The organism is Ruegeria sp. BF12 (genome assembly GCF_056538705.1).
In genome coordinates this window covers 169,753-279,449 of the sequence record NZ_JBQFTP010000001.1, presented here as the reverse complement: position 1 = coordinate 279,449, position 109,697 = coordinate 169,753, and the positions used below count along the sequence as shown (strand labels likewise).

Below are 109,697 nucleotides of genomic sequence, written 5' to 3'. Positions count from 1 at the left end.
ACCCGCGCCAGAACACCCGGTTCGTTTTCGACCAGAACCGCAATCGTGTGCTGTTCCTGCACGTCCGAAAAGGTGGGGCGTAGGTTATAGGCGGAATGGCGCGTCGCGCCTTTTTTGATATGTAGGGCAGACATTTATGTCCCTTTCGTCATCCTGAAATGTCAGGCGCGCGTGGCGCCCAACAGAATTCATCGAATTAGGTCAAACCAGAACCGAGCCTTTGGAATCGATCACGCCCTGCGTCTCGGCTTCGCCCAGCAGCATTTCGTTATGCGCCTTGCCCGACGGGATCATGGGGAAGCAGTTCTCGTGCTTTTCAACCAAACAGTCGAAGATCACCGGGCCGTCATAGTTGATCATTTCCATGATCGCGTCATCCAGATCGGCAGGGTCAGAACACAAAATACCCTTGGCGCCGAATGCCTCGGCGAGTTTGACGAAATCGGGCAGGGCCTCGGACCACGAATGCGAATAGCGCTCGCCATGCAGCAGTTCCTGCCACTGGCGAACCATGCCCAGACGTTCGTTGTTCAGAATGAACTGCTTCACTGGCAGGCGGTACTGAGCGGCGGTGCCCATTTCCTGCATGTTCATCAGCCAGGATGCCTCACCAGCTACGTTGATGACCAGCGCATCCGGGTGTGCCATCTGAACACCGATGGACGCCGGGAAGCCGTAGCCCATGGTGCCCAGACCACCCGATGTCATCCAGCGGTTGGGGTCTTCGAACCCGAGATACTGCGCGGCCCACATCTGGTGCTGACCGACCTCGGTTGTCACATAGCGGTCGTGGTTTTTGGTCAGTTCCTCAAGACGTTGCAGCGCGTATTGAGGTTTGATGGTCTTTTCGCTGTTGGTGTAGGCAAGGCAGTCGACTTTGCGCCAATCGGCGATCTGATCCTGCCACTTGGCAACCGAGGCGGCATCGGTCTTACGACCGCGCGCTTTCCAAACTTTCAGGATGTCTTCCAGAACATGGGCGACGTCGCCGACAATCGGGATGTCCACGCGGATCACTTTGTTGATCGAGGACGGGTCGATGTCGATATGCGCTTTCTTGGAATTTGGCGAGAACGCGTCGATCCGCCCGGTGATACGGTCGTCAAACCGCGCGCCAATGTTGATCATCAGGTCGCAGTCATGCATCGCCAGGTTGGCCTCATAAAGACCATGCATGCCCAGCATTCCCAGCCAGTTCTTGCCCGATGCCGGATAGGCGCCCAGACCCATCAGGGTTGAAGTGATCGGGAAGCCTGTCGCGTCGACCAGTTCACGCAGCAACTGGCTGGCCGCCGGACCAGAGTTGATAACACCGCCGCCGGTATAGAAAACAGGTTTCTTGGCGGTTTCCATCGCCGCAACCAGTTCGGTGATCTCTTCCAGATCACCCTTCAGGACGGGCTGGTAATGTGACGTCGAAGGTTTGGGGGCGCTGTACTCGCCTGTGGCGAACTGCACGTCTTTGGGAATGTCGACCAGAACAGGACCGGGGCGGCCCGATGTGGCAACATGGAATGCCTCGTGCATCGTGTCAGACAGCGAATCCGTGTCCTTCACCAGCCAGTTATGCTTGGTGCAGGGGCGAGTGATGCCAACGGTGTCGGCCTCCTGAAAGGCGTCGGAACCGATCATGAAAGTCGGAACCTGTCCGGTCAAAACAACAATCGGGATCGAGTCCAGCAATGCGTCCGTTAGGCCGGTCACCGCGTTCGTTGCGCCAGGGCCGGACGTCACCAGTGCAACACCGGGTTTGCCGGTTGACCGGGCATAGCCTTCGGCGGCATGAACCGCGCCTTGTTCGTGCCGCACCAGAATGTGGCGAATGTCGTTCTGCAGAAAGATTTCATCATAGATCGGTAGCACGGCGCCGCCGGGGTATCCGAATACTGTGTCCACGCCCTGATCCTTGAGGGCCTGAACCACCATCTTTGCGCCGGTCATCTCACGTGTCATCTGCTTTGCTCCGTTCGCGACATGTGTCTTGCGTTTGACAAAAAAAAGCCCCCGATGTTCTCGGAGGCGCATGGGTTCGATTATGGTTTACCGTTACCGGCCCATGCGCGTGTTTCCTACGATTACGACTAGCGTTTTCATCGCCAGAGGCTCCTTTTTGCTTGGCTGGGACATTATGAGCAGGGGGAAGGGGCGTCAACAGGCAATTGAGCCAATTTTGTAACTCGAGGGGCGAATTTTGCGACATTTTATTGCGCAGATTGACGCATGTGGGGAATATTCAGGAAAAAAGGCCGCTTGACCCTCCATATCTCTGTGATTTGGGCGGTCAAAAAGCGGCATGCGAATGTCCGAAACAAGCATGATGGGCGGATTTGACTAGGGCACGCTGACCTTGACCGATCACACGAGGGAGGCTGAGGATGATGCACGATCTGGTTGATCTAGGGCGATATCCGATCGATTGTCCGGACTCGGCGGCATATGAGCGGTTGATCGAAGACTTGCGCCGCGAACTGGATCAGGACGGATGTGCGGTACTGCCTGGATTTGTCCACGAAGACGGTTTGTCCCAGCTTTTGAAGGAAGCGGAAGCAACAGCGGACAATGCGCACCGCTCCTTCAATCGCACCAACGCCTATTTCACGCAGGATGATCCCCGGCTGGAGCTGAACCACCCGGTGCGCAGGTTTTATGACCGGTCGAACGCCTTTGTCCCGGCGGATAACTTTCCGAAGTCCGGTCCTTTGCGGCGGATTTATGAGTTCGAAGGTTTTCTTCCTTTCATCCGCGACGCGCTAAACGAACCCGAGGATCGGTTTTTTCGCTACGACGATCCATTGGCGGATGTGATTGTCAACGTGGTCGAGGAAGGCCAGGGCTTTCCCTGGCATTTCGACACCAACAACTACACTGTGACCTTGGCCATTCAGAACGGCGAGGATGGCGGAGCATTCGAATATGTTCCCAACCTGCGTAGCGCCGCGGAAGAGAACTTTTCAACGGTGGCCTCTGTACTTGACGGAAACCGGGCGCTGGTCAGGACGCTGGAACTGCAGCCGGGGGATCTGCAAATATTCAAGGGTCGGTACTCGCTGCACCGCGTGGCTCCGGTCAGAGGGGAACGCAGACGGTATGTCGGCATTTTTTCCTTTGTTGAGACGGAGGGAATGTGCGGCGGGGTTGAGCGTACCAGGCAATTGTACGGCCGTGTTTTGTCGCATCACCACGAACGGGAAGGTTTGCGAAAGGACCAGTTGTTGGATTGAGTGGGTATGGGGTACGACTTGGCGCAAGGTCTGAAAACGGAGGACCATATGTCAAAAGTACTGCAAATCACTCCCTTTGTTCTTTGTTCTTCCCTGCAAAACCAGATTGATTTCTATTGCGACCGGCTTGGATTTACCTGCGGCTTCCGGCAGGACAACTATGCGTTTCTGTCGCGCGGCCCGATCGCCATTCGTTTGCTGGAATGCCCGGTGCGCGAGGATGGCCGGCCGCTGGGCGACAATCAGTCTTTCTATATTGATGTCGACGGAATCGACGATCTGTATGAAAGTCTAAAGGGGGGGCTGGCTGATCTTCCTGATGGGCGCGTGCGTCCGCCATTTGATCAGCCATATCTGCAGCGCGAGTTCCACGTCCTCGATGAGGACGGAACGCTGGTGTTTTTTGGTGAGGACATCCGGCCGAGGTCATAGGGCAGGGGCTCCCGCCCAGAGTTGATGTGCCTTTGGTTGGGCCGCCTCCGATTGGGCCCGGCAGCGCTGCGCGCTGCGGTTGCGCTGGGTCAGAAGCCGGGGCTGGTACCTTGCAGCACGCCATGTTCCAGCGCATAGCGCGTCAGACCGGCAGTCGACGAGATGCCGAGCTTGCGCTTGATGTTCTTGCGGTGCGTTTCGACGGTTCTGACTGAAATATCCAGCGCAAGGGCCACTTCCTTGTTGGATTTGCCCTGCGCCAATTCTAGCAGAATTGTCTGTTCGCGTCCGGTCAGCGCCTCGCGTGCGCTGCCGCCCTTCGGCTGCAGCGATCCGCTGGCCCCGGTGCACAAATACTGCTCGCCTCGCATCACCGCGTCGATGGCTTGCTTGATCTCGTCGGTGGGGACGTCCTTGAGCACGTATCCCTTTGCGCCGTGGCTGAGCGCGGTGGAAATGTATTCCGGGCTGTCATGCATGGACAGGATCAGAATGCGCGTATCGGGCAGGCGCTCCAGAATGATCTCGGTGGCGCTGAGGCCGCCGAGGCCGGGCATGTTCAGGTCCATCAGGATGACATCGGGTGCCAGCTCGGTCGCCTGATCGACGGCCTCCTGACCGCTGCCCAGTGTTCCGACCACTTCAATTTCATCGAAACTTTCAAGGATCGATTGAATCCCCTCGGCAACCATCGGGTGGTCGTCGACGATTAGGACACGGATGGTCTGATCACTCATGTACCGGCCTTTCGGTTCGGAGTTGCGTCTTCCTGCGGTGGCAGCATGTGGCTGAGGGGCAGGCTGGCCTCGATCACTGTGCCGCTGCGTGGCGGGCGTGATGACAGAATGCGCAGGGAGCCGTCAAGTTGTTCGATGCGTTCCTGCATGTTGCGCAGGCCGATACCGGGGTTGGCAGGATCAGGCGTCGTGCGTAACCCCCGGCCATTGTCGGTGATCCGCATCGTTGCGCCTTTCTTGTGGCCGCGCAGGTCTATTGTAACACGGGTTGCGCCGGAATGGCGTTCGATATTGGTCAATGCCTCTTGCGCGATACGGTAGAGGGCGATCTTGCTGTCCTGATCCAGTCGGTTGCGGAAGACAACGGTCGAAAACTCGGTCTCGATCCCGGTGCGTTCGCAGAAATCATCGGTCAGCGCCTTCAGGGCAGGGCCAAGGCCCAGATCGTCCAGCACGCCGGGGCGCAGATCGCGGCTGATGCGGCGGACCTCGGTGATCGCGGAGCCAAGGTTGTCTATGCCTTTGTCCAGCGGGTCACGCGCGCCTTCGTCATCGCCACGCGACAGTCGGCGTCGGGCGTTGTCGAGGGCATATCGCACACCGACCAGAATCTGGCTGATCCCGTCGTGCAATTCGCGCGCTACGCGGCCGCGCTCTTCTTCCTGGGCGTCAAACACGCGCTGGGTCAGTTCCTTGAGCTTGGCATCCGCCAGCCTGCGTTCACGGACATTCAGCAACATGCCCGAGGCAAAGACAACCAGAACAGCAGCCAGAACAATTGCACCGAGATACATGAAGGTGCGTTGCACGCGCGCCTCGACTTCGGCGCGGGCAATGGCGACCGTGGCCACGATATCGTCGATGAAGACACCGGTTCCAACGGCCCAACGCCAGTCCTGCAGGCCGACGACATAGGCGATCATCTGGGCCTCTTCCCCGGTCGAGGGCTTTTGCCACATGAAGCTGTGCCACCCGGCGCCCTGTCGGGCAAGACTGATGAATTCGTCCACGATGGGGGTACCGTCGCTATCCGTCAGACCCTCCCAATTGCGGTTGATGAATTCGGTCTGGCGCGGGCTGACAAGGTTGTTGCCGTCATAGTCGTAGACGAAAAAGAAGCCGTCCTTGCCGTAGATCATCGCCGACAGGATCTGGGTCACAAGGTTCTGAGCGACTTTGTCATCCGTCGATGCGCGCCCGTAGATATACGCAAACCCGTTGCGCGCCTGCGTGACATAGTTTCGAAGTTCTTCCTTCTTCGCTTCGATCAGACGCCGTTCCAACGCCTGAATCTCGCGCTCGGCTGTCGCGCGGGACTCGTATGCCACGAACAATGCGATCGCGGCCACGGCCACAACCAAGGGTATTGCCGCCACAAGCGACAGCTTTTGGCCATAGGTCAGTGAAATCAGGTTTCGGAATCCCCACATGGCCGAATCGATACGCAAGCGCGACGCAAAATGCAAAATTTTTGGGTTTTTGATGCACAAGAGGCGTGAAATCCCTGTGCTTGGTAGCCCTTGCTGCGGCATTAACCTTCTAAAATAGCGAAAAAAACTGCGGCCTACGTAGTAGTAGGTATTCACATTCACATCTTGGTCATTAGGCTGACGCGCACTGAAAGCGACTATGCCCGGAATTGGCCCGGGTACTGAATATGTAGGGGAGGAACACTCATATGGATCGTCGTTCATTTCTGAAAACATCTGCTCTGGGCGGCTCGGCAGCTGCTGCCACCACGCTGGCGGCTCCGGCATACGCGCAGGGCAAGCGCACACTAACCATGGTAACCTCGTGGGGTCGTGGTCTGGCCGGTGTTTTCGACAGCGCACAGCGTTGCGCCGACAGCATCACGGCAATGTCGGACGGCAACCTGACTGTTGACATCAAAGCCGCCGGCGAACTGGTTGGCGCGTTTGAGGTTTTTGACGCAGTATCGTCGGGTCAGGCCGACATGTACCACGCGGCAGACTACTACTTCGTTGGTCAGCATCCGGGTTACGCGTTCTTCACCGCTGTTCCCTTCGGTATGACCGCTCAGGAAATGGTGAACTGGTACTACCAGGACGGCGGCATGGAGCTGCATGACGAGCTGGGCCAGATCTTTGGTCTGAAGTCGTTCCTGGCCGGTAACACCGGTGCGCAGGCCGGTGGCTGGTACTCGAAAGAGATCAACAGCCCCGATGACTTCAACGGCCTGAAGTTCCGTATGCCGGGTCTGGGCGGTAAAGCTCTTGGTAAACTGGGCGCATCTGTTCAGAACATCCCGGGTTCGGAAGTGTATCAGGCGCTGTCGTCCGGCGCGATCGACGGTACCGAGTGGATTGGTCCGTGGGCCGACGAGAAGGCCGGTTTCCAGGAAATCACCAAGGTTTACTACACCGCCGGTTTCCACGAGCCGAACGCAGGTCTGTCGCTGGCAACCAACCGCGACGTCTTCGAAAGCCTGACACCCGCTCAGCAGAAGATCATCGAGATCGCAGCCGCCGAGGCGCACCAGTGGAACCTGGCGCAATTCCTGGCCAACAACGGTGCGGCCCTGCAGCGTCTGCAGTCGGGTGGCGTCAAGGTCATGGAATTCCCGGACAGCGTTTGGGATGCATTCGGCAAGGCCAGCCAGGAAGTGCTGGACGAAAACATGGGCGACGATCTGTTCAAGAAAATCCACGACAGCGCAGTGGCATCGTCGACATCTTCGGCTGGCTGGCTGGACCTGTCGTCGGGTGTCTACACCACGCAGCGTAACCGCGTACGCGGCTAATCGCCAAAATCGTGCTAAAATGGTTTCCCCGCACCTGCGGGGAAACCTTTCCCGTTGCACATGCGCGGCCTGGACAATGCCGCCATAAACAGCAGTGCAACCGATACGACCTGGGGACAACATGCAGGACGAAAACGGTATCTCGTTCTTCGGCGCCCTGTGGAATGGACTGATTTGGTTCATTCAGAACATTGCCGAAGCCTTCTATAATTTCGGATACGCCATCACGCATCCGCAACTCTGGCTGAATTGGTCGGACAAAGAAGCCATCATGCGCTTTGTCTACTATGGCGGATCGGTCGAGTTCTTCTTTGTAGTTTTCACACTGTTTCTGGTTCTGACGGCCATCGGCCTGTATTTCCGGAACTTCATGTGGGGCATGGTGCGCGGTCTGGAAGGATTCGCGAACACGACGGGCCGGTTCTTTGCCTGGGCGGGCCTTCTGATGGTTATCCAGCAGATCGTCATCGTCTTTATGCAGCGCGTGTTCGCACGGCCAGACATGGCTTTTGGTATGGGTATCCCGTTCCAGATGGACATCAGCTGGTATGCTGAGGAACTGAAGCTATACAACGCGATGGTCGTCTGCCTTTGCTGTACCTACACATTCGTGCAAGGCGGCCACGTGCGCGTTGACCTGATTTACGCGGGCATCAGCCACCGCGCCAAGCGCGTGGTCGACATGCTGGGGGCGTTGTTGTTCATGATGCCGATGGCGGTGCTGACCTGGATGTATGGCTGGTACTTCATGTGGCGTCACCTGATCGTCCCGAAGCCGTCGGCCAGCGACACGCTAGATCGTCTGGTGATGAAGTCCCGCGCCCTGCGCTGGAACGTCGAAACCATCGGGTTCAGCCCCAACGGATTCAACGCCTACTTCCTGTTCAAAATCCTGCTGATTGCATTTGCCGGAATGGTGTTCCTGCACGCAATCGCGTTCCTGTACCGCTCGTATCTGGAATACGTGGAAGGACCGGACAGCGTTGGAAAATACCTCGACAAGGACAGCCTTGGCGAGGGTGAAGAAGCCTACGAAGGCGCACATTAGGGACGGAGACCCAGACTATGTTATTCGGACTTGATGGCGTCGAGATAGGCCTCATTATCGTATTCTTCTGCCTTTTCGGGGGCATTCTCTCGGGCTTCCCGGTGGCGTTTGCCATCGGCGGGGCCGGTATCATCTCATTCGGGATCATCGCGGCACTGGACAGTGCCGGGCTGCTTATCCATCAGGCGATCGACACAGGCTCGCAAGCCTATCGGGATGTTGTGAACTCGGGCGTCAAACCCGACGTAATATCCGTGTTCCGATACCCCGACTTACCTAGGATCGCAGAGCCGGTCTTTGTGCAGGGGTGGGAAACCGCTTTGGACCGCAACGTATCGTTCATCGTGAACCGTATGAACGAGCGGGTCCTGGCCGGGCAATCCATCGAGACCCTGTTGGCCGTGCTGATGTTCGTCCTGATGGGCATCACGCTGGAACGTTCGAAGATCGCGAACGACCTGCTGACCACAATGGCGCGCGTTTTCGGCCCGCTGCCGGGTGGTCTGGCCGTGTCGATCGTGGTCGTTGGTGCTTTCCTTGCGGCCTCGACGGGTATCGTTGGTGCGACCGTTGTGACCATGGGCCTGCTGGCGTTGCCGACCATGCTGCGAAACAACTACTCGCCTGAACTGGCGACGGGCGTGATTGCAGCATCGGGCACGTTGGGGCAGATCATTCCGCCTTCGATCGTTATTGTTCTGCTGGGGACGCTGGCCGGCGACCTGTATTCGACCGCGCAGGAAACCCGCGCTGTTGAGGCAGGTTGCACCGACGCGCTGACCTATCTGGGTGAGCCCGCGGTGGTCTCGGTCGGGACGCTGTTCCAGGCGGCTTTGCTGCCGGGGATTATGCTGGCCTTACTCTATGCGCTCTATGCCTTTGGGTACGCTCTGCTGAACCCGGAAAAGGCACCGGCCGTTGAGATTTCGGGCGGCAGCGGTGAGCCTATCACCCGGGCCGAGGGCTTGACCTGGTTGCTGGGCGCGCCGGTGGCGCTGATCGTTGGTGCAATTGTGCTGAGCAGCGCAGGTGTGATCGGCAGCCAGAATACCTCGGTTTCGGCTTTCTCGGATATCGGTCAGGGCGCCTCGCTGCGGACCAATGTCTCGGCTGAGTGTCAGGCTTCGATGATCGAACTGCACGGTCAATCCGCCTGGGATCAGGCCGTGGCCGAGCAGGAAGCCATCGATGCCGCGGGTGGAACGACCCAGGCTCAGCGCCTCAGCGAAGAAGAACTGACCGCTGCACGAGAAGCCAAGATCGCAGCTGCCGCCCCTATCGGGACCGGTGTTGCGGTGATCGTGGTGCTGCTGGGTCTGACGCTGGTTCTGGGCCGGGGTATTGCCCCGTCGCGTCCGGTTCAGCCGCTGATCGTGGGGGCCATTGGCTTGCTGCTGATGCTGTTGGTGGATGTCCTTCTGATCGCGCCGACGACGTCGGCGGGGGCGACCTTCCTGCTGTTGGCAGTGCCTTTTGCGCTGGCCATTTATGGCTGCAAAGAAGCTGCTGCGCGCTGTGCAACCAATGATCTGATCCGGGTGGTTTTCCCGCCCCTGGTTTTGATCATCGCGGTTCTGGGCTCGATCCTTGGTGGTGTGACCAACCCAACTCCGGCGGCTGCGCTGGGGGCCGGTGGTGCGATCATGCTGGCGGCCTATCGCAAGCTGCAGGATCAGGGCCGGTCGGGCAAGGTGATCATTTGGTCGACCTTTGCGGTCATCATCTGTCTGTTGATGGGCGTGAACTTTGATCTGCGCGTCAATCAGGGCGGTGTTACGGTCGAAACCTGGATCGCGTTCGTGCTGGCCTACGCGTCGTACCTCTACGCATTATTCGGTCTGATTTTCGCCTGCTGGGTTCTGTTTGCCAGCGGGGTTTTGACACCGGTCGTGCGTGAGACAGCCAAGGTGACCTCGATGGTCTTCACCATCCTGATCGGATCGCAGCTGCTAAACCTGGTGGTGATCTCGTTCGGAGGTGAGCACTATATCCAGCAATTCCTCAAGAGCTTTGACAACGAGTTCACGGTCTTCCTGATCGTGATGCTGGTGCTGTTCATTCTTGGGTTCGTGCTGGATTTCCTCGAGATCATCTACATCGTGATCCCAATCGTTGGCCCCGTGATCTATGGCGGGTCGTTCGATCCCAAATGGGTGACGATCATGGTGGCGGTGAACCTGCAGACGTCGTTCCTGACGCCTCCGTTCGGGTTTGCGTTGTTCTACCTTCGCGGCGTTGCGCCCAAAGAGGTCACAACGGGCCACATCTATCGCGGTATTGTTCCGTTCGTGATCATTCAGGTGGTCGGGATTGCGATCCTGTGGTTCTTCCCGACGATTGTGACCATCATTCCGGATTTGATCCCGAACTGATGGAATCGTTTGATCTAAATTGAAAAGGGGGCCTGCGGGCCCCCTTTGCTTTGGAACTGGGGAAGGGGCCAGCCCCTTCTTGGCCTGCGGCCAATTCTACCCCGAGGTATTTTGAGCCAGATGAAGAGCGGATCAGGCGAACTGGATCAGGTCCCAGCGGTTTCCGTACGGGTCGCGCCATACCGCGACTGTGCCATAGGGTTCGTGGCGCGGCGCTTCCTCGAATTGCACGCCTGCGGCCGTCATGGCTGTGTGGTCACGGTTGAAATCGTCCGTTTGCAGGAAAAAGCTGACGCGCCCGCCCGCCTGATTGCCCACGGCGGCAATCTGACTTGGGCCGTCTGCTTGGGCTAGCAGTAAAGACCCATTGCCTGAACCGGGTGGGGCGACCCGAACCCAGCGCTTCCCATCGCCAAGATCGACATCTTGCAGCAGTGCGAAGCTGAGAGTTTGGGTGTAAAACGCGATGGCATCATCGTAGTCCGGCACCACGAGGGTGACGGCGAAAAGATTCTGTTGCATGGGGGGTTAGCCTTTGGTGGGGTGGCGGTCGGGCAGTTGGATGCTGGCAACCTGCTCGGCGATTGGTGCCGTGGACAGGGGGTGGTGGCTGGGATCAATCAGTTCGGTCGGATTGCCAACGCTGATCCAGTCGCCCTGATAATACGCCTCAAGTCCTGAAAAGCGCGCTTTGTATCCCATCTTTGGGCTGCCGGGCACCCAATAGCCAAGATAGACATAGGGCAAGCCCGCCTCACGCGCGATATCGATGTGATCCAGGATCATATAGGTGCCCAGAGAGTTTTGCGGTCTCTTGGGATCGTAAAACGAGTAGACCATGCTCAGACCATCATCCAGAACATCGGTCAGGCTGACGCCGATCAGATCGCCGGATTCAGGGTCGGCGTATTCCACAACGCGGCTACGGATCGGGGTTTCCTCGATCATTGCGGCGAATTCGAACACGTCCATATCGGCCATGCCGCCATCTGCGTGGCGCGTGTCCAGATAACGGCGGAACAGCTCATATTGCTCGTCCGTCGCCCAGGGTGAGTTGGCCTTGCGCTGCAGATACGCATTGCGTTTGGCGGCGCGCTTCTGGCTTTTGCTGGGGCGAAATGCCGAGACGTCTATCCGGGCAGACAGGCAAGCGGCGCAATCCGAACAGGACGGACGATAGAGAACGTTCTGCGATCGCCGAAATCCTTGCTGAGACAGCGAGTTGTTCAGCTGATCCGCACCTTCGCCCTGAAGGGCGGTGAACAGCTTACGCTCCATCCTGCCCTCAAGGTAAGGGCAAGGCTGGGGTGCCGTCACATAGAATTGTGGCGCTATTGGCAGCGTGTGTCGCATGAACGTCCCGTGTCTCCTGCGACCAGATGATAGCAACCGATCCCGGAACCGCCAAGTGATTCACGCCGTTGAATTTTTTACGCGCGCTGGTTGATCATGACCGTTCCAAGGAACGCATCGGTAAGTCCCTGGCAGCGGGCGCTGGTCAGCATCATGACGACCGAAATGATCTGAATGATCGGAAAGGCCATGCTGACGAAATAACCCGCCGTGTGGGCCACAGCTTTGCCCGTATCCATTCGGGAACCGAAGGAATCCCGCAACTCGATCCCCATGAAGCGCATGCCCAATGTCGCCGACCCGTTTGCGATGGTCACGACACGATAGATAAAGCTGACGACGGCATAGATCAGGGCCAGGATAAACAGACCCATTCCGAAGGTCAGCAGGATCGCCACCGTACACAGCAGCGAGATGAAGACGATGTCGAATAACCAGGCGATAAAACGTTTGATCGCGACAGACTGATAGAACTCAGGCTGTCTGTCTGGGTCGGGCAGGTGGGTCATATTGTGTTTTCCGGGTGAGAATTTTGGACACCCTGTCCCGAAATGCGGGACAGGGCAAGGTCGGCTTAGGCGCGGTCGCCGTTTTCAGCCTCATCGCGGTTTTCGCGGGCGCGTTCGTCCATGAACTGGTCGAACTCGGCTTTGTCCTTGGCTTCGCGCAGGCGACGTAGGAAGGCTTCGAAATCCTGCTGTTCGCGCTCCAGTCGGGCCAGAGTGTCGGACTTGTAGGCGTCAAACGCGCTGTTGCCGGATGGCTTCATCGCGCTCATGTGGCTGTGCCATGATTTGCGACGGCTGCAGGATTTGCTGAACATGCGTTTGCTCCAGATCATATAGGCCAGAAGAGCCAGGCCAACGGGCCAGAAAAAGATGAAACCAAGGACCATGGCGGCGATCCAGGCCCCTTTGCCCTTGTCATCCATCCAGGCTTCGGCGCGGTAGAGCCACCCCGGGTTCTCAGGGACGGCGTGGTCGGACAATGCGGTCATTTCGTTTCTCCGGGTTGATGTAAATTGCGTTCACATTGTCTAGATGGGTGCTGAAAGGGTGGTTGCAAGGGGTCAATGTGAAAATGATTTACATTTTGCGATTTTTGGGGCGTTGACCTTGCTGAGGAACAGGCGCACTTTCCGCCTATGCAACACGTTGAAAACCCTTCGCCTCCGTCGCTCGATGAAATTCTGAATCTCGAAAAGCAAGTCTGGACTGCCCTGATGGAGGGCAATGCCGCTGCCGACCGGGCGCTGTTGAGCGCGGATTTTTTGGGGGTGTACCCGACCGGTTTCGCCAACCGGGATGACCATGTGGGGCAATTCGCCGACGCTCCGACGATGGCGCGGTACGAGTTGAGCGAAACTCGGCTGCGGGTTCTGACCTCGGATATCGTTCTGTTGTCCTACCGCTCCGATTACCAGCGACCCGACTCTGAGGAGTGGGAGGCGATGCTGATTTCGTCCTTATGGGAACGACGACATGATGTCTGGGTGAACAGTTTCAGTCAGGACACGCCGTTGGAGGGGAAATGACAGGGCCTCTTTCCATTCAGCGCGTGCCGCGTGCCTTTGATCAGTCGCTTGGGGACGACGCGCGCGCTGCGGTCAATGATATCACGCCTGAACAGGGCGAACTGCTCGCCGGTACGGCGGGGTCCAGCCCTTATCTGAAAAGCTTGATCGACCGCGAAAAAGACTGGCTGGTCTCGGCTTTGCAGCAACCTGATCAGGCGATGGCCGAGGTTCTGGACGCCGCGCACGCGCTGCCGCCCGATCAGTTGAAACCGGGCTTGAGGCTGGCTAAGCGCCGCATGGCCCTGCTGACAGCGCTTGCGGATCTGGCGGGCGCGTGGCCATTAGAAAAGGTGACTGCGGCGCTGACGGATTTCGGTGCGCTGGCTGCAGATGTGGCGGCCAAGGCCGAAATTGCAGCCCTGATCAGGCGCGGCAAACTGCCGGGGATGGGCCCGGACGATGTCGAGACCGCCGCCGGAATGATCATCCTGGCGATGGGGAAAATGGGCGCACACGAGCTGAACTACAGCTCGGATATCGACCTGATTGTTCTGTTTGATGAGACGCGGTTCGACCCAGATGATTTCTACGATGCGCGTCAGGGTATGGTCCGGGCGACGCGAAATTTCTGCGCCACGCTCAGCGACAAAACGGCAGATGGCTATGTCTTCCGTACCGATCTGCGCCTGCGCCCCGATCCGGCGGTGACCCCGGTCTGCATGGCGGCTGAGGCGGCCGAGCGATATTACGAAAGCCTTGGCCGTACATGGGAACGGGCTGCGTACATCAAGGCGCGCCCCTGCGCCGGTGACTTGGCCGCCGGGCAACGTTTTCTGGAAACACTGCGCCCGTTTGTCTGGCGGCGGCATCTGGATTTTGCCGCCATACAGGATGCCCATGACATGCGCCTGCGTATACGGGAAAACAAGGGCACCGGGGGTGCCCTGACGATCCCGGGCCATGACATGAAACTAGGGCAGGGCGGTATTCGCGAGATCGAGTTCTTTACCCAGACCCGCCAATTGATCGCAGGGGGACGTGACCCGGATTTGCGCGTACGCGGTACGGTGCCAGGACTGGCGGCGCTGGCCAAAAAAGGATGGGTGCCGCAGGATGTGGCTGACAAATTGACCGATCATTACCGTGCTCACCGTGAGGTCGAGCACCGTATCCAGATGGTGCATGATGCCCAGACCCATAAGGTGCCTCGGTCGCCTGACGGGATTGAGCGCGTCGCCTGTCTGATGGGCATAGACGCTGTTGAGCTGACTCAAAGCCTGACCCACCGGCTGACAGAGGTGCACGAACTGACTGAAGGGTTCTTTGCGCCGGGCTCATCAACACCTGCACCTGCTGGGGAAGCCAATTTCGACAAGAACATTCTGGCCCGGTGGACAACTTATCCCGCGTTGCGCTCACAACGGGGCGCGCGGATTTTTGAACGTCTCAAACCCGAGCTACTTTCGCGTCTTGGCAAGACCGCCCAACCGGACGAGGCGCTGCAGGCGCTGGATGGTTTTCTTTCAGGACTGCCTGCAGGTGTTCAGCTGTTTTCGCTGTTCGAGGCCAACACCCATCTGATTGATCTATTGATCGATATCGTCGGCACGTCCCATGCTCTGGCCGCGCACCTTTCGCGCAACGCTTCGGTTTTTGACGCTGTGATCGGCGGCAGTTTTTTTGATGTCTGGCCGGGGCAGGCCGCGTTGCAGGCGGATCTGGAACAGGCTTTGGCACAGGAAACGGACTATGAAAGCCAGTTGGACTTAGCCCGCCGCTGGTGCAAGGAATGGCATTTCCGCGTGGGTGTTCACCACCTGCGCGGGCTGATCGACGGAGAGAGGGCAGGACAGCAATATGCCGAACTCGCCAGCGCCGTGATTGCGGCGCTCCTGCCGCGCGTGACGGAACAGTTCGCCCGGAAACACGGGCCGGCCCCTGGTCGGGGTGCTGCCGTTTTGGGCATGGGGTCGCTTGGGGCAGGGCGGATCAACTCGCAATCTGATCTGGATGTCATCGTGATTTATGACCCACTGGATCAGGAAATGTCCGAGGGTCCGCGCCCTCTGGCCACCCGGACTTACTATGCACGGTTCACGCAGGCGCTGATCACGGCGCTTTCCGCGCCCATGTCGCAAGGCCGGCTCTATGAGGTGGATATGCGTCTGCGCCCGTCTGGCAATCAGGGGCCGGTGGCGACAAGTTGGGCAAGTTTCACCAATTATCAGCAGAATGAGGCGTGGGTTTGGGAGCACCTGGCCCTGACTCGATCGCGTGTGATTGCAGGTGAAGAAGGGCTGACAAAGGACATCGAGGTGTTCCGCGCGAGCTTTCTGTCTCAGGTGCCAGATAGCCAGAAGGTTCTGCGCGAAGTGGCCGAGATGCGTGCTCGACTGGCCGCCGCCAAGTCGCCTGCGGGGATATGGGACGCCAAGAACGGACCTGGTCGCATGATGGATATTGAGCTAATGGCCGAGACAGGCGCACTGCTGTCCGGGTCCACGCAGCGCGACGTGCATTCCGGTCTGGACGGTGCCGTCGCTGCCGGGCTGTTGGACGTCGCACAGGCACAAACGTTGAAGGACTGCTACGACCTATGCTGGTCTGTGCAATGCGCAGCGCGTTTGCTGTCTGGTAAGGTGATCGAGGCCGATAAGATTGGCGAGGGAGGGACCGCTTTCCTGTGCCGCGCGACAGGCTTTGAACAAGTCGAACAGCTGCAGGCCGCACTGCAGGAAAGCTACGCCACAGCCGCCGGGATCATCGGTGGCGTGATCAGAGAGGATGACAATGGCGCAGAGTAAGGATCCAAACGATCACAAGGGTCTGATCCGCGAGGCATATCGCATCGAGGGTATCACTTTGCCTGAATGCCGCAGCATCTTTCTGGACTGGGCGCTGAGCCTGCCGGCCGAGCGGGACCAGCAACAAGCGCTGACCGATCTGCATGCGGCATATTCCCAACAAGACGCCGACCATCCCATGACGCAAGTGCTAGCAGAAGGGCTGCAATCCGCAAATGCACCCAAGCGGCGCGGCGGCTGGCGATCACGCGACCGCTAGGGCTTTCCCCCGGTGACGTTCGCGACTAATAGGGCGTCATGACCCAAACTGCCGATCGCCCCCGTATTCGTTTGAAACCCAAAGCCAACGCGCGCGGGCTGCGCCATGGCTTTCCCTGGGTTTATGCCAATGACATCGTGACAGACCGGCGGACCCGCAAGATCGCGGCGGGGGCTTTGGCCGTGCTCGAGGATGAAAAACGCGCGCCAATCGCGTTGGTTGCGGTAAATCCCGAGTCTAAAATCATGTGCCGCGTTCTGGACCGTGATCCGGAGGCTCTGCTGGATGCAGCATGGTTCGAAACTCGCCTACGCCGCGCGTTGGAAATGCGCGAGCGCCTGTTCGACGCGCCGTATTACCGCCTGATCCACGCCGAAGCCGACGGTTTTCCTGGCGTCATCATCGACCGGTTTGGCGATGCCTGTGTAATCCAGCCGAATGCAGCCTGGGCTGAGGCGCATCTGGAAATTCTTACCGATGCACTGGTCAGCGTAACCGGTGTGACGACGGTGCTGAAAAACGCATCGGGTCGTACCCGTGGCCTTGAAGGTTTGGACGACGTCAACCTCACTCTGCGCGGATCCGCGCCGCAGGCGCCACTTCCGGTGCCGATGAATGGTGCCACTTACATGGCCGACCTCACCGGAGGGCAGAAAACCGGCCTGTTTTACGATCAGCGCCCGAACCATGCGTTTGCCGCACAGTTGGTGCAACCGGGGGCGCAGGTGCTGGATGTCTTCAGCCACGTGGGCGGTTTTGGCCTCGCCATGCTTGCAGGTGGTGCGGGGCAGGCGCTTTCGGTCGATGGCTCTGCCGCCGCTTTGGAGCTTGCAGCGAAAGGCGCGCAGGCCTCTGGCTTCGAAGGGAAATTCCAGACACGGCAGGGCGATGCTTTTGATGTCCTGACCAAACTGGGTGAAGAGGGGGCGCAGTTCGATGTCGTGATCTGCGACCCGCCCGCATTTGCGCCATCAAAACAAGCGCTGGACGCAGGTTTGCGCGCTTATGAACGCGTGGCCCGTCTTGCTGCGCCGCTGGTGAAACCGGGCGGCTATCTGGGTCTGTGCTCCTGCTCCCACGCAGCTGATCTGGGTCGGTTCCGCGATGCCTCGTCACGAGGGATCGGGCGCGCGGGACGGCAAGCCCAGCTGATCCACACGGGATTCGCCGGTCCGGACCATCCGCAACTGCCGCAACTGGCTGAAAGCGGTTACCTCAAATCCGTGTTCTATCGGTTGTGAAGGCGGTTCTGGATACCTGCGTCATCTATCCCACGGTGATGCGAGAGATGCTGCTGGGCGCGGCCCGGTTGGGTCATTTCACACCCGTCTGGTCCGCGCGCATCCTTGAGGAATGGGCGCGCGCCGCACGAAAGCTCGGGCCCGAGGGCGAAACACAAGCCCGCGCAGAAATCGTTCTGGCACAATCTCAGTGGCCCAAGGCCGAGTTTCCCGCTGCACCGGGCATCGAACAACGCCTGTGGCTGCCGGACAGCGCCGATATTCATGTGCTGGCGACGGCCGTGGCGTCCTCTGCGGACGTGATTGTCACGGTGAATACCAAGGACTTCCCCCGAAACATCCTGTCTGAAGAAGGGCTCGAGCGTCGCGACCCCGACACCTTGCTACATGGTTTCTGGCAATTTGACCCCGAAGGTATGACCACTACAGCCAACCGCGTCCTGTCCGAGGCGAACCGACTTTCGGGAGATCAATGGACTTTGCGTGGCCTTATGAAAAAGGCGCGCCTGCCACGTCTGGGTAAAGCCCTCACCACCTAAGTCCGGATCCTCTTCATCTGGCCAAAAATACCTCGGGGAGCGCGAGGGGCTGGCCCCTCGCTGCCTTAACCTAGCCGTCCGTACCCCACCGCCGTTCAAGAGCCTCCAGCGCCGCGACCCGTTCATCTGTTTTGGGATGGCTCATCAGCCAGGCCGGAACGACCCCAGCCCGTTGCTGGGTCAGATCTTCCAGCTTGTGGAACAGCGATTTCTGGGGCCCGATCCCGATTCCTGCCTTGGTCAGCAACGCGGCAGCGTATTCATCGGCCTCATACTCATCACCACGCGACAGACGCGACGCCAGAAGGTGGGTGAGCATATTTGCAATCCATGCGCCGATGAAAGGAATGAAGCGGTTGAACAGCAACATCAACGCCGTCCGCAGGGCATTCTGCCCGGAAAAGTCAATCATTCGACGCCGTGCGTGCCCCAGTGCCACATGTCCAAGCTCATGGGCGATGACACTTGCCATCTCTTCAGCGGTTACCTCGCCGCTGCGGAATTTGCGGTAGAACCCGCGTGTTATAAATATCCGGCCATCCGGTGCCGCCAATCCGTTCACGGGATCAATTTCGTAGATGTAAACGGGAACCCGATCGATCTCGAGCGCAGCCGCCAACCGGTCGGTCATGCGTTTGAGGGCCGGGTCCGCCAGTTCCGTCGATTTGGCATCCAATTCGCGATGTGTGCGCCAGACGGAAATCCGGTACATCACAACGGCATAGGCAATGGCCAGCAGGATCGGGGTTAGGCGAAGCATGGTATAGATATGGGTTCCGCTCGCCGCAGGGGCAACAGAAAAACGCGGTCGAAGTACAGATACAGTGTTCGCTCTCGACCGATCAACGTGCGGTGATCGAATGTAACCCGGCGGCGGTTCGACTTGTCGGAGGGCAGTCCGAGCCATAGCTTAGGGTTATGTGGTCTTTTGCCCATATCCGCCCGGACTATAGTCGTGCTGAACGCATCAGCGACGGTGTTGTTCATGTGTTGGGCTTGACCGCTGCGGTTGTCGCTGTGCCCTTCCTCATTATTCTGACGGCCCTTTATCGATCGGAGTCCGCTGCGGTGCTGGGGGCCACGATCTATGGTGTCACGCTTATATTGATGCTGACGTTTTCTGCCCTCTACAACATGGTGCAATCCGACAAGTGGGCTGATCTGCTGCGGCGCCTCGATCACTCGGGGATTTACGTTAAGATTGCGGGTACTTACACGCCATTCATTCTGCTTTCGGGTGTTCAGATGCCCGGGCTGATGATCGGTCTTTGGTCGTCCGCGACACTTGGGTCGATCTTGAAAATGGTCGACCCACACCGGTTCCGCTGGTTCGGGCTGGCGCTTTACGTGTTGATGGGATGGGCCGCGGTTTGGGCCGGTCGAACTTTGCTGGCCGACTTGTCACAACCTGTCGTCGTCCTGATGATCGCCGGCGGAATCGTCTACACAGTCGGCATCGCTTTCTATCTTTTGGAGTGGCTGCCGTTTCACAACACGATCTGGCATGTCTTTGTACTGACTGGCAGCGTGTTGTTTTTCCTTGCAGTTTCGTTCCGGATTGCGTGGGCACCGGTTTTGCAGGTTTGATCGCGTTTCCCTTTAACGGGTCAGTTCCCGCATACCCTGTTCCAGACCGGCAAGGGTCATCGGCACCATGCGGTCCTCGAAAATCTCGCGGATCATGCCAATGGAATGCGTGTATTCCCAGTACTTTTCAGGCACCGGGTTGATCCACAGGTTTGACGACCACTGATCCCGCGCGCGCTGCAGCCAGACCTGACCGGCCTCCTGGTTCCAGTGCTCGTTTGCGCCGCCGGGATAGGCGATCTCATATGGGCTCATCGAAGCATCGCCGACAAAGATGCATTTGTAGTCCGGGCCATAGGTCCGGAGTACCTCATGCATCGGGGTCTGCTGGTCCCAGCGACGGCGATTGTCACGCCAGACGCCTTCATAGAGGCAATTGTGAAAGTAGTAATATTCCAGATGCTTGAACTCGGTTCTGGCGGCCGAAAACAGCTCTTCCACAACCTTGATATGTGGGTCCATCGAGCCGCCAACATCCAGGAACAGCAGCACCTTGACCGCGTTGTGACGCTCGGGCCGGGTTTTGACGTCCAGATAGCCATGCTCGGCCGTGGCGCGGATGGTACCGTCCAGATCCAGCTCATCCGCAGCCCCTTCGCGCGCCCAGCGACGCAGGCGTTTCAAAGCAACCTTGATGTTGCGCGTGCCCAATTCAACCGTGTCGTCCAAGTTCTTGAATTCACGCTTGTCCCAGACTTTGACCGCGCGCTGATGGCGGCTTTCCTTCTGACCAATACGCACGCCTTCGGGGTTATAGCCATAGGCCCCGAACGGCGACGTCCCGGCGGTACCGATCCATTTATTGCCACCCTGATGGCGGCCTTCCTGATCCTTGAGACGCTCGCGCAGGGTTTCCATCAGCTTGTCAAAGCCGCCAAGTGCTTCGATCTCGGCCTTTTCCTCTTCGCTGAGGTGTTTTTCGGCCATCTTGGCCAACCACTCGGCAGGGATGTCGACGGCTTCAAGCACCTGCTCAAAGCTGATCTCGTCCAGCCCCTCAAAGCTTGCAGCAAAGGCGCGGTCGAACTTGTCGATACTGCGCTCGTCCTTCACCATTGACACACGAGCCAGATAGTAGAACGCCTCGACGTCATAGGTGGCCAGACCCTTCTTCATGCCTTCCAGAAAGGTCAGGTATTCGCGTAAGGATACGGGAATACCTGCTTTGCGGAGGTTCTCGAAAAAGGGCAGAAACATGCGTTACCCCACCAAACGGACAAGGACCAGGGACAGCACCAGACCCACAAGAGCAAAGGCGATGCCGTAACCGGCGGCATATTGGGCCATATCCGCGCCGCTGCCGTTGCGTTTACGTGCGGCCAGCGCCCCAAGGATCGCCCCCAGTATCGCCATTCCCAAAACTACGACCATGCGTTATCCGCCTCTGTTGTTGGTGGACGGAGCTTCGGCAACTTCCTGCATCAGTGACCGTACCACGACTTCCGAGCCAAAGCCGTATCGCGCCCATGCCAGACTGTCCAGCCTGACGGAACGTGCCTGGTTTGGACGCCCGGCCTGATTGAGCGCTTCGGATTTCAACAGCAGCAGTGTGGCCAGCTGAGAGGCGTTCTCGGCGCGGGTCATAACCGCGATGGCTTGGTCCAGTTCAGGCAGGATTTCAGGTCCTTTGCCCTGGGCAAGCGCGAAAGCCGCTGTCTGGGTCGTTACATAGGCCTGATGAATTTCAGTTCCCGGTGTAGAGCGCAGAAATTGCATGGCAATTCCGTATTGCTGCAACGCTTCCCGAGGGTTGTCGAATTGCGCCATGCGCCCCAGGATATAATGCGGATAGGCACGGCGATGGTCCGTCCAGCCCTGAGCCTTTCCGATCTGAACGGCCTTTTCCGCGGCTCTCACTCGGGTGCGTGTACCTGGCCCCGGACCTAGCGATTTTTGAACGGCGTTGATCCATTCACGTGGGGTTTCTGAAACAGGTTGTTTGGGCAGCGCGTTCCCACGCGGGTTGAGGCGACTGAGAATACCGGGCAGCGCGGCTTCGACCTGTTCGCGGGTCATGCCACTCTGCAGTTGCGGCGAATAGGCTGTCCGCAGGATCAGCATGTCAAAGCCGGTCAGAATGGTGTGGATGTTGTCATCGTTAAACACCGAATCCGGCAGGTGATACAGATCGTTAAGCGGCCCCAACGCCTGCGCCAGCTCTTCATGCAGGCAGTCGCGTTTTTCCTGTGGACTGGCGTCATACGGAATAAAGATGCCCAGACGTTCGCGGCTGCGCAGTGCGGTCCAGCTGCTTTTCCGTTTCCGTCGATCCTTGCGGTATTCCTCAAAGCTCGAGGCGTTGGGCACCACGAAACAGGCGGCTTGCGGCAAAAGACGCTGTATCTGGCTTTGGCTCACGGCCTCGATGGTGATGTTTGCCTGACCCTCGGAAATCTGCCGGATATCTATCCCGGCTTCGCGCTGCAGCCGTGACAGCAAACGGGTCAGGTCGCGCTGCATCGAAGGCGTCGGCGATCCCGTCAGGCGCACAGTGACCGGCGTTTCGAACCGGGTAAACGCGGGCAGGGTTGTGCCGCCTTCCAATGCAAAGTGCAGCGCAATGAAATCATCCGCGATGTTCGCGTTGGAACGGGCGGGCGCTATCGGGCGGGTCGAGTTGAACGCCTTGGCTGGCGGCAGATTTGCCTCGATCACCTTGACGCGGGTCTGCGGTTCAGGCGGCGTGACCGACGTGCACCCGGCCAGTGTCAGGCCGGCGAGGATCACGGCCCATCGCATCATGGACGCTGGTACCGGATGAAGGGTGTCTCTTTGCCGATACGATCATAAAGTTTGCGGGCGGTGTGGTTGAAATCCTGAGTCAGCCAATAGACCGAAGGTGCGCCCTGTCGGTCGGCCTCGTCATAAACCGCCTGTATCAGCGCGCGCCCAACGCCGGTCCCGCGAGATTCGGGGCGGGCAAACAGGTCTTGCAGGTAGCAGACGCTTTCGACTTTCCACGCATGGCGATGAAATAAGTAATGGGTCAGGCCGACCAGCTTGCCGTCCGCCTCGGCCACGAAACACGAGAAATCGTTGGGGTCATCCCCCAGCAGCCGCGCGAATGTGCTGTCGTAGATCTCATCCGGGACAGATGTCTCATAAAACGCCAGATAGTCGCGCCACATGTCGGCCCACTCGGCACGGTCTTCAGGCCGCAGTGCTCGGATTTTCAGGGTTTCGGGCAAACAACGGCTCCTATGTCATCAGGTCGGAAAATGCCCGACGACGCCGGACGGCTCTGACACTGATGCTGACACCCGGACCCCCGCAAAGCAAGCAGGGATCACCGAGTGTTCATTTATCTCAGCGTTTACTGCGCGCCATGAACGCAAGACGCTCAAAAAGATGCACGTCCTGTTCGTTTTTAAGAAGCGCGCCGTGCAGTTTGGGCAAGGCATTGGCGCCATCGCGTTTGAGGTCCTCTGCCGTCAGGTCTTCGGCCAGCAAAAGCTTCAACCAATCCAGAACTTCCGAGGTCGATGGTTTCTTCTTCAACCCTTGTGTTTCACGGATTTCATAGAACTGGGTCAGTGCAGTCGTCAGTAGCGCATCCTTGATGCCCGGGTGGTGGACTTCGACGATCCGGCGCATGGTCGCCTCATCCGGGAAGCGGATGTAGTGAAAGAAACAGCGACGCAGGAACGCGTCCGGCAGTTCTTTTTCGTTGTTCGAAGTGATGATCACGATGGGTCGGTTCTTGGCCTTGATCGTCTCTCCGGTCTCGTAGACGTGGAACTCCATCTTATCGAGCTCCTGCAACAGGTCGTTCGGAAACTCGATATCCGCCTTGTCGATCTCGTCGATCAGCAGCACGACTTTTTCGTCAGCGTCAAACGCCTGCCACAGCTTGCCCTTGCGGATATAATTCGAAACATCATGCACACGCTCGTCGCCCAGCTGGCTGTCGCGCAGCCGGCTGACCGCATCATATTCGTACAGACCCTGCTGCGCGCGGGTGGTGGATTTGACGTTCCACTCGATCATCTTCAGCCCAAGCGCGCCAGCCACCTGTTTGGCCAGTTCGGTCTTGCCGGTTCCGGGCTCACCCTTGACCAACAGCGGGCGCTCCAGCGTTACGGCAGCGTTCACCGCAATGGTCAGGTCATCGGTGGCAACATATTCTGCTGTACCTTGGAAACGTGCGGTCATGGGCCCCTCATTCAGTATCGCGCGGCATCTGTCCTCTGGGGTTATAGCGGGGCAGAAAATTTGACAAGGCGGGTCGCTGCGTCGCTCGGCGCGAAATTGATGTGCGACTTCAACGCTTTTGGTTGATTCGGGCGCTAACACGGGGCGCGACAAATTCGTAGCCGCCTCAAAAAAGCCCGCTAATAATCACAGAAATACAAGGTTTTCTTGTTAGAAGTCTCATATTTAGACGACGTAGCGGAGCGGCGAGCACGGCGACGTTTCCATAGTGACATTCGGGACGGTGTCGGATAAACGCTCCGCAGAAGGGGATTGCCGCATGTCAGGTGAAGGTAAGGTGACCGGCGTTGCAGGCCACACCGAGGGAGCAAAGATGAAGCAGGAAGTATTTCTGCCGGAAGATTATCGTCCAGCCGAAGACGAACCATTTATGAACGACAAGCAGTTAGAGTATTTTCGCCGTAAGCTGCTGGACTGGAAGAACGAACTTTTGGCAGGCAGCCGCGATACGATCGAAGGGCTGCAGGACAACACCCGTAACATTCCGGACGTCGCAGACCGTGCAAGCGAGGAAACAGATCGCGCGCTGGAACTGCGGACCCGTGACCGTCAGCGCAAGCTGGTTGCCAAGATCGACTCGGCCCTGCGCCGGATTGATGAAGGCGAGTACGGGTATTGCGAGATGACGGGCGACCCGATCTCGCTGAAACGTCTGGATGCGCGTCCGATCGCGACCATGACGCTTGAGGCGCAAGAACGCCACGAGCGCCGCGAGAAAGTTCACCGCGACGATTGATCGCTGAGAAAACGCAGAATTCTTAAACGCCGGGGTCTTACGCTCCGGCGTTTTTGCTTTAAGCCGGTGCCATGAATATCAACGGTCTTAAATTCGCCGTCGTTGGTGGCGGTATTGGCGGTATAGCGGCGGCTCTGGCGCTTCGACAACGCGGGGCTCATGTCACCGTCCTGGAACAAGCCCCGGAATTGACGGAAGTTGGCGCAGGCCTGCAGATCAGCGAAAATGGAATGGTCGTGCTGCGCGCCCTGAATGTCGTGGGCGAAACGCCCGAGGCCGGCGTGCGGTCATGCGGAACGGAGCTGCGCGATTACCGGGCGGGGCGCTTGGTCAGCAGGCTTCCGGCTCCGTCCGCCGGGGCGACCTATTACTATCACCGTGCCGATTTGCTTGGCCTTTTGCACAAGACTGCCGTGGGCGAGGGCGTTGAGTTTCGTTTGGACGCGCGCGTTCTTCAGGTACGCAAGCACCCGTCCGAAGCCGAAATCGTTCTGGACGACGGTACGCGAATTCGGGTTGATTGTGCGATTGCTGCGGACGGCGGCCGCAGTGAAATCCGAGCGGAACTGAACGGGCCCGAGGCACCGGAGTTCACACGGCAGGTGGCTTGGCGCGCGACAATTCCGTGGAAACACCGCGTCGAAAAGCCGAAGGCGGCTCTGACCATGGGGCCGGGGCGGCACGTGGTGACCTATCCCCTTCGCGACCAAAAGCTTATGAACATAGTGGCCATCGAAGAGCGTTCCGATTGGCGTGAAGAAGGCTGGCGTCGGCGTGGTGACCCGGAAGAACTGCGGGCGCGATTTGCCGATTTTGGCGGCCCCGTCGGAGAAATCCTGAAACAGGTGCAGGAACCCCACATTTGGGCTTTGTTCCTTCGCCCCGTTGCGCACCGCTGGCAAAATGGGCGTGTTGCTCTTTTAGGCGACGCGGCTCATCCGACACTGCCGTTTATGGCACAGGGGGCTTGTCTTGCGCTCGAGGACGCTTGGATTTTGGCGCGGTCCTTCGATGAGCAATCTGGTATCCAGCAGGCGCTTACCGCCTATGAAAACCGCCGCCGCCCAAGAGCGCGGAAAGTGGTCGCTGCGGCCGGGGCAAACGCCCGCAACTTCCATCTACGCGGGCCGATGAGACTGGCCGCCCAAGCCGCTCTTATGGCGATTGGGCCGCATCTGTCGCGAAAATACGAATGGATCTACAGCTACGACGTAACGGCTTGAGCCATCACAGATCGAGGTCGACCCAAACCGGAACGTGGTCCGAAGGTTTTTCGTGCCCGCGTATCTCGGCATCGATCCGGCAGTCGCGCATCAGATCGGCGGCTTGCGGCGTTAAAAGAAAATGATCGATCCGAATGCCGTCGTTCCGGTTCCATGCACCGGCCTGGTAATCCCAGAACGAATAATGCTCGGGGCCCTGAGTGACGGCACGAAAGGCCTCGGTGTAGCCCAGGTTCAGAATCTTGCGAAACGCGGCGCGACTTTCAGGCCGGAATAGCGAATCCTCGCGCCATGCATCGGGGCGTTTGGCATCTTCTGCCTGCGGGATGATATTGTAATCCCCAGCCATCAGCGCAGGTTCTTCCGTTGCCAGCAAGTCGCGCGCCCGATCATAGAGGCGTTCCATCCAGGCCAACTTGTAGTCATATTTCGGACCCGGCACCGGATTGCCGTTCGGCAGGTACAGGCCGCAAATGCGTAGAGCTTTCTTGCCAATGACGGTCGCTTCAATCCAGCGCGCCTGTTCGTCCTCGTCATCTCCTGGCAGGCCACGGGACACGTCCTCTAACGGTAGTTTCGAAAGGATCGCAACGCCGTTGAAACTCTTTTGCCCGTGCGTTTCGACGTTATAGCCGCGTTCCTCGAACAACTCGCGCGGGAAGTTCTCGTCGATCGACTTGATTTCTTGCAGTAGTACGACATCCGGCTGCGCCTCGTCTAGCCAGCGAGGCAGGGCCTCGGCCCGCGCTTTTATGCCGTTTATGTTGAACGTGGCGATTTTCATGCGCGATCCTCCGAAGCCTGTGGCAACCTATCGCCCAGAATGAACCCAGCGGCAAGGTGATGGCGGGATTTGCGAGGCTCTGCCTCGCGCTTCGAGGTGTTTTTAGCCAGATTAAGAAACGGATTCTTAACCAATTTTGTAGAAAAGAGTTTTGCGGTACAGGCGGGGACGCCGATGACCGCGCCAGGTGAAGCTCTCCGATGGATGGTCGGAGAGCGGATCCATGCTTCATCTGGCTATAAATATCCTGGGGGTGTGGGGGCAAAGCCCCCGCCGACGATTAAATCGAAAAGGAAGTACCGCAGCCGCAGGACGAGGTGGCGTTGGGGTTTTCGATCACAAAGCGCGCGCCGATCAATTCCTGGGTGAAGTCGATCACCGCATTTTCCAGAAACGGCAGGGAAACTGAATCCACGATCACTTTCTGACCATTGCCTTCCAGCACAAGATCGTCCTCTTTCGGTTCATCCAGAGCGATTTCGTATTGAAAACCGGAACATCCGCCGCCTTCCACTGCGACGCGCAGAGCCTGGCCCTGATCCGCTGCACCGATCTCGGCGAGACGCTCAAATGCGCGTTGTGTGACTGTGGGGGGCAGATTCATGCCAAACTCCAAAGGTTTATTTCCTTTACGCCTTACAATATAGAAAGTGCAAGGACAGGCGACAAGGACAAGACCTTTGAACAGAGCGGGTTTTGCCTCGGACCCAGGCCGCGCAAGGGGGCGGCTTGTGCCAGAGGAGGAAAGCAGTTTCCGGTCATGCTTTCAGCGCGACCGGGACAGGATCATTCATGCCAGCGCCTTTCGGCGGCTCAAACACAAGACACAGGTGTTTGTCGAACATGAGGGCGACAGTTATCGCACGCGGCTGACCCATTCCATCGAAGTTGCCCAAGTGGCGCGCACGATTGCGGGTGCATTGGGACTGAACGGCGAGCTGACTGAGGCGGTCGCCCTTGCACACGATCTTGGACACACGCCGTTTGGACACACAGGGGAAGACGCACTGCACGCGTTGATGGAACCCTACGGAGGGTTTGATCATAACGCTCAAGCCATTCGGATCGTGACCAAACTCGAACGGCACTATGCGGAATTCGATGGGTGCAACCTGACTTGGGAATGCCTTGAAGGTATCGCAAAGCACAACGGGCCGGTCACCGGTGTACTTCCGTGGGCTTTGGCCGAGTGCAACGAGGGCTTTGATCTGGAATTGCATACCCATGCCAGCGCCGAAGCTCAGGTTGCGGCACTGTCGGATGATATTGCTTACAACAATCACGATCTTTTGGACGGGCTCAGGGCAGGTCTGTTTACCGACGCCGAAATTCAGCAACTGCCCATCGTGGGTGACTGCTATGCCGAGGTAGACCGGAAGTACCCTAGTCTGGACCCTTACCGCCGCAGGCACGAGGCGTTAAGGCGTGTTTTCGGCGTTATGGTTTCGGATGTCATCGTCACGTCGCGTGGTTTAATCGCAAGTTCGGGCGCGCAGACTGTCGAGGAAATTCGCAATCTGGGCTATCCGGTCATCCAGTTCTCGGGCGGTTTATGGGCGCAACTCAGGGAAATTCGCGAATTTCTGTTTACGCAGATGTATCGCGCAGCCAGCGTAATGGAAGTGCGCGCCGAAGTAAGCGAAGTCGTAGAAGAGCTGTTTCCGATCTACCTGAACGACCCGAAACAGATGCCTGCGCGGTGGCATGACGACATAGAGGCGGCCACGGATGAAACTGCGCTGGCGCGAATTGTCTCGGACTATATTGCCGGCATGACGGACCGGTTTGCTCTGCAAGATCATGCAAGGCTAACCGGAGCCTGATTACTCGATACCGATATAGGCGATTGCCCAGACCTGCTGTCCGGCTTGCTCGGCGGCAAGATCGGCATCGTCGGTTGGTGGAAAGACGATCATCGTAGGGCCGTACCCTCCGATTCCCATGGGTGAGCCGTCCGCATGGGTTGCGACAATCGGCTGGTGTGCTGCGATGCTGTCCCACGGAATTTCGGACTGGTAACCGTCCAGAGCCATGGGCTTGGCGGTTTTTCCTTCGGCGCCGGCCTGTGCCATCACATCTGACAAAAGCGGCCCGGAAAACGCGATGTCGCGCTTATTGCCCTCGGGCCCGTAGGGAATTGTGATTTCAACCTGTTCTAGCCCGTCCAGCATAGCCGGGTCGAACCCCGCGGCCCCGTCGTGCTGAACCTCAAGATATCCCAGCAGCCCACCGTCATCCTCGCCGCGCGCCGGAAGGTTCGTTTCGGTGACCGCGCCGCCCAACGTCAACAGCACGTGGCCTGTTGGAGCGGACAGTTCGGCCCAAGCCGGTAATGAGGTGGCCAGCAGCAATGCAAGGGGCAGGGCAAGGCGCATGTAGGGATCTCCTGTCGGTTGTTTTTCCGAACCTTAGCCCGGTTTATCGCTAAACCAAGCCCAAACTGCTCGCTTCCATTGACCTTGTCGTGCGGCGTGGTAAACCGCCCGGCAAGCAAAAGGACATCCGAAATGAACCTGTTTTCCGAGATCCGCGGCCTCGTATTGGACGCGCTGGCACAGATGCAGTCCGAAGGCGCTCTGCCCGAGGGGCTGAGCTTTGACAACGTGGCGGTTGAACCGCCGCGCGACGCCGCGCATGGCGACATGGCGACCAACGCGGCAATGGTGCTGGCGAAGCCGGCCAAGATGAAGCCGCGCGACATCGCTGACGTGTTGGCCGGAAAGCTGGCGGCGGATGATCGGATCACCGGTGCCGAGGTTGCTGGTCCGGGGTTTTTGAACCTGCGGTTGGCGCCAACGGTGTGGCAGGGGGTTCTGGCGGCAGTGCTTGAGAAGGGTACGGATTATGGCCGATCGACCATGGGCCATGGCCAGAAGGTGAACGTGGAATATGTGTCCGCGAACCCCACCGGTCCGCTGCATGTTGGTCATACGCGGGGCGCTGTGTTCGGTGACGCTCTGGCGAGCTTGCTGGCCTATTCGGGCCACGATGTAACTCGCGAATATTACATCAACGACGGCGGCGCGCAGGTGGATGTGCTGGCGCGATCCGCCTATGAACGGTATCGCGAGGCCAATGGCCTGAGCCCTGAGATTGCCGAGGGGCTGTACCCGGGCGACTACCTGATCCCGATCGGTGAAGCCCTGAAGGAGAAGTACGGCGACAGTCTGATCGACAAGCCGGAAAGCGAGTGGCTGGAAGATCTGCGCAACTTTGCCACCGACGCGATGATGGACCTGATCCGCGCCGACTTGAAGGCGCTGGGCGTCGAGATGGACGTGTTCTTTTCGGAGAAATCTCTTTATGGCACGGGCCGGATCGAGGCCGCGTTGCAGTCGCTGACGGACAAAGGCCTGATCTACGAAGGCGTGCTGGAGCCACCGAAGGGCAAAAAGCCCGAAGATTGGGAACCGCGCGAGCAGATCCTGTTCAAGTCGACCGAGCATGGCGATGACGTCGACCGCCCGGTGAAAAAGTCTGACGGCAGCTGGACCTATTTCGCCCCGGATATCGCCTATCACTATGACAAGGTGACCCGTGGATTTGACGCGCTGATCGACGTGTTCGGCGCGGATCACGGCGGTTATGTCAAGCGGATGAAAGCGGCTGTGTCTGCATTGTCCGATGGCAAGGTGCCGCTTGATATCAAGCTGACGCAATTGGTGAAGCTGTGGAAGAACGGCGAGCCGTTCAAGATGTCCAAGCGGGCAGGGAACTTTGTCACCCTGCGCGATGTGGTCGATCAGGTTGGTCCGGATGTTACCCGTTTTGTCATGCTGACTCGCAAGAACGACGCCCCGCTGGACTTTGACTTTGACAAAGTGCTGGAACAGAGCCGCGAGAACCCCGTGTTCTACGTGCAATACGCCCATGCCCGTGTCATGAGCGTACTGCGCCGCGCCGCCGAGGCTGAGATTGCCACCGACGATGCGACCCTCAAGGCTGCTGATCTGGGCAAGATCGATCACACCTCAGAACTGACGGTTGCGAAGAAGCTGGCCGAATGGCCGCGTCTGGTCGAGATCGCCGCTCGGACCAATGAGCCGCATCGGGTTGCCTTCTACCTGTATGAACTGGCAGGCGACTTCCACGCGCTGTGGAACAAGGGCAATGATGAGCTTTCGCTGCGTTTCATCCAGGATGGCGATGTTGCCACAAGCCAGTCAAAAATCGCATTGGCCCGGGCCGTTTCTGTTGTGATTTCAGCGGGCTTGGGTATTCTTGGCGTTACCCCGGCGCAGGAGATGCGGTAACAAACACCGCCCAAAGCACCGGTACGAGGTAGGCAAGAAATGACCCGCGCGCCTTATTTTCTGGCGTGAATCGGGCGGTGAGGCGGACATGGCAAGTTACGATTACTCGGGGCAGATGCGCCCCGAGGAGATGCATTACACGAATCAACCGCATCCTGAGGATGGGTATGAGTATTCCGACGAGTCTTATGGCTATGAACAGGCCCCGCGTGGGGTTGGGCTAGGCCGTATCGTGAATGTCATGGGCGCTGTGGCGTCGCTGGCTCTGGTCGCCGGGATCGGCGTCTGGGGATACAAGCTTGTGATGCGCGATGTCAGTGGCGTTCCCGTCGTTCGTGCAATCGAAGGACCGATGCGCATTCAGCCGGAAAACCCCGGTGGAACCCCGGCCGACCATCAGGGACTGGCCGTCAATGCCGTGGCAGCTGTCGGAACGGCTGCGCCACCCGCAGATCGCTTGATCCTGGCACCGCGCCCGGTGTCCCTGACGGACGAAGATACTCCGGTTGAACAACTGAAACCCACCAAAGCTGTGCACGTGGTTGAGGAAGAGATTTCCGATCAAGAGGCTGCGCAGCTACGTCAGAACACAGTCGACGCTTTGGTCGCTGAACTGGCCGGTGAGGCCGCGAAAACCGAAGAACCGCAAGAGCAGGGTGTTCAACTCGCTTCGTTGACCTTGCCCGAGGAAGAGCCTGCCATCGACCCCGCCGATCTGGCCGCGCAATTGCCCGACCCCGAGCTTGCGGCATTGCCCGGCGTCCGTCGGTCGCTGCGTCCGAATACGCGCCCGGCGCGCAGGACAGCCAGCGGGATCTCTGCAAGCAGCAATACTGAGGCCGCGATCAACGCTGCTGTCAAAGCTGCCGTTGGTTTGGATGTTGACCCGAACGCATTGTCCAAAGGGACGCGAATGGCCCAGTTGGGTGCCTACGAAAGTTCGGATGTAGCACGCGTCGAATGGGATCGCCTGAACGGGCGTTTCGGTGAGTATATGGATGGAAAACAGCGCGTTATCCAGAAAACCTCAAGCGGCGGTCGTACGTTCTATCGCCTGCGTGTACTTGGGTTTGAGGACCTGAGCGACTCGCGTCAGTTCTGTGCCGCACTGGTGGCGCAGGGCGCTGACTGTATCCCGGTTGCCGTGAGGTGACATTCGGCGCTGCGATCACCGATGCCGAAGGCCTGCGCCTGACATCCGAGGAAAAGAACCTGTTCCGACAGATGGACCCGTTCGGGTTCATTTTGTTTGCGCGTAACATCGATACGGCCGATCAGGTCCGCGCCTTGTGTGACGACTTTCGTGAGGCGGTTGGGCGCAACTGCCCCATCACCATTGATCAGGAAGGCGGCCGGGTTCAGCGCTTGCGTGCCCCGCTTGCGCGGGAATGGATGCCGCCGCTGGATCACGCTAAACAGGCTGGCGACGCGGCCGAGCGGGCCATGTACCTGCGCTATCGCCTGATCTCGAACGAATTGTTCGAACTCGGGATCGACAGCAATTGCGCGCCGATGGTCGATCTGGCGCGCGATGAGACGCACCCGTTTCTGAAGAACCGTTGCTATGGTGCTGATCCCGAAGCAGTTTCAAAGGTCGGTCGGGCGGTTGCGAAAGGCCATCTGGACGGTGGCGTGCTGCCGGTTTTGAAACATATGCCCGGTCATGGATTGTCTGCGCTGGACAGCCATCATGACCTGCCGCATGTCGATCTGACGCAGGAAGCTCTGGAGCAGGCTGATTTCGCCCCATTTCGCGCTTTGAACGACCTGCCGATGGGGATGACCGCGCATCTGGTCTATGACCGGATCGACCCACAGCCGGCCACGATTTCACCGACAATGATCGGCCTGATCCGCGACAAGATCGGGTTTGATGGTCTGATCATGACCGACGATATCTCGATGAAGGCGCTCAGCGGTGCACCCGAGGAGATCGCCAAACAGGCGCTGAATGCGGGGTGCGACGTGGTTTTGCACTGTAACGGATCGTTCGAAGCCCGCGCAAAGGTGCTGGATGCCGCCGGCGAAATGTCAGAGCAGGGGCAGAAACGCGCAGAAAAGGCGCTGGAGATGCGGCAAAAGCCTGTGGAACTTGACATCCAAGCCGCCGAGGCGGAACTATCTGCCCTAATGGGCGGGCAGGTATATGAACGATAATCTTTTCAGCGAAGACCCGGTCTCGGTCGCCGATCGACTTGCGGCCGAAGCTCTGATCGTTGACGTCGACGGGTTTGAAGGCCCGCTGGACGTTCTGCTGACCCTGTCGCGGACCCAAAAAGTCGACCTGCGGAAAATCTCGGTTCTGGCGCTGGCGCAGCAATATCTGGCCTTTGTTGAAAAGGCGCGGGCGCTGCGGATCGAACTGGCCGCTGATTATCTGGTGATGGCCGCGTGGCTGGCGTTTTTGAAATCCCGCCTTTTACTTCCGCCCGACCCGGATGACGAAGGCCCATCGGGTGAGGAATTGGCCGCGCACCTTGCGTTCCAACTGGAGCGCTTGCAGGCCATGCGCGATGCTGCCGCGCGTCTGATGGCGCGCGACCAACTGGGCCGCGATTTCTTCAAACGCGGGCAGGGCGAGGATATCACCCGCATCCGCACGGTGACCTATTCCGCCACACTGCTGGACCTGATGCAGGGGTATGCCCGCATCCGTACACGCGACGAATTCCGCCCCTTTGTCATGGACCGCGATTCGGTGTTCACCATGGAGCAGGCGTTGGAACGCATGCGTCCGCTAATCGGCTTCGCGGGCACCTGGACAGACATGGAGACCTACCTGCCCGACGGCTGGGATGCTGACCCAGTGCGGCGGCGTTCGGCCACCGCGGCGACCTTTGCGGCCTCGCTGGAGTTGGTCAAGGAAGGGCACATGGAGATCAAGCAGAGCGAAACCTTTGCGCCGATCCATCTACGCAAGAGGACTGAAACACGTGACTGACGCCCCTGAAAACGAAGGCACCGGCACCCTGTTCGAAGCGCCGCCGCTGGCCGAGCAGGAGCGCATGGTCGAAGCCGTGCTGTTCGCCAGCGCCGAGCCGGTGACAACCGCTGATCTTGAGGCGCGCATGCCTCACGGCAGCGACGCGGCGCAAGCAGTTGAAATGCTTCAGAAACGCTATGAAGGACGCGGTGTGCGTGTGGTCCGAGTTGGTGAAGCCTGGGCCATCCGAACCGCCCCGGATCTGGGCTTTCTGATGCAGAAGGAAACGGTCGAGACCCGAAAACTCAGCCGTGCGGCCATCGAGACGCTGGCCATCGTTGCCTATCACCAGCCCTGCACACGGGCCGAGATCGAAGAGATTCGGGGTGTCTCGGTCTCACGCGGGACTATTGATCAACTGTTGGAAATGGAGTGGATCAGGTTGGGGCGTCGCCGTATGACACCGGGCCGCCCGGTCACGTTTGTGGTGACTCCGCAGTTTCTGGACCATTTCGGGTTGGAGAATGCCCGCGATCTGCCAGGGCTCAAGGAACTGCGCGCCGCCGGGTTGCTTGAGAACCGGCCACCTCCGGGTGCGATGCCGCTGGGCGAGGGACGGGACGAAAACGAAGACGAAGAACAGACGGAACTGTTCGAAGAAGAGTGATCTTGCGGCCCTTTTGTTGCCGTGGAAATCACCTATGTTGTGGCCAGAATGAGGAGTTGAGCAATGAATGCCAATCGGATCATCGACATGATCGTTCGCCAGGTCATGCGGCGGCTTGTCAACAAGGGCGTGGACAAGGGCTTTGACATGGCAAGCCGAATGGGTCGCAAACCAGGTCAGGACCAGAGTGCGCCCAAAGACCCCGAAGCTGCGAACCGAATTCGCAGCGATGTACAACAGCAGGGCCATAACATGAAGAATGTTCAGCGGATGACCAACCAGATGCGCAGGTTCATCCGCTTCTGATCAGGCTACCGCCTTGAAATGCTTGGACAGCTTCAAACCCTGTCCCTGATAGTTCGAGGCTATGCCCGCGCCGTACAATTGTGTGGGCATCTCGGACATTTTCTCATAGACCAGCCGCCCGACGACCTGACCGTGCTCCAGGACAAACGGGGCTTCATGACAGCGCACCTCCAGCACACCGCGTGATCCGGCGCCACCAGCGGCCGCATGTCCGAAACCGGGGTCGAAGAAACCTGCGTAGTGCACGCGGAACTCACCCACCATAGCCAGATAGGGTGCCATTTCAGCGGCATACATAGGTGGAATGTGCACAGCCTCGCGGCTGACGAGGATGTAGAACGCACCGGGGTCCAGGATGATCCGCCTGTCGGTGGTGCGCACTTCCTCCCAATACTCCTGCGGGTCGTACTCGCCGATCCGATCCAGATCGATCACACCGGTATGCGGCTTGGCGCGATACCCCACCAGATCCGTGTCCGGCAGCTGTAGATCGACCGAAAAGCCCAGACCGTCCTGAATGACCGCCGGGCCATCGACCAGGGGTGAGTCGTTGTGCAGGGCAGTGAGCTCTGCGTCGCTGAGCACGGCTTGACCTTGCCGGAACCGAATCTGGTTCAGCCGCATTCCCGGGCGCACCAGAACCGAGAAGGAGCGGGGGCAAATCTCGGCATAAAGCGGCCCCGCATAGCCGGCAGGCACCCTGTCGAACTCGGTTCCACCATCGGTGATCGTGCGGGTCAGCAGATCCAGTCGCCCGGTCGAGCTTTTGGCATTCGCCACCGCACTGGTGTCAGCAGGCAAGGCCAGCGACTCCATCAGGGGTACGAGATAGACGCAGCCTTTTTCCAGAACGGCGCCATCGGTGATGTCGATGCGGTGCATCTCGAACTCGGCCAATCGGTCAGCGACTGAACGACCTTCGCCTGCCAGAAACGAAGCGCGGACGCGATAAGCTACTGTTCCCAGACGTAAATCCAGACTGGCGGGTTGAACTTGCGCCGGGATAACCTCGGGGCTGGCGGTGATTTCACCCCGCCCAATCATCGCCTCGATCTGCTGGTTTGGGCATACACCTGTCATTCCGATCCCCCCTGATGCCAGAGCGGGATCTGGCCTGTCTGCCATAAACGTCGGTGTGATTTGGTCGGGCTAGCAGGACTCGAACCTGCGACCTTCCGTCCCCCAGACGGACGCGCTACCAGGCTGCGCCATAGCCCGACGTTGAGGTGTTCATAAAGACTTTCCCGGCAGGGGCAAGAGGAAATCATCGCCTTTTTTCTTATCCCGCCGATCGGTTCTCAATTCGGTTAACTACAGCGCGCAGGTCCTTCGCGATGGGCGCGATCCGACGCAGCAGGTCGTCGTCAAAATCCGTCCGTTCCCACGCTTGTGTCGCGATTCCACCCAGCAATGGGGCCTCATCCATATACTCGGGCTCCGGCGGTGACATTTCTGTCTGTGGAGCTTCTGCCGCCGGTTTCGATTGCTGCTGCGGCGCGTCTGCCGCTTTTTCGGGCTGTGTTGCTGACGCAGCGGGGGCCGGTTCGTCCAGGTCCAAATCAATCTGGCCGCCGTTTTGTGCAGGCTTTGCCGTAAAGGGAACAACCACATTGTCTTTCGGAGCTTTCTCGGGCGCGGCCTGATCATCAAGGCTTGGAGACAGCGAAGACACATAAGCTACGCCTTGTTCACGCAGGATGCGCTGGACGCCTTTGATGGTGATTCCGTCCTCGTGCAGTAGCTTCTTGATGCCACCCAGAAGACGCATGTCGTTTGGCCGGTAGTATCTGCGGCCACCGGCGCGCTTTACAGGTTTGACCTGACTGAACCGGCTTTCCCAGAATCGCAGGACATGAGCCTGAACTCCCAACCAGTCCGCAACTTCACTGATCGTGCGAAAGGCGTCGGGGGACTTACTCATGACCGTTCCCCGAACTTACTTGCGATTCCCTGCGGCGACGCGATCCTTCATCAGGTGCGACGGGCGGAACGTCAGTACGCGGCGAGGCTGAATCGGAACCTCTTCGCCGGTTTTGGGGTTGCGACCAATGCGGGCCGTTTTGTCCCGAACGCTGAAAGTGCCAAAGGATGAAATCTTGACCTGTTCGCCGCGCACCAGCGCGTCCGACATGTGGTTCAAGACGCTTTCGACAAGCTGTGCGCTTTCATTGCGTGAAAGGCCAACCTCACGGAAGACGGCCTCGCTCAGATCCATTCGGGTCAGTGTTTTATCGCCCATGCCAATTCCCCTGTTGATATCAAAGAATATGGTGACGGGAAATTCGCTGTCAATATCAATGAATTGCGAGCGGCTGTGTAAGCCGTTTTGCGCCGGTTACCAGCGCAGAACCACAGCGCCCCAGGCCAGACCGCCGCCAATTGCCTCGGTCACGATCAGGTCTCCGGACTTAATCTGCCCCCGCTGTTTGCCCACGGACAGGGCGAGGGGAATCGATGCGGCCGAGGTATTACCGTGATCCTGAACCGTCACCACGACGTTATCCATCGGCAGGCCCATTTTCTTGGCGGTGCCCTGAATGATGCGGATATTGGCTTGATGCGGCACGATCCAATCCACGTCAGAGCTGTCCAGCCCGGCGCGGCCAAGTGCGGTTTCAGCGGTTTTGGCCAGTTTCTCGACCGCGTGGCGGAAGACCTGGTTGCCCTGCATCCGCAGATGACCAGTCGATTGGGTCGATACGCCGCCGTCGACATACAGCAGGTCCTTATAACGCCCGTCGGAATTCAGGTCGGTCGCAAGAATACCGCGATCCTGCGCGGTTCCTTCGCCTTCCTGCAACTCCAGCACCAGCGCGCCAGCACCGTCACCGAACAACACACAGGTCGAGCGGTCGGTCCAATCCATGATGCGCGAGAATGTCTCGGCACCGATAACCAGCACACGTTTGGCCTGACCAGAAAGGATCATCGCGTTTGCGTTGCTCAGGGCAAAAACAAAGCCTGCGCAGACAGCTTGCACGTCGAACGCAAACCCGTGGGTCATGCCCAGCCGTGCCTGAACCATGGTCGCCGCAGATGGGAAGGTCAGGTCGGCCGTCGAGGTCGCTACGATAATGGCATCGATGTCCTCGGCCTTCAGGCTGGCATCGGCCAAAGCAGCCTCGGCGGCTTTGGTCGCCAAATCCGATGTGGTTTCGTCCTCGGCGGCAAAGTGGCGGCGTTCGATTCCCGAGCGGGTTTTGATCCACTCATCCGACGTATCGAGCGTCTTTTCAAATTCGGCATTCGGAACGATGCGCTCCGGCAAATAGTGTCCGACACCTACAACAACTGAACGGCCTGCCATTTTGGGTTACTGCCTTTATTGTTATTCGCCCGCCTTTGGCGGTACGTGCGCGGCATCTTGTGCAAGCTCGGCTGTCGATGCAACCCGTGCCGCCAATTTTTCGGCGAATCCTGACTGAGCCAGGGTAAAGGCCAGTTTGACGGCCGCCGAAACTCCGGTGGCGTCCGCGCCACCATGCGATTTGACCACAGTCCCATTGAGGCCAAGGAAAACCCCGCCATTCACACGGCGTGGGTCGATACGTTTTTTGAGACGGTTCAGCGAGGTGATCGCCAGAACCGAAGCGAGACGCGAAAGGGGCGAGTACTTGAACGCTTCGCGCAAAAGGTCTCCGATCAGGCTTGCGGTGCCTTCACCGGTTTTGATCGCCACGTTGCCGGTAAAGCCATCGGTAACAATGACATCCGCCTTGTCACCCGGAATGTCGCTGCCTTCCACGAAGCCGACAAAATCGAAATTTGCCTGATCCGCGAAGTCCGCGATCATTGCATGCGCTTCTTTCAACTCGGCCCGGCCCTTGTGTTCTTCGGTGCCGACATTCAGCAATCCGATACGGGGCCGGTCCAGGGCCATGCCGTTGCGGGCATAAGACGCGCCCATCAGGGCGTACTGTAGTAAATCTTTCGCGTCAGCGCGAACATCCGCCCCCACATCCAGCATCACGTTGAAGCCATGCGGGTTGCGCGACGGCCACAGAATCGCAATCGCCGGACGGTTCACGCCCGGCAATTTGCGTAGCCGCATCATCGACAGCGCCATCAAAGCGCCGGTATTGCCGCATGAAACCGCCCCGTGCGCCTCGCCCTGACGCACCGACTCCAAGGCCGACCACATCGAGGTCTGCTTGCCGTTGCGCACGACTTGACTGGGCTTGTCCTCCATCGTGACCACGTCGGGGCAATCACGAAAAACGACGCGTCCCTGCAGGACACGCCGTTTGGCGACAAGTTTGCGCAGCACTTGCTCGGGCCCGTGCAGGACGAACGCGATATCGGGGTTTTTGTTTGCCGATTTGACAATGCCCGCCACCACAGTAGCGGGCCCCGAGTCTCCGCCCATAGCGTCAACCGAGATGGTAATCCGTCCGGCCTGCGTGGGCTGTTCCGTCATGCCTTAGCCTGCGCTTAAAAAGACTTAGGCCGCGTCTTCGTCCAGGTCGATTTCGTCGGCCTGAGCGACGACTTCACGGTCATCATAGTGGCCGCACGACGCGCACACGTGGTGCGGGCGCTTCAGCTCACCACAGTTGGGGCATTCGTTCGGGTTTGCAGCAACCAGAGCGTCATGTGCGCGGCGGTTGTTGCGGCGCGACTTGGAAACTTTGTTCTGTTGGACAGCCATGGTCTCAACCTTTGTCTATTAAGGGTCAGCAGATTCGCTGCTGGCCGGGTTTCATTCTTCGTTTTTTCGTGGTTTGACGCGCGTTTAGGGTACGAGCCCCACGTTGTCCAACCCAAATTCCGATGAGCGCGCGAAAATACTGCGATTCTCGACATGTTCAAGCGATTTTTCTGGAGGCCTGCTATGACAGGAAAACAGACCTATGTCACTCGTCTTTTTTCAGGGCGTCGCGCAAATTCGCCAGTCCCGCAAACGGCTTTGCATCTTCGTCCGTCATCGCCTGTTTACCCGGTTCGGTATAATCGGCCTGTTCCAGTTCGGCATCATCCTTGCGCGGATACTGGGGCAGGGCCAGCGACAACGCCTCGACCATGACCGATGCCGGGTCGATTTCCGGCCCCAGCGGTTCAGTCTCATCATCTTCGGGGATTTCGAACTCGGGCTCGTCTGGGTCTTCCCAATCAGCGAGATAGACGCGTGACACGGGGACATCGATGCGCGTGGTCACAGGTTCGAGCGTCACCACGCAGGGCTGAATCACCGTGGCACCCAGTTTTCCGGTCAAAACCCAGTCACGTTTGCCTTGTGCCCTTACGTCACCCACAAAGCTGAGTTTGCGCAGCCCCAACAGCCCCAGTTCAGCTTTTATTGCGTCCAGCCCCTTTGTATCGGGGCGCAGATCAAACGGTGTTGGCGCGTTTTGGGGCAGGTCGGCCACCCGCAGAGATGTGTTGTTGCTCATTCGTGACCCTTTCCTGTGTTGAACCGGGGCTGCGGTTTCTGTAATCGGATAGGGTCCGCACGGTCCCAAGGCAAGAGGATGTAAATGTTGAAGGTTGTGAACAGGTTGAAACCAGCGTCCAAAACGCTTGTCTTTGCGGCGTGTTTGGTTGCGGCTGGGGCGTGCTCGCCAATCTTCAAGAATCACGGATATGTCCCGCCAGCCGAGCAATTGGCCGAGATAAAAGTGGGCGTCGATACGCGCGACAGTGTTGTCGAGACGATCGGAGCACCCAGTTCATCCGGTTTGGTGAAGGATTCGGGCTTCTACTATGTTCGTTCACGCGTTCGGCACTACGGTCCGAAACGGCCCGAGGTTGTTTCGCGAGAGTTGGTCGCGATCAGTTTTGACCAGCGTGGCGTTGTGCGGAACATCGAACGATTTGGCCTGGAAGACGGGTACGTCGTTGTTCTGGACCGTCGAGTAACGGAATCCAGCGTCCAAAACCGTGGCTTCCTGCGTCAGTTGTTGGGTAACATCGGAAACTTCAACCCGGCAAATATTCCTGGGGCGACGAATTAAGGGTCAACCGCATCTTGTCATGGTCACAGGGCAGTCACACGTTCTGTGGTAGAACCACTGCAACAGGAATCAGGTCAGCAACCGCGGAGGATGCGACCATGGCACTATTGCTTGGCAAGGGCAGGTACCGGGCACGTTTGGCGCAGTCCCCGCAGGACGTGGCGGAGGCGCAGCAGCTGCGGACTCTGGCCTTCGGTACGGATCAGATCGATCAGGACGACTTTGACCCGGTCTGCGCCCATATACTGGTCGAAGATTCGCGCGCCGGTGGGCAATTGGTTTGCTGTTTCCGGATGCTGACCCTGGACCATGGGGCCGAGGTTGAACGTAGCTACTCGGCCCGGTTCTACGATCTGTCCGCACTCAAAGACTTCGATGGCCGTATGGTCGAGATGGGCCGGTTCTGCATCCATCCCAATTGGACTGACCCTGACATCCTGCGGGTCGCCTGGGGGGCGATGACCACCTACGTGGACCAGAACGATGTCCAGATGCTGTTCGGCTGCTCATCCTTCGCGGGGACGGAAACCGCCGAGTATCTGGATGCGTTTGCCATGCTGAAACACCGGCATCTAGCGCCCAAGCGTTGGTTGCCGCGCGTCAAGGCACCTGACGTTTTTAAGTTTGCCGCCCGTTTGCGCCGCAGCCCCGATGCGAAAAAGGCCATGCTGCGAATGCCACCCTTATTGCGCACCTATTTGATGATGGGTGGCTGGGTCAGCGATCATGCGGTTGTGGATCGGCACATGAACACGCTTCACGTTTTCACCGGACTTGAGATTGGAGCGATTCCCCCGGCACGCAAACGGTTGCTGCGGGCGGTGGTGCGCTAGTTTGAGTATTTTTGAAAAGGTGAAGCAGGGGCGTTGACGCTTTGTGCCCACCGGTTTAGCTGGCGGGCATGGCGAGAATTCCTTTGTTACAGATGTCTGGCATTTCCCTGACGTTCGGGGGCGATCCAGTGTTTTCAGGGTTGGACCTGGTGGTTCAGCCGGGCGACCGCGTGGCCTTGGTCGGCCGTAACGGGTCGGGCAAGTCGACCCTGATGAAAGTGATGGCCGGGCTGGTGGAACCGGATCAGGGTGACATCGTGATTCCCCCCGGGAAGTCGGTCGGTTACATGGAACAGGACCCTGGAATGGAAGGGTTTGCCACGCTGGGAGATTACGCCTCCAGCGGGTTGGAGCCTGGTGAGCTGTATAAGGTCGAGCGCGCTGGCGAGGGTCTGAAGTTCGATCCGGCTCGGGCTGTTGAGACCGCTTCGGGTGGTGAGCGTCGCCGGGCGGCATTAGCCAAACTGATGGCCGAAGCGCCCGATCTGATGCTGTTGGACGAACCGACCAACCATCTGGACATTGAGGCAATCGCCTGGCTGGAACGCGAGTTGGGCTCGACCCGCGCGGCCTATGTCCTGATTTCGCACGATCGCGCGTTCCTACGTGCTTTGACCCGCGCGACCCTGTGGATCGATCGCGGCATGGTGCGGCGGCAGGAGCAGGGTTTTGAGGCCTTCGAGACATGGCGCGACAAGGTCTGGGAAGAAGAAGATCAGCAGCGGCACAAGTTGAATCGTCTGATCAAATCCGAGGCGAAATGGGCCGTCGAAGGCATCAGTGCGCGACGCAAGCGGAACCAGGGCCGGGTACGCGCGCTGCAGGCCTTGCGGGCCGAAAAGGCGGCACAGATCAAGCGTCAGGGATCGGCTGCCATGGCGCTGGAGGCTGGCCCGAAATCCGGTCGAAAAGTGATTGAAGCCAAGGGCTTGTCAAAGTCTTTTGGTACACAACAGATCGTTCGAAATTTCGACCTGTTGGTGCAGCGTGGTGACCGGGTGGCCTTTGTGGGCCCCAATGGCGTGGGCAAGACGACTCTGTTGAAAATGTTGCTTGGGCAAGAGGAACCGGACGAGGGAACGGTGTCGCTTGGCACGAACCTCGAGATTGCGGTGTTCGACCAGACCCGCGCACAGCTGGATCCGGAGATGAGCCTGTGGGACAGCCTGACCGGCGATCCCGAAATGCGGGTTTCGGGCAAGGCCGATCAGGTCATGGTCGGCGGCCAACCCAAACACGTGGTCGGCTACCTCAAAGAGTTCCTGTTCGACGAACGGCAGGCCAGAGCGGCCGTTAAGTCGCTGTCAGGTGGTGAAAAAGCAAGGTTGCTGCTGGCCAAACTGATGGCCAAGTCCTCGAACTTGCTGGTGCTGGATGAACCGACCAACGATCTGGATGTCGAAACGCTGGACCTGTTGCAGGAGTTGCTGGACGACTATGACGGTACCGTTCTTCTGGTCAGCCACGACCGCGACTTTCTGGACCGGGTTGCCACCACGACCATCGCAATGGAAGGCAACGGTCGCGCCACGGTCTATGCGGGCGGTTGGTCGGACTACATCGCGCAGCGGGGCGACGTGTTCGAGAAGAAGATCGAAAAAACAAAACCTTCCAAGCCGAAGCAAAAGCAGGAAGCGCAACAAAAGTCCGGCCTGTCATTCTCGGAAAAACACCGGCTTGAAAAACTGCCTGCCGAAATTGCACGTCTGGAGGCCGAGATCGGCAAGCTTGAAGAGCTTATGTCTGACCCCGAATTGTTCACGCGGGAGCCGGTCAAGTTCCAGAAAGCAACCGAGGCTCTGGTCGAGCGGCAGGAAAAGCTGGCAGCGGCCGAGGAAGAGTGGCTAACGCTCGAAGAAAAGGCCGAGGGCGCTTAGGCCATCGGCCGGGCTGGATTGCCGACGACGGTTTCTCCGGCTGCGACGTCTTTAGTTACCACGCTGCCTGCGCCGATGATGGCGTTGTCGCCGATTGTGACGCCCGGCATCAGGATGGCTCCTCCACCGACCCAGACGTTTCGGCCAATGGTCACGGGCAGACCGATTTCCAGCCCCTGCGCGCGTTCGACCGGGTCTTTGGCGTGCTGGGCGCAAAAGATCTGGACGTTGGGCCCGAACATTGTGCCGTCTCCGATTCGAACAGGGGCCGTGTCCAGAACGACGCAACCTGCATTGAAATAAACCCGTGCGCCGAGGCGGATGTTCAGACCGTAGGCGCAATGAAACGGAGCCTCGAGATAGCAATCCGGCCCAATATCGGCGAACAACGCCTGCAATTTTGGTGCAATCGCACCACGGTCATCCGGAGGACAGGTGTTATGCGCATGTACTGCACGGCGGGCACGCGCACGCAAGCCTTCAAGGTGTGAATCCAGGCAGCAATACCACTGCCCGGACTGCATCTTCTCCCACTCGGTCATGGGAAAGGCTTAGCGCATGCGCAGGGCGCCGTCGATGCGGATGACCTCGCCGTTCAGATAGCCCATCTCGACGATGAACCCGGCCAGCCGCCCGTATTCCCGCGGGTCGCCAAGCCGGGCCGGGTTGGGCACATCCGCAGCCAGTTGCTGCTGGACCTCTTCAGGCAAGCCGGCGAGCATTGGGGTCATGAATATCCCGGGTGCAATGGTCATTACGCGAATACCGGTCGAGGCCAGATCGCGCGCCATGGGCAGGGTCATACCGACAACCCCACCTTTTGAAGCCGCATAGGCCGACTGCCCCTTTTGCCCGTCGAAGGCCGCGATTGAGGCAGTGTTGATGATCACGCCGCGCGCGCCGTCCGGTTCAGGTTCGTTCTTTGCCATCTCGGCAGCGGCCAGGCGCGAGACGTTGAACGTGCCAACCAGGTTGATGTCGATGGTGCGTTGAAAGGCGTCCAAAGGGTGGGGGCCTTCCTTGCCCACGGTCTTGATCCCGTAGGCAATCCCGGCGCAGTTCACTGTGGCGGTGATACGGCCCATCTTGTCCATTGCATGAGTGATTGCCGCTGCAACCGAGGCCTCATCCGTTACGTCCGTTTGAGCGAAGAATCCGCCAATCTCGTCCGCAATTGTGTTGCCACGATCCGCGTCACGATCCAGAATCGTAATCTGCGCCCCGTGCTCGGCAAAATAGCGGGCGGTGGCTTCACCCAATCCCGACGCGCCACCGGTGATGATTGCGGATGAGTTTGATAGTAGCATTGAGGCAGCCTCTCCAAAATTTTGACACGTTTTCGCCGCTTTTCATTTGGCGGTGCGGATAGATGTTGTATATTCAGCAGCAAGGACCGTCACAACTAGTGTCGTGTTTGTTTTAACGAGTGGTGGCGAGCCCACATTAACGCATCTTCAGCGGGTGCTTACCTGCGCTTCATCTGCGGCTTCCACTGAGTAACCGAGAACCCTGACGCACCTGGGTGTTAAGGCGCAAGGAGTTAAGTGATGCGAAATAAGCTGAAATCCAATGTTTCCGCGTTGGTAGCCTCGCCGTTCATAGCAGCTTTGATGGTAACCTCCGCGCAAGCGGCGCCGGAGGTATGTGATGGAAGGACCGCGCGAATTGCAGCCAATAGCGGGGACTTTCAGACCCTTTGCGATTGCACGCACGTGACGCCAAGCTTTCTGAAACGGTTGCAAAAGCGGACCGACTTCGAATCAACACTTGCGATAACTGGTGAACAATGCCCGGGATTGGCCGCATTGTTGACGGAATTTGCCACCGGATCTATCGGCGCAACGGTCGCACGAGGCAGTGAAGATCGGGACGGGGATCAGGCCAGCAGCGGGAGCTCGAACGCAGGCGGTGAATCTGGTTCTGGTGGTGACGGCAATGCAGGGAATGGCGGCCCAGGTAACGGCGGCGGCGGTGACAACGGTGGTGGCGGCGACAACGGTGGAGGCGGCGACAACGGCGGCGGCGGTGACAACGGTGGTGGCGGCGACAACGGCGGCGGCGACAACGGCGGCGGCGGCGACAACGGTGGAGGCGGCGACAACGGCGGCGGCGGTGACAACGGTGGTGGCGGTGACAACGGTGGAGGCGGCGACAACGGCGGCGGCGGTGACAACGGTGGTGGCGGCGACAACGGCGGCGGCGGTGACAACGGTGGTGGCGGCGACAACGGTGGAGGCGGCGACAACGGCGGCGGCGGTGACAACGGTGGCGGCGGTGACAACGGTGGTGGCGGTGACAACGGTGGCGGCGGTGACAACGGTGGTGGCGGCGACAACGGCGGCGGCGGTGGCAACGGTGGTAACAACGGTGGACCCGGCAACGGGAATGGCAACGGTGGTAACCCCGGAAACGGCGGTGGTAACAACGGCGGATCTGGACCCGGCACTGGCAACGGCGGCGGCAACAATGGCCAGGGTAACGGCTCTGGTAACGGTGGCGGCGGCTCTGGCAACGGTGGCAGCAATGGTGGTGGCCATGGTGGCGGTCACGGCAATGGTGGCAACAATGGCGGGCCTGGAAACGGAAATGGCAACGCCGGTAACCCCGGCAATGGCGGCGGAAATAATGGCGGCTCTGGCCCAGGCACCGGAAATGGCGGCAGCAACAACGGCCAAGGTAATGGCGGCGGCGGCCATGGCAATGGCGGCAGCAACGGCGGCGGCAAAGAGGAGCGCTAGAATCTGTCTTTGCGGCGCTCGATTAAAGGAAAAAAGGCCACCCAGTCGGGTGGCCTTTGTTTTTCAGAACTCAAGTCGGACTAGCCCAGCTGAACCAGAGCGTGGCGTTTCTTACCTGCGCTCAGCTTGATCGGCGACGACAATGCGCCAGCGTCGATCATCAGCCCGGCATCGGTCAGCGGCGCATCGTCCAGCTTGGCACCGTTCTCGGCGATCAGACGCTTGGCCTCTTTGCCCGACTTTGCCAGACCCGACTTCACGATAAGCTGCACGATGGACATGCCATCACCCAACTCGTCCGGGCTGAGGGTCAGGGTTGGCAGATCGCCTCCGACACCGCCTTTTTCGAATACCTCGCGCGCGGTCGCCTCAGCTGTCGCAGCCGCCTCGGCCCCGTGCAACAGGGTGGTGACCTCATTGGCGAGGCGGATTTTGGCCTCGTTGATTTCGGACCCCCGCAGCGCGGCTAGGCGGTCGCATTCTTCGACGGGCAGTTCGGTGAAGATCTTCAGGAATCGGCCCACATCAGCGTCGGTCGTGTTGCGCCAGAACTGCCAGAACTCGTAGGACGACAGCATATCGCCGTTCAGCCAGACCGCGCCGCCCTGCGACTTGCCCATCTTGCGACCGTCGCTGGTGGTCAGAAGAGGGGTGGTCAGGCCATAAATCTCGTGATCCAGAACGCGGCGGGTAAGGTCGATACCATTGACGATGTTGCCCCACTGATCCGATCCGCCCATTTGCAGAACGCAGTTGTAGCGGCGGTTCAGCTCCAGGAAGTCATAGGCCTGCAGGATCATGTAGTTGAACTCGAGGAAGCTCAGCGATTGTTCGCGATCCAACCGCGATTTCACCGACTCGAAAGACAGCATCCGGTTGACCGAGAAATGCCGCCCGATATCGCGCAGGAAATCGAGGTAGTTCAGGCTGTCCAGCCATTCGGCGTTGTTCAGCATCAGCGCGCCGGTCTCGCTGTCGTCATAGGACAGGTACTTGGCGAAGACCTGCTTCATGCCCGCGATATTCGCGTCGATCTGCTCGGGCCCCAGCAAGGGGCGCTCGTCCGACCGGAATGACGGATCGCCCACCTTGGTCGTGCCGCCGCCCATCAGGGTGATTGGTTTGTGGCCGGTCTTTTGCAGCCAGCGCAGCACCATGATGTTCATCAAGTGACCGACGTGCAGCGACTGCGCCGTGGCGTCATACCCGATATAGGCTGTTTGCACCCCGCTGATCAGCGCTTCGTCAAGGCCCTGATAATCGGTGCAGTCGGCGAGAAAGCCGCGCTCGATCATCGTGGCGATGAAATCCGATTTGGGGTGGTAGGTCATATCGTGCCTCGGGTTGATGTTGCGGGGCACTGTATAGGCGGCGCTTGGGGTAAGGAAAAGGCACCTTTTCGAAGAAAAACACGGACTGTTTCAGCTTTTGACCGGTGGCAAACGGAAGGCGTAAAGCATCGCGATCAGATTCAGCACCACCAGGGCAATGATCGGCGTGACCGGATCATGCAAATGTGCGACCGCGCCAAGGATCGCAGCGAAGACCATTCCGACAAGGCCAGCGCTGACATCCCCCAGCGCGACAAGGTAAGGGCGCTCTTTTTCAACACTCATGTCAATGAGGTACAGGTAGCGTCCGTAGATCACGCCGTTACCGCCCAACGACAGCAGGAGAATGACCAGCGCGTAGAGCCAGACGTTCTGCGCATAGCCAAGAAATGTGAACCCCAGCGCCAGCAGGGCCGAGATGGTGGCGATCATGCAGCCAAGCCACATTACCGGTTTGACCGATATGCGACTGCTCAGCCATCCCCACAGCAGCGAACCGATTACCATGCCGAGGCTGGCCCCAATAACGAAATAGCTGAGGGAATGCTTGGTCCCCATATGCAGCGTTGCGGCATGGATCGTGTAGAACGGCATCGCCAGTTCGACCGAGACAAAAATCAGCCGGGCGGCCAGGAATTTGCGATACCACTTATAGGCCATGCCGGTTTTGAAACCGGTCACCAGCTCGGCAAGCGGCCTAGGCTTTTGCTTGGGCTCAGGCGCATGGGCCTGTTCTTCTTCCAACAGCCGCACACCGGCAAATGCAACGCCCGCCGCGAACATGGCAATCACGCCGCACCACAAGACCACAATATGCCGCTGCATCGGCTGTTCTCCGGCCAGCAGGTCGCGCGTGACCAGAACGATGATGACGGCGAGCACCCCCGAAATGGTGGCCTGTGCAAACACCATCCGATTGCGTTTGGCCTCCGGGACGGACATGCCGTAAATCTGACTGGTCCCCAGGCTGGTGATACCCTGGCACAACCCCATGACGATGGCGGTGGTAAGAAACAGCAGTACAATCATCACGCTGGGCAGTTTCGTGGCAAACAGCGCCACTGCCGACAGTACGATGGCCGTCAAAAGGTTCGGTATATAGACTGCAAGCTTGGCTCGGGTTGCACGGTTTACGAAAGGTGAGACAAAGATCTCGGCAATCAAGCGCGAACCGGTGACGAAGGGCAGCAGCAATCCTGCGAAAAACGTGGGTGCGCCCAAAGCCAGGTACAGAAATGGCAGCACCAGATTCGGGTTGATAAGCTGCCCGCCGATCGTTGCCAATGCGCCGGACCAGAAGATCAGGAAGTAATTCCGGCCTTCCGATGGCTGTTTCTGAGAGTACGTGTCCGCCATATGCACCTAAAACCAATTTGTGTTCCTTATACCAAATTGTCAGGAAAAAGCGCGCGTCGCGTGCGAACCATCTTGCCTTGGCTTTAAGTGAGTGGGCAGGCTAAACGGGCTGCACCGTTCAACCATGGCGGTACACACAGGACACGGCAGGAGAGACGAGCTTGGGGCGGTCCATCAAGAAAACAGGCGCGATCAGGGTTTTGGGCGCGATGTCCGGCACCTCGATGGATGGGGTAGATGCTGCAGTCGTGGAAACGGACGGGCACCGGATTATTGGTTTTGGGCCAAGCGGTTACCGTGCCTATTCCGATGAAGAACGCGCAGTTCTGCGTGCCGCGTTGGGGCAATGGCACGGACCTGACGTGGATGCAGCGGCGGAACTGGTTACGATTGCCCATGCCGAGGCGCTGTCCGAATTCGACGAGATTGACCTGATCGGCGTTCACGGCCAAACCCTTGCGCACGAGCCGCGCGGAAGGGGGACGTTGCAGGTTGGCGACGGCGAGGGGCTGGCTCAGGCTTTGGGTGTGCCGGTCGTCTGGGATTTCCGCAGCGATGATGTGGCCATGGGCGGCGAAGGGGCTCCGTTGGCTCCGTTCTTTCACTTTGCCTGCGCCAAGTGGATTGGAGCCGACCGGCCGCTGTGTTTCCTGAACCTCGGCGGTGTCGGCAACCTGACCTATGTGGACCCCAGTTTCGACGGCCCGGAAGCCCCCGGCGCGTTGCTGGCGTTTGACACGGGTCCCGCAAATGCACCGGTCGATGACCTGATGCAGGCGCGCCTGGGCCTGCCGATGGACCGCGATGGTGCCGTCGCGCGCGGAGGCACTGTCGAGATGGGCGCGCTGGAGCTGTTTCTTGCCGAGCCGTATTTTACACGAATGCCGCCGAAATCGCTGGACCGGAACGACTTTGCGGAAATGATTGGACTTGTGCAGGAACTCAGCGATGCGGATGCCGTGGCCACGCTAACCGGCATGTGTGCAGCTGGCGTTGTGCAGGGGATGGAGTATTGCCCCAAACCGCCATCACGGTTGCTGGTCACGGGAGGCGGACGGCACAACCCGGTATTAATGGAGATGCTGCGCGTCGCCCTGGACTGCCCGGTCGAGCCGGTCGAGGCCGTAGGTCTGGACGGTGACATGCTCGAGGCGCAGGCCTTTGCCTATCTGGCAGCACGCGTCGCGCGCAGATTGCCGACGTCATGCCCGGGCACCACCGGAGTGAAGGCTTTGGTTGGGGGCGGGGTTGTCAGTTCCGTTGCGGAGATGCGATAGCGCTGAGATCCACAACAGTTCTATTTTGCCAGTCGCCACAAACTTTTTGGTCAGGCGATTTCGTGAGCTTCAATAAGTCCGACGGCAATCGCCCCTTTCAATAGATTCGGCGCAATGAGATGTCCCAAGGAACTCAGTTCTTCGGTGGGCTGGATCAAGTCAGGGATCTGAACGGTTTGCGCACCAGATGCGAGAGCGGCCCGCGTTCCCATCTCACTGTCTTCGAACGCAATGCAGTCTTTTGCTGGATGCCCAAGTCGTTCAGCGGCTGTGTGATAGACCTCTGGATCCGGTTTGTGTCGCACGACCATGTCTCCACCGATCACAAACTTAAAGAAGTTCAGCAGCCCGGATTCCTCCAATTGTGATCGGGCTCTGCCGGTATTCGTCGAAGTCGCAACGGCCAGAAGATGCCCTTTTTCCGCAAGCATACGGGCCAGGGCAAGGGCACCGTATTTAACAGGAATGCGCTGCTCAAGTGTGGCGTCGATGCGTCGATCCCATTCGTCGTTGAACGCGTCAAACCCAACTTTGCCATCAAGGCTGTCACGTATTATCCGGTCCGGCTCGTCCCCTCGCAATCCTACGCATTTGAGGAACGTTTCAGGGCTGTCAGACAGGGCGAACGCGCGCCTCGTGTCGATAAAGCTGTCCAGACAGACTTTTTCGGTGTCCAACAAAAGACCGTCCATATCAAAAATTACTGGGGGTAATGTCATGTGAGTCCAATGAAAGAAAGCTGAGGGTTTTTCGCGCTTTACCGCAATTCGGTCAACTGAAATGGCAACACCGCTTCAAGCCTCGCTGAACCGCGGCAAGGTGGGCGTGCAATTAACGATGTAACGTGCTCACATAGTCGCCTGCAAACTCGGAGTATCCGTCCGAAGTCGATCTCAGATGTTCCCGTGTCCAGTGATGCAATGCGGGCAACTGATGGAAGGGTACATTCGGAAAGGCGTGGTGTTCGGCGTGGTAAGGCATGTTCCACGCGACAAAGCGAATGGACCGGTTAGTGAAGGTGGTGCGTGAGTTCTCCAGCATGTTGGCAACTGGCGGGCACAGCCCGTGTTCCGCCAGAAGATACAGGCGCAGGAAGGGTTGTCCGACCAGCGCGGGTAAGATCCAGACCCAGAACAGCAGTGGAGAGAAGAAAAGGCTCGCTGCGGCGGTTGTATAGATCGCCAACAGGGCGCGCGACTCGATCCGCATGGCTTTGTGCTGGCGCGTTGGCAGATAGGGCGCGTCGATCTGGCCGAATGCGTTCTGGACCAGCACGATTGCCATGCCTTTCCAGTAATACCAGCCGGTCAGATAGATCAGCAGGCTTAACCAGTTATCGGGTCTTGGCTTGCCGCCCAGTTCGGGGTCTTTTTCGGGGTGGTTCGTCCATTTGTGGTGGGCAAGGTGAAAGTACCGGAACCACGTAAAGGGCAGGGCGATCGGAATGGATACCAGATGCCCGACCATATCGTTCAGCCAACCGGTCTTGAACGGAGTCTTATGGGTGCATTCGTGGCTGAGCGTGAAGAAAAACACCAACAGCACGCCTTGCGGCAGGATCAGCAACGGCCACAGAGGGACGTGCAGGGCAATGCCGGTGCTGGTCAGGGCCAATAGCGTCAGGTAGCCCCCCAGGTGCCGCAGGCCAGCCGTGTCAGAGCGCTGTTGCATTTTGTCTTTGGCCTCGGGTGGCAGCGACGCTATGAGGGCGCGGTGGTCCATCGATCAGCCCCTTGCTATATCGAACTCTGGCGCGGCGAGTTCGAACCCCTCGAACTGAAAACCGGGTGAGACGGTGCAGCTGACCAGCGTGTATTCTCCTGTAGAGCGCGCCGCTTGCCAGTGGTTCTTGGGTACGATCAGTTGCGGTGCGCCCTCGGACAGGTTCGGGGTCAGCAGATGGTCGGTGGCTGGACCCTCGTCCGTTTCGCTGAGAGACAGGACCAGGGGCGCGCCCGCGTGGTACAGCCAGATCTCAGTTGCGTCGACGCGGTGCCAGTGGCTACTCTCGCCCTCGGCCAGCAGGAAGTAGATACACGTGCCGGTGGCCCGGCCCTTGTTATCTGCGCGCCATGTTTCGCGGAACCAGCCGCCCTCGGGGTGCTGTTCCAGTTTCAGGTGGTCGATGATCTGTTGTGCTGTCATGGGGTCTCTCGTCATTCGGGGTGATTATGCACGGGATTGCGCGATCCGCTATGGTATTCGTGCATGTAAGGAATATGTTTGCCGCATGACCCTGACGATCCCCTTTGACAACAGCTACGCCCGCCTTCCCAACAGCTTTTATGCACGGCAGGCGCCAATCCCCGTACGCGCGCCGCGACTGATCGCGTTCAACTCCGGTTTGGCCAGGATTCTGAACGTCACGCCAGGTGACGTGGAAGAGATGGCCGAAGCCTTTGCCGGGAATACGCTGCCCGAAGGGGCAGAACCGATAGCGCAACTTTATTCGGGGCATCAGTTCGGGAACTACAACCCTCAGCTTGGGGATGGGCGTGCGGTTCTGTTGGGGGAAACGGTAGGGACGGATGGCATCCGCCGGGATATCCAGCTGAAAGGCTCAGGCCCGACCCCGTTTAGCCGTCAGGGAGATGGGCGTGCGTGGCTGGGGCCGGTCTTGCGCGAATATGTGGTGTCCGAGGCGATGCACTCGCTGGGCATCCCGACGACCCGTGCCTTGGCGGCTGTGGAGACCGGAGAGATAGTGCTGCGTGAAGGGCCGATGCCCGGTGCCGTTCTGACCCGCGTGGCGCAAAGTCACCTGCGAGTCGGCACGTTTCAGGTTTTCGCGGCAAGGGGTCAATTGGACAGTCTGAAACGTCTGACTGACTACGCCATTCAGCGCCATTACTCCAACGCCGAAGGGCCAATGGGATTGTTGCGCGAGGTTGTCGACGCGCAATCACGGCTGATCGCGGCCTGGATGAGCGTTGGCTTCATTCATGGGGTAATGAACACCGACAATTGCTCGATTGCGGGTGAGACGATCGACTATGGACCCTGCGCGTTCATGGACAGCTACCACCCGAACACGGTCTACAGCTCAATTGATCGGATGGGGCGGTATGCCTATTCCAACCAGCCTGACATTGCGGTCTGGAATGTGGCGCAGTTTGCGACGGCCCTGATCCAACGGATGGACGACAAAGAAGCCGCCGTAGAAGAAGCCACTGAGATCGTGCACGCCATGCCCGGAAAGTTGCAGGAAAACTGGCTGCGGCGGTTCCGCGCCAAGATCGGACTGGTGACAGAGGAAGAGGGCGATCTTGAGCTGATCTCGGACCTGCTGACGCGCATGGCGCAGAACCAATCCGATTTCACCAACACCTTCCGTGCGCTTGGCGGAGATGCAGCGCGCGATCAATTCACCGACCCGGCAGCTTTTGACAGCTGGTCTGAAGGCTGGCGGGTTCGCTTAGAGCGCGAGCAGGACCCGACATCCGTCATGACCGCAGCAAATCCGGCCTTCATCCCGCGTAACCACCGGGTTGAACAGATGATCCAGGCCGCTGTTCAGGGCGATTGTGAACCGTTCCACAGACTAAACATGGTACTGTCGCGACCCTATGAGGATCAGCCGGACGCGGTCGACCTGACGCGTCCGCCGACCGAAAGCGAAGTGGTCCACGCCACGTTCTGTGGGACCTGAGGGTCAGGCGTCGTCCCGATAGGGATTGATTTCGTCCGGCCACCGACGCGCGTATTGCGAAATCATCAGGTATACGTCTGCCTCGTCGATTGCTTTGCGCGCATCCCGAACCATGCGCCAGTTCAGCGTGTCGATTTCTTCGGCAGTAATGGGGCGAAGGGGATCATAATAGACGGTTATCAGAATCGTCCGACCTTGCTTGGTCACAGACATGTCCCGCAGCGTACCACCGTCTTCAGCAATGGCGGGGCGCAGGGCGCGACGAGCTGCTGCCAGGACCTCTGGGCTGGCTGTGGCGTTTGCAAGTTCTCCCAACCCGCCACGAAAGTCTTTCACATATGATCCGATTGCGAGGACACACAGAAACAGAACGATGATCGAGTCACCGATCGGCGCAATCGCTGCAAGTGGCCCGTCCCGAAACAGGTAGATTGCACCCAGACCAATGCCGGCTGCAGCGGTGAACATGCCGTCGAAAAACGCCGCCTTGGATTCAAGGCGCAGAATCGCGCTGGTCTTTCCGGTTTGCCGCCAAGTGAAATAGTGAAACGCCCAGAGCAAAAAGCAGGTCAGACCAATCGACGCAAAATAGACGAACATCGGGGCGAAATTCAGCGGCTCGGGCATCATACCGTTGTAATAGCTGTAGATGTTCTTGGCCGCGTTCGAGATTGCGAACAGAACCAGCCCTAACAGGGACAGGGAACGGAAGGTGGAAAAGATCGCCTCATCCGCCGCGTAACCGAACGGCCGACGCTTGTCAGGGCCGGCATCGATGCGAAGGCTTATCCGCCGTCCCAGAAACGCCGACCCAAAACCGACTAACGAGAATAAGCCGTCCATCATGATGGCGTTGGAGTTGGACAACACGCCCGCAAGGATACCTGCTGCGCCCATGAAGAGGTTGCCGGCCATGGCCACGATCAGCGATCGGCCTTCGAGTTGTTTTCTGCGGTCCGCGCTGGGCGTCGTCATTTCGTAACGTCCTGATATGGCATCAAACGCCCAAACAGATAAACGTTTGAATGGGATAGGCCAACACTTGCGTCAGGCATGGCGGCTGGTTGCCGAGGGCGGCGGGCTAGTCCCGCACGATTTCCAACACGGCGGCGCTGACGATCAGGACTGCGCCCAATAGCTCGCGCAGGCCGAACGGTTCGCCCGAAAAGGCTGCGGCCGAGGCTAGGCCGACGACGACTTCGCTCATGAGCAAAAGGCCGACACGGGCAGGCGACAACTTGGTTGCCGGCCAGATTGTCATGAAAACCATGGGCAACGTGTAGAAGGCGGACAAAAGTACGAATTGCAGGGTCCAGAGGATATCCGCTTTGGTGAGTTTCGGCAGGGCCGGTTCCGGAAGCACTGTCAAACTGATAAGCGACAGAATGAGCGCGCCCATCACAAAGGCAAAGACCTGTCCCGAAGCAGAGATCGTGCTGGTCCGGTACAGGCCCAGCGTGCCAAGCGCCCAGCACATACCGGACGCCAGCGCCAGCCAGTCGCCGATATTCTGAGGCCAGGGCACAAAATTTGAACCGCCGAGGACCACGAAAAGGCCTCCGACTCCGCAGACAAGGCCGGCTATGCGTCCCAGCCAAAGACGCTCATCCAAAAAGATCAGCCCCAGAATCGTGCCCCAGATCGGGGTGAGGTAAAACAACAGGATCGACCGCACGACGTCCGTGTAGACAAGGCTGATCGAATAGAGGCTGAATGCCGCGCCGGTGAACATCCCGCTGAACACCAGATCGCGCCATTGCAGGGTCAGCGCCCGCCGCTCTTTCCAGACGAACGGAACAAGCCCCAGAAGTGCGGCACTGTACATCGCTATCCCTGGCCAGGGTCCGGAGAGACCCAGATCATAGAAGAACCGCACGGGTATCCAGTACAGGCCCCACATCATCCCGCCGGCCACCAGAACAATGCTGGCCCAGGTTCTGCTGTTTGTAGCTGCTTCGGTGGAAACCATTTGCTCTCCGGGTGATCTGGGGGCCGCTTGTTGGCGCTTTTCGCCTATGGGACGTTGTTCGTCGCCGGGATAGGCTATTCGGATGCTGTTGATCAAGGAACGCCGTGGCGATTGGGTGCGTTCCGTGTTGGTTGCCCAATTTTGCGGCGAAGTAAGCGGGGCGAAACACGTTTCCTTGCGCACCACTATGGCTGAGGGGTTGCACCCGGCCACCAGCGTGGCACTTTAAGCATCAGTGATTTGATCGGAAGCCCATGTCGCCTGATTCAACCCTGCGGATTGCAAGCTATAATATCCAGAAATGCGTCGGGCTGGACTTTCGCCGTCAGCCCCAGCGCATCATGCAGGTCATCGAAAGCATGCAAGCGGATATCGTCGTGTTGCAAGAGGCCGACAAGCGGCTGCCCCCCAGACCTGCCGCGTTGCCGCATTTCATGCTGGACGAGGCCGGTTGGAAGATCGTCGACCTGGGTGGTGCCGGTAGTCTGGGATGGCACGGAAACGCTGTCATTTGGCGCGGGGACAGAATCGGTGTTCGGCGGACCGGACATCACGACCTGCCGGGGCTGGAACCCAGGGGCGCAGTGCGGGTTGAATTCGATACCCAGATCGGGCCGCTAAGGGTGATGGGGATGCATCTTGGGCTGTTGCCCGCATCCCGGCGGCAGCAGATCCACCATATCCGGCGCTGCGATGAGGATCTGGATCAGATGCCCACCGTCTGGGCCGGGGACTTCAACGAATGGTCGCGGCAACCCGTGCTCGACCATCTTGCGCCCGATATGCGCTTTTTGCCTCCGGTCCCGAGCTTTCCTGCCGCACAGCCACTGGGGGCGCTTGACCGCATTGCGCTGGGCGAAGGGCTTGAGGCGGTTCTCCATGGGGTGCACAACACCCGGCCTGCGCATATCGCGTCGGACCACCTGCCGATATGGGCCGATCTGCGCCGCGAGGGTTAGGCGCAATTCGGCTGTGGCGCCAGCGGCGCAGACGTATTAAGACAGAAACCCGAACTAATCTGAGGGTCACCATGTCCGACACGATCATCGCCCGTTGTGAAGCTAAAGGTCTGCGTATGACGGGTCAGCGCCGCACGATTGCGCAGGTGTTGCAGCAAAGCGAAGATCATCCGGATGTCGAGGAGCTTTATGCCCGGGCCTCGAAAGTGGACTCCGGCATTTCCATCGCCACGGTTTATCGCACCGTGAAGCTGTTCGAAGAGGCGGGGATTCTCGAGCGGCTGGAATTCGGCGACGGACGCGCGCGCTATGAAGACGCCGAGCGGGATCACCACGACCACCTGATCGACATGCAATCGGGCGAGGTGATCGAATTCGTAGATCCCGAGATCGAGGCCCTGCAGGAAAAAATTGCTGCAAAGCTTGGCTATAAGCTGAAAGGGCATCGGTTGGAACTGTACGGCGTTCCGCTGGAACAGGACTGATTCATCACGAATCGCGATTGGTTGCCGCACGGCAATTCATAAATCATGTCGCAATATCGCTTGCGGCGTCGCGAATGTTTCGGTTTTGGTGAATCAAGGGCGCAAATTTTAACAGCCCAATCCAACGGACACGCGCATGAACAACGTTAACGGCATTTTGCTGATCATAGGGTCGATGGCGGCCTTTTCGCTTGAGGACATGTTCATCAAGCACCTGTCGACCAGTGTATCGACCGGTCAGATCATGATCGTGCTGGGTCTGTTCTGCGGACTGGTGTTTGTTGTGATGTCGTTGGCGACCCGCAAACGCATCTTGGACCCTATCGCCTGGCAGCCGTTGCCACTGGCCCGGGCAGGGGCCGAAGCGGTGGGGGCGCTGACCTTTGTCACCGCGCTGTCTCTGGTCGAGCTGTCTACGGTCGCCGCTGTCTTTCAGGCTATGCCGCTGGCCGTGACCATGGGGGCTGCGCTGTTTCTTGGTGAGCACGTTGGCTGGCGACGGTGGAGCGCCATTGGCGTCGGCTTCATTGGTGTCCTGATGATTATTCGGCCCGGTTTTGAAGGGTTTCGGCCCGAGTCGCTGTTCGTCGTGGCCACCGTTGTTGCGATTGCCTCACGTGACCTGATCACGCGCAAACTGGACGTCCGCGTGGCTTCATCCGTTGTCGCCTTGCAGGCTTACATTGCGGTGGCGGTTGCGGGCGCGGTTCTGATGGTCTTTTCGGCTCAGCCCGTTGTTCCGCTTCAGACCACGCAGCTTGGTCCGTATCTGGGCGCAATCGGTTTTGGCGTTCTGGGCTACTACGGAATCGTGACGGCAATGCGGATCGGAGAGGCCTCGGCCCTGACTCCGTTCCGGTACACCCGTCTGGTGTTCTCGATTGCCGCCGGGATGCTGATGTTTGGTGAGCGCCCTGACCTCATGACTGTGGCGGGGGCCGCTCTGATCCTCGGGTCGGGCATGTATACCTTTCTCCGTGAACGCAGGTTGGCGCGCGAATTGGCTGTTGCGGCCTGACGGATCGTCGCACGTTGGCGCAAACAGGAAACTGTTAGCCCTAAAGTGCAGGGAATATGTGTGTTAGCGGTAACGCTGCCGGTTTACTTTTGGCCCGGTGATGCTATGAGGCATGCAACCAAATGCAGCCATAGGGACGGGCCTCATGAGCACAATCATCGACATCCACGCACGCGAAATCCTGGACAGCCGGGGCAATCCTACCGTCGAGGTGGACGTGATCCTGGAAGACGGCACCATGGGCCGAGCGGCAGTTCCCTCGGGTGCATCGACGGGCGCCTATGAGGCCGTTGAAAAGCGCGACGGTGATAAATCGCGTTACATGGGTAAAGGTGTGCTTGAGGCCGTCGCCGCGGTGAACGGCGAAATCGCCGAAGAGCTGGTGGGCTATGACGCGACCGAGCAGGTGGCAATCGACGGCGCGATGATCGAACTGGACGGGACCGAGAATAAAAGCCGTCTGGGCGCCAATGCCATTCTGGGTGTGTCACTGGCGACCGCAAAGGCCGCTGCGGATTTCACCACGCAGCCTCTGTATCGCTATGTCGGCGGCACCTCGGCACGTGTTCTGCCCGTTCCGATGATGAACATCATCAACGGCGGTGAGCACGCCGACAACCCGATCGATATTCAGGAATTCATGATCATGCCGACCTCGGCCGCGAATATTCGCGAAGCCGTGCGTATGGGCTCTGAAGTGTTCCACACGTTGAAACGTGAGCTCTCGGCGGCTGGTCTGGCCACCGGTGTCGGAGACGAGGGTGGTTTTGCCCCGAACATTGCATCCACCCGTGAGGCGCTGGATTTCATCCTGCAGTCCATCGCAAAGGCTGGCTACAAGCCGGGCGAGGAAATCCACCTGGCGCTGGATTGCGCGGCCACCGAATACTACAAGGACGGCAAATACGTTCTGTCGGGCGAGAACATCTCGCTGACCTCAGAGGAAAACGCCGAGTATCTGGCGGCGCTGGTCAAAGACTACCCGATCATCTCGATCGAAGACGGTATGTCCGAGGATGACTGGGACGGCTGGAAAGCCCTGACTGACGCCATCGGCGACAAGGTTCAGCTGGTAGGCGACGACCTGTTCGTGACCAACCCGGCGCGTCTGGCCGAAGGGATCGAGCGTGGTTGTGCGAACTCGATGCTGGTCAAGGTGAACCAGATCGGATCGCTGACCGAAACCCTGCGTGCCGTAGATATGGCGCACCGCGCGCGTTACACCAATGTCATGTCGCACCGCTCGGGCGAGACCGAGGACGCTACTATTGCTGATCTGGCGGTTGCGACCAACTGCGGCCAAATCAAAACCGGCTCGCTGGCCCGTTCGGACCGGTTGGCCAAGTACAACCAACTGATCCGCATCGAGGAATCGTTGGGTGAGGTCGCGGAATACGCCGGCGCATCCATCCTGAAGCGCTAACCAGCCTTACGTCGATTGTTTTGGACCGGCCTTTTTGCATAGGGGCCGGTCTTTTTTGTAGTTTTCGTGTTTCACTCAATCGAAATGCACGTTTGAGTTGCTGAAGAGAGGCGCTAGGGAAAATATCGATTGTTCATAAAGCATTTAACTATCTTCGGGTTGCTCCAAATTCTGACAACGACCGCTTGGGCGGACTACAGGTTGGAGGATGGAACAACCGTTATGCCACTGGAGGCGTTGCAGGAATACGGCGTCTGCCCCGAGATGATAGCCCTTCCGCTTGGTGAGTTCATCATGGGCGGACCGCCGGGGGAGTCTAAGCAAAACTTCCATTGGGACGAAAAGGGCTTTCGGCTTGCAACGCCCGAAGGTCCATACATTTCATTTCACGAAGGACCTGTGCATCCAGTAACAGTGGACATTCCCATCGCCATGGGCAGGAATGAAGTGACTTATGGCGAAAGGACGGCCTGTGTCGATGATGGGGGCTGCAATGGGCATATGCCACAAAACTATGTGCTAGTTGCAGACAAACCACGAGCCAAGCTGACAGCACGACATCCGGTCATTGATGTGTCGTATCTGGATGCTGTTTCCTACACTGAATAGCTAAATGAAAAGGTAGGGGCGCCAGTCTACCGCCTGCCAACCGAAGCCGAATGAGAGTACGCCGCGCGGGCGGGAACTCAAACGCCATTTGCTCAGGGCGAAGACGTGAATACGGACCAGGTTAACTTTCTTTGTAAGCCAACTGAGGAAATGCTGGGTGAAGAACGTCCTGACCTTGTTTCCCGTGGCAAACCGGTTCGGGTTGATGAACTGGATGCAGCCAATGCATGGGGATTGCGGCATATGTCTGGCAATGTCAGCGAGCAAACGCTTTCTTGCCGGACCGAGACGTATGCAGGGTGGGAGACCTCAGGTCCGTATTTACAAATGGCTCGAGAACCCGCTAGCGAAATGCGTGTCGTACGAGGCGGGGCTTATTGGACCGCAATGGATTTTTCGCGAGTAGCCGTGCGAGGGTCTGCTGGCGTCAAGAGCAGATCCTCCACGTCAGGGTTTCGAGTTTTGCGTGATTTGAGAAGCACCTCGCAATAGCAGGTACCTGTGGCAAAACCGTCAAGCTGATCTGCCCATATTACGAGACGTCAAAAACTATGGCTGTGATCTTTCCCAACCGACGCTCTCCGTCTAAGCTGGGTCTCAATTTCGTTTGAGGATTTCGTCTTGCTAAAAGTTATTGAGCCAAAAACACCGGAGCACTTCGATGCTGTCCGGAGATTGTGCTGGGACTATCGAGATTTCCTGCTGACGTTAGACGAGAGATCCAGATGCATTGTTCATACTCTATACTCGCAAGAAAAATATGCGCGCGTGATGGAGGACATAGAAGTCATTCACTGCCCTCCGAATGGCGGAACCCGTCTTGCTTTAAAGGATGGTAAGCCCGTGGGATGCGGGATGTTCCATACGATCGAGCCGGGTGTCGCCGAAATCAAACGCGTGTTTGTGACCGAGTTTGCACGCGGTACGGGTGCGGGGTTCGCAATCATGCAATCCCTGATCGACGCGTGCAGGGCGCAGGGGTACGACTATATCCGCATGGATACCGGCAAACCCCTAGAGGCGGCGACTCGCCTGTACCTTTCGATGGGGTTTGAACTGCGCGATTCTTATTCGGAAGTTCCCGAAGTCGCCGACGGTCATCTGCTGTTTTTCGAAATGAAACTGACCTCGAAAAACGCGGATTAGTCAAAACGCCAAAGTTTATTTTTCAGCTGTTCCCATTGTTATTCTTTGGGAAACTGGGATTTGGCAAAATATCGTCGTCATAAATATCGTTATGTGTGAACTTTTACCTATTTGACCGGCCCCGGTGTCGCGTAATGTGCCTGCATTGCAGAAAGGAGCACGCCATGACTGGTTCGAAATTCCTTCTCGTAGCATCAGTGATCAGCACTGTTTTTCTGGCGGCCTGTGCAGGGCCGGGCACCTATCCGATCACGGGTGAACCGGTTTCCGCAAATGATCCGGTTCGGAACATGGAATCGCCCACTTACATATACCGCGGTGAAGCCCGTTAAGGTTTTCGTTGGGGGGGGCGCCGGCGACAACGCCGGTAAGTTTGTTCTTAAATCAGAGCTTACGGCTCATGAGCACATAGCGATCGCGCGGTTTGAAGCCGGTGCGCAGATAAAGCTTCTGCGCGGATTCATTGGTGCGATCGACCTCAAGATGCAGGGCGGTCAAACCAGCCTCGGCAAGGGCCTTGGGTAGGTCCAAAAGAACTTCGGTGGCGATACCGCGGCCACGGACAGCAGGGCGGATGTATATTTCGTCCACGAAACCGTCCATGCCGCCAAATTCGACCGACCAGCCGAAGGTCAGGATGACATAGCCCAGCGGCGCGCGTCCGGGGCCAATCAAATACACGCACCCATGAGGGATACCGTCCAGCAAGGGGGCCAGAGCGCTGCGCGTCTGGTCCATATCCTGAGCAATCCCGGCTTCGGTATGGAAGGCGGTCACCAACCCCATAAGGCGGTCCAGGTCTTCGGGGCGGGCAAGGCGCAGGGCGGCGCTCATCTGTAATTTTCCAATGCTTTGGCCTCGGTTTGCGGTATCCATGCGGATTTGCAATCACCATAGGCGTGATGGTTGTCGGGATGCGCTGTGGCGCAATGAGATTTTACGGTGGCGTAGTTCCCGCGTGCCGCCGGATCAGCGCGCAGCGCATACCTAAAGGCGAGGCGGCGGGTGACTTCGGCAGAGCTCTCTACAAAGCAGTGAGCCAGCCGGAAGCGATTGCCAGTATTCGGATCATCCATGCGGACGCATCGGCGCCCCGGAAAACCCGCGTCACGCCAGCACAGGATTTCTGCGTTGGCCTCGTCTGGCCAGTTTGGGTTGGCGGGTCCCAGCAGGCTCATAGTCGGGCCAGTCGTTCGGTGAGCAGGTCAAAAAAACCGTCAGCGTCTACTTCACCGATGAACATCGCGTTGGGCGGGTGATCGGTGACGCCCCACCAATCGGCCACGGTCATGCCCATAGTCAGTTCGGACTGAGTTTCGATCTGAACGTTGATGTGGCGGCCCGAGAACAGCTCGGGGCGGATCAGGTACGCCGTCACACAAGGGTCATGCAAAGGCGCGCCCTCAGAGCCATATTTCTCTTTGTCGAAGCGCTCAAAGAAATCGGTCATCTCGGCTACGGCATGGCCGACCTCGCTGTCCAGCGCGCGGAAGGCGTCGTTGCGGTGCTTTGTGACCAGAGCGTCGTGGGTTACGTCTAATGGCATGACAACGATGTGGACGCCGGATCTGAACACGATATCAGCTGCTTCGGGGTCGACGTAAATGTTGAATTCGGCGGTCGGCGTGATGTTCCCAACCTCGAAATACGCACCGCCCATCAGAACGATCTCTTGCACCCGATCGACGATGTCGGGGGCTTTCTCGAACGCGGTAGCGATGTTCGTCAGCGGCCCCAGAGGGCAAAGTGTTATGGTGCCGGGCTCATGCGCGCGCAGTGTTTCGATGATAAAATCAACTGCGTGGCCGTCGGCCAACGGCATCTCTGGGTCGGGCAGAACGGGACCGTCCAGTCCGGTTTTTCCGTGTACATGTTCAGCAGTGACCAGAGGTCGGTTCAGCGGGCGGTCGCACCCCGCATAGACAGGAATCTGCGTGTGTCCGGCCAGTTCGCACACGATCCGCGCATTCTTGGCTGTTAACGCCAGCGGGACGTTTCCGGCAACTGCGGTAATGCCTAGAACATCAATCTCTTCGGGGCTGGCCAGTGCCAACAAGATGGCGACAGCGTCGTCCTGTCCGGGGTCGGTGTCGATGATGATCTTGCGCGGTGCCATAGCTTGCCTCCGGGGTCTTGAAGCGCGGACACTCGCAAGTGTCACCGCGCTTGTCCAGCGGTTTCAGGCGTCTGTCGTCGCATCCACAGGCGGGAGTTTGCCATTGGCGCGATGCTCATCGGTTTTGACCTCGTCCCACAGCGCGTCCATCTCGGCCAGATCGCTTTGTGACGGAGTTTTGCCGCGGTCAGCAAGTCGCGCCTCGACCTGTTCGAAACGCCGGGTGAACTTGGCGTTGGTGCGGCGCAGAGCGGCTTCGGGTTCGATTCCCAGATGGCGGCCCAAATTGACCATCACGAACAGCAGGTCGCCGAACTCATCCTCAAGCGCATCGGCGTCCATCTTGTCGCGCGCTTCTTCCAACTCGGCGGCCTCTTCGGTGATCTTGGCCAGCACATGACTGGCATCCGGCCAGTCGAAGCCCACGCGGGCGGCGCGTTTCTGCAGCTTATGAGCGCGCAAAAGCGCGGGCAGGTTGGCGGCGACCCCGTCCAGCGCGCCTTTCTGTTCCTTGCCTGCCCGTTCAGCTGCCTTGATGGTTTCCCAATCCACGGTCTGCTGATCCGCCGACTTGTCGCGGGATTCGTCACCGAACACATGGGGGTGCCGCGCGACCATCTTGTCCGACATGGTGCGCACCACGTCCTGAAAGGTGAAATGCCCGGCCTCTTCAGCCATTTGGGCGTGGAAGACGGACTGGAACAGGAGATCGCCCAGCTCTCCTTTCAACTCGTCATAGGCTTCCCGCTCGATGGCGTCGGCGACCTCATAGGCCTCTTCGATCGTATAGGGCGCGATGGTGGCAAAATCCTGTTCGATGTCCCACGGACAGCCCGTTTCCGGGTCGCGCAGGCGGCGCATGATTTCCAGCAAACGCTCAATCCCTGCGTCGCTGTCATGGATCAGAGGATTTTCGGCCATTGCGAACCCTTTCGTTCCGGTGTCAGATGCATCCATTCCGCAGTCAGGATCAGGAGTCCACCCCAGATGCCCGTCGTCAACCGAATTGCCGATTACTCAGCCGATATGGCCGCATGGCGCCAACACCTGCATTCGATCCCCGAGTTGGAGTTCGAATGCCATGAAACGGCGGCATTCGTGGCGGACCGGTTGCGAGAATTCGGAGTGGACGAGCTGCATGACGGCATCGCCAAGACCGGCATCGTTGCGATCATCAACGGGCAGGATGAAGGGCCAACGATTGGCCTGCGCGCCGATATGGACGCGCTGCCGATCCCGGAAGAGACGGGTGTTGAATATGCTTCGACCAATCCCGGCAAGATGCACGCTTGCGGTCACGACGGACACACCACAATGTTGCTGGGCGCTGCGCGCTATCTGGCCGAGACGCGGAACTTTCGCGGCCGCGTGGCGCTGATCTTCCAACCAGCCGAGGAAGAAGGCGGAGGCGCGGGCGTGATGGTCGAAGAGGGCATCATGGACCGCTTCGACATCTCGCAGGTCTATGCGCTGCACAACGCGCCGAACCTGCCCGAGGGAGCATTCCACACGACGCCGGGGCCGATCATGGCCGCGGTGGATACGTTCGAGATTCATATTCAGGGCGTCGGCGGCCACGGGGCCATGCCGCATGAAACCCGCGATCCGGTGATGGCGGCTTGTGGCATTGCGCAGGCCATTCAGACCATCGTCAGCCGCAATCACTACGCGCTGGATGATCTGGTCGTCTCGGTCACACAAATCCACACCGGGACCGTGAATAACGTGATCCCCGATACGGCTTTCATCAACGGCACGGTCCGAACCTTTGATCCAACTGTCCAGCAGATGGTGATTGAGCGGATGGGGCAGATCGTGCAGGGGCAGGCAATCTCGTACGGGGTCGAGGCTCGGTTGGACTATGAAAAGAACTATCCAGCCACCATCAACGACGGTGAAAAGGCCGGTTTCGCTGCCGAGGTCGCGCGCGACGTGTCCGGGGCCGAGCGCGTGGTCGGCAATATGGGGCGTGAGATGGGGGCCGAGGACTTTTCATACATGCTGCAATCGCGTCCAGGTGCCTATCTGTTCCTGGGGCAGGGTGAAGGGGCCGGGCTGCACCATCCGAAATACAACTTCAATGACGAGATCGCGCCGGTTGGCGCTTCGTTCTTTGCACGGATCGTCGAAAAGGCGCAGCCGCTGGGCTGATGGGGGAAAGACATGGCACTGGAAGACGCAAAAAATCAGGTAGATGAGGCATTTACCAACCCTGACCTCAAAGGGCTGTCTTACGAGAACACCTTTGGCGGCGCGACATCGTTCCTGCGCCGTCTCTATACCAAGGACCTGAAAGGAGTAGACATCGCCGTGACCGGTGTGCCCTTTGATCAGGCTGTGACGAACCGACCCGGCACCCGACTTGGCCCCCGTGCGATCCGCGAGGCCAGCGCTTTGCAATCGCCCGATGCGCCCTACGGCTGGCCCTTCGATGCGCTTAGCGAACTGGCAATCGTGGATTATGGAGACATGGCTTATGACTATGCCAATATCCCTGCCTTTCCCGATACGTTGACCGATCACATCCGCACTATTCTGGCCGCTGATGTATCCTCGGTTACGCTGGGCGGGGACCACTATATCAGCTTCCCAATCCTCAAGGCTTATGCCGAGAAATACGGGCCGATGTCACTGCTGCAATTCGATGCGCATACCGATACGTGGGCCGATGATGATATGTCCCGCGTGGATCACGGGACGATGTTTTACAAGGCGGTGAAATCGGGGATCGTAGACCCGAAACGCTCGGTTCAGGTCGGTATCCGCACGACCAACGAGGATACTCTGGGCGTCAACATCATCGACGCGCGCGAAGTCTACGAATCCGGCCCTGCCGCCGTGGCGCAAAAGATCAAAGGTATATTAGGCGATAGCCCGGTTTACCTGAGCTTTGACATCGACGGGCTGGACCCGGCCTTTGCCCCCGGCACCGGCACACCGGTTTGGGGTGGTCTGACTTCGATCCAGACCCAGATCATCCTGCGCGACATTGCCGGGATTAACATCAAAGGCGGGGACGTAGTAGAGGTTTCTCCACCCTATGACACGTCCGGAGCGACGGCCATTGCAGGCGCGCATGTGGCGACCCAGATCATCTGCCTGCTGGGTTGGAACAAGCTGGTGCAGGATTAACCTTTGGTTAGCCATCTTTCCGGTATCTGGTTAACCAAAAGCCGGACGGGAGAAATACGGGCATGACAGTCTTTAACCAACCGATCAGCGGCAATGATCTGGCGCGGTTCTCCGGGCCGAACACGTTCATGCGGTTGCCGCAGGCGGATTCGCTGGCCGGGCTGGACGTGGCTGTACTGGGTATCCCAATGGATATAGGCACCTCTTGGCGGTCGGGGACACGGTTCGGGCCGAAACAGATCCGCAGCGAAAGCGCGATGATCCGGCCTTATAACATGGCCAATTCCGCAGCTCCGTTCGATAGCCTGCAGATTGCGGATATCGGTGATCTGGCGATCAACACCTTCTCATTGGCCGAAAGCCTGAAGATCATCAGGGACAGCTACGATTCCATTCTCGATCAGGCGGTTATCCCGGTAGCGATGGGCGGAGACCACTCGATCACGCTGCCGATCCTGCGCGCCATCGCGGCCAAGCACGGACCCGTGGCTCTGGTCCATGTCGATGCCCATGCGGATGTGAACGACGAAATGTTTGGCGAGCGTGAAACCCACGGCACCGTCTTCCGCCGTGCGTATGAAGAAGGGCTGATCGTCCCGGACAAAACCTTTCAGATCGGAATTCGCGGTTCGGGTTACGCCGCCAGCGATTTCACCGAGGCGCGAGACTGGGGCTTTCGCCAATTCCCGGCCTGGGAGCTGTGGCAACAGAACCTGACCGAAATTGGTTCGCAAATCCGTAAGACGATCGGCGATCATCCGGTCTATATCACCTATGACATCGACAGTCTTGACCCGGCTTACGCCCCCGGCACCGGTACACCTGAGATCGGAGGGTTGACCACGCCTCAGGCGCTGCAATTGATCCATGCATTGGCGGGTGTGAATGTGGTCGGGTGTGATCTGGTCGAGGTCTCTCCGCCCTACGATCAGTCGGGGAATACGGCGCTTACGGCGGCCAACCTGTTGTTTGAGTTGCTATGCATCCTGCCAGGCGTGACGTCGCGGTAAAGGGTAGTTTGGTATCTTGCCCCCAATACGGGTCGGAATATGATCTTTCGAAAGGGACAAGATTGGGATGAAGATGATTGCGCTATGGCTTGTTGTCGGTGTCGTTGTGCCGGGTGCTGCCTATATCCGGCTTGCGCCCTCCGACCCGGCGAAATGGCATGTTGCGCCGGTCGGCGATCGAGATCGCGACCTCGAAGGCGGCGCATTTCGCGTGGTCGAAGCGGGTCCGGACGGTTTGTCGCGGCTGGATGCCTTCGCGCGGGAAACAGCGCGGACTTCGGTGTTGGCGGGATCGGTTGATGAGGGGATGATTACCTACATCACCCGCACAAAAGTGATAGGCTTTCCAGACTACACCACCGTTCAGCAGGATGGCGACACCTTGCGCATATATGCACGCCTGAGGTTTGGCAGATCAGATTTTGGCGTGAACCGCACCCGCGTCGACGGGTGGCTTGCTCTGCTGCAGCCCTGAGGACAAGCAGCCCTCGGACACCTCGCGCCACATCGGAACGTTCAGCGACATCTGGCATTGCGCCATGAACATGCGGCCATCGACCTGCAGACAGATCATTTCGCCCAACTCAACGCGCGTACCTGATTTATCGGTGCAATAGCAGTCCTGAACCTTGCCGCCAGGACCGACCACATCGGCCAGAACCGGCGTCGCGAACAGTGCTAGAACAAGGGCCAACCGTTTCATGTTCACAAGCTTAGCACAGCGACGGGCCTTGACCAAAGCCCCGGATTGATAGACACCGCCCGAATGATCCCGGAAGAACGACTTGAACAGATAACCCAGCGATTCCAGTACCTCGAAGCGGCCATGGCGGATGGTGCCTCGGGCGGGGACATTGCGGCTTTGGCCAAGGAATACTCCGATCTCAAGCCGGTCGTGGATCAGATCCTGGCCTGGCGCCAGTTGGTTGCCGATCTGGCTGAGGCCGAGTCGATGTTGGCTGACCCGGACATGAAGGAACTGGCCGAAGAGGAAATTCCCAGCCTGCAGGCGCGTATCCCCGATGCAGAGCATGCGTTGCAGCTGGCATTGCTGCCCAAGGACGCGGCGGATGCCCGGCCTGCGATGTTGGAAATCCGTCCCGGAACCGGCGGCGATGAGGCCGCACTGTTTGCCGGCGACCTGCTACGGATGTATCAGCGCTATGCCGAGGCACACGGATGGCAATTTGAGATCATCGAGGAACAAGCCTCGGATCTGGGCGGGATCAAAGAGGTCGTGGCCCATATCAAGGGTGAGAACGTTTTTGCCCGCATGAAATACGAATCCGGCGTGCATCGGGTGCAGCGCGTGCCCGAAACCGAAAGCGGCGGGCGGATTCACACCTCGGCGGCCACAGTCGCAGTTCTGCCCGAGGCCGAGGATGTTGATATTCAGATCGAACCCAACGACATCCGCATCGACACGATGCGCAGTTCCGGTGCGGGCGGGCAGCACGTGAACACCACCGACTCGGCGGTGCGGATCACCCACCTGCCGACCGGAATTGTCGTGACCAGTTCTGAAAAATCGCAACACCGCAACCGTGAGATCGCGATGCAGGTACTGAAGACACGGTTGTACGATATGGAGCGCCAGCGGATCGACAGCGAACGCTCGGCAGATCGGGCCAGCCAAGTCGGTTCTGGAGATCGCTCTGAACGGATCAGGACCTACAATTTCCCGCAAGGTCGCATGACGGATCACCGCATCAACCTGACGCTCTACAAGCTGGATCAGGTGATGCAGGGCGATCTGGACGAAGTGATCGACGCGCTGACCGCTGACGATCAGGCCCGGCTGTTGGCGGAGATGGCGCTATGATTGCCGCGCTGACAGCGGCTCAGGCCATGGTCGCCGCCACAGCGCGGTTGCGTGCCGCCGGAGTGGACGACCCGGCGCGCGATGCGCGGGTTTTGCTGGCCCATGCGGCCCGGATCGAGGCCAGTCGCGTCACCCTGATCGCACCTGAGGAATTGTCGCCCGAAATCGCTGAACGCTACGACCAGTTGATATCGCTTCGCGCCGTGCGGGTGCCGGTGTCGCATCTGCTGGGCGAGCGCGAATTCTATGGTCGTCGGTTTCGCGTCAGCCGCGACGTGCTGGACCCGCGCCCCGAGACCGAAGCGCTGATCGAAGCGGCGCTGAGCGAACCGTTCGATCATGTTCTGGATTTGGGCGTGGGGTCGGGCTGCATCTTGATCACGCTACTGGCCGAACGCTCAAGTGCGACAGGCGTTGGTGCCGATCTGAGCGAGGCAGCGTGCCTGCAGGCCAGCGCCAATGCCGTGCAGCATCAGGTGCAGAGCCGTCTCGAGATCCTGCAATCCGACTGGTTCCAGAACATAGATGGCCTGTACGACCTTATCGTTTCAAACCCGCCCTACATTTCCCTGTCTGAAATGGATGAGTTGTCGCCGGAAGTGCGCGAGCACGAACCGCGTTTGGCGCTGACGGACGAGGGGGACGGGTTGGGCGCCTATCGCCACATTGCTGCCGGCGCACCGGATTTTCTGATGCCGGGCGGGCGTCTGCTCGTCGAAATCGGGCCAACTCAGGGGCGCAGCGTTGCGGCACTGTTCGAGTCGGCAGGGCTGACGGCAACACAGATCATACCCGATCTGGATGGTCGTGACCGTGTCGTTTTTGCCAAAATGCCGCAGTAAGTAGGCATTCTGACGCCGAAAAGCGCCGATTGATGTAAAAATCCTGCGAATTTTTGGACAAACCCCTTGTCTGCACGCGCAGGACGTGTTTACTCAGGTTCAGTCAGAGAGGTTGACGCTGGTTCAGCGGGCCCCTGACGCCAAGCCCAAAAAAGTCGACATCGCGTCACAGCTAAAGCGTTTGAGCAGTGCAGGATGCGGGTTGATCGACAGTGAATGACAAGGCTGACGTAAAGTAAATGAGATCTTCCAAATCCCGCTCGCGGGCCAAGAACAACCGCAATCGTCCCTCTGGGGGTAACGTCGTAAACCGGGTTTTTGACAGCTCGGGCCCCGAGGGTAAAGTGCGCGGCACGCCCCAGCAGATCATCGACAAATACAATCAGCTGGCGCGAGACGCCCAGCTGTCCAACGACCGTGTGGCCGCCGAGAACTTTCAGCAGCACGCAGAGCACTATCTGCGCTTACTGAGCGAAGCACAGCGCGAGATGGAAGCGCGCCGCGAAGAACAGGAGCGCCAGAACCGCGAGCGTCAGGCCGAGCGTGATCGCGAACGCGCCGAGCGTCAGGAGCGTGAAGCTGCCTCTCGTCAGGCCGATCCGGCCGAGGCGCCGCAGCCTGATGTGATGGATTTCACCCCCGAGGCAACGGCTCCGGAATCCGGTCTGGTCGAAACGCCGGAAAGCAAGGATGACGCACCGGCTGCGGAAGCCCCGGCGAAAAAGGAAAAGCCGGCCCGTCGTCCGCGCACCCGCAAACCCAAGGCTGCGCCCGAAGCCGCCGAGGAAGCCCCGACAAGCAACGGCGACGCGCCAGAAGCGGCTGAGTAATAAGGGCCGTAAGGAAGGATGAAAAAACTCCGGTCAATTGACCGGAGTTTTTTGCGTATGTGTTGCTGGGCTCGTTTGAAAGTTGACTAGATTCAGGCTGAAGACACATTTCTCGCCAATGCGCAGAAGGCCTCAAGCGGAACCTGTTCAGCGCGTTCCGTAGGTTGGATACCTGCAGCCTGCAGACGGTCTTCGATGTCCGGTGCAATGCCTTTCAACGAAGCGCGCAGCATTTTGCGGCGTTGATTGAAGGCGGCTGCGACGACACGCGACAGGGTTGCTGCGTCCGCAGGGTAACGCGGTTCGGGCAGGGCTGTCAGGTGGACCACTGCGCTGGACACTTTGGGCGGTGGGGTGAACGCTCCGGGGGGCAGGGACATCGCAATGCGCGCCTCGGCCCGCCACTGGGCAAGTATCGCAAGGCGGCCGTAGGCCTTGCTGCCGGGTTGGGCGACGATACGCTCGGCCACTTCGCGTTGGAACATCAGGGTCAGGCTTTGCCAGAACGGCGGCCACTCCGGCGGTGTCAGCCAGCGAACCAAAAGTTCGGTGCCCACGTTATAGGGTAGATTGGCGGCAATACGGATTGGCGGTGTCAGATGCGCCAATGGGTCGATTTCCAGCGCGTCCCCGTTGATCACCTCAAGCCGCCCCGGATATGCGGCGGCAATGTCGTTCAGCGCGGCAATGCACCGAGTATCCTTTTCGACCGCAACGACTTTACGTGCGCCTTCGGATAGCAAGCCGCGGGTCAGACCTCCGGGGCCGGGGCCGATCTCCAGCACGTCGCATTCGGTCAGGTCGCCTGCCTGCCGGGCGATCTTGGCCGTCAGGTTCAGGTCCAGCAGAAAGTTCTGCCCCAGCGATTTGCGTGCCGAAAGCTGATGCGTCGCGATGACCTCGCGCAGAGGGGGAAGGGAGTCGATTGCACTCATGTTCCGATTACCGTGGCGCGTGTTGATGGGTTAACGCCAGAGATTTTTTGCCTGCGGCGGGGATATTTACAGCCAGATGACGGATCAAGTGCTTTGTGCCATGCGTTGGGCCAGTTTCAATGCTTCGATCAGACTGGTGGGGTTGGCGACGCCTTGTCCGGCGATATCAAGCGCGGTGCCGTGGTCAGGTGAGGTCCGGATAAAGGGCAGACCCAGGGTCACATTCACACCTCGGTCAAAATCCAGCGTCTTGATCGGGATCAGAGCCTGATCGTGATACATCGCAACTGCCGCGTCGTAACGCGTACGCGCTGCGGCATGGAACATCGTGTCCGCCGGATGTGGGCCTGTCACCGAATAAGTGTCAGATGGCAAGTCGGCGATCAGTGGGGCGATCCAATCCAGTTCTTCATGGCCCATTTTTCCGCCTTCGCCCGCATGCGGGTTCAGACCGGCTACGGCAATGCGGGGATGGGCGATGCCGAACTGTTTGCGCAAGCCTTCGGCTGTGATTGAGATGGTTTCACGCAGCAATTCCGGCGTCAGTTCAGACGGAACCCGCGACAGCGGAATGTGGATCGTGGCGGGCACGACGCGCAACTGTTCACTGGCCAGCATCATGACAACACGTTTGCGCCCCGCCAAGGCTGCCAGAAACTCGGTGTGGCCCGGATAGGCGAATCCGGCACCGTCGATCAGTGCCTTTTTGTGGATCGGAGCGGTGCAGAGTGCTGAGGCGGCACCGGATTGCACCAGCGAGACGCCGGCTTCGATCGAGTCGATCACGCTCGGCGCATTCGCAGGATCAGGTTGGCCATGAACGTTGGGGGCCGGAAAATCAAATTGCAGAACGGGCAGGGCGGTGGCGCTGACATCGCGGGCTTGCGACGGGTCTGTGATCTGTTGCACAGGCGTGCCAGAGGGCAAGTGTTTCGCGTCACCGATATAGAAGAACGGACAGGTCGCCCGCAGTTCAGACCAGGCTTTGGCTGCGATCTCGGGTCCAACGCCTGCGGGATCCCCACAGCTGAGCGCGATGGGCGGGATCATTGTTCGATAATCGTCGCGTCTGCGCGCATCTGTTCCAGAAGGCTGTCTGCAAAGGCCTGCAGACGCTGTTGTGTCAGAGCGTTGGCAACGTCCACGCGCGACGTTTCCTCACCCCGGTCCAGCGTTCGCGTGCACAGCATAAGAAACTTCAGGCTTTGGCCGTTGTTGCCGGTCAGCGTGGTCGACACTTCGTTGAGATCCAGTTTGGACAGCTCCAACGCCACGTCGCGCGGAATCTCTGATGGGCTGGCTTCGACGCGCTGCAGAACCTCAGGCGGCTGACCCTTGGCAATGCCGTATAGGTCGTCGCAGGTATCAACCTGTTCACGCAGTTCTGCGGCGCGGGCCAGGGTTTCGGCGCTGCGCCCACCTGCCATGTTGTAGATCGCGTAGTCGATTTTCGAATAGCGCGGCGTGCTAGTGCTTGTTTCGCGCAGGCCGCGCAGTTGGAACAAGGCAATCGCATTGGGCAACGACAATGGCTGGGTGATGTCGCCTTTGTTGAGGCCCAAAATCACGGGTTGCAGGGCCGGGGGCAAGTCCGTCAGGTTCAGCCATTCCAACCTGCCGCCGTCATTTCGGGTGCCGGCTGCCGAGTATTGCGTGGCTGCGGACGAGAATGAATCGAAGCCTTCCAGCTGAGCGATTTCCTCGGCCAGCAGTTCAGCCTGAGCGACGGTCTGTGGCGTCACCGGGATGATGATTTCCGACATCAGCACCTGCAGGCCACCGCTGCCCGCCTGTCCCATCGCGCGATTGATTTCGTCCTCGCTGGGTCTGGATTGAGACAAAAAGCGCGAACTGACAAAATCGCGCCATGACAGCTGATCGGCGACGAAATCCCGCACGGTTTCGCGAGACACCCCGGAATCGGCCAACAGCTGCAGGAACTCGTCCGTCGACAGACGGCCGCGGGCTGCAAACTCATCAATCCCGACCTGAACGTCCTCAGGTGAAGCCTCGATTCCCGCTTCGCGCATCGCCTGCTTTCGCAGCCGTTGGTCGATCAACGCCTCGCGCACTTCTTCCTCGGTGGAGCCAGGCGCACCCAAAGCGGTCAGAAACTGCTGTCGCTGCTCTAGCTCATACCAGGTGACGATGTCCTGATTGACTTTGATCGCAGGCGAAAACAGGCTTTGCGCCTGAGCCTGCGTGGCAGCAATAGTCAGCAAGGCGGCGCTCAGCGCCGGTGCAACCGGTTTTAGCCAACCGGAACGGATGAATCGGGAGAAACCTGAAATCAACTGCATCTTCTCTTGTACTGTTGGCCGCCACCCTCGATGGAGTAACCTGTCAGGGCAACGGTAAACCCGAATTCTGTCGAAGGCTCAATACTTGATGATGAGGTAAATCGCCTGCTGACGGTCATGTTAACCCGCACACACTCGTTCTGATACGTGATGCCCAGCCCATAGCGGATAGGTTCAGACTCGCTGAGGTCATAGCGCGCCAATGCCTGCGTCAGCCAATTCTGGTCAACGCGATAGCGCCCGTCCAACCAGATTTCCGAAATCTCGTCATTCGCATTTTCCGCCGGGTCTGTTTCCTGCCAGACGTAACTTCCTACGACGCCAGCGTTATCCTTGTTCCAGCCAGCGCGCACCTCGGCTTTGGCAAAGCTGAAATCCCCATTCAGCAGACCGCGACCAGCCAGCGACCAGCCATTGGCGGTCTGCAGTTGACCGGCCAGAAGAATATCCGAAGCCGTTCCCTGAAGACCTGACGTTAGGTTAAAGTTGGGATCTGCGGTTTGGCGGAATACCTGACCAACGGTTGCCAGAGCGCGCCAGCCATTTGCGGCGTAACGCGCCCAGTTCAGGCCGAAGACGGCAGTGGGCCCATCTTCTCTTCGGTCCGGGGCCGGAAAGCGCGACAGGGACAGCAGGTTGCCCTGGTCGAATTCCTGAAAGGTACTTTCGTCGTTTGGAATGTCCTGATCGGTCACTTGCGTCCATCCGACTTGGGCAATCGGTTCCAGGATCTGCGTCGCGCCGGATTCTTCGCGTTTGGACATCGGATAGCGTAGCGTCAGCGCGGCACGCGGTGTCGCTCGGGTTACGCGATCGGGGTAGTTGCTGTCGTCGCGTATGTTGAACGTGTCCACTGACGCGCCCACCTGGGCGTCCGCACGCAGGCCCGAGGCGAAGATCCAGCTGCGCAGCCATTCCGTATCAAAAGTCGCGCGAGCAACGTCCCGTCCAACGACATCCTGATCACTGGTGCGTTCGTGCGTATGGGCGATGAAACCCAAACGGACTTCGCCGCCGACTGATGTCGGGAAATAGCGTTTTTGATAGTAGAGGTCGAAAATCCGCGAAGGAATCTCTTCTTCGTTCTCACTGTCTCGCAGACTTTTGTAGTGGATAAAGCTGGTGCGGAAAGCCGTGTCGCGCTTGATTCTCTCCAGTGCAACTTCGCTACGCAGGCGGTCGAGGTCGGGCAGGCCGTAGTCGGCGAGATAGGCGTTGTCCGATGTGGTTTTTAGGTCAAACTTGAAGCGGAAGTCATTGTTAAGGTTGAAATAACCGTTTGCGAACAAATAACCCCGATCCTCGTCTGGCTGTAGATCATCCCGGGTAAAGGCACCGTTGAGTTCGATCCGGCCCCGTTTGAACGCCTGACGATATCGATAGCCCAGCGTTTTGGTTTTCGAAGAGACATAGGGTGTAAGCGTCAGGTCCTTATGGTCTCCCAGCTTGATGAAGTACGGCACCTGAAGCCCGGTACCGAGCTGCGATGTGGTCCGGACAGACGGAACCAGAAAGCCCGTTGCGCGGTCCAGTGTTGGGTCAGGAAGGCGCAAATAAGGGAAGTAGAAAATCGGAAAGTCCAGAATCCGGAACTGCGCGCCTTCGAAATACAGTTGCCGTTCCAACTGATCATGGGTGACCTTGCGGGCGCGAATCTGCCACAGCGGGGCTTTGCCGTTGGCGCAGACGTGGCACGACGTGGCTGAGACCTTGCTGAACTGAGTGTAGCGACCACCAGCGCGTGCGGCTTGCACCGAGGCGATCTGCACCTGCTGGTCGAACACCATGCGCGCGCCAATGAGCAGGCCGTTCATGATGCCGTCGTCCAGCTCGGCGGAATCCGCCAGCAATGTGGTTTCGCCAGCCTGATCGATGCGTACCGGACCTTCCAGCGACAGGTTGCCGGTTTCCCGGTCGTAGGTGATGCGCTTGGCGGTGACCTTTACGTCGCCCTGAAACGCTTCGACATTCCCCTCGGCCACCAGGTTTCGTTCCGGAGTGATAAAGATCCTGTCCGCCACCAAAAGCGCCGGTTGATCCTCTTGCGCGGAACTTTGCGCGGGATCGGCTGTCGGCTGCGTCTGGGCCGAGACGCCGGCTGGCGTCGTCAGTGCAACAGCGCCGGACAGCAACAAGCTGGCAACAAGCCGCATTAGCCGTCCTCCGCATGCAGCAAAAGGCCGAGAGACAGAAGGATGGCTGCGAAGGGCGGAGCCCAGGCCGCGACTAAGATAGGCAATTGACCGTTTTCCCCTAGAATTTGGGCAAAGTTGCGAATGAAGTAGATGCCAAAGCCCAGCAGGACGGCCGTCAGAACTGCGATCCCGGTGCCGCCAAATCGCACGTGCCGCATAGTAAAGGCCGCGCCGATCAGAACCATCGACATCAGGAAAAGGGGGCGGGCCAACTGAACCTGTAGCCAAACTTCGTATTGTTTGGTCGAGAAGCCAGCCTCGCGCAGGTCGCGGATCAGTTCCGGCAGATCGTAGACTGAAACGGAATCCTGTTCGCCCAATCTATCCAGAATGCGCTGCCGTGTGAGCGAGGTGGGAACTTCAAGCTGCGCATGTTTCGCAGCGTGAGTCTCGGGGTTCACCCCATTCTCCAGCGACCAGATTTTTGCATTGGTCAGAACCCATTTCCCGGCCTCCAGGTCGGCCTGATCGGCCACGATCTGCTGGGTCGGCGTACCGTCCGGCGCGAAGGTAATGATCGTCACCTGGTTGAGGGTGAACGTATCCCCGTTTGAGGTGTCCCGCGCATGAATTACCGATTGACCATTGGCAGACCCCTGCCTCAGCCACAGGCCTTCAGCGCTGATCGAAAACGCCGATCCGCCGTCGTTTTTGTAGGCTTCGGCGAGCCGCTTGTATTCTTCCGAGGTGGCCGCTGCGATGGGGTTCAACAGTCCCACAGCCATGGCACCGATGACAAACGCAATGATCACCGGGGCCAGAAGGGCACGAATGCCCGACCGCCCGGTGGCGCGGGTCACCACAAGTTCCGAGCTGCGCGCCAGCCCGATGAACAGTGCAATCGTGGACAGGATGACCAGCAGGGGCAACATTTCACTGATTGCAGCGGGTGTGTTCAGCAGGGTCAGTTGCAGCAATTGCCCAAATGACAGATTGGCGTCGTCAAAGCGGCGCACCTGTTCGATCAGGTCGATCAGAATCATCAGCGTCAGAAAGATGACGCCAATAACCAGAAAGCTTTGAATGAAACGGCGGGCGAAGTAACGGTCAAGGATCACGAAGGAACCCTCGCCAAGCAGAAGCACAAGGGAGTGTGTGCCGGAAACAGACCGGAATCAACGCTGCAGGTATCACTGCGCGACGGCCTATGCCTGCCCTGTCTTGCCACAACGTTCTCCCCCGAGCCTGTCGGATTTTTTCGGGGACTGTAATGCAAATGCCAGCCGGGGAAAACTGCTATCTGGTCAAGCCGCGCGGCGCGGGCTAGGTCTTGGGAAACTGATTTTGAGGAGTTTGCAATGAGCAGTCTTGTACCGATCCGTTTTCAGGCCCCAGACATGGATGCGATGGCGCAGGCCGAAGGGCGTGTGGCGATCATCATTCCGTCCGACGGCAAGATGAGCCCCGCAGCGCGCCGTGCGAACCGGCTGACGCGCGGCGCCGTTGCACGGCTGGTCGAAAGCGAGCGGTTCGAAAAGGTGAAAACCGGTGACGTGATCTCGATAGCGTGGCCGGGCGGCATGGCGGCCGAGGCGCTGGACGTTCTGGTTCTGCCACGTCGCCCTGATCCGGCCGAGGCGCGCAAGGCAGGCGCCGCGCTGGCCAAATTGGCGGGTAGCAAGGACTTGCTAGTGATGGCTGGCAATCAAGCCAAAACCGAAGATCTGGCCATGGGCATCGCGCTGCGCAGCTATGACTTTGATGCGCACAAAACCAAGGAATCGGATGAAGCCGGTTCGGTCATGATCAGCCACCAGAAGGCCGATGAGGTCGAGGCTGCGTTCGCGCCGCTCTACGCCGTTGCTGACGGTGTGCGTATGACGCGCGATCTGACCAACGAACCCGCCAACGTGCTGACCACCACCGAATTCGCCGACCGCCTGGCCGAAATGAAAGAGCTGGGTCTTGAGGTCGAAGTTCTGGAAGAGGACAAGCTGGCCGAGTTGGGCATGCGCACGCTGCTGAGCGTCGGGCAGGGGTCGGTCAGCCCCTCGAAGGTTGTGGTGATGCAGTGGAATGGCGGCGACAAGGATGACGCGCCGCTGGCTCTGGTCGGGAAGGGCGTCGTGTTCGACACCGGTGGTATCTCGCTGAAGCCAGCAGGCGGCATGGAAGACATGACCATGGACATGGGCGGCGCGGGCGTCGTTGCGGGCACCATGCGCGCGCTGGCCAAGCGCAAGGCCAAGGCCAATGTTGTCGGTCTAGTTGGCCTGGTCGAGAACATGCCATCCGGCAACGCCACGCGTCCGGGCGATGTTGTCAAATCCATGAAGGGCGACACGGTCGAGATCATCAACACCGACGCCGAAGGCCGTTTGGTGCTGTGCGACGTGATGTGGTACGCGCAGGAGCGGTTCAAACCGGTCGGCATGGTCGACTTGGCCACCCTGACCGGCGCGATCATCATCGGACTTGGTCACGAGAATGCGGGTGTCTTCTCGAACAACGACACGTTCTGTAATGCCTTCCTTAAGGCGGCGGGTGCCGAGGATGAAGGCGCATGGCGGATGCCTCTGGGCGAGGCCTATGACAAGCAACTGAAATCGCGCATCGCCGACATGAAGAACGTCGGCGGGCGTCCGGCAGGCTCGATCACCGCCGCGCAGTTCCTGCAGCGTTTTGTCAAAGAGGAAACGCCGTGGATTCACCTGGACATCGCAGGTGTGGCTTCGGTCTCGTCTGAGACTTCCTACGCACCCAAAGGTGCAACGGGTTGGGGCGTGCGCGCGCTCAGCCGCTTTGTGCAGGACAACTTCGAGTAAGCTGATGGGAGCTGTCTATTTCTACCACCTGACCCGCCAACCGCTTGAGCACACCTTGCCGGTGCTGCTGGATAAGGCAAGGCAGGCCGGGTGGAAGATTGCCGTGCGGGGGACCGACCCCGCGCGGATGGATTGGCTGGATGAAAAACTGTGGCTGGGGCCCGAGGAAGGGTTCCTGCCTCATGGCCGGGCAGGAGGGCCGCATGACGCAGCGCAGCCAATCCTGTTGACGACCGAGGTGCAGGCCGCCAACGAACCAACCTGTGTTATGGCGGTGGATGGCGCGCCGGTTGATCCCGACGAGGTCGAAAAACTCGACCGCGTATGCATCCTCTTTGACGGCAACGATGTCGAGGCCGTCCAACATGCGCGCGGGCAATGGAAGGCGCTGACCGGCGCGGGCTGCTCGGCCCAGTACTGGTCCGAAGAATCTGGGCGTTGGGAAAAGAAGGCCGAGTCCTGAGGGTTTTACACCCGGCAAACTGTTTTCGATCCGCTTTGTTTCACACTAAGGTCACGTGGCGCAGTTAGGGGATCAGCCGACCGGAATGAGGTGCCAGATGGACCAGGTACGCCCCAGCGAGATGAACTGGGACAGTTCAAAGACGCCCGAGGCAAAGCGGAACAACGCGGCAGTTGTTCAATCCCTCGAAGCCCTGATCGCGTCGGACAAGCGCCTTGCCGTTCTGTCCATTCTCAAAGGGTGGCAATCGGCGGACGTTTTAAAATGCCTGCTCAAGATGCGCACCAAACGGGCGCGGCGCCTGTTCGAATGGTTGCCGGATGACGTCAGCCTGCCGGTTCTGGTCGAGCTGGACCCGGAACTGCGGTCGGTCCTTTACGAGGCCGCGACTCGCAAAAAGTTCCGCAAGATCGTTTCCAAAGTCTCGCGAGACGATGCCATCGAACTGCTGGAAACGCTGCCCCCGGAAACGCACGAGGACCTGATCGCGGACCGTAAAGACGCGGCCAAGCTGCGCAAGGCGCTTGCGGTGCACGACGACAGTGCTGCAGCGCACATGCGGCACGGCGTGCTGACCATTCCGGTGGTTTGGACGATCGGCGACGTGGTCTCGCACCTGCGGGACGTCGCAGACGACATCGACAGGCTGGACATGATGTTCGTTGTCGAGCCCGATATGCGCCTGGTCGGATATATGCGTATGCGGGACCTGTTGTTGAACCCTGAAGACACGCAGATCGCTGATATCGTCAGGCGCGATCCGGTCACAGTGGACGGTGCAACCGATCAGGAAGAGGTTCTGCGTCTGGCTGATGCACGCGACGCCTCTGTCATCGCAGTGGTAGATGCAGACGGGCGATTTCTGGGCGGAATCGCTCCGCCCGAACTGTCCGAAATCGCGCGGGAAGAGGTCGAGGAAGACATGCTCAAGATGGGCGGCGTTTCTCCGGACACGACCCAGTTCGATACGCCTCTGCAAATTCTCAAGCGCCGGTTACCTTGGTTGCTGGGCGGGTTGATCGGCAGTTCCATCGCGGCCGTAGCTATCGTGTCCTACGAAGACGCCCTGGCCGAATCCGCAATCCTTGCCAGCTTTATCCCTGTGGTTCTGGCGACGGCAGGTAACGCCGGAATTCAGGCTTCAACAGTGTCGGTGCAGGTACTTACCTCTGGCGTCGAGTGGCGCGGTGATCTGACAGCCCGCTTCGTGCGAGAGCTTTATGGTGCCTTGCTGAATGGGCTGATCGTGGGTTCTGTTGTGGGTATTCTGGTTCTGCTGGGTAACTTGTTCATATCCATAGACCGGCCCATGTTGCTTGTGCTGACCTCGATCGTCGCGCTCGCGATTGTCACCATCATTGCGGCCTCGGTCGGGGCGATGGTGCCGTTTCTATTGCGTGCGCTCAAACAAGACCCCGCGGCGGCGACGGGGATATTCATTACGACTTCGAACGATGTTTTTGGAGTGCTGACCTTTTTTGCAGTCGCCAGCGTGATTTACTTGAATTGACGTCCTGCGCCCTTGCTCTGGCGGTCTTCTGCTTTAGGGTGCCCACCGTTGCGAGCAGAAGGATTTTGAGATGAAAAAGAACCCATTGGGACGCACCGGGATCGAGGTGACGGATCTGTGCCTTGGCACGATGACTTTTGGCACGCAAACCTCTGAGGCGGACGCGCATATTCAGATCGATATGGCGCTGGATGCCGGGATCAATTTCCTCGACGCGGCCGAAATGTACCCGGTGAACCCGGTTTCCAAAGAGACAGTCGGACGAACCGAAGAGATTCTGGGCAACTGGAACGCGGCCAATTCTGCACGGCGTGGTGAGTACATTCTGGCCACAAAACACTCCGGAGCCGGTTTCATGCATGCGCGTGACGGGGCACCCATTACGGCGCGGACAATCCCCGAGGCCATCGAGGGCTCGCTACGGCGGCTGCAGACGGATTGCATCGATCTGTACCAGTTTCACTGGCCCAATCGCGGCAGCTACATGTTCCGACAGAACTGGGATTACGCGCCGTCCGGTCACAACACCGACGAAGTGCTGGCGAACATGCAGGAATGCCTTTCAGCCCTGCAGCGACAGGTCGACAAGGGCAATATTCGCGCGTTTGGTCTGTCGAATGAAAGCGCCTGGGGAACGGCGCAATGGCTGCGTCTGGCCGAACAGGTGGGTACGCCGCGCGTTGCATCGGTCCAGAATGAGTATTCGTTGCTGTGCCGCCACTTCGACACTGATATGGCCGAGCTGAGCGTACACGAGGATGTGGGGCTGATGGCGTTCTCGCCCCTGGCGGCTGGATTCCTGACTGGCAAATACCAGAATGATGTCGTGCCCGATGGGTCCCGCATGTCTCTGGTCCCGACAATGGGCGGCCGCAAGTACGACCGCGTGTTCGACGCGGTCGATGCCTATCTGGAGATCGCCCGGCGGCACGGTCTGGACCCGGTCCATATGGCGCTGGCGTGGTGCCGGACGCGGCCGTTCATGATGTCGGCCATTTTCGGAGCGACCACTGTGGCGCAGCTAGAGCACATTCTGGCGGGTAAGGACCTTCAACTGACCGATGAGATTCTGAAAGAGATCAGCGTCGCACACCGCGCAAATCCGATGCCGTTTTAGGGGGGGGGCTGTGCCCCCGCCGCGCTTTGCGCGCCTCCCCCGAGGTATTTGGGGCCAGATGAAGGGGATCCTGTCAGTGATGTGTCGGCTGGGCGCGATCCTGACGCAGGTCACGGGCCGAAAGGCCATGGGCTGTCCGGAAGGCGCGGGCGAAGCTGGACTGTGAGCCAAAGCCGGTGGCCAGGGCCACGTCCATCAGAGGCATGTCAGTATCGGTGACCAGGCGGCGCGCTTCGGCCAGACGCAGTTGCAGGTAGTGATCTTGTGGTGTCGTGTTCAGACGCAGGCGGAATTGTTGCTGCAGAGTGCGCGGGCTGGTGCCCAGCGTATGGGCAATGTCCGCCAGCGGCAGGGGTTCATCCAGAGACGATTCCATCAAGGTATTTGCCTTGGCAGTTAGCGCGGTATGGCGATGTGGTGCGCCGGTACGGCTTTGCGGTTTCGATGGGCTGGGCGCACCATCGTACAGGAACAACCCTGACACGCGGGCAGCGAAACCCGCCCCGTGGCGTGCGGCGATGATGTGCAGCATCATCTCGACCGCCGGAATTGCCCCGCCAGAGGTCAGCCGATTGCCGGAAACGGTGAAACGATCCGGACGGACATCGACGTCAGGGAAGCGGGCCGCGAAGTTGTCCAGATCCTCCCAGTGAGTGGTGGCGGCATGACCGTTCAGCAGGCCGGCCTCGGCCAGCAGCCAGGGTCCTCCGTCGATCCCGGCCATGGTGGCGCCGGTTCCAGCAATACGGCGCAAGCCAGCCAACAGGCTGGGGGTTGCGTGGCGCGCCAGTTGGAATCCGGCGACAACAATCATAAGGTCGCAACCCTGGAGCCTAGCCAGCGGAATGCCCGGCACATTTAGGGCGCTGGTCAGCATCGCCGGTTCCGCTGTTGCGGTCACGTAGTCCCAGTCGAAGGCCGGGCGGTCCGCCAGCCGGTTGGCCGCGCGCATTGGATCGACAGCCGAGGCAAAGCTGAGCGTGTTGCATTCATCCAGAACCAGCACGGCCGTTTTCAGGGCGCGATGTTCGGGCTGGAGTATGTTTTTTGCGGATTTCATCAAGTTCGATTCGCATTCTGGCAAGTTGTTTGCACAAGGCTGCGCCAGAGTCGGGTATGAAAGCAAATCGGAATCCGGGGAGAAGCCTGAGGATAACTTGGGTCAAAACCGGGTATAAGTTGGGGAAAACACCATGCCACTGGAAATGAACCGCGAAGTCTTCATCACTTGCGCCGTCACCGGCTCGGGCGGAACACAGGATCGCAGCCCGCATGTGCCGCGTTCGCCGAAGCAGATCGCCGAAAGCGCGATCGCTGCGGCTAAGGCCGGGGCGGCTATTGTACATTGCCACGTACGCGACCCCGAAACTGGTGCGCCCAGCCGGCGTCTGGACCTGTATCGCGAGGTAACCGACCGCATTCGCGAGGCCGAGGTCGACGTTGTTCTGAACCTGACTGCGGGTATGGGCGGTGACATGGTCTTTGGCCCCACCGAATCTCCGCTGCCATTGCGCGAAGATGGAACCGACATGATTGGAGCAGCCGCGCGCGTTGAGCACGTGGCCGAGTGTCTGCCCGAGATCTGTACCCTGGACTGCGGCACGATGAACTTTGCCGAAGCCGATTACGTCATGACCAACACGCCAGGCATGCTGCAGGCGATGGGGCGGATGATGACGCACTTGGGCGTGAAGCCCGAGATCGAAGCGTTCGATACCGGTCACCTTTGGTACGCAAAGCAACTGGTTAAAGACGGTATTCTGGACAGCCCGGCGCTGGTTCAGCTGTGTATGGGCGTACCGTGGGGCGCACCGGATGATCTCAACACCTTCATGGCGATGGTCAACAACGTGCCTGACGACTGGACGTTCAGCGCCTTCTCGCTAGGCCGGAATCAGATGGCCTATGCGTCCGCTTCGGTGCTGGCTGGCGGCAATGTGCGTGTCGGGCTCGAGGACAACCTGTGGCTGGACAAAGGCGTTTTGGCGGAAAACTGGCAGCTGGTTGAACGCGCCAACACCATCGTTTCGAACATGGGTGCGCGGGTGATCGGTGCGCAGGAAGTGCGCGAGAAGCTGGGGCTGGTGAAGCGGGCGCCGAAGGGCTGAAACTTCGCCTTGCAGAGTTTTCGCAAAGCCAAGACACCGGGGCATCAACTGAAGGAATAACTCATGAAAGTGATGTCGCGGTGTGTGGTGCTTGTCGGAGCAGGATTTCTGGCGGCTTGCCTTCCAACGGATGACAAGGCGGAGGTTGAGCCAGTCCAGAATGAAAGGCAGGCTTGCGAGGCCAAAGACGGAACTTACGAGGTTGCGGGTAAAGCGCAGCAGTATGTGTGCATCCTGTCGTTAGCAGATGCGGGCAAGACCTGTGAAACAGGTTCGGACTGCCAGGGCTTTTGCCTGTCAGAGACCAAACAATGCAGCGCGGTCACGCCGCAGTTCGGATGCATTCCGCATCTGGATGAGACGGGGCGCGAGCTGGTGATCTGTATCGACTAGGAAAAGATATGACAAAAACAGCAGCTATCATCGGTGGTGGTGTGATCGGCGGCGGATGGGCCGCCCGGTTTCTGCTTAACGGCTGGGATGTCCGGGTGTTCGATCCGGACCCAGAGGCCGAGCGTAAGATTGGCGAGGTTCTGGACAATGCACGGCGGTCTCTGCCGGGGCTGAGTGACGTGCCATTGCCAGCTGAAGGCACGCTGACCTTCCATGATGAGATGGCAGATGCTGTACAAGGTGCCTCTTGGATTCAGGAAAGCGTACCGGAGCGGCTGGACCTGAAGCTGAAGGTTTATAAAGGCTTGCAAGAAGCATGTGACGCGGATGCGATCATCGGCTCTTCGACCAGTGGGTTTAAACCGTCGGAACTTCAGGACGGCGCGCTGCGTCCCGAACAGATCGTAGTTACGCACCCGTTCAACCCGGTCTACCTGTTGCCGCTGATCGAGCTGGTGCCGACCGACAAGAACCCGCCCGAGATGGTTGAGCGGGCGCAGGACCTGTTAAAATCGGTTGGTTTTTTCCCACTGCACGTCAAAAAAGAGATCGACGCACATATTGCCGACCGGTTCCTCGAGGCCGTCTGGCGTGAGGCGCTGTGGCTGGTCAAAGACGGTATCGCAACGACGGAAGAAATCGACGAAGCGATCCGTATGGGGTTTGGCATCCGCTGGGCGCAGATGGGGCTGTTCGAGACCTATCGCGTGGCTGGCGGTGAGGCGGGCATGCGGCACTTTATGGCGCAGTTCGGCCCGGCTCTGAAGTGGCCGTGGACCAAGCTGATGGATGTGCCGGAATTCACGGATGAGTTGGTCGACATGATCGCCGATCAGTCGGATGCACAGTCCGGAATGCACTCAATCCGCGAGTTGGAGCGTATTCGCGACAACAACCTGGTGGGCATGATGCGCGCGTTGAAGGCGCAGAACTATGGTGCGGGCGCGGTGTTGAACCAGCACGATGCTGCGCTGAAACCAGGTGCTTTGCCGACGATGGAACAGGCCGATTTGAGTCAGCCGATCCTGACGCTGTCACGCGCGGTGCCGTTGGACTGGACGGACTACAACGGCCACATGAACGAAGCCCGGTATCTTGAGGCCTTCGCCGCGGCGACCGACCGTTTCATGGAGATTATCGGCTGCGATGCGGATTACATTTCATCGGGCGGCAGCTACTTCACCGCTGAAAACCACATCCGTTACATCGATGAAGTAAACGCTGGCGCGAAGATCGAAGTGCGCACGCAGATGCTGTTGGGGCAGGGCAAGAAGTTGCACGTGTTCCACAGCATGTATGAAGGCGACAAACTGCTGGCCACAGGCGAAAGCTTCCTGCTGCATGTCAGCCTTGAAACCCGTCGCCCTAGTGCCCCGTCGGCCGAGATCGAGGCGGCGATGGTCCGGATTGCAGAAGCGCAGGCCGATTTGCCCTATCCGGAAGGTGCGGGCGCTGCGATTCGCAAACCGGCATGAGCGGGCGCGTTCTGATCACGGCTGGCGCCTCGGGCGTCGGTCGTGCCATGGCCGAGGCATTTGATTCAGCCGGTGCCAAGGTCTGGGTGGCGGATGTTGATCAGAAGGCTCTGTCTGATTGCCCAACCCATTGGAAACGGTCCGTGACCAATGTCGCGGACGAGGATGCCGTGGCCGCTCTGTTCAAGGACATTGAGGCCGAATGGGGCGGCTTGGACACCCTATGTGCAAACGCAGGGATCGCAGGACCGACGGCCCTGGTCGAGGATGTGGCTCTGGATGACTGGCGCTTGTGCCTTGCGGTCAACTTGGAAGGGGCGTTTCTTTGCTCGAAATACGCGGCACCACTGCTGAAGCGGCAAGGTAGCGGCGCGGTCGTGATCACGTCTTCGACCGCTGGGCAATACGGCTACCCCAACCGGGCACCTTATGCGGCTGCTAAATGGGGGATGATCGGGCTGGCCAAGACGCTGGCTATGGAACTTGGCCCACATGGCGTGCGATGCAATGCCATCTGTCCCGGCGCAGTTGAAGGCCCACGGATGGAAGGTGTGCTGCAACGCGAAGCCGATGCCAAAGGCATGACCCGCGATCAGGTTTATGAAGGCTATGCTTCGGGCACCTCAATGGGGCGCTTTGTCGAAGGCCACGATATCGCCAATATGGCCGTGTTCCTTGCGTCTGACGCAGCACGGCTGGTGTCGGGGCAAGTGATTGCCGTCGACGGGCATACGGTTAACCCCGACCCAAAGGTTTAAGCGGTTTCAGCCCTGATTGGGCCCGCGAATCTGGCGGATGGATTGGCGGACTGCCTGCCAATCCCGGGCCTGTTGCATATTCCCGGCGGCTTCACACTCGCGCATTTTCTGTGCAGCTTCCGCCTCGGCCTGATCACCGTGGGCCGAATAAAGCGCCCGAGCGTATTGAGCGGTTTTTAATGCGTCCATTCCTGTGGTCCTCCGTCTGTAATCGGAATGCCCGAAAGTTCGCGCCAGGCGACGATATCACACCTTGGTGGCTTGCGCATCATGGGAACGCTATCAGGCGGGGATTGCCGCTCGTAATTGCCTGAGGTGTTCGGGAAAATCCCGCGCGGTCACATCCGCTTCGCGTACCAATGTGTCGAAATGACGGGTAAAAGTTTCGATCCGGTCGCGGTCACGAAACGCCATATAGTGGCTGCCCGCATAGAACACGCAAAGCAGGGGACCGAAAATCGTGACCGGCGCGGAATACAGGCGTTTGGCGTCGAAAAGATAGATGCGCAGACGGGGGTAAAGCTGCTCGCACACCTCAAGCAGGTGATCGATCTGGTCCAAACGGATTTTCGGGCACAACCCTTCATAGTAGCCAGTCGCGCGGGCGAAGCTGTCGACCTCATACAGCGGCATCGCGATTTCATAGTCGGATTGTGCGCTGCGCATCCATGTCAGACGATCTGCCGAGGCACCAATGGCCTGATCCGCTGTCCGGCCCAGATGTGGGGCGTATTCCCATTCCAGCACGGCGCGGGATTTCAACATGTCCGGTAAGGTCGCCGGAACATACCGGACTTTGTAGCCCGCAGCTTCTTTGTGCCATTCGAAAATACGCTCATCAACCAGCGCGCGTGGGGCCTTGGTCATGCTCAGGGAACTCGCCAGCAACTCAGCGGCGCTTTCAGGTCGATCAGACAGGCTGAGCAACCAATCCGCAGATACCCCCAGCGCCGAGGCACAGCTGCCCACCACATGCGCGTTCGGAAGCCGCGCACCTTCTCCGGTCAAAAGCTGTGACACAGTTGAACGATCGACGCCAATATTTCGCGCCAGCGCGCTTTGGCTGACCTGTCGTTCCTCCATGGCGCGGGCAAGACGTAGCCTGAACTGCGCAGCGCGGTCTCGTTTGTCTATTTTATCCGTCATATGATGAAAAATATCACAAGTGATGAGTTTTGTTAATCATATTCAGAATTTTCAACCCCGGCCCAGATACGTAATTCTCAAAATATAACAACAATATGGGTGACGGAATGGAAACGCGACGAAGATCTGTCGTGAAAGCAGTGGTGTGGAATGCAATGGGCCTGGTCATGATGACTCTGGTTGGGCTGGTCGCTACAGGCTCAGCGACAGTCGGAGGGACACTGGCCGTTGTGAACACGGCAATTGGGCTGACTCTTTACGTGATTTACGAGCGTGTTTGGGCCGGAATCACATGGGGTCGCAATGTCTGAGCGGCCGGGACCCGAGTGGGGCACCTTTGCCCTGATTTTGGCCTGCTATGCGGCATGGTTGGCGGTGATTTTCACGCTGCCCGTATGGCTGGCCATTCCGGCAATGGGGCTTGTCGCGGCGCTGCACTCGTCACTGACGCATGAGGCGCTGCATGGACATCCATTTCGCACCCGTTGGCTGAACGAAGCGCTGATGGCGCTGCCGCTTACCTTGCTCATTCCCTACAACAGGTTCCGGGACCTGCATCTGGCGCACCATCGGGACTCGACCCTGACCGATCCCTATGACGACCCCGAGTCGAACTATCTTGACCCAAAGGTCTGGAACACTCTGGCTGATTGGCAGAAATGGCTGCTTTCCGCGAACAACACGCTGTTCGGGCGTATCGTGCTAGGCCCCGCTATCGGACAATACACGTTCTTCCGGGATGAGCTTCGCGGCGCGCTGCGCGGGGATCGCGACATTCTGCTGGCATGGGCGCTACATCTGCTCGGGGTGGTCGCCGTTTTGTGGATTGTCGCACAGTCTCCGATGCCGATCTGGGCCTTTGTTCTGTCGGCCTATATCGGATTGGGGCTGGTCAAGATTCGTACCTTCCTTGAGCACCGCGCCCATGAGGAATCAAGGGCGCGAACGGTTATTGTCGAAGATCGCGGCCTGCTAGCATTTCTGTTTCTAAACAACAACCTGCACGTTGTTCATCACATGAACCCGGGCGCGCCATGGTATCGTTTGCCGGCACTCTATCGCGCCGGTAAGGACAGCTATCTGGCCAGCAACGAAGCCTATGTCTATCGCTCGTACGCTGAGATCTTTCGGTCCTATTTCTGGCGCGCCAAAGACCCGGTCCAGCATCCGCTCTGGCCAAAGGGCTGATTTGAAGACACAAGGGAATCCATGAGTTTATGGATTCCCGTCACTATCGCCGCTGCCGCGTTTCAGACCGTGCGGTTCATGCTGCAGAAATCTCTGAGCACCGTGAAGCTTTCAGCGGCTGGTGCGACCTTTGCCCGTTTTGCTTACTCGATGCCTCTGGCAGTTTTGGGCCTGGTCGTGGCGATGCAGATAACGGGTTTCGGCCTGCCGTCCCTGACCGGGCGTTTTTGGCTGTTTGCGGTGATCGGCGGGACCACGCAGATTTTGGCGACCATCTGTGTGGTTGCCTTGTTCAAACAGCGCAATTTCGCGGTGGGTATCACGTTCAAAAAGACCGAGGTCATCCAGACCGCGATCGTCGGGTTCTTGATCCTGGGCGATCAGGTGTCTTCCGGCGCGTTGTTCGCAATCATTCTGGGATTGATGGCTGTATTACTCTTGTCGAAAAATCCCGGTGGGGAAGGGGTTTGGTGGGAAAACCTCACCAATCGGGCATCACGCCTTGGGTTGGGCTCAGGCGTTCTGTTTGCCTTCTCATCCGTCAGCTATCGCGGCGCGTCCTTGGAACTGGGGGATATCGATGCCTGGTACCGCGCATTGATCACGCTGGCCGTCGTGGTGTCGTTCCAGTTCTTCAGCATGGGTCTGTGGTTGTTGTGGCGCGACAGAGCAGAACTGCGTGCGGTATGGGACACGCGCAGGACCGGCGTGTTTGTTGGCCTGACCAGCCTGTGCGGGTCGTTCTGTTGGTTTTTCGCCTTCACGCTGCAAAACGCGGCTTACGTCAAAGCATTGGGGCAGGTTGAGTTGATCCTCAGCCTGTTTGCCTCGATCTTGTTTTTCAGGGAAAGCATCACCCGGCGTGAGATCGCCGGGATGACGTTGCTTGGTGCCTCGATACTGGCACTGGTATTGGCTATTTAGCCTGCCCGACGCTCATCAAAACTCAGAGCGATGAAGCTGGGCAGGTGATCGCCCATGCCCACAACCGCGGCGCCACCGTCATCGCGGCGACCGCGACCTTTGGAGTCCCTGTCCTTTTTGCGGTCGGTTTTTTTGGCCTCGCTCTTTTTGCCTTCGGAAGGTTTGGCTTTCTTCTCGGGCTTCGGCGCTTCGTCCTTGGGCTCTTCTTTGATCGGATTGTCGATCCGCGGGATTTCCTTCTGGATCAGTTTTTCGATCGCATCCAGAGCCTTTTCATCACGCTTTGAGCAGATGGTGATGGCTTTGCCTTCACGTCCAGCCCGGCCCGTACGACCGATGCGGTGTACGTAATCCTCGGCGTGGCCGGGGACGTCGAAGTTGAACACGTGGCTCACCGACGGGATATCCAACCCACGCGCGGCCACATCAGACGCCACCAGCAGGCGCAGTGAGCCATCGCGGAACCCGTCCAGTGTCTTCATCCGTTGCGACTGATCCAGATCGCCGTGAATGGCTGCAGCGTTATAGCCATATTTCTTCAGCGATTTCGCGCAGATATCCACGTCTGTCTTACGGTTGCAGAAGATGATCGCGTTGGTGCACTTATCACCCTCGGCGTCGATCAGCGCGCGCAGGGTCTTGCGCTTGGCGCTGGCCTCGCGGTCGCGGCGACCGCCTTTGAACATCACGACACCCTGTTCGATGGTCTCGGACGCGGTGGCCTGACGAGCAACCTCGATCCGGGCCGGGGCTGACAGGAAGGTGTCAGTAATCCGCTCAATCTCGGACGCCATGGTGGCCGAGAAGAACAGGGTTTGGCGCGTGAAGGGCGTCAGCGAGAAGATGCGTTCGATATCGGGGATAAAGCCCATATCCAGCATCCGGTCGGCTTCGTCCACCACCATGATCTGAACGCCAGTCAGCAACAGCTTGCCGCGTTCGAAATGGTCCAGCAGACGGCCCGGCGTCGCGATCAGTACGTCAACGCCGCGGTCGATCAGCGCTTCTTGCTCCTTGAAACTGACTCCGCCAATCAACAGCGCTTTGGTCAGTTTCAGGTGTTTGGAGTACGTATCGAAGTTTTCGGCCACCTGTGCCGCCAATTCCCGCGTCGGGCAGAGTACCAGCGAACGCGGCATTCGTGCGCGTGCACGGCCACGGGCTAACAGGGTGATCATGGGCAGGGTGAAGCTGGCGGTCTTGCCAGTGCCGGTTTGCGCAATCCCAAGCACGTCGCGCCCTTCAAGCGCGGGGGGGATAGCGCCCTCCTGAATCGGAGTGGGCGTTTCGTATCCTGCTTCCTCAATGGCTTTGAGGACCTTCGGGTTCAGGTTCAGTTCGTTGAATTTTGTCATGTATGTCCGGTTCATGCGGACACTAAACCTGGCCCGCGCGTCAAAGGTATGCCGGGCCCGGATGGCCATGCGCTGTCAGGCACATTTCGGCTTTGCGCGGACATAACAAAATCGTGGGGCAGCGTCAAATGAAGACCCCTTAACCTGATGTCACCAATTCCCGCTGCAGAATTTTCGCAACAATTCAGCAGCTTCCGGGAAAGTGTTTCACAATCTTCGCATCCAGATCCAGCGGTCTGTGCCGGATCAGGCCATACTCTTGCAGCCGTGCCCGTACGTCCGGGTCTGCACCGCTGATTTCATCGAAGAATGCGCGCAGGCCGTCTATGCCCTGTTCCGTTTCAATCCAGTTAAGCAGTTCATTTTTGTTCAAACCGCCCAGCTCACGGGGGACATTGGGTGACATACCGGGTTGGTATGAGCCCCGCTCCATCCGGAATTGATAGTGAGCCATCCAATGGTCCCAATCCACGGCGTGGCGATGGCACAACTCCAACCCGGGCAATTCAAATTTGCAGGGCAAAAGCTCTTTGTTTTGAAACAGATTGTGGATACGAAAGTTCAGTCTTTCCAGCCCGGTTCGGACAAACAACTTGCCCTGAACATGGCTGAGAAACCCGCCCAAAACAAATTCCCCATAGTTGGGGTAAAGCGACTGCACAAGCGCCGAGCGGCCCGGGCCGGCTGGGATATGGGCCTTGTACAGGTCGTCTCCGCCGACCATCACTTCCATAGGGCGGACGCGGACAGCTGGGGTATTGGACGGGACGGATTGCAGCAATTCCCGGATGGGTTTTGAGGACGACAGAAATTCGTCAACGTCGATATGGGCCAGCCAATCCAGATCGGTGTTGCGATAGGCAAAAGTCGCATGCAGCGTCTGGCGAACCTGATGCCTTTCCGGCCGGACTCGGTTGCGTTTCTCCCAGAACGCATCATCGCAGATTCGCGCTCTGATCTTCGGGTGTTTGCGAAGCGCTTTGTGAGCTTCCGGGTTGGGCTCGTCCATGTAGATGTACATGTAGTCTACGCCCAGATCGAGGTGATGTGCCGCGAACCTAAGGATGTCCTCGGTGGACCCGCGGACCATGGACACGATCCCCCAAGTCGTCATGCCCGAACCTGCCAAATGACGCTGTGACGACGGGAGTTGCCAAGATAAGCGTCGGGCGATTCGACGCTGAATTCAAACAGTTTTCTCAGATTGCATTGCTCGCGCACAGTGCCTGGAATACGCCCCGAAAGATACAGAGATTCATCACTCATGCGCGTAAGCTTGCACAGGCATTAACGCGTGTGCAATCGGCCATTAGCATCACACCATCATCTCTTTCGTGGCGGTCAGGTTCAGCTCTGGGTAGTCCCGCACAACCCGGTCGATGTCCCATTGCAGGCGCGTCAGATAGACGATGTCGCCATCGTGGTCATGGGCAATGTGCTGCTTGTTGGCGTTGACGAACTTGTCGACCTCGGCCTTGTCACCGCTGACCCAACGGGCAGAGGTGAACTGAGATGCCTCGAACCGCACGGGCAGGCCGTATTCCATCTCGATCCGGCTGGCCAGCACTTCGAACTGCAGCGCGCCAACGACGCCGACGATAAAGCCGGAACCAACGGACGGTTTGAACACCTTGGCCGCGCCTTCTTCGGCGAATTGCATCAGGGCTTTTTCCAGATGCTTGGCCTTCATCGGGTCGCCTGCGCGGACGCCTTGCAGCAGTTCCGGTGCGAAGGACGGGATGCCGGTCACCCGCAGCGCTTCGCCTTCGGTCAGCGTGTCGCCGATGCGCAGCTGGCCGTGGTTGGGGATGCCGATGATGTCGCCGGCCCAGGCCTCTTCGGCTAGTTCGCGGTCGGAGGCGAGGAACAGGACAGGGTTCGAGATTGCCATCGGCTTTTTCGACCGCACATGGGTCAGTTTCATGCCGCGTTTGAAATGGCCCGAGGCCATGCGCACGAAAGCAACTCGGTCGCGGTGCTTGGGGTCCATGTTGGCCTGCACCTTGAACACAAAGCCGGCGACCTTCTTCTCATCGGGCGCGATCTGACGCGGTTCGGCGGATTGGATCTGCGGCTGTGGGCCGTAGGCACCAATGCCCTCCATCAGTTCCTTCACGCCGAACGAGTTGATGGCCGAGCCAAACCAGATCGGAGTCATATGCCCCTCAAGTACCGCCTGCGGATCAAGCTTGGGCAACAACTCGCGCGCCATCTCGACCTCTTCCAGCAGCTTTTCCAGAAGGTGTTCGGGCACATGCTCGGCCAGTTTCGGGTCGTCCAGCCCGTTGATCTCGATGCTTTCGGCGACCTTGTTACGGTCGGCGCGGTCCATCAGTTCCAACCGGTCGCGCAGCATGTCATAGCAGCCGATGAAATCGCGGCCCACACCGATGGGCCACGCTGCGGGGGTCACATCAATGGCCAGCATTTCCTGAATTTCGTCGATAATCTCGAACGTATCGCGGCTTTCGCGGTCCATTTTGTTACAGAAGGTCAGGATCGGCAGGTCGCGCAGGCGGCAGACCTCGAACAACTTCTGCGTCTGGCTTTCCACACCTTTCGCACCGTCGATAACCATGACGGCGGCGTCCACTGCGGTCAGCGTGCGATAGGTATCCTCGGAAAAGTCCGAGTGACCGGGCGTATCCACCAGATTGAACCGGAAGTTGTCATAGTCGAACGACATGGCCGATGCCGAGACCGAGATGCCCCGATCTTTCTCCATCTGCATGAAGTCCGAGCGCGTCCGCCGTGCCTCACCCTTGGCGCGCACCTGACCGGCCATCTGAATCGCGCCCCCGTACAACAGGAACTTTTCAGTCAGCGTCGTCTTGCCCGCATCCGGGTGCGAGATGATGGCGAATGTCCGGCGCCGGGCGATCTCGGGCGGCAATACGGGTTGGTTCGAGGCGGTATCAAGCATGAACGCGCGTATATGCGGGGAAACCTGCCGAGGCAAGACAAAGGGACTGTTCAGAATCGCCCGTATATGGCAATGAGAACGTATAGTGAACAAATGATGGAGGGGTGTGATGAATATTAAAGAAATTGCCGAAGAGCTCGTTGCCGGATGCCGGGAAAACCGGGCGATGGAAAATCTGGACAAGCTTTATGCCGCCGATGCCGTTTCGATCGAATCCGTCGATGCCTTGGGTATTGGTCGCGAGGCTCATGGCCGGGACGCGATCCGCGGTAAGCAGGAATGGTGGAAAAACTCTACCGAAGTTACCGGCGGATCAGTCAGTGATCCGTTACTGCATGGTGACGACCGCTTTGCCGTGATCTTTGAGGTGAAAGGCACAATGAAGGAAAGCGGCGACAGTTTTGATATGCGTGAAGTCGCCGTTTACCACGTCGCGGACGGTAAAATCGTGCGCGAAGAGTTCTTTTACTGATCCATGATCGGCCGCTGGTCTTCCCTGAAAGGCTGGTGCTAGATGTTTCGGCAAAGTCAGGGAGGATCAGATGGATCTTGGGATAAAAGGAAAACGCGCGCTGGTCTGTGCCAGCAGTAAGGGGCTGGGTTTGGGGTGTGCCGAGGCTCTGGCCGCTGCCGGAGTTGATCTGGTGATGAACGCGCGAGGTCCTGAAGCCTTGGAGGCGTCGGCTGAGCGTATTCGCGCGGAACACGGCGTACAGGTCCAGACGGTGGCTTACGATGTGACGTCATCCGAGGGGCAGGCGCAGGTGATCGAAGCGGCGCAGGGCGTTGATATCCTTGTAACAAACGCAGGTGGGCCGCCTCCGGGCCTGTGGTCGGACTGGGATCGCGACGATTTTATCAAGGCGCTGGATTCCAACATGCTGACGCCGATTGCGTTCATGAAGGCACTTCTGCCGGGCATGATGGACAAGGGTTGGGGCCGGGTGGTCAACATCACTTCGCAATCGGTGCGCGCGCCGATCCCGGCGCTGGGACTATCGAATGCAGCTCGTACAGGTCTGACCGGTTACGTTGCCGGAACAGCGCGCCAGGTCGCACCCAAAGGGATAACGATCAACAACCTGCTGCCGGGTATCCACGCCACAGACCGTGCGAACTCGCTGGATGGCGGCGTGGCAAAGGAAAAAGGGATTTCGATTGACGAGGCCCGCGCAGCGCGCGCGGCGACTATCCCCGCGCGTCGGTATGGAACGCGGGACGAGTTTGGTGCAGCTTGTGCGTTCTTGTGCTCGCAACATGCCGGTTTCATCGTTGGGCAGAACATTCTGCTGGATGGCGGCGCCACAAACCTGACGATGTAGAGATGGCTCAGAATTTTTCATTGAAAGACCAGCTGTTTAACGCAGAAAAGACCCGTTATCTGGCCGGACTTTTTGCTGGCGCAGACCCAACCTTTGACGCGGAAGCATTCCAGGCACAGGTCATGTCGCGCCTGCTGGATCTGGAATTGAAAGAGCGTATGGCTTGGATCGCCGAATGTCTGCAAAGCTCAGTGCCCGGAGATTTACCGGCCATCGCCCCGGTCCTGTTGCGCGCGCTGCCTCCTCCACTGGACCCCGAAAAGACGGATGATGACTTCGGTGACTTCATCTTCGCGCCACTGGGGGGTTGGGTCGTGTCCGTTGGGATGGATCATCCGGATCAGTCTTTGGACGTTCTTGCAGAGCTGACTCAGCGGTTTTCGATGGAATGGGCCATTCGTCCATTCCTTAACGCCTATCCCCAACAGGTGTTAGCGCAGATGGAAGATTGGTGTGCGCATGACAGCTATCACGTGCGCCGACTGGTCAGCGAGGGGACACGCCCGCGCTTGCCTTGGGGGCAGGCGGTTGGGTTGGAACTGACGGATCCCTTGCCATTGCTGGACCAACTGCATTCGGATAGTACGCGCTACGTCACGCGGTCGGTGGCGAACCATCTCAATGACATTACCAAAAAGAACCCGGATCTGGTGCTGGATCGTTTGCAAGGCTGGGCACGCTCAGCTCAGCAGGATCAGGCGGAACTGGATTGGATAACTTCGCATACCCTGCGCGGCCTTGTGAAAGCGGGGCATCCGCGAGCGATGGCGATGCTTGGCTTTGACCCGGACGCCGAGATTGCAGTGGATGTGAAGATCAATGGTGAGGCTCGGATTGGCGGCGCACTTGAGTTCGACGTCACGCTAAACGGCGCAGAGGATCACCCTGTTCTTGTCGACTATATTGTTCACTTTCAACGCCCTGGCGGAAAAACTTCGCCTAAAGTTCACAAGCTGAAACAGTCCGAGTTGAAAGACCGAACGCTGACCCTCAGCAAAAAGCACAAGCTGAAGGGTGACGCGACGACGTTCAAACTGGTTCCCGGCGCGCACCGGCTTGAGATCCAGGTGAACGGCAAAGTGCGCGCAGGTGTTGAATTCGATCTGTTGGCCTGACACCAACACTTTCTCACGCTTTCGTCAGAATGTTCGCGCCCGGATTGCACCGGGCGGTGCGGTGCATTAGCTGCTTTGCAGCCACCGGGAAAAAGGAAAACCGCGATGAAGCATGAGGCAGTGCAGAATTACTATGGCGAAGTGCTGCAGGGCAGTGACGACTTGCAGACAAACGCGTGTTGCACACCTGATGACATGCCCGATCACCTCAAAAAGATCCTGTCGAAAGTCCACGATGAAGTGCTGACCCGTTATTATGGCTGCGGCCTGATCGCGCCGCTGGACCTTGAAGGGATGCGTATTCTGGACCTCGGGTGCGGCGCCGGAAGGGACGTTTACGCCCTGTCCGCGATGGTGGGCGAAAAGGGCCGTGTGGTCGGCGTCGACATGACGCCCGAGCAGCTGGATGTCGCCCGTGCTCACCAAGACTATCACGCGCAAGCCTTTGGACATGGCGCGTCAAACGTCGAATTCCACCTCGGCTATATCGAAAAACTGGATGCGCTCGATCTGGAGCCCGGTTCCTTTGATATCATCGTGTCGAACTGCGTCATCAACCTAGCCACTGACAAAGAGGCTGTGTTGCGCGGCGCGCATCGTCTGCTGAAAGACGGCGGCGAGATGTATTTCTCTGACGTCTATGCAGACCGCCGCGTGCCCAAGGAAATGGCCGAGGATGAGGTGCTTTATGGCGAATGCCTCTCAGGGGCGCTGTATTGGAATGACTTCCTGACCATCTCGCGCAAGGCCGGGTTCGGTGACCCGCGTCGAGTGACCCATCGCCCGCTGACCATAGAAAATCCGGTGCTTGAGGAACGGGTGGCACCGTTGAAATTCCTCTCGGCCACGTACCGGTTGTTCAAACTGCCAGAGTTGGAGCCTGCTTGCGAGGACTACGGTCAGGCCGTGATCTACAAGGGCACGATATCGAATGCGCCGCATGTCTTCGAACTGGATGATCACCACGCGATAGAGGCAGGCAAGGTCTTTCCGGTCTGCGGCAACACCTGGATGATGCTGAAAGACACGCGTTTTGCGCGACATTTCGAGCTCATCGGCGATTTCTCGACCCATTACGGAATTTTCGAAGGCTGCGGCGGCGAAAGCCCGTTTGAAGCAATGGGGGAGGCAGCAACCGGCGGGTGCTGCTGATCTCTTGCGCCTGACGGGCGGGGTTGTTATCCCCGCCCAAGCCCGATGGATTTGATCGGGAAAGGCAACGGGGTCCATCGGTGACAGAAAACGCTACTCCTCCTCGACTGGAAATCCGAAATCTGATCGCCCGGTATGAGGGGCGCGTTGTCGTGGATGACGTCTCTCTGACCGTGCAGGCGGGGCAGGTGACGTGCCTGCTGGGGCCTTCTGGCTGCGGTAAGTCCACCACGCTGCGCATGATCGCCGGGGTCGAGATGCAGGAGTCCGGCGAGATCTATGTCGACGGTAAGCTGATCTGCGACACGGTATTCCGCGTGCCACCCGAACGGCGCGAGATTGGCCTGATGTTTCAGGACTTTGCGCTGTTTCCCCATCTGAGCGTTGCCGACAATGTGGCTTTCGGACTGAAAGGGCATCGGGACGAGAAACGTGCCCGCGTTGAAGAACTGCTGAAAAAGGTCGACCTGATGCGGTTCGTCGACAACTTCCCGCATCATCTGTCCGGTGGTGAACAGCAACGTGTTGCACTGGCCCGCGCTTTGGCTCCGCGACCACGGATCATGCTGATGGACGAGCCGTTCTCGGGCCTCGACAACCGTTTGCGGGACGGCATTCGGGATGAGACGCTGGCGATCCTGAAAGAAGAGGATGCCGCCGTCGTACTGGTCACGCATGAGCCGGAAGAGGCGATGCGTATGGCCGACGAAATCGCCCTGATGCGACGCGGCAAGATCGTGCAGCAAGGCGCGCCTTACAACGTTTATACGCGACCGGCAGACAAGGCAGCGGTAGCATTTTTCAGCGATGTCAATGTTTTGCGGGCCAAAGTGAATGGAGCTTTGGCCGAAACCCCTTTTGGGCAATTCCTGGCGCCGGGTGTTCCGGATAACACGGATGTTGAAATCGTCTTTCGTCCTCAGCACGTCCGGTTGGACTTTGACCGCAACGGTAAGGGACCGCTGCCGACGCCCACTGACGGTGTTGCCGCACGTGGTGTTGTCGAACGGGCCCGGTTCCTCGGCAATGAGAGCCTCGTTGAGTTCCGGATGGACCATGACGGCTCGATCCTGAAGGCCACCGTGCCGAATGTTTTTGTTCCAAGTTCGGGGCGGGTTATGTGGCTGACCATCCGCCGCGACAGGTGCTTTGTTTTCCCGAAATAGGGTCTGAAGTCACAGTTTTGACCCAAGTGGTGCGCGAAAGCATCAGATTGCACGTGCCCTTTGCTTGCCGACGCGCGGGGGCGGGTCTATCAAGGTCAAAACGCTGGGGTGATGGGGCATGCGTATTCTTCTGACCAATGACGACGGGATCAATGCACCGGGGCTGATCGCTCTGGAGGCGATTGCCGCCGATGTTGCGGGCCCGGATGGTGAGGTCTGGGTCGTCGCGCCTGCCTTCGAGCAATCCGGCGTTGGTCATTGTATCAGCTACACGCACCCGATGATGGTCGCCAAACTGGGCGAGCGTCGCTATGCCGCCGAAGGTTCGCCCGCCGACTGCGTGTTGGCTGGCCTTCATGACGTGATGAAGGACGCAGCACCCGATCTGGTGTTGTCCGGCGTGAACCGGGGCAATAACTCGGCTGAAAACACCTTGTATTCCGGCACTGTAGGCGGCGCGATGGAGGCGGCTTTGCAGGGCATTCCTGCGATTGCCTTGTCGCAGTACTTTGGCCCACGCAATCTTGGGCTGGACGATCCGTTCGAGACCGCGACTCGCTTCGGTGCGGACCTTGTGCGTCGCATTCTGGATGCAACTCCATCAGAACAAGGCGATTACCGCCTGTTCTACAACGTAAATTTTCCTCCTGTTCCAGCAGATGAAGTGCTGGGTACGCGTATCGCAGCGCAGGGCTATCGGAGGGATACCCGCTTTTCGGTGGAACCGCACAGCTCGCCTTCGGGACGGCGGTTCCTCTGGATCAAGGGCGGGTATCAACACAATCCCACGGCGCCGGGCACTGATGCCGCGGTTAACCTGGAGGGCTATATTTCCGTCACGCCCATGCGCGCCGACCTGACGGCGCATGACGTGCTGGAGAAACTGAAGTCAATCGAATGAGCGGACCAGATCCACAAACTACCATGCAATTCCTCTTTGCCCTGCGGTCGCGCGGGGTAACGGATGCCCGCGTGCTGGCCGCGATGGAGCAGGTCGACCGGGGGTGTTTCGTTAAAGGTTTGTTTGCCGAGCGGGCATATGAGGACACTCCGCTGCCGATTGCCTGTGGCCAGACGATCAGCCAGCCGTCGGTGGTCGGCCTGATGACACAGGCGCTGGACGTGCGCCCGCGGGACACCGTGCTGGAAGTCGGCACGGGCTCGGGCTACCAGGCGGCGATCCTGGCAAAACTGGCGCGCCGGGTTTACACCGTTGAGCGCCATAAGCGTCTGGTGCGCGAAACAGGGCAGTTGTTTCGCGAGATGGGCCTGACCAATGTGACGGCGATGCTGTCAGATGGTTCCTTCGGTTTACCTGAACAAGCGCCGTTTGATCGTATCATCGTGACGGCTGCTGCCGAGGACCCGCCCGGGCCGCTCTTGGCGCAGCTCAAAATCGGCGGTATCATGGTTTTGCCGGTGGGACAGTCGGATGCGGTTCAGACCCTGATCCGGGTCAGGCGCACCGAGACCGGCTTGGACTATGACGAATTGTTACCCGTTCGGTTCGTGCCCCTGCTTGAGGGGCTTGGCAAAGATGGGGCGTAAAGTAATATTTGCGAAATGCGCTGGAACCCCGGACAACAGGGGCAGGTGTTGAGGACAGAAAAATGAGAGCAGTTTCCAAATCAGCAATTGTGGCGGGTGCGGCGTCCTTGGCGTTTCTGGCCGGATGCGAAGGCCCCCTGGACTATGACCTGCGTGGGAATGTCGGTGGGTTCTCCACGGCAGACGCGGCGCTTGCGGCGACTGGAAGCCGGCCCGCACCCGATGCGCGCGGTGTGATCACCTATCCGAATTATCAGGTGGCGGTGGCACGTCGTGGCGATACCGTTAACGATGTCGCGGCACGGGTTGGTCTGCCCGCAGCAGAAGTGGCGCGGTTCAATGGCCTTCAAGCAACAGATCCCTTGCGGGACGGTGAAGTGGTCGCATTGCCGCGTGCAGTCAGCGCAGCCAGTACCGTCGATATCGCGACGATAGCCGGTACCGCGATTGACGAAGCTCCGGCAGATGGGGCGGTGCGTACGTCGACACTGGAGCCCGCGAAACCGGCTGCAGCTCCGGCCCCGACACCCGCTCCGGCGGCAGGACCGGAGCCGATTCGGCACAAGGTCAAGCGCGGTGAGACCGCCTATACGATTGCCCGGTTGTATGACGTGCCGGTAGATGCGCTGGCGGAATGGAACGGGCTGGGTTCGGACTTTACGGTGCGCGAGGGGCAGTTTCTGCTGATCCCGATCAAGAACCAGCCAGCACCACGACAGGCGGCTGCGGTTCCTGCGACCACGATCACGCAACCGGGGCAGGGCTCACCAACGCCGACGCCCCCAAGTGCAACTCAGCCGCTGCCGGATGAGGTCATTGCGCCGGCGACGCCCGCCCCGGATGTGACCGCCGAAGCGCCCACCAACCAAAGCAATTCGGCGCTTGGGATGCCGGCCACCGGAACGATCATTCGGACCTATGACAAAGGCAAGAACGAGGGGATCGATATTGCCGCTGCGCCCGGCAGTCCAGTGAATGCCGCAGCAGCGGGAACTGTCGCCGCAATCACGGCGGACGCTGATCAGGTGCCGATCGTTGTCGTCAAACACAATAGCGATCTGCTGACGGTTTACGCCAATGTCGAGAAAATCACCGTCAAAAAGGGCGACCGTGTAAAACGCGGCCAAAAGATCGCGTCCTTGCGGGGTGGCGACAATGCCTATGTCCACTTTGAGGTGCGCAAAGGGTTCGAATCCGTCGATCCGGAACCTTATCTGCGGTGAAGGTGTAACGGTCAGGCGTGCGGGTCGTAATCGCTTAGGCGTTTGCCCGGTTCGTCTGCAAAAACCTCGGGCAATGGCGAGACGGTTTCGATCAGATCAATACGAAAGACGCGAAACCCCTGGCGCAGTTCGCACCATGATGTCAGCGTCCAGACGCGCCCCCAGTATTCCATATGCAGGGGGCGTACGACCCTGTCGGTCAGAACACCATCAATCCGACGATAAACCAGGCGCAGCTTTTGGCGGGATTTGATGGCGGCGCGGATTGGCGCCATATGGGCCAAACCCCGCGCTGCATCGGCAAATGGGTAAACGGCGAATTTCCAACTGTCCGCTTCGGCCACGACCTGTGTGGGCAGCACGGCGTCGATCTTGTCCGCTAGCGACTCGGCCGCAGCTTTTAAGTCAGGGTCGGCAGCCTCGGCGACGATGGCCATGCCGAGATTCAACGCCTCAAGTTCGGCGGGGGTCAGGTTCAGCGGGGGCAGGGTGATCTGCTCGCGTACCATGTATCCCACGCCGCGTTCGCCCTCGACCGGGACGCCGGAGGCAACCAGCGTATCCATGTCGCGATAGATCGTGCGGACTGACACCTCGAGCCGGTCCGCGATGTCCTGCGCGCGGTGCAGTTTTCCGTCGCGCAGGATCTGGATGATATCGAACAGCCGATCAGTACGGCGCATAGGATGCCCTGCTGGTCATGACGCTCCGATGGTCCAGTGGATCGCATCGTGGCGCATGGTCACGGTGTCGGGCGCAATTGCAGCCATCACGGCTGGGGCGAAATCCTGCTTGGGAAAGGCATCTGCGGCAGCCTGAGCGCAATCCATGTCGGCCCAGATGACAGTGTCGGTCCAAAGCCCGTCCTCACCCGAACTGAGGCGCCGGAAGACAAAGCCATTTGCATTCCGAACAAAGGATTCTGTGCCCTTCATGATGTTCACGAAATCCTCCTCTGTTACATCGGCCGCGAGTTTGAAGGTTACGGTTTCTGCGATTTGTGTCACGTGACGCTCCTGTTTCGTTTGAGACAGGTTCGTATTACGCCTTAGCAACTGACATAAACCTGTCAGTTGGAAAATGCGAGTCTTCAAAAAAAGCGTGATCCGTTCAATTTTGAGGGCGGAACACCACTGATACGCTTTTGCGATGGGCCGCTCGGGCGTAAACACAGACGCAGATCACATTCCCGGCGCAGCGCGCCGACTTCAAAGGAGAAGAGACATGCTCAACAATATCGGCCTTCCCGGTCTTCTGCTGATCGCAGTTGTGGTGCTGGTGCTGTTTGGCCGCGGCAAAATCAGCTCGCTGATGGGCGAAGTGGGCAAGGGCATCACCTCGTTCAAGCGCGGCGTCAAAGAGGGCGCGGACGAACTGGAGCAGGATGCGGCCGAGGTGGCGAAAGACGTCACGCCTGAGACCGACAAAGACAAGGCCTAAGCGCAGATGTTTGATCTGGGCTGGACCGAGCTTCTGGTCATCGGCATTGTTGCCCTGATCGTTGTGGGGCCAAAGGACCTTCCGGTGCTGTTCCGCAATGTCGGCCGGTGGGTCGGCAAGGCCCGCGGCATGGCGCGCGAATTCAGCAGCGCCATGAACGAGGCGGCGGATCAGGCAGGTGTGAACGAGATCAAGAAGGGCCTGAATGCGGCCACCAATCCTGTAAACACCGCCATGGACGGCGTGAAAGAAGCTGCGCAGGAAATGGCCAAGAGCATGGACCCGACCAAGTTCGACCCCGACAGCGAAACCGGCAAACTCGCCGCCGAGCGTGCTGAGCAGGCCAAGAAGATTCAAGCCTCAACCGCCCGGGCCGCCGCTGAACGCAAGGCCAAGGAAGCTGCGGATGCGCTGGCCAAAGCCGAAGAGGCCGAAGCCGCGCTGAAGACTGAAAGCAAGACATGACAAAGACCGACGAGATCGAAGACAGCTCAGCCCCGCTGATCGAGCATCTGGCGGAACTGCGCACGCGGCTTATTCACTGTGTTGTGGCGTTTCTGATCGGGATGGTGATCTGCTTCACCGTCGCGACGCCGCTGTTTAACTTCCTGACAAACCCCTTGTGTGAGGTGCTCGCCGAGCGCGGGCAGGATTGTGGGCTGATCTTCATTTCACCGCAGGAAGGCTTCTTTGTTGCCATCAAGGTCTCGCTTCTGGGCGGTTTCATTCTGGCGTTCCCGTATATCGGGATGCAGATGTGGCGGTTCGTGGCACCGGGCCTGTACCGGTCGGAAAAGAACGCGTTCCTGCCGTTCATGATCGCATCTCCCTTCATGTTCCTGCTGGGCGCAAGCTTTGCCTTCTACGTCGTGACGCCGCTGGCTTATGACTTCTTCCTTGGCTTCCAGCAATTCGGGGCCGAAGGTGAGGCCGTGACCGAAGGTGCAACCGCCGCACCACTGAGCGTCGTATTTCAGGGATCCGCACAGGAATACCTGAACCTGACGATCAAGTTCATCGTCGCCTTTGGTCTGTGTTTCCAATTGCCCGTTCTCTTGACCCTGATGGGCAAGGCGGGGCTGGTCACGGCAGAGGGTCTGGGATCGGTACGGAAATACGCCGTTGTCGCCATTCTGGTGCTGGCCGCACTGGTGACACCGCCGGACGTGATCACTCAGGTCATCCTGTTCGTCGTCGTCTACGGCCTGTACGAGATTTCGATCTTCCTGGTCGCACGGGTCGAGAAGAAGCGGGAAGAACAGTTGCGTGCAGACGGCTATTACGACGACGAAGAAGAAGCCGACGAAGAAATAGTTCGGGAAGAAGAAGGCAAGTAACCTTCTCTGCTGATTACAATCAGGCGCGTCCCCCGGGGCGCGCCTTTTTTGTGCAGAGCTCTTGTTGCGCACGCCTGAACGTGGTTTGAAACCCGCAAGACGGACCGGAGGAGCCTATGGACGACCAAGCCCTGAACCGCATCGCTGACGCGCTGGAGCGTATGGCACCGGCCCCGCTGGCCGCGCCTGATTTCGGGGCCGCCCCGGCGTTCGTCTGGCACGTTGAGCCAGACAGGCTGGAACCGGTCGCGCAGGTCAATCGCGTCGATCTGGATCTGCTGGTGGGCATCAACCGCTCTCGTGATACGCTGCTGGATAACACACGGCGATTTGCGGCCGGGTTCAAAGCCAACAATGCGTTGCTGTGGGGCGCTAGGGGTATGGGTAAGTCCAGCCTTGTCAAAGCGGTCCATGGCACTTTGCAGGCGGATTTTCCGGACCTCAAACTGGTGGAACTTCAGCGCGAGGATATGGGCTCGGTCGCGCGCCTGCTGAACCATCTGCGGGCGGCTTCGCACCGTTTCATCCTGTTCTGCGATGACCTGTCGTTCAGCCATGATGACCAGCATTACAAATCTCTCAAGGCGGTGCTGGATGGAGGCATCGAGGGCCGGCCCGAGAACGTCGTCTTTTACGCCACCTCAAACCGGCGTCACCTGATGCCGCGGGACATGATCGAAAACGAACGCTCCAGCGCCATCAACCCGTCCGAGGCGGTGGAAGAGAAAGTTTCGCTATCAGATCGGTTCGGCTTGTGGCTGGGCTTCCACCCCTGCGATCAGGACGAATACCTGGCGATGATCGATCGGTATTGCGCAGCTTACGGTGTCACTGTCGACGCAGACACGCTGCGCGCTGAGGCCATCGAATGGCAGGCCACGCGCGGCGCGCGCTCAGGTCGTGTGGCCTGGCAGTTCTTTGTGGATCTTGCGGGGCGCAACGGCGTCCATATCGCCTGATCCGGGCTTCATCTGGCCAAAAATACCTCCGCCGAAGGCATGGCCTAAAGGGCCATTCCTACAACAGCGCCAGAATCCGTGCGGCTTCGTCCGCAGTGCTCGTCAAGGCATCGCGATCCTCACCGGGATGGAAACGGGCGCGCACGGCGGTCGGCATCGGTGCTGGTTCCACGATCGAAACACGCGGGCCGGTGCGCTCGGTTTCGGCGGCCCAACTGCGCGCGAGCGCCAGCTGTGCACCTTTAGTGGCGCCATAGATGCCATAGAATTTCTCGCCCGCCTTGGGGTCGTCGAAAAATACGGCATGTCCGTTCTCGCCCAACAACGGCGCGATATAGGGGATCAGGACCGACGTTGCCGTCGCATTGATATTGACCGCCTTTGTCCATTCTTTGGGATCCACGAAATGCGCAGGCGTCAGGGCCGAGGTGTGGACGGCGGTATGCATCCAAAGATCCACCTTGCCCCAACGGTCATGGATGCCCCGGCACAGCGTTGCCATGGCATTCGGGTCCGCGATGTCCATTGGGGCCAGAGTGGCCGCGCCACCTTTGGCGTTGATGCGGTCGTCCAGTTCTTCCAGCCCACCGGTGGTGCGGGCAACTGCGACGATGTGGTAGTCGGGTGCCAAAGCTTCGGCGAGGGCTGCACCCAAACCGCGCGAGGCCCCGGTGATGAGGGCAATTTTGGTCTGATCGGTCATAACAGCGGTTTGAACCCCTGCGCGCAGGGCGTCAAGGCAGATTAACTACCGGGAATGACGATCCGCGTGGTCCGGCCGCTTTGTCGCAGCATGACGCCTTCAGCATCGATGGCAACCACGGTGCCCGAGGAGACACGGCTGCCCAGCTTGACCTCTTTGACCCGGCCGGAGGACGTGCGCATTAGGGCGCGCATGTCCGCTTTGGGGCCGAAGACGCCCAGGACGGAAACGGAATTCTTCTTCAACGCGCCCTTCTGCGTGGCCGCGCTTTTGACGGTGGCGTTCGACATGATTTCCGGCCCGGCCACAATGGCCCGACCCCTTGTTTTCAGAGTGGTTTGGTCACGGGCTATCAAACCAGACCCCGGAACAAAAGAGGTGTCAATGGAGGCACGGTGCCACCGTTTAACGGCTTTGCAGAAGCCCTTGCGATTGCGTTTCCTTCATCGAAAAGTTGTGCGCGGAAAAGGACCTATCAGGCTCGAATACCGGATAAAGCAAGGCCCGTTTCGCGTTAACGAGACGGGCCCAAAGTAATTTTGATTCGGTGCTGTACTTACAGCCCGGACTTAGCCGGACACCAGCTTTGCAGCGTTCCAGGATCCCCCCGGAACCTGCATGTCCTGCTTCTTTTTGCTGACCCGGCTGCTGTTTTCGAGACTGTCCAAATAGTCTTCACTTACGCTTCCGGTGATATAGTCGCCGTCAAAGCACGAACAATCGAAGGCTTCGATCTCGGGGTTACCTTCCTTTGCCGCCCAGATCAGGTCATCGAGATTCTGATAGAACAGTGCGTCCGCGCCCAGTTCCTCGCGAATTTCTTCGATGTCCTTACCGTTGGCAATTAGTTCATGCTTGGTCGGCATGTCGATCCCGTAGACGTTTGGGAATTTCACTGGCGGCGAGGCACTGGCGACGAACACCTTCTTGGCACCGGCTTCGCGGCACATCTGCACGATCTTCTTGATCGTGTTGCCCCGCACGATCGAGTCGTCGATCAGCAGCACGTTATGGCCTTCGAACTCCAGCGGAACAGCGTTCAGCTTACGGCGTACGGATTTCTGCCGCTCTTCCTGACCGGGCATGATGAAGGTACGGCCGACATAGCGGTTTTTGACCAGACCCTCACGATAGGGGATTCCGGTGGCCTTCGCGACTTCAAGTGCCACAGGGCGCGCACTATCGGGCACGGGGATGATACGGTCGATCTCAAGACCTGCGTCCTCGATCTGACGCGCCAGCGTCTGGCCCATACGCATCTGGGTCTTGTAAACCGAGACACCGTCCAGCAGCGAATCTGGGCGGGCGAGGTAAACATACTCGAAGATACACGGAGTCAGCTTCCCTACGACCGCCTGGAACGAGTGCATATTGCCGTCCAGATCGATCAGGATCGCCTCACCGGGCTTCACATCACGCAGCTTTTCAAAGCCGTTGATGCCGAATGCCACATCTTCGGATGCAAAGGCATAGTCGTCGCCTACTCCGTCGACATCGCGCTTGGCGACCGACAGGGGGCGGATGCCATAGGGGTCGCGGAAGGCCAGCATGCCGACGCCTGCCACCAGACAGATTACCGAATAAGCGCCTTGAACTCGCTCCATCGTCATCTTCACACCGGCAAAGATGTTACGGATCGGCTCGGCGTTGCCGTTGACCTTGATTGCATCGGCAACCTTGTCGGCCAGTACGTTCAGCAGGATTTCCGAATCCGACGTGGTGCGCAGATGGCGGCTGTATTTGGCCGTCACTTTTTCGCGCTGCTCGGCCGTGTTGGTGATGTTGCCGTTGTGAACCAGATAGATGCCATAGGGCGCGTTTACGAAAAACGGTTGTGCCTCTGCCGCGCTGAGCGATCCGGCAGTCGGGTAGCGCACATGCCCCATACCGACTTGTCCCAGCAGGGTCTCGGCGTCGTTGGCGTTGAAAACGTCCTTGACCAGCCCGTTCGCCTTTTTCTCGCGAAAGAACTCGCCGTTATAGGTGACGATCCCCGAGGCATCCTGGCCCCGGTGCTGCAGCATCAGCAGCCCGTCATAGATTTCCGCAAAGACATCATGTGTCCTGCTTGCGATCCCCAAAATGCCACACATGTACGGGCTCCAATTTCTACGACGTATTGACGTTGATTAGCGTTGCGGGTCGGAAAATCTGCACGGTGCGATCTGTAGGTTTTGTCGCCCTGCGAATGGGCGGTGCAAACGCGCCAGCGTCACGAGGGCGAGCGCGAAAGAAAACAGATACAGCAAGATCGGCAGCTCCGATTCCATGTCAGTTCGGCACTCACATAATGCCTAACCGCGTCTGTGTCATCAAAGGATCACATTTGCGATTTGACGCATGCATATTTTGCTAAACGACACATGAAAAGGTGACACATTCACATGCATGTGATGTCATAACGAAAGTAGCAAGTTTTGCGGCATTGGCAGAGTTTCGATTGGACGACAGACATGTGGCAGCACAAGCAAGGAACAAAGAAGAAAGAGCCGGCTAAGCGCCGGTGTCATCGATGCCGTGGTATGGGACGCGCACCCTGTCAGATTTGCAACGGGTCGGGCGAAGTCATCAAAACCCGCGATATCTATGGGAAGCCGATACCTAGCCGCTGCGATGGGTGTTTCGGCTTAAAAACGATCAGATGCACGGTTTGCGCAGGCGAGGGTTTCGTCTGAAAACGGCCTGTCGCACTGGAAAAAGAAAGCCCGGCTTGTTCCGGGCTCTTTTTTATTCGGTGGTGGTGGGGGCTGTCAGCTCTTCCGACGGTGCGGAACTTTCGTTGCAGCTTGCGACCAGTTCTTCGTACTGGCGGGTTACCCAGCCAAGTGCG

General features: G+C 59.0%; 117 protein-coding genes, 1 tRNA gene and 1 pseudogene (2 of these 119 only partly in view). 63 read left to right on the top strand and 56 right to left on the bottom strand.

Going from position 1 to position 109,697, the window contains the following annotated elements:
- On the bottom strand, positions 1 to 134 hold the start of the coding sequence (ilvN, locus tag ACR0J0_RS01415) for an acetolactate synthase small subunit (RefSeq protein WP_480660731.1). The gene continues 427 nt to the left of window position 1, outside the view; 134 of the gene's 561 nt are visible here — the first part of the coding sequence; it begins with the start codon at positions 132 to 134; its stop codon lies off the left edge, out of view.
- Between the two features lie 67 nt (positions 135 to 201).
- Positions 202 to 1,953 carry an acetolactate synthase 3 large subunit gene (locus ACR0J0_RS01410; RefSeq protein ID WP_480660729.1) on the bottom strand — a complete coding sequence of 584 codons (1,752 nt, stop codon included), beginning with the start codon at positions 1,951 to 1,953 and terminating at the stop codon, positions 202 to 204.
- A gap of 422 nt (positions 1,954 to 2,375) precedes the next feature.
- Between ACR0J0_RS01410 and ACR0J0_RS01405 the strand changes: the two genes are divergently transcribed.
- Complete coding sequence (locus ACR0J0_RS01405; RefSeq protein WP_480660727.1) at positions 2,376 to 3,221, top strand: HalD/BesD family halogenase; 846 nt, start codon at positions 2,376 to 2,378, stop codon at positions 3,219 to 3,221.
- Positions 3,222 to 3,269: 48 nt separating this feature from the next.
- Positions 3,270 to 3,653 carry a bleomycin resistance protein gene (locus ACR0J0_RS01400; protein WP_480660725.1) on the top strand — a complete coding sequence of 128 codons (384 nt, stop codon included), beginning with the start codon at positions 3,270 to 3,272 and terminating at the stop codon, positions 3,651 to 3,653.
- Between the two features lie 89 nt (positions 3,654 to 3,742).
- Here ACR0J0_RS01400 and ACR0J0_RS01395 read toward each other — a convergent pair whose 3' ends face one another.
- Both ACR0J0_RS01395 and ACR0J0_RS01390 read right to left on the bottom strand, forming a co-directional pair.
- A complete protein-coding gene (locus ACR0J0_RS01395; protein WP_480660723.1) occupies positions 3,743 to 4,390 on the bottom strand; it encodes a response regulator transcription factor in 648 nt (215 codons plus the stop codon).
- The gene (locus ACR0J0_RS01390; protein ID WP_480661203.1) at positions 4,387 to 5,820 is read right to left on the bottom strand and encodes a cache domain-containing protein; all 1,434 of its coding nucleotides are present in this window, start codon (positions 5,818 to 5,820) and stop codon (positions 4,387 to 4,389) included. Before ACR0J0_RS01390 ends, ACR0J0_RS01395 begins: the two co-directional genes overlap by 4 nt.
- A 248-nt stretch (positions 5,821 to 6,068) precedes the next feature.
- On the opposite strand from ACR0J0_RS01390, the gene ACR0J0_RS01385 reads away from it, so the two are divergent.
- From ACR0J0_RS01385 to ACR0J0_RS01375, 3 genes are all read left to right on the top strand, one after another.
- Positions 6,069 to 7,151, top strand: a complete 1,083-nt coding sequence (locus ACR0J0_RS01385) for a TRAP transporter substrate-binding protein (RefSeq protein ID WP_480660721.1) — start codon at positions 6,069 to 6,071, stop codon at positions 7,149 to 7,151.
- A 121-nt stretch (positions 7,152 to 7,272) separates the two neighbouring features.
- A complete protein-coding gene (locus ACR0J0_RS01380) occupies positions 7,273 to 8,199 on the top strand; it encodes a TRAP transporter small permease subunit (RefSeq protein ID WP_480660719.1) in 927 nt (308 codons plus the stop codon).
- Between the two features lie 17 nt (positions 8,200 to 8,216).
- Positions 8,217 to 10,571 carry a TRAP transporter large permease gene (locus tag ACR0J0_RS01375; protein ID WP_480660717.1) on the top strand — a complete coding sequence of 785 codons (2,355 nt, stop codon included), beginning with the start codon at positions 8,217 to 8,219 and terminating at the stop codon, positions 10,569 to 10,571.
- Between the two features lie 132 nt (positions 10,572 to 10,703).
- Here the strand turns inward: ACR0J0_RS01375 and ACR0J0_RS01370 are convergent, their stop codons facing one another.
- From ACR0J0_RS01370 to ACR0J0_RS01355, 4 genes are all read right to left on the bottom strand, one after another.
- Positions 10,704 to 11,093 (bottom strand): VOC family protein, encoded by a 390-nt coding sequence (locus ACR0J0_RS01370; protein WP_480660715.1) that lies wholly within the window; start codon positions 11,091 to 11,093, stop codon positions 10,704 to 10,706.
- A 6-nt stretch (positions 11,094 to 11,099) separates the two neighbouring features.
- A complete protein-coding gene (locus ACR0J0_RS01365; RefSeq protein ID WP_480660713.1) occupies positions 11,100 to 11,924 on the bottom strand; it encodes an arginyltransferase in 825 nt (274 codons plus the stop codon).
- Positions 11,925 to 12,001: 77 nt separating this feature from the next.
- On the bottom strand, positions 12,002 to 12,433 hold the full coding sequence (locus tag ACR0J0_RS01360; protein ID WP_480660711.1) for an RDD family protein: 432 nt from the start codon (positions 12,431 to 12,433) through the stop codon (positions 12,002 to 12,004).
- Between the two features lie 65 nt (positions 12,434 to 12,498).
- A complete protein-coding gene (locus ACR0J0_RS01355) occupies positions 12,499 to 12,921 on the bottom strand; it encodes a DUF2852 domain-containing protein (RefSeq protein WP_480660709.1) in 423 nt (140 codons plus the stop codon).
- A 147-nt stretch (positions 12,922 to 13,068) separates the two neighbouring features.
- Here ACR0J0_RS01355 and ACR0J0_RS01350 point away from each other — a divergent pair, with 147 nt between their 5' ends.
- The 5 genes from ACR0J0_RS01350 to ACR0J0_RS01330 are packed head-to-tail and all read left to right on the top strand — an operon-like array spanning position 13,069 to position 18,283.
- Positions 13,069 to 13,458 (top strand): DUF4440 domain-containing protein, encoded by a 390-nt coding sequence (locus tag ACR0J0_RS01350; protein WP_480660707.1) that lies wholly within the window; start codon positions 13,069 to 13,071, stop codon positions 13,456 to 13,458.
- Entirely contained in the window at positions 13,455 to 16,244 is a 2,790-nt protein-coding gene (locus ACR0J0_RS01345; protein WP_480660705.1) for a [protein-PII] uridylyltransferase family protein, read from the top strand. The genes ACR0J0_RS01350 and ACR0J0_RS01345 overlap by 4 nt, the downstream gene beginning before the upstream one ends.
- Entirely contained in the window at positions 16,231 to 16,503 is a 273-nt protein-coding gene (locus tag ACR0J0_RS01340) for a hypothetical protein (RefSeq protein ID WP_480660703.1), read from the top strand. The genes ACR0J0_RS01345 and ACR0J0_RS01340 overlap by 14 nt, the downstream gene beginning before the upstream one ends.
- Positions 16,504 to 16,541: 38 nt before the next feature.
- Entirely contained in the window at positions 16,542 to 17,744 is a 1,203-nt protein-coding gene (locus tag ACR0J0_RS01335; protein WP_480660701.1) for an RSP_2647 family RNA methyltransferase, read from the top strand.
- Positions 17,741 to 18,283 (top strand): RSP_2648 family PIN domain-containing protein, encoded by a 543-nt coding sequence (locus ACR0J0_RS01330; RefSeq protein ID WP_480660699.1) that lies wholly within the window; start codon positions 17,741 to 17,743, stop codon positions 18,281 to 18,283. Before ACR0J0_RS01335 ends, ACR0J0_RS01330 begins: the two co-directional genes overlap by 4 nt.
- A gap of 70 nt (positions 18,284 to 18,353) precedes the next feature.
- Here the strand turns inward: ACR0J0_RS01330 and ACR0J0_RS01325 are convergent, their stop codons facing one another.
- On the bottom strand, positions 18,354 to 19,043 hold the full coding sequence (locus ACR0J0_RS01325) for a M48 family metallopeptidase (protein ID WP_480660697.1): 690 nt from the start codon (positions 19,041 to 19,043) through the stop codon (positions 18,354 to 18,356).
- 158 nt (positions 19,044 to 19,201) lie between these two features.
- On the opposite strand from ACR0J0_RS01325, the gene trhA reads away from it, so the two are divergent.
- Complete coding sequence (gene trhA / locus ACR0J0_RS01320) at positions 19,202 to 19,870, top strand: PAQR family membrane homeostasis protein TrhA (protein ID WP_480660696.1); 669 nt, start codon at positions 19,202 to 19,204, stop codon at positions 19,868 to 19,870.
- Positions 19,871 to 19,882: 12 nt separating this feature from the next.
- Here trhA and ACR0J0_RS01315 read toward each other — a convergent pair whose 3' ends face one another.
- The 5 genes from ACR0J0_RS01315 to ACR0J0_RS01295 all read right to left on the bottom strand — a co-directional run bounded on the left by ACR0J0_RS01315 (position 19,883) and on the right by ACR0J0_RS01295 (position 24,022).
- Complete coding sequence (locus ACR0J0_RS01315) at positions 19,883 to 21,067, bottom strand: vWA domain-containing protein (RefSeq protein ID WP_480660694.1); 1,185 nt, start codon at positions 21,065 to 21,067, stop codon at positions 19,883 to 19,885.
- A 3-nt stretch (positions 21,068 to 21,070) separates the two neighbouring features.
- Positions 21,071 to 21,241, bottom strand: a complete 171-nt coding sequence (locus tag ACR0J0_RS01310) for a hypothetical protein (protein ID WP_480660692.1) — start codon at positions 21,239 to 21,241, stop codon at positions 21,071 to 21,073.
- Between the two features lie 3 nt (positions 21,242 to 21,244).
- Positions 21,245 to 22,612: a DUF2927 domain-containing protein gene (locus tag ACR0J0_RS01305; protein WP_480660690.1), complete on the bottom strand. Its 1,368-nt coding sequence runs from the start codon at positions 22,610 to 22,612 to the stop codon at positions 21,245 to 21,247.
- The gene (locus ACR0J0_RS01300) at positions 22,609 to 23,058 is read right to left on the bottom strand and encodes an N-acetyltransferase family protein (protein WP_480660689.1); all 450 of its coding nucleotides are present in this window, start codon (positions 23,056 to 23,058) and stop codon (positions 22,609 to 22,611) included. Before ACR0J0_RS01300 ends, ACR0J0_RS01305 begins: the two co-directional genes overlap by 4 nt.
- 118 nt (positions 23,059 to 23,176) lie before the next feature.
- On the bottom strand, positions 23,177 to 24,022 hold the full coding sequence (locus ACR0J0_RS01295; protein WP_239343572.1) for an AAA family ATPase: 846 nt from the start codon (positions 24,020 to 24,022) through the stop codon (positions 23,177 to 23,179).
- Between the two features lie 373 nt (positions 24,023 to 24,395).
- Here ACR0J0_RS01295 and dksA point away from each other — a divergent pair, with 373 nt between their 5' ends.
- The gene (dksA, locus tag ACR0J0_RS01290; protein WP_170382828.1) at positions 24,396 to 24,818 is read left to right on the top strand and encodes an RNA polymerase-binding protein DksA; all 423 of its coding nucleotides are present in this window, start codon (positions 24,396 to 24,398) and stop codon (positions 24,816 to 24,818) included.
- A gap of 71 nt (positions 24,819 to 24,889) precedes the next feature.
- Positions 24,890 to 26,041 (top strand): FAD-dependent monooxygenase, encoded by a 1,152-nt coding sequence (locus tag ACR0J0_RS01285; protein ID WP_480660687.1) that lies wholly within the window; start codon positions 24,890 to 24,892, stop codon positions 26,039 to 26,041.
- Between the two features lie 4 nt (positions 26,042 to 26,045).
- On the opposite strand, the gene xth is transcribed toward ACR0J0_RS01285, so the two are convergent.
- On the bottom strand, positions 26,046 to 26,825 hold the full coding sequence (gene xth / locus ACR0J0_RS01280; protein ID WP_480660685.1) for an exodeoxyribonuclease III: 780 nt from the start codon (positions 26,823 to 26,825) through the stop codon (positions 26,046 to 26,048).
- A gap of 280 nt (positions 26,826 to 27,105) precedes the next feature.
- Positions 27,106 to 27,429, bottom strand: a complete 324-nt coding sequence (locus ACR0J0_RS01275; RefSeq protein ID WP_480660683.1) for a HesB/IscA family protein — start codon at positions 27,427 to 27,429, stop codon at positions 27,106 to 27,108.
- A 76-nt stretch (positions 27,430 to 27,505) separates the two neighbouring features.
- On the opposite strand from ACR0J0_RS01275, the gene ACR0J0_RS01270 reads away from it, so the two are divergent.
- Complete coding sequence (locus ACR0J0_RS01270) at positions 27,506 to 28,648, top strand: deoxyguanosinetriphosphate triphosphohydrolase (protein ID WP_480660681.1); 1,143 nt, start codon at positions 27,506 to 27,508, stop codon at positions 28,646 to 28,648.
- Here ACR0J0_RS01270 and ACR0J0_RS01265 read toward each other — a convergent pair whose 3' ends face one another.
- Positions 28,649 to 29,200 (bottom strand): putative pterin-binding protein, encoded by a 552-nt coding sequence (locus ACR0J0_RS01265; protein WP_480660679.1) that lies wholly within the window; start codon positions 29,198 to 29,200, stop codon positions 28,649 to 28,651.
- Between the two features lie 132 nt (positions 29,201 to 29,332).
- On the opposite strand from ACR0J0_RS01265, the gene argS reads away from it, so the two are divergent.
- The 6 genes from argS (at position 29,333) to ACR0J0_RS01235 (ending at position 34,974) form a co-directional block, all read left to right on the top strand.
- On the top strand, positions 29,333 to 31,078 hold the full coding sequence (gene argS / locus ACR0J0_RS01260; RefSeq protein ID WP_480660677.1) for an arginine--tRNA ligase: 1,746 nt from the start codon (positions 29,333 to 29,335) through the stop codon (positions 31,076 to 31,078).
- Between the two features lie 88 nt (positions 31,079 to 31,166).
- Positions 31,167 to 32,231 (top strand): SPOR domain-containing protein, encoded by a 1,065-nt coding sequence (locus ACR0J0_RS01255; RefSeq protein WP_480660675.1) that lies wholly within the window; start codon positions 31,167 to 31,169, stop codon positions 32,229 to 32,231.
- Positions 32,228 to 33,235, top strand: coding sequence for a beta-N-acetylhexosaminidase (gene nagZ, locus ACR0J0_RS01250; RefSeq protein ID WP_480660673.1), 1,008 nt, complete (start codon positions 32,228 to 32,230; stop codon positions 33,233 to 33,235). Before ACR0J0_RS01255 ends, nagZ begins: the two co-directional genes overlap by 4 nt.
- Complete coding sequence (locus ACR0J0_RS01245) at positions 33,225 to 34,019, top strand: segregation and condensation protein A (protein WP_480660672.1); 795 nt, start codon at positions 33,225 to 33,227, stop codon at positions 34,017 to 34,019. Before nagZ ends, ACR0J0_RS01245 begins: the two co-directional genes overlap by 11 nt.
- Positions 34,012 to 34,668, top strand: coding sequence for an SMC-Scp complex subunit ScpB (gene scpB, locus ACR0J0_RS01240; protein WP_480660670.1), 657 nt, complete (start codon positions 34,012 to 34,014; stop codon positions 34,666 to 34,668). The genes ACR0J0_RS01245 and scpB overlap by 8 nt, the downstream gene beginning before the upstream one ends.
- A 63-nt stretch (positions 34,669 to 34,731) precedes the next feature.
- Positions 34,732 to 34,974: a hypothetical protein gene (locus ACR0J0_RS01235; RefSeq protein ID WP_480660668.1), complete on the top strand. Its 243-nt coding sequence runs from the start codon at positions 34,732 to 34,734 to the stop codon at positions 34,972 to 34,974.
- Here the strand turns inward: ACR0J0_RS01235 and ACR0J0_RS01230 are convergent, their stop codons facing one another.
- The 8 genes from ACR0J0_RS01230 to ACR0J0_RS01195 form a co-directional block, all read right to left on the bottom strand.
- Positions 34,975 to 36,054, bottom strand: a complete 1,080-nt coding sequence (locus ACR0J0_RS01230; RefSeq protein ID WP_480660667.1) for a 2'-deoxycytidine 5'-triphosphate deaminase — start codon at positions 36,052 to 36,054, stop codon at positions 34,975 to 34,977.
- A 61-nt stretch (positions 36,055 to 36,115) separates the two neighbouring features.
- A tRNA-Pro gene (locus tag ACR0J0_RS01225) sits at positions 36,116 to 36,192 on the bottom strand.
- A gap of 61 nt (positions 36,193 to 36,253) precedes the next feature.
- On the bottom strand, positions 36,254 to 36,895 hold the full coding sequence (locus ACR0J0_RS01220) for a MerR family transcriptional regulator (RefSeq protein ID WP_480660665.1): 642 nt from the start codon (positions 36,893 to 36,895) through the stop codon (positions 36,254 to 36,256).
- A 15-nt stretch (positions 36,896 to 36,910) separates the two neighbouring features.
- The gene (gene ihfA, locus ACR0J0_RS01215) at positions 36,911 to 37,213 is read right to left on the bottom strand and encodes an integration host factor subunit alpha (protein ID WP_008755922.1); all 303 of its coding nucleotides are present in this window, start codon (positions 37,211 to 37,213) and stop codon (positions 36,911 to 36,913) included.
- A 96-nt stretch (positions 37,214 to 37,309) separates the two neighbouring features.
- On the bottom strand, positions 37,310 to 38,281 hold the full coding sequence (locus tag ACR0J0_RS01210; RefSeq protein ID WP_480660664.1) for a beta-ketoacyl-ACP synthase III: 972 nt from the start codon (positions 38,279 to 38,281) through the stop codon (positions 37,310 to 37,312).
- 21 nt (positions 38,282 to 38,302) lie between these two features.
- Complete coding sequence (plsX, locus tag ACR0J0_RS01205; protein WP_480660663.1) at positions 38,303 to 39,391, bottom strand: phosphate acyltransferase PlsX; 1,089 nt, start codon at positions 39,389 to 39,391, stop codon at positions 38,303 to 38,305.
- Between the two features lie 24 nt (positions 39,392 to 39,415).
- Positions 39,416 to 39,622, bottom strand: coding sequence for a 50S ribosomal protein L32 (gene rpmF / locus ACR0J0_RS01200; protein WP_008756996.1), 207 nt, complete (start codon positions 39,620 to 39,622; stop codon positions 39,416 to 39,418).
- 205 nt (positions 39,623 to 39,827) lie between these two features.
- Positions 39,828 to 40,364 (bottom strand): YceD family protein, encoded by a 537-nt coding sequence (locus ACR0J0_RS01195; protein ID WP_480660661.1) that lies wholly within the window; start codon positions 40,362 to 40,364, stop codon positions 39,828 to 39,830.
- 84 nt (positions 40,365 to 40,448) lie between these two features.
- Here ACR0J0_RS01195 and ACR0J0_RS01190 point away from each other — a divergent pair, with 84 nt between their 5' ends.
- From ACR0J0_RS01190 to ACR0J0_RS01180, 3 genes are all read left to right on the top strand, one after another.
- Complete coding sequence (locus ACR0J0_RS01190) at positions 40,449 to 40,925, top strand: outer membrane protein assembly factor BamE (RefSeq protein WP_480660659.1); 477 nt, start codon at positions 40,449 to 40,451, stop codon at positions 40,923 to 40,925.
- 98 nt (positions 40,926 to 41,023) lie between these two features.
- Positions 41,024 to 41,758, top strand: a complete 735-nt coding sequence (locus tag ACR0J0_RS01185; protein WP_480660657.1) for a GNAT family N-acetyltransferase — start codon at positions 41,024 to 41,026, stop codon at positions 41,756 to 41,758.
- A 68-nt stretch (positions 41,759 to 41,826) separates the two neighbouring features.
- A complete protein-coding gene (locus tag ACR0J0_RS01180; protein ID WP_480660655.1) occupies positions 41,827 to 43,635 on the top strand; it encodes an ABC-F family ATP-binding cassette domain-containing protein in 1,809 nt (602 codons plus the stop codon).
- On the opposite strand, the gene ACR0J0_RS01175 is transcribed toward ACR0J0_RS01180, so the two are convergent.
- Together ACR0J0_RS01175 and ACR0J0_RS01170 are read right to left on the bottom strand one after the other, a co-directional pair.
- The gene (locus ACR0J0_RS01175; RefSeq protein ID WP_480660653.1) at positions 43,632 to 44,177 is read right to left on the bottom strand and encodes a sugar O-acetyltransferase; all 546 of its coding nucleotides are present in this window, start codon (positions 44,175 to 44,177) and stop codon (positions 43,632 to 43,634) included. The genes ACR0J0_RS01180 and ACR0J0_RS01175 overlap by 4 nt on opposite strands.
- Positions 44,178 to 44,186: 9 nt before the next feature.
- A complete protein-coding gene (locus ACR0J0_RS01170) occupies positions 44,187 to 44,942 on the bottom strand; it encodes a 3-hydroxyacyl-CoA dehydrogenase (protein ID WP_480660652.1) in 756 nt (251 codons plus the stop codon).
- Positions 44,943 to 45,440: 498 nt separating this feature from the next.
- Here ACR0J0_RS01170 and ACR0J0_RS01165 point away from each other — a divergent pair, with 498 nt between their 5' ends.
- Positions 45,441 to 46,373 (top strand): hypothetical protein, encoded by a 933-nt coding sequence (locus ACR0J0_RS01165; protein WP_480660650.1) that lies wholly within the window; start codon positions 45,441 to 45,443, stop codon positions 46,371 to 46,373.
- Positions 46,374 to 46,453: 80 nt separating this feature from the next.
- Here the strand turns inward: ACR0J0_RS01165 and tyrS are convergent, their stop codons facing one another.
- Positions 46,454 to 47,704, bottom strand: a complete 1,251-nt coding sequence (tyrS, locus tag ACR0J0_RS01160; RefSeq protein WP_480660648.1) for a tyrosine--tRNA ligase — start codon at positions 47,702 to 47,704, stop codon at positions 46,454 to 46,456.
- A gap of 90 nt (positions 47,705 to 47,794) precedes the next feature.
- Positions 47,795 to 49,060 (bottom strand): MFS transporter, encoded by a 1,266-nt coding sequence (locus tag ACR0J0_RS01155; RefSeq protein WP_480660646.1) that lies wholly within the window; start codon positions 49,058 to 49,060, stop codon positions 47,795 to 47,797.
- 209 nt (positions 49,061 to 49,269) lie between these two features.
- On the opposite strand from ACR0J0_RS01155, the gene ACR0J0_RS01150 reads away from it, so the two are divergent.
- The gene (locus ACR0J0_RS01150; protein WP_480661202.1) at positions 49,270 to 50,337 is read left to right on the top strand and encodes an anhydro-N-acetylmuramic acid kinase; all 1,068 of its coding nucleotides are present in this window, start codon (positions 49,270 to 49,272) and stop codon (positions 50,335 to 50,337) included.
- A 50-nt stretch (positions 50,338 to 50,387) separates the two neighbouring features.
- Here ACR0J0_RS01150 and ACR0J0_RS01145 read toward each other — a convergent pair whose 3' ends face one another.
- The 3 genes from ACR0J0_RS01145 to ACR0J0_RS01135 all read right to left on the bottom strand — a co-directional run bounded on the left by ACR0J0_RS01145 (position 50,388) and on the right by ACR0J0_RS01135 (position 52,482).
- Positions 50,388 to 51,056, bottom strand: coding sequence for an HAD family hydrolase (locus ACR0J0_RS01145; RefSeq protein ID WP_480660644.1), 669 nt, complete (start codon positions 51,054 to 51,056; stop codon positions 50,388 to 50,390).
- A gap of 112 nt (positions 51,057 to 51,168) precedes the next feature.
- Positions 51,169 to 52,059, bottom strand: coding sequence for a fatty acid desaturase (locus tag ACR0J0_RS01140; protein ID WP_480660642.1), 891 nt, complete (start codon positions 52,057 to 52,059; stop codon positions 51,169 to 51,171).
- A gap of 3 nt (positions 52,060 to 52,062) precedes the next feature.
- Positions 52,063 to 52,482, bottom strand: a complete 420-nt coding sequence (locus tag ACR0J0_RS01135) for a cupin domain-containing protein (protein ID WP_480660640.1) — start codon at positions 52,480 to 52,482, stop codon at positions 52,063 to 52,065.
- A gap of 85 nt (positions 52,483 to 52,567) precedes the next feature.
- Here ACR0J0_RS01135 and ACR0J0_RS01130 point away from each other — a divergent pair, with 85 nt between their 5' ends.
- Positions 52,568 to 53,986: a protein adenylyltransferase SelO gene (locus ACR0J0_RS01130; RefSeq protein ID WP_480660638.1), complete on the top strand. Its 1,419-nt coding sequence runs from the start codon at positions 52,568 to 52,570 to the stop codon at positions 53,984 to 53,986.
- A 3-nt stretch (positions 53,987 to 53,989) separates the two neighbouring features.
- Here ACR0J0_RS01130 and ACR0J0_RS01125 read toward each other — a convergent pair whose 3' ends face one another.
- Together ACR0J0_RS01125 and ACR0J0_RS01120 are read right to left on the bottom strand one after the other, a co-directional pair.
- Positions 53,990 to 54,961: a cation efflux transmembrane domain-containing protein gene (locus ACR0J0_RS01125; protein ID WP_480660636.1), complete on the bottom strand. Its 972-nt coding sequence runs from the start codon at positions 54,959 to 54,961 to the stop codon at positions 53,990 to 53,992.
- Positions 54,962 to 55,067: 106 nt separating this feature from the next.
- Positions 55,068 to 55,955 (bottom strand): DMT family transporter, encoded by an 888-nt coding sequence (locus ACR0J0_RS01120; RefSeq protein ID WP_480660634.1) that lies wholly within the window; start codon positions 55,953 to 55,955, stop codon positions 55,068 to 55,070.
- A gap of 254 nt (positions 55,956 to 56,209) precedes the next feature.
- On the opposite strand from ACR0J0_RS01120, the gene ACR0J0_RS01115 reads away from it, so the two are divergent.
- The 7 genes and pseudogenes from ACR0J0_RS01115 to ACR0J0_RS01085 all read left to right on the top strand — a co-directional run bounded on the left by ACR0J0_RS01115 (position 56,210) and on the right by ACR0J0_RS01085 (position 61,927).
- Complete coding sequence (locus ACR0J0_RS01115; RefSeq protein WP_480660632.1) at positions 56,210 to 56,914, top strand: endonuclease/exonuclease/phosphatase family protein; 705 nt, start codon at positions 56,210 to 56,212, stop codon at positions 56,912 to 56,914.
- 71 nt (positions 56,915 to 56,985) lie between these two features.
- Positions 56,986 to 57,399, top strand: a complete 414-nt coding sequence (locus tag ACR0J0_RS01110) for a Fur family transcriptional regulator (RefSeq protein ID WP_170556884.1) — start codon at positions 56,986 to 56,988, stop codon at positions 57,397 to 57,399.
- A 136-nt stretch (positions 57,400 to 57,535) separates the two neighbouring features.
- Positions 57,536 to 58,417, top strand: coding sequence for a DMT family transporter (locus ACR0J0_RS01105; RefSeq protein WP_480660629.1), 882 nt, complete (start codon positions 57,536 to 57,538; stop codon positions 58,415 to 58,417).
- Between the two features lie 145 nt (positions 58,418 to 58,562).
- The gene (gene eno, locus ACR0J0_RS01100; protein ID WP_480660627.1) at positions 58,563 to 59,840 is read left to right on the top strand and encodes a phosphopyruvate hydratase; all 1,278 of its coding nucleotides are present in this window, start codon (positions 58,563 to 58,565) and stop codon (positions 59,838 to 59,840) included.
- A 222-nt stretch (positions 59,841 to 60,062) separates the two neighbouring features.
- A pseudogene (locus ACR0J0_RS01095) lies at positions 60,063 to 60,941 on the top strand (formylglycine-generating enzyme family protein).
- A gap of 279 nt (positions 60,942 to 61,220) precedes the next feature.
- Complete coding sequence (locus ACR0J0_RS01090; protein ID WP_480660625.1) at positions 61,221 to 61,595, top strand: GNAT family N-acetyltransferase; 375 nt, start codon at positions 61,221 to 61,223, stop codon at positions 61,593 to 61,595.
- A gap of 164 nt (positions 61,596 to 61,759) precedes the next feature.
- Entirely contained in the window at positions 61,760 to 61,927 is a 168-nt protein-coding gene (locus ACR0J0_RS01085; RefSeq protein WP_480660623.1) for a hypothetical protein, read from the top strand.
- A 52-nt stretch (positions 61,928 to 61,979) separates the two neighbouring features.
- Here the strand turns inward: ACR0J0_RS01085 and ACR0J0_RS01080 are convergent, their stop codons facing one another.
- The 4 genes from ACR0J0_RS01080 to mazG all read right to left on the bottom strand — a co-directional run bounded on the left by ACR0J0_RS01080 (position 61,980) and on the right by mazG (position 64,632).
- Positions 61,980 to 62,429, bottom strand: a complete 450-nt coding sequence (locus tag ACR0J0_RS01080; RefSeq protein WP_480660621.1) for a GNAT family N-acetyltransferase — start codon at positions 62,427 to 62,429, stop codon at positions 61,980 to 61,982.
- On the bottom strand, positions 62,426 to 62,773 hold the full coding sequence (locus tag ACR0J0_RS01075; RefSeq protein WP_480660619.1) for a GrpB family protein: 348 nt from the start codon (positions 62,771 to 62,773) through the stop codon (positions 62,426 to 62,428). Before ACR0J0_RS01075 ends, ACR0J0_RS01080 begins: the two co-directional genes overlap by 4 nt.
- Positions 62,770 to 63,711 (bottom strand): nucleoside hydrolase, encoded by a 942-nt coding sequence (locus ACR0J0_RS01070; RefSeq protein WP_480660617.1) that lies wholly within the window; start codon positions 63,709 to 63,711, stop codon positions 62,770 to 62,772. Before ACR0J0_RS01070 ends, ACR0J0_RS01075 begins: the two co-directional genes overlap by 4 nt.
- 63 nt (positions 63,712 to 63,774) lie before the next feature.
- Complete coding sequence (gene mazG, locus ACR0J0_RS01065) at positions 63,775 to 64,632, bottom strand: nucleoside triphosphate pyrophosphohydrolase (RefSeq protein WP_480661201.1); 858 nt, start codon at positions 64,630 to 64,632, stop codon at positions 63,775 to 63,777.
- Between the two features lie 66 nt (positions 64,633 to 64,698).
- Here mazG and ACR0J0_RS01060 point away from each other — a divergent pair, with 66 nt between their 5' ends.
- The 4 genes from ACR0J0_RS01060 (at position 64,699) to ACR0J0_RS01045 (ending at position 68,328) form a co-directional block, all read left to right on the top strand.
- Positions 64,699 to 65,862 (top strand): M20 aminoacylase family protein, encoded by a 1,164-nt coding sequence (locus ACR0J0_RS01060; RefSeq protein WP_480660615.1) that lies wholly within the window; start codon positions 64,699 to 64,701, stop codon positions 65,860 to 65,862.
- Positions 65,863 to 65,874: 12 nt separating this feature from the next.
- Positions 65,875 to 66,843: an agmatinase gene (gene speB, locus ACR0J0_RS01055; RefSeq protein ID WP_480660613.1), complete on the top strand. Its 969-nt coding sequence runs from the start codon at positions 65,875 to 65,877 to the stop codon at positions 66,841 to 66,843.
- A gap of 62 nt (positions 66,844 to 66,905) precedes the next feature.
- Positions 66,906 to 67,853 carry an agmatinase gene (gene speB, locus ACR0J0_RS01050; RefSeq protein ID WP_480660611.1) on the top strand — a complete coding sequence of 316 codons (948 nt, stop codon included), beginning with the start codon at positions 66,906 to 66,908 and terminating at the stop codon, positions 67,851 to 67,853.
- 67 nt (positions 67,854 to 67,920) lie between these two features.
- Entirely contained in the window at positions 67,921 to 68,328 is a 408-nt protein-coding gene (locus ACR0J0_RS01045) for a DUF1499 domain-containing protein (protein ID WP_480660609.1), read from the top strand.
- On the opposite strand, the gene ACR0J0_RS01040 is transcribed toward ACR0J0_RS01045, so the two are convergent.
- On the bottom strand, positions 68,269 to 68,556 hold the full coding sequence (locus tag ACR0J0_RS01040; protein WP_480660608.1) for a hypothetical protein: 288 nt from the start codon (positions 68,554 to 68,556) through the stop codon (positions 68,269 to 68,271). The two genes, ACR0J0_RS01045 and ACR0J0_RS01040, sit on opposite strands and share 60 nt — an antisense overlap.
- 63 nt (positions 68,557 to 68,619) lie before the next feature.
- On the opposite strand from ACR0J0_RS01040, the gene prfA reads away from it, so the two are divergent.
- From prfA to ACR0J0_RS01025, 3 genes are all read left to right on the top strand, one after another.
- Complete coding sequence (gene prfA / locus ACR0J0_RS01035) at positions 68,620 to 69,675, top strand: peptide chain release factor 1 (protein ID WP_480660606.1); 1,056 nt, start codon at positions 68,620 to 68,622, stop codon at positions 69,673 to 69,675.
- Positions 69,672 to 70,517, top strand: a complete 846-nt coding sequence (prmC, locus tag ACR0J0_RS01030; protein WP_480660604.1) for a peptide chain release factor N(5)-glutamine methyltransferase — start codon at positions 69,672 to 69,674, stop codon at positions 70,515 to 70,517. Before prfA ends, prmC begins: the two co-directional genes overlap by 4 nt.
- 239 nt (positions 70,518 to 70,756) lie before the next feature.
- On the top strand, positions 70,757 to 71,347 hold the full coding sequence (locus ACR0J0_RS01025) for a DUF4167 domain-containing protein (protein WP_480660602.1): 591 nt from the start codon (positions 70,757 to 70,759) through the stop codon (positions 71,345 to 71,347).
- Between the two features lie 92 nt (positions 71,348 to 71,439).
- Here the strand turns inward: ACR0J0_RS01025 and rsmA are convergent, their stop codons facing one another.
- From rsmA to lptG, 5 genes are all read right to left on the bottom strand, one after another.
- Entirely contained in the window at positions 71,440 to 72,282 is an 843-nt protein-coding gene (gene rsmA / locus ACR0J0_RS01020; RefSeq protein ID WP_480660600.1) for a 16S rRNA (adenine(1518)-N(6)/adenine(1519)-N(6))-dimethyltransferase RsmA, read from the bottom strand.
- Between the two features lie 84 nt (positions 72,283 to 72,366).
- The gene (gene pdxA, locus ACR0J0_RS01015) at positions 72,367 to 73,332 is read right to left on the bottom strand and encodes a 4-hydroxythreonine-4-phosphate dehydrogenase PdxA (protein WP_480660598.1); all 966 of its coding nucleotides are present in this window, start codon (positions 73,330 to 73,332) and stop codon (positions 72,367 to 72,369) included.
- Positions 73,329 to 74,582 (bottom strand): peptidylprolyl isomerase, encoded by a 1,254-nt coding sequence (locus ACR0J0_RS01010; RefSeq protein WP_480660596.1) that lies wholly within the window; start codon positions 74,580 to 74,582, stop codon positions 73,329 to 73,331. Before ACR0J0_RS01010 ends, pdxA begins: the two co-directional genes overlap by 4 nt.
- Complete coding sequence (locus tag ACR0J0_RS01005; RefSeq protein ID WP_480660594.1) at positions 74,573 to 76,735, bottom strand: LPS-assembly protein LptD; 2,163 nt, start codon at positions 76,733 to 76,735, stop codon at positions 74,573 to 74,575. Before ACR0J0_RS01005 ends, ACR0J0_RS01010 begins: the two co-directional genes overlap by 10 nt.
- On the bottom strand, positions 76,735 to 77,835 hold the full coding sequence (lptG, locus tag ACR0J0_RS01000) for an LPS export ABC transporter permease LptG (protein ID WP_480660592.1): 1,101 nt from the start codon (positions 77,833 to 77,835) through the stop codon (positions 76,735 to 76,737). The genes ACR0J0_RS01005 and lptG overlap by 1 nt, the downstream gene beginning before the upstream one ends.
- Before the next feature lie 240 nt (positions 77,836 to 78,075).
- Between lptG and ACR0J0_RS00995 the strand changes: the two genes are divergently transcribed.
- The 4 genes from ACR0J0_RS00995 (at position 78,076) to ACR0J0_RS00980 (ending at position 82,632) form a co-directional block, all read left to right on the top strand.
- The gene (locus tag ACR0J0_RS00995) at positions 78,076 to 79,542 is read left to right on the top strand and encodes a leucyl aminopeptidase (protein WP_480660591.1); all 1,467 of its coding nucleotides are present in this window, start codon (positions 78,076 to 78,078) and stop codon (positions 79,540 to 79,542) included.
- A gap of 4 nt (positions 79,543 to 79,546) precedes the next feature.
- Positions 79,547 to 80,005, top strand: coding sequence for a DNA polymerase III subunit chi (locus ACR0J0_RS00990; protein WP_480660589.1), 459 nt, complete (start codon positions 79,547 to 79,549; stop codon positions 80,003 to 80,005).
- A gap of 97 nt (positions 80,006 to 80,102) precedes the next feature.
- On the top strand, positions 80,103 to 81,515 hold the full coding sequence (gene mgtE / locus ACR0J0_RS00985; RefSeq protein WP_480660587.1) for a magnesium transporter: 1,413 nt from the start codon (positions 80,103 to 80,105) through the stop codon (positions 81,513 to 81,515).
- 70 nt (positions 81,516 to 81,585) lie between these two features.
- Positions 81,586 to 82,632 carry an aldo/keto reductase gene (locus tag ACR0J0_RS00980; protein WP_480660585.1) on the top strand — a complete coding sequence of 349 codons (1,047 nt, stop codon included), beginning with the start codon at positions 81,586 to 81,588 and terminating at the stop codon, positions 82,630 to 82,632.
- A gap of 73 nt (positions 82,633 to 82,705) precedes the next feature.
- Here the strand turns inward: ACR0J0_RS00980 and ACR0J0_RS00975 are convergent, their stop codons facing one another.
- Positions 82,706 to 83,692, bottom strand: coding sequence for a GlxA family transcriptional regulator (locus ACR0J0_RS00975; protein ID WP_480660583.1), 987 nt, complete (start codon positions 83,690 to 83,692; stop codon positions 82,706 to 82,708).
- A 133-nt stretch (positions 83,693 to 83,825) separates the two neighbouring features.
- Between ACR0J0_RS00975 and bcoG the strand changes: the two genes are divergently transcribed.
- The 4 genes from bcoG to ACR0J0_RS00955 all read left to right on the top strand — a co-directional run bounded on the left by bcoG (position 83,826) and on the right by ACR0J0_RS00955 (position 87,366).
- Positions 83,826 to 84,740, top strand: coding sequence for a 3-dehydrocarnitine:acetyl-CoA trimethylamine transferase BcoG (gene bcoG, locus ACR0J0_RS00970; protein ID WP_480660581.1), 915 nt, complete (start codon positions 83,826 to 83,828; stop codon positions 84,738 to 84,740).
- Positions 84,741 to 84,803: 63 nt separating this feature from the next.
- A complete protein-coding gene (locus ACR0J0_RS00965; protein WP_480660579.1) occupies positions 84,804 to 85,133 on the top strand; it encodes a hypothetical protein in 330 nt (109 codons plus the stop codon).
- Between the two features lie 8 nt (positions 85,134 to 85,141).
- On the top strand, positions 85,142 to 86,608 hold the full coding sequence (locus ACR0J0_RS00960; RefSeq protein WP_480660577.1) for a carnitine 3-dehydrogenase: 1,467 nt from the start codon (positions 85,142 to 85,144) through the stop codon (positions 86,606 to 86,608).
- Positions 86,605 to 87,366 (top strand): SDR family oxidoreductase, encoded by a 762-nt coding sequence (locus ACR0J0_RS00955; protein WP_480660575.1) that lies wholly within the window; start codon positions 86,605 to 86,607, stop codon positions 87,364 to 87,366. The genes ACR0J0_RS00960 and ACR0J0_RS00955 overlap by 4 nt, the downstream gene beginning before the upstream one ends.
- A gap of 6 nt (positions 87,367 to 87,372) precedes the next feature.
- On the opposite strand, the gene ACR0J0_RS00950 is transcribed toward ACR0J0_RS00955, so the two are convergent.
- Positions 87,373 to 87,555, bottom strand: a complete 183-nt coding sequence (locus ACR0J0_RS00950; RefSeq protein WP_480660573.1) for a hypothetical protein — start codon at positions 87,553 to 87,555, stop codon at positions 87,373 to 87,375.
- Positions 87,556 to 87,648: 93 nt separating this feature from the next.
- The gene (locus ACR0J0_RS00945; protein WP_480660571.1) at positions 87,649 to 88,512 is read right to left on the bottom strand and encodes a helix-turn-helix domain-containing protein; all 864 of its coding nucleotides are present in this window, start codon (positions 88,510 to 88,512) and stop codon (positions 87,649 to 87,651) included.
- Positions 88,513 to 88,619: 107 nt separating this feature from the next.
- Here ACR0J0_RS00945 and ACR0J0_RS00940 point away from each other — a divergent pair, with 107 nt between their 5' ends.
- The 3 genes from ACR0J0_RS00940 to ACR0J0_RS00930 are packed head-to-tail and all read left to right on the top strand — an operon-like array spanning position 88,620 to position 90,624.
- A complete protein-coding gene (locus tag ACR0J0_RS00940; protein WP_480660569.1) occupies positions 88,620 to 88,823 on the top strand; it encodes a DUF2061 domain-containing protein in 204 nt (67 codons plus the stop codon).
- Complete coding sequence (locus ACR0J0_RS00935; protein WP_480660568.1) at positions 88,816 to 89,700, top strand: fatty acid desaturase; 885 nt, start codon at positions 88,816 to 88,818, stop codon at positions 89,698 to 89,700. Before ACR0J0_RS00940 ends, ACR0J0_RS00935 begins: the two co-directional genes overlap by 8 nt.
- A gap of 21 nt (positions 89,701 to 89,721) precedes the next feature.
- Positions 89,722 to 90,624, top strand: coding sequence for an EamA family transporter (locus ACR0J0_RS00930; RefSeq protein ID WP_480660566.1), 903 nt, complete (start codon positions 89,722 to 89,724; stop codon positions 90,622 to 90,624).
- Here the strand turns inward: ACR0J0_RS00930 and ACR0J0_RS00925 are convergent.
- The 3 genes from ACR0J0_RS00925 to ACR0J0_RS00915 form a co-directional block, all read right to left on the bottom strand.
- Positions 90,621 to 91,979 carry a DEAD/DEAH box helicase gene (locus ACR0J0_RS00925; protein ID WP_480660564.1) on the bottom strand — a complete coding sequence of 453 codons (1,359 nt, stop codon included), beginning with the start codon at positions 91,977 to 91,979 and terminating at the stop codon, positions 90,621 to 90,623. The genes ACR0J0_RS00930 and ACR0J0_RS00925 overlap by 4 nt on opposite strands.
- A 184-nt stretch (positions 91,980 to 92,163) precedes the next feature.
- Positions 92,164 to 93,069 (bottom strand): glycosyltransferase family 2 protein, encoded by a 906-nt coding sequence (locus ACR0J0_RS00920; protein ID WP_480660562.1) that lies wholly within the window; start codon positions 93,067 to 93,069, stop codon positions 92,164 to 92,166.
- Between the two features lie 225 nt (positions 93,070 to 93,294).
- Positions 93,295 to 94,902, bottom strand: a complete 1,608-nt coding sequence (locus ACR0J0_RS00915) for a peptide chain release factor 3 (RefSeq protein WP_480660560.1) — start codon at positions 94,900 to 94,902, stop codon at positions 93,295 to 93,297.
- Between the two features lie 109 nt (positions 94,903 to 95,011).
- Here ACR0J0_RS00915 and ACR0J0_RS00910 point away from each other — a divergent pair, with 109 nt between their 5' ends.
- The 8 genes from ACR0J0_RS00910 to ACR0J0_RS00875 all read left to right on the top strand — a co-directional run bounded on the left by ACR0J0_RS00910 (position 95,012) and on the right by ACR0J0_RS00875 (position 102,428).
- Positions 95,012 to 95,374, top strand: a complete 363-nt coding sequence (locus ACR0J0_RS00910; RefSeq protein ID WP_480660558.1) for a SnoaL-like domain-containing protein — start codon at positions 95,012 to 95,014, stop codon at positions 95,372 to 95,374.
- Between the two features lie 70 nt (positions 95,375 to 95,444).
- Positions 95,445 to 96,224 (top strand): SDR family oxidoreductase, encoded by a 780-nt coding sequence (locus tag ACR0J0_RS00905; RefSeq protein ID WP_480660556.1) that lies wholly within the window; start codon positions 95,445 to 95,447, stop codon positions 96,222 to 96,224.
- A gap of 2 nt (positions 96,225 to 96,226) precedes the next feature.
- Entirely contained in the window at positions 96,227 to 97,339 is a 1,113-nt protein-coding gene (locus ACR0J0_RS00900) for a DNA alkylation repair protein (protein ID WP_480660554.1), read from the top strand.
- A gap of 105 nt (positions 97,340 to 97,444) precedes the next feature.
- Complete coding sequence (locus ACR0J0_RS00895) at positions 97,445 to 98,491, top strand: methyltransferase domain-containing protein (RefSeq protein WP_480660552.1); 1,047 nt, start codon at positions 97,445 to 97,447, stop codon at positions 98,489 to 98,491.
- Between the two features lie 80 nt (positions 98,492 to 98,571).
- Positions 98,572 to 99,657, top strand: a complete 1,086-nt coding sequence (locus ACR0J0_RS00890; RefSeq protein ID WP_480660550.1) for an ABC transporter ATP-binding protein — start codon at positions 98,572 to 98,574, stop codon at positions 99,655 to 99,657.
- A 118-nt stretch (positions 99,658 to 99,775) separates the two neighbouring features.
- Complete coding sequence (surE, locus tag ACR0J0_RS00885) at positions 99,776 to 100,558, top strand: 5'/3'-nucleotidase SurE (protein WP_480660548.1); 783 nt, start codon at positions 99,776 to 99,778, stop codon at positions 100,556 to 100,558.
- Positions 100,555 to 101,205 carry a protein-L-isoaspartate(D-aspartate) O-methyltransferase gene (locus ACR0J0_RS00880; RefSeq protein WP_480660547.1) on the top strand — a complete coding sequence of 217 codons (651 nt, stop codon included), beginning with the start codon at positions 100,555 to 100,557 and terminating at the stop codon, positions 101,203 to 101,205. The genes surE and ACR0J0_RS00880 overlap by 4 nt, the downstream gene beginning before the upstream one ends.
- Before the next feature lie 62 nt (positions 101,206 to 101,267).
- Complete coding sequence (locus ACR0J0_RS00875) at positions 101,268 to 102,428, top strand: peptidoglycan DD-metalloendopeptidase family protein (RefSeq protein ID WP_480660545.1); 1,161 nt, start codon at positions 101,268 to 101,270, stop codon at positions 102,426 to 102,428.
- An 11-nt stretch (positions 102,429 to 102,439) separates the two neighbouring features.
- Here ACR0J0_RS00875 and ACR0J0_RS00870 read toward each other — a convergent pair whose 3' ends face one another.
- Together ACR0J0_RS00870 and ACR0J0_RS00865 are read right to left on the bottom strand one after the other, a co-directional pair.
- Entirely contained in the window at positions 102,440 to 103,111 is a 672-nt protein-coding gene (locus ACR0J0_RS00870) for a helix-turn-helix transcriptional regulator (protein ID WP_480660543.1), read from the bottom strand.
- A 15-nt stretch (positions 103,112 to 103,126) separates the two neighbouring features.
- Positions 103,127 to 103,435: a hypothetical protein gene (locus tag ACR0J0_RS00865; RefSeq protein ID WP_480660541.1), complete on the bottom strand. Its 309-nt coding sequence runs from the start codon at positions 103,433 to 103,435 to the stop codon at positions 103,127 to 103,129.
- A gap of 217 nt (positions 103,436 to 103,652) precedes the next feature.
- Between ACR0J0_RS00865 and ACR0J0_RS00860 the strand changes: the two genes are divergently transcribed.
- The 4 genes from ACR0J0_RS00860 to ACR0J0_RS00845 all read left to right on the top strand — a co-directional run bounded on the left by ACR0J0_RS00860 (position 103,653) and on the right by ACR0J0_RS00845 (position 106,164).
- Positions 103,653 to 103,868 carry a twin-arginine translocase TatA/TatE family subunit gene (locus ACR0J0_RS00860; protein WP_170325152.1) on the top strand — a complete coding sequence of 72 codons (216 nt, stop codon included), beginning with the start codon at positions 103,653 to 103,655 and terminating at the stop codon, positions 103,866 to 103,868.
- Positions 103,869 to 103,874: 6 nt separating this feature from the next.
- Entirely contained in the window at positions 103,875 to 104,333 is a 459-nt protein-coding gene (gene tatB / locus ACR0J0_RS00855; RefSeq protein WP_480660539.1) for a Sec-independent protein translocase protein TatB, read from the top strand.
- Entirely contained in the window at positions 104,330 to 105,205 is an 876-nt protein-coding gene (gene tatC / locus ACR0J0_RS00850; RefSeq protein WP_480660537.1) for a twin-arginine translocase subunit TatC, read from the top strand. The genes tatB and tatC overlap by 4 nt, the downstream gene beginning before the upstream one ends.
- 116 nt (positions 105,206 to 105,321) lie before the next feature.
- Positions 105,322 to 106,164, top strand: a complete 843-nt coding sequence (locus ACR0J0_RS00845) for an ATP-binding protein (RefSeq protein ID WP_480660535.1) — start codon at positions 105,322 to 105,324, stop codon at positions 106,162 to 106,164.
- Positions 106,165 to 106,222: 58 nt separating this feature from the next.
- Here the strand turns inward: ACR0J0_RS00845 and ACR0J0_RS00840 are convergent, their stop codons facing one another.
- The 4 genes from ACR0J0_RS00840 to ACR0J0_RS00825 form a co-directional block, all read right to left on the bottom strand.
- Positions 106,223 to 106,867 carry an SDR family NAD(P)-dependent oxidoreductase gene (locus ACR0J0_RS00840; RefSeq protein WP_480660533.1) on the bottom strand — a complete coding sequence of 215 codons (645 nt, stop codon included), beginning with the start codon at positions 106,865 to 106,867 and terminating at the stop codon, positions 106,223 to 106,225.
- 41 nt (positions 106,868 to 106,908) lie between these two features.
- Positions 106,909 to 107,223, bottom strand: coding sequence for a hypothetical protein (locus ACR0J0_RS00835; RefSeq protein ID WP_480660531.1), 315 nt, complete (start codon positions 107,221 to 107,223; stop codon positions 106,909 to 106,911).
- 213 nt (positions 107,224 to 107,436) lie between these two features.
- The gene (gene purF, locus ACR0J0_RS00830; RefSeq protein WP_480660529.1) at positions 107,437 to 108,960 is read right to left on the bottom strand and encodes an amidophosphoribosyltransferase; all 1,524 of its coding nucleotides are present in this window, start codon (positions 108,958 to 108,960) and stop codon (positions 107,437 to 107,439) included.
- Between the two features lie 634 nt (positions 108,961 to 109,594).
- Positions 109,595 to 109,697, bottom strand: partial view of a CvpA family protein gene (locus tag ACR0J0_RS00825; protein WP_480660527.1) — the 3' end only. The gene runs 497 nt beyond the window's last position; only the last 103 of its 600 coding nucleotides appear in the window; its start codon lies off the right edge, out of view — the gene reads right to left on this strand; it ends in the stop codon at positions 109,595 to 109,597.

Bases quoted from the DNA above. Each gene is read 5' to 3' on its own strand.
- ACR0J0_RS01410 (WP_480660729.1), bottom strand. From the start codon at position 1,953: ATGACACGTGAGATGACCGGCGCAAAGATGGTGGTTCAGGCCCTCAAG.
- ACR0J0_RS01405 (WP_480660727.1), top strand. From the start codon at position 2,376: ATGATGCACGATCTGGTTGATCTAGGGCGATATCCGATCGATTGTCCG.
- ACR0J0_RS01400 (WP_480660725.1), top strand. From the start codon at position 3,270: ATGTCAAAAGTACTGCAAATCACTCCCTTTGTTCTTTGTTCTTCCCTG.
- ACR0J0_RS01395 (WP_480660723.1), bottom strand. From the start codon at position 4,390: ATGAGTGATCAGACCATCCGTGTCCTAATCGTCGACGACCACCCGATG.
- ACR0J0_RS01390 (WP_480661203.1), bottom strand. From the start codon at position 5,820: ATGTGGGGATTCCGAAACCTGATTTCACTGACCTATGGCCAAAAGCTG.
- ACR0J0_RS01385 (WP_480660721.1), top strand. From the start codon at position 6,069: ATGGATCGTCGTTCATTTCTGAAAACATCTGCTCTGGGCGGCTCGGCA.
- ACR0J0_RS01380 (WP_480660719.1), top strand. From the start codon at position 7,273: ATGCAGGACGAAAACGGTATCTCGTTCTTCGGCGCCCTGTGGAATGGA.
- ACR0J0_RS01375 (WP_480660717.1), top strand. From the start codon at position 8,217: ATGTTATTCGGACTTGATGGCGTCGAGATAGGCCTCATTATCGTATTC.
- ACR0J0_RS01370 (WP_480660715.1), bottom strand. From the start codon at position 11,093: ATGCAACAGAATCTTTTCGCCGTCACCCTCGTGGTGCCGGACTACGAT.
- ACR0J0_RS01365 (WP_480660713.1), bottom strand. From the start codon at position 11,924: ATGCGACACACGCTGCCAATAGCGCCACAATTCTATGTGACGGCACCC.
- ACR0J0_RS01360 (WP_480660711.1), bottom strand. From the start codon at position 12,433: ATGACCCACCTGCCCGACCCAGACAGACAGCCTGAGTTCTATCAGTCT.
- ACR0J0_RS01355 (WP_480660709.1), bottom strand. From the start codon at position 12,921: ATGACCGCATTGTCCGACCACGCCGTCCCTGAGAACCCGGGGTGGCTC.
- ACR0J0_RS01350 (WP_480660707.1), top strand. From the start codon at position 13,069: ATGCAACACGTTGAAAACCCTTCGCCTCCGTCGCTCGATGAAATTCTG.
- ACR0J0_RS01345 (WP_480660705.1), top strand. From the start codon at position 13,455: ATGACAGGGCCTCTTTCCATTCAGCGCGTGCCGCGTGCCTTTGATCAG.
- ACR0J0_RS01340 (WP_480660703.1), top strand. From the start codon at position 16,231: ATGGCGCAGAGTAAGGATCCAAACGATCACAAGGGTCTGATCCGCGAG.
- ACR0J0_RS01335 (WP_480660701.1), top strand. From the start codon at position 16,542: ATGACCCAAACTGCCGATCGCCCCCGTATTCGTTTGAAACCCAAAGCC.
- ACR0J0_RS01325 (WP_480660697.1), bottom strand. From the start codon at position 19,043: ATGCTTCGCCTAACCCCGATCCTGCTGGCCATTGCCTATGCCGTTGTG.
- trhA (WP_480660696.1), top strand. From the start codon at position 19,202: ATGTGGTCTTTTGCCCATATCCGCCCGGACTATAGTCGTGCTGAACGC.
- ACR0J0_RS01315 (WP_480660694.1), bottom strand. From the start codon at position 21,067: ATGTTTCTGCCCTTTTTCGAGAACCTCCGCAAAGCAGGTATTCCCGTA.
- ACR0J0_RS01310 (WP_480660692.1), bottom strand. From the start codon at position 21,241: ATGGTCGTAGTTTTGGGAATGGCGATACTGGGGGCGATCCTTGGGGCG.
- ACR0J0_RS01305 (WP_480660690.1), bottom strand. From the start codon at position 22,612: ATGATGCGATGGGCCGTGATCCTCGCCGGCCTGACACTGGCCGGGTGC.
- ACR0J0_RS01295 (WP_239343572.1), bottom strand. From the start codon at position 24,022: ATGACCGCACGTTTCCAAGGTACAGCAGAATATGTTGCCACCGATGAC.
- dksA (WP_170382828.1), top strand. From the start codon at position 24,396: ATGAAGCAGGAAGTATTTCTGCCGGAAGATTATCGTCCAGCCGAAGAC.
- ACR0J0_RS01285 (WP_480660687.1), top strand. From the start codon at position 24,890: ATGAATATCAACGGTCTTAAATTCGCCGTCGTTGGTGGCGGTATTGGC.
- xth (WP_480660685.1), bottom strand. From the start codon at position 26,825: ATGAAAATCGCCACGTTCAACATAAACGGCATAAAAGCGCGGGCCGAG.
- ACR0J0_RS01275 (WP_480660683.1), bottom strand. From the start codon at position 27,429: ATGAATCTGCCCCCCACAGTCACACAACGCGCATTTGAGCGTCTCGCC.
- ACR0J0_RS01265 (WP_480660679.1), bottom strand. From the start codon at position 29,200: ATGCGCCTTGCCCTGCCCCTTGCATTGCTGCTGGCCACCTCATTACCG.
- argS (WP_480660677.1), top strand. From the start codon at position 29,333: ATGAACCTGTTTTCCGAGATCCGCGGCCTCGTATTGGACGCGCTGGCA.
- ACR0J0_RS01255 (WP_480660675.1), top strand. From the start codon at position 31,167: ATGGCAAGTTACGATTACTCGGGGCAGATGCGCCCCGAGGAGATGCAT.
- ACR0J0_RS01245 (WP_480660672.1), top strand. From the start codon at position 33,225: ATGAACGATAATCTTTTCAGCGAAGACCCGGTCTCGGTCGCCGATCGA.
- ACR0J0_RS01235 (WP_480660668.1), top strand. From the start codon at position 34,732: ATGAATGCCAATCGGATCATCGACATGATCGTTCGCCAGGTCATGCGG.
- ACR0J0_RS01230 (WP_480660667.1), bottom strand. From the start codon at position 36,054: ATGACAGGTGTATGCCCAAACCAGCAGATCGAGGCGATGATTGGGCGG.
- ACR0J0_RS01220 (WP_480660665.1), bottom strand. From the start codon at position 36,895: ATGAGTAAGTCCCCCGACGCCTTTCGCACGATCAGTGAAGTTGCGGAC.
- ihfA (WP_008755922.1), bottom strand. From the start codon at position 37,213: ATGGGCGATAAAACACTGACCCGAATGGATCTGAGCGAGGCCGTCTTC.
- ACR0J0_RS01210 (WP_480660664.1), bottom strand. From the start codon at position 38,281: ATGGCAGGCCGTTCAGTTGTTGTAGGTGTCGGACACTATTTGCCGGAG.
- plsX (WP_480660663.1), bottom strand. From the start codon at position 39,391: ATGACGGAACAGCCCACGCAGGCCGGACGGATTACCATCTCGGTTGAC.
- rpmF (WP_008756996.1), bottom strand. From the start codon at position 39,622: ATGGCTGTCCAACAGAACAAAGTTTCCAAGTCGCGCCGCAACAACCGC.
- ACR0J0_RS01195 (WP_480660661.1), bottom strand. From the start codon at position 40,364: ATGAGCAACAACACATCTCTGCGGGTGGCCGACCTGCCCCAAAACGCG.
- ACR0J0_RS01190 (WP_480660659.1), top strand. From the start codon at position 40,449: ATGTTGAAGGTTGTGAACAGGTTGAAACCAGCGTCCAAAACGCTTGTC.
- ACR0J0_RS01185 (WP_480660657.1), top strand. From the start codon at position 41,024: ATGGCACTATTGCTTGGCAAGGGCAGGTACCGGGCACGTTTGGCGCAG.
- ACR0J0_RS01180 (WP_480660655.1), top strand. From the start codon at position 41,827: ATGGCGAGAATTCCTTTGTTACAGATGTCTGGCATTTCCCTGACGTTC.
- ACR0J0_RS01175 (WP_480660653.1), bottom strand. From the start codon at position 44,177: ATGACCGAGTGGGAGAAGATGCAGTCCGGGCAGTGGTATTGCTGCCTG.
- ACR0J0_RS01170 (WP_480660652.1), bottom strand. From the start codon at position 44,942: ATGCTACTATCAAACTCATCCGCAATCATCACCGGTGGCGCGTCGGGA.
- tyrS (WP_480660648.1), bottom strand. From the start codon at position 47,704: ATGACCTACCACCCCAAATCGGATTTCATCGCCACGATGATCGAGCGC.
- ACR0J0_RS01155 (WP_480660646.1), bottom strand. From the start codon at position 49,060: ATGGCGGACACGTACTCTCAGAAACAGCCATCGGAAGGCCGGAATTAC.
- ACR0J0_RS01150 (WP_480661202.1), top strand. From the start codon at position 49,270: ATGTCCGGCACCTCGATGGATGGGGTAGATGCTGCAGTCGTGGAAACG.
- ACR0J0_RS01145 (WP_480660644.1), bottom strand. From the start codon at position 51,056: ATGACATTACCCCCAGTAATTTTTGATATGGACGGTCTTTTGTTGGAC.
- ACR0J0_RS01140 (WP_480660642.1), bottom strand. From the start codon at position 52,059: ATGGACCACCGCGCCCTCATAGCGTCGCTGCCACCCGAGGCCAAAGAC.
- ACR0J0_RS01135 (WP_480660640.1), bottom strand. From the start codon at position 52,482: ATGACAGCACAACAGATCATCGACCACCTGAAACTGGAACAGCACCCC.
- ACR0J0_RS01130 (WP_480660638.1), top strand. From the start codon at position 52,568: ATGACCCTGACGATCCCCTTTGACAACAGCTACGCCCGCCTTCCCAAC.
- ACR0J0_RS01125 (WP_480660636.1), bottom strand. From the start codon at position 54,961: ATGACGACGCCCAGCGCGGACCGCAGAAAACAACTCGAAGGCCGATCG.
- ACR0J0_RS01120 (WP_480660634.1), bottom strand. From the start codon at position 55,955: ATGGTTTCCACCGAAGCAGCTACAAACAGCAGAACCTGGGCCAGCATT.
- ACR0J0_RS01115 (WP_480660632.1), top strand. From the start codon at position 56,210: ATGTCGCCTGATTCAACCCTGCGGATTGCAAGCTATAATATCCAGAAA.
- ACR0J0_RS01110 (WP_170556884.1), top strand. From the start codon at position 56,986: ATGTCCGACACGATCATCGCCCGTTGTGAAGCTAAAGGTCTGCGTATG.
- ACR0J0_RS01105 (WP_480660629.1), top strand. From the start codon at position 57,536: ATGAACAACGTTAACGGCATTTTGCTGATCATAGGGTCGATGGCGGCC.
- eno (WP_480660627.1), top strand. From the start codon at position 58,563: ATGAGCACAATCATCGACATCCACGCACGCGAAATCCTGGACAGCCGG.
- ACR0J0_RS01090 (WP_480660625.1), top strand. From the start codon at position 61,221: ATGGAGGACATAGAAGTCATTCACTGCCCTCCGAATGGCGGAACCCGT.
- ACR0J0_RS01085 (WP_480660623.1), top strand. From the start codon at position 61,760: ATGACTGGTTCGAAATTCCTTCTCGTAGCATCAGTGATCAGCACTGTT.
- ACR0J0_RS01080 (WP_480660621.1), bottom strand. From the start codon at position 62,429: ATGAGCGCCGCCCTGCGCCTTGCCCGCCCCGAAGACCTGGACCGCCTT.
- ACR0J0_RS01075 (WP_480660619.1), bottom strand. From the start codon at position 62,773: ATGAGCCTGCTGGGACCCGCCAACCCAAACTGGCCAGACGAGGCCAAC.
- ACR0J0_RS01070 (WP_480660617.1), bottom strand. From the start codon at position 63,711: ATGGCACCGCGCAAGATCATCATCGACACCGACCCCGGACAGGACGAC.
- mazG (WP_480661201.1), bottom strand. From the start codon at position 64,632: ATGGCCGAAAATCCTCTGATCCATGACAGCGACGCAGGGATTGAGCGT.
- ACR0J0_RS01060 (WP_480660615.1), top strand. From the start codon at position 64,699: ATGCCCGTCGTCAACCGAATTGCCGATTACTCAGCCGATATGGCCGCA.
- speB (WP_480660613.1), top strand. From the start codon at position 65,875: ATGGCACTGGAAGACGCAAAAAATCAGGTAGATGAGGCATTTACCAAC.
- speB (WP_480660611.1), top strand. From the start codon at position 66,906: ATGACAGTCTTTAACCAACCGATCAGCGGCAATGATCTGGCGCGGTTC.
- ACR0J0_RS01045 (WP_480660609.1), top strand. From the start codon at position 67,921: ATGAAGATGATTGCGCTATGGCTTGTTGTCGGTGTCGTTGTGCCGGGT.
- ACR0J0_RS01040 (WP_480660608.1), bottom strand. From the start codon at position 68,556: ATGAAACGGTTGGCCCTTGTTCTAGCACTGTTCGCGACGCCGGTTCTG.
- prfA (WP_480660606.1), top strand. From the start codon at position 68,620: ATGATCCCGGAAGAACGACTTGAACAGATAACCCAGCGATTCCAGTAC.
- prmC (WP_480660604.1), top strand. From the start codon at position 69,672: ATGATTGCCGCGCTGACAGCGGCTCAGGCCATGGTCGCCGCCACAGCG.
- ACR0J0_RS01025 (WP_480660602.1), top strand. From the start codon at position 70,757: ATGAGATCTTCCAAATCCCGCTCGCGGGCCAAGAACAACCGCAATCGT.
- rsmA (WP_480660600.1), bottom strand. From the start codon at position 72,282: ATGAGTGCAATCGACTCCCTTCCCCCTCTGCGCGAGGTCATCGCGACG.
- pdxA (WP_480660598.1), bottom strand. From the start codon at position 73,332: ATGATCCCGCCCATCGCGCTCAGCTGTGGGGATCCCGCAGGCGTTGGA.
- ACR0J0_RS01010 (WP_480660596.1), bottom strand. From the start codon at position 74,582: ATGCAGTTGATTTCAGGTTTCTCCCGATTCATCCGTTCCGGTTGGCTA.
- ACR0J0_RS01005 (WP_480660594.1), bottom strand. From the start codon at position 76,735: ATGCGGCTTGTTGCCAGCTTGTTGCTGTCCGGCGCTGTTGCACTGACG.
- ACR0J0_RS00995 (WP_480660591.1), top strand. From the start codon at position 78,076: ATGAGCAGTCTTGTACCGATCCGTTTTCAGGCCCCAGACATGGATGCG.
- ACR0J0_RS00990 (WP_480660589.1), top strand. From the start codon at position 79,547: ATGGGAGCTGTCTATTTCTACCACCTGACCCGCCAACCGCTTGAGCAC.
- mgtE (WP_480660587.1), top strand. From the start codon at position 80,103: ATGGACCAGGTACGCCCCAGCGAGATGAACTGGGACAGTTCAAAGACG.
- ACR0J0_RS00980 (WP_480660585.1), top strand. From the start codon at position 81,586: ATGAAAAAGAACCCATTGGGACGCACCGGGATCGAGGTGACGGATCTG.
- ACR0J0_RS00975 (WP_480660583.1), bottom strand. From the start codon at position 83,692: ATGAAATCCGCAAAAAACATACTCCAGCCCGAACATCGCGCCCTGAAA.
- bcoG (WP_480660581.1), top strand. From the start codon at position 83,826: ATGCCACTGGAAATGAACCGCGAAGTCTTCATCACTTGCGCCGTCACC.
- ACR0J0_RS00965 (WP_480660579.1), top strand. From the start codon at position 84,804: ATGAAAGTGATGTCGCGGTGTGTGGTGCTTGTCGGAGCAGGATTTCTG.
- ACR0J0_RS00960 (WP_480660577.1), top strand. From the start codon at position 85,142: ATGACAAAAACAGCAGCTATCATCGGTGGTGGTGTGATCGGCGGCGGA.
- ACR0J0_RS00955 (WP_480660575.1), top strand. From the start codon at position 86,605: ATGAGCGGGCGCGTTCTGATCACGGCTGGCGCCTCGGGCGTCGGTCGT.
- ACR0J0_RS00950 (WP_480660573.1), bottom strand. From the start codon at position 87,555: ATGGACGCATTAAAAACCGCTCAATACGCTCGGGCGCTTTATTCGGCC.
- ACR0J0_RS00945 (WP_480660571.1), bottom strand. From the start codon at position 88,512: ATGACGGATAAAATAGACAAACGAGACCGCGCTGCGCAGTTCAGGCTA.
- ACR0J0_RS00940 (WP_480660569.1), top strand. From the start codon at position 88,620: ATGGAAACGCGACGAAGATCTGTCGTGAAAGCAGTGGTGTGGAATGCA.
- ACR0J0_RS00935 (WP_480660568.1), top strand. From the start codon at position 88,816: ATGTCTGAGCGGCCGGGACCCGAGTGGGGCACCTTTGCCCTGATTTTG.
- ACR0J0_RS00930 (WP_480660566.1), top strand. From the start codon at position 89,722: ATGAGTTTATGGATTCCCGTCACTATCGCCGCTGCCGCGTTTCAGACC.
- ACR0J0_RS00925 (WP_480660564.1), bottom strand. From the start codon at position 91,979: ATGACAAAATTCAACGAACTGAACCTGAACCCGAAGGTCCTCAAAGCC.
- ACR0J0_RS00920 (WP_480660562.1), bottom strand. From the start codon at position 93,069: ATGGTCCGCGGGTCCACCGAGGACATCCTTAGGTTCGCGGCACATCAC.
- ACR0J0_RS00915 (WP_480660560.1), bottom strand. From the start codon at position 94,902: ATGCTTGATACCGCCTCGAACCAACCCGTATTGCCGCCCGAGATCGCC.
- ACR0J0_RS00910 (WP_480660558.1), top strand. From the start codon at position 95,012: ATGAATATTAAAGAAATTGCCGAAGAGCTCGTTGCCGGATGCCGGGAA.
- ACR0J0_RS00905 (WP_480660556.1), top strand. From the start codon at position 95,445: ATGGATCTTGGGATAAAAGGAAAACGCGCGCTGGTCTGTGCCAGCAGT.
- ACR0J0_RS00900 (WP_480660554.1), top strand. From the start codon at position 96,227: ATGGCTCAGAATTTTTCATTGAAAGACCAGCTGTTTAACGCAGAAAAG.
- ACR0J0_RS00895 (WP_480660552.1), top strand. From the start codon at position 97,445: ATGAAGCATGAGGCAGTGCAGAATTACTATGGCGAAGTGCTGCAGGGC.
- surE (WP_480660548.1), top strand. From the start codon at position 99,776: ATGCGTATTCTTCTGACCAATGACGACGGGATCAATGCACCGGGGCTG.
- ACR0J0_RS00880 (WP_480660547.1), top strand. From the start codon at position 100,555: ATGAGCGGACCAGATCCACAAACTACCATGCAATTCCTCTTTGCCCTG.
- ACR0J0_RS00875 (WP_480660545.1), top strand. From the start codon at position 101,268: ATGAGAGCAGTTTCCAAATCAGCAATTGTGGCGGGTGCGGCGTCCTTG.
- ACR0J0_RS00870 (WP_480660543.1), bottom strand. From the start codon at position 103,111: ATGCGCCGTACTGATCGGCTGTTCGATATCATCCAGATCCTGCGCGAC.
- ACR0J0_RS00860 (WP_170325152.1), top strand. From the start codon at position 103,653: ATGCTCAACAATATCGGCCTTCCCGGTCTTCTGCTGATCGCAGTTGTG.
- tatB (WP_480660539.1), top strand. From the start codon at position 103,875: ATGTTTGATCTGGGCTGGACCGAGCTTCTGGTCATCGGCATTGTTGCC.
- tatC (WP_480660537.1), top strand. From the start codon at position 104,330: ATGACAAAGACCGACGAGATCGAAGACAGCTCAGCCCCGCTGATCGAG.
- ACR0J0_RS00845 (WP_480660535.1), top strand. From the start codon at position 105,322: ATGGACGACCAAGCCCTGAACCGCATCGCTGACGCGCTGGAGCGTATG.
- ACR0J0_RS00840 (WP_480660533.1), bottom strand. From the start codon at position 106,867: ATGACCGATCAGACCAAAATTGCCCTCATCACCGGGGCCTCGCGCGGT.
- purF (WP_480660529.1), bottom strand. From the start codon at position 108,960: ATGTGTGGCATTTTGGGGATCGCAAGCAGGACACATGATGTCTTTGCG.